Source organism: Mesorhizobium sp. M0106, from assembly GCF_040322715.1.
Taxonomy (GTDB): domain Bacteria; phylum Pseudomonadota; class Alphaproteobacteria; order Rhizobiales; family Rhizobiaceae; genus Mesorhizobium.
The window spans coordinates 1-110,695 of sequence record NZ_JAMYUA010000017.1 but is presented as its reverse complement, the minus strand read 5'-3'; the positions used below and the strand labels follow the sequence as shown (position 1 = coordinate 110,695).

The 110,695-nt window shown below is 62.0% G+C and carries 118 protein-coding genes, 4 tRNA genes and 1 pseudogene (1 of these 123 cut by a window edge); 84 read left to right on the top strand and 39 right to left on the bottom strand.

Translation table 11 applies throughout. The features are described 5' to 3' along the window. The 5 genes from NKJ55_RS18370 to NKJ55_RS18350 all read right to left on the bottom strand — a co-directional run. On the bottom strand, positions 1–174 hold the 5' portion of the coding sequence (locus NKJ55_RS18370) for a hypothetical protein (protein ID WP_352451100.1). 168 nt of this gene lie to the left of the window's left edge; 174 of the gene's 342 nt are visible here — the first part of the coding sequence; its start codon is at positions 172–174; its stop codon lies beyond the left edge, outside the window. A 152-nt stretch (positions 175–326) separates the two neighbouring features. Next, positions 327–1,538: a hypothetical protein gene (locus NKJ55_RS18365; RefSeq protein ID WP_352451099.1), complete on the bottom strand. Its 1,212-nt coding sequence runs from the start codon at positions 1,536–1,538 to the stop codon at positions 327–329. 146 nt (positions 1,539–1,684) lie between these two features. Then, a complete protein-coding gene (locus NKJ55_RS18360) occupies positions 1,685–1,984 on the bottom strand; it encodes a hypothetical protein (RefSeq protein WP_352451098.1) in 300 nt (99 codons plus the stop codon). Between the two features lie 94 nt (positions 1,985–2,078). Further along, positions 2,079–3,479: an ArnT family glycosyltransferase gene (locus NKJ55_RS18355; protein ID WP_352451097.1), complete on the bottom strand. Its 1,401-nt coding sequence runs from the start codon at positions 3,477–3,479 to the stop codon at positions 2,079–2,081. A gap of 208 nt (positions 3,480–3,687) precedes the next feature. After that, positions 3,688–4,848 carry a helix-turn-helix transcriptional regulator gene (locus tag NKJ55_RS18350; protein ID WP_352451096.1) on the bottom strand — a complete coding sequence of 387 codons (1,161 nt, stop codon included), beginning with the start codon at positions 4,846–4,848 and terminating at the stop codon, positions 3,688–3,690. A gap of 255 nt (positions 4,849–5,103) precedes the next feature. Between NKJ55_RS18350 and NKJ55_RS18345 the strand changes: the two genes are divergently transcribed. The 3 genes from NKJ55_RS18345 to NKJ55_RS18335 all read left to right on the top strand — a co-directional run bounded on the left by NKJ55_RS18345 (position 5,104) and on the right by NKJ55_RS18335 (position 6,614). After that, positions 5,104–5,502, top strand: a complete 399-nt coding sequence (locus NKJ55_RS18345) for an NADH:ubiquinone oxidoreductase subunit NDUFA12 (RefSeq protein WP_023674818.1) — start codon at positions 5,104–5,106, stop codon at positions 5,500–5,502. A 172-nt stretch (positions 5,503–5,674) separates the two neighbouring features. Then, positions 5,675–6,157 (top strand): DUF2155 domain-containing protein, encoded by a 483-nt coding sequence (locus tag NKJ55_RS18340; protein WP_352451095.1) that lies wholly within the window; start codon positions 5,675–5,677, stop codon positions 6,155–6,157. 88 nt (positions 6,158–6,245) lie between these two features. Next, a complete protein-coding gene (locus NKJ55_RS18335) occupies positions 6,246–6,614 on the top strand; it encodes a hypothetical protein (protein WP_352451122.1) in 369 nt (122 codons plus the stop codon). Between the two features lie 81 nt (positions 6,615–6,695). Here NKJ55_RS18335 and aat read toward each other — a convergent pair whose 3' ends face one another. The 6 genes from aat to NKJ55_RS18305 form a co-directional block, all read right to left on the bottom strand. Continuing rightward, positions 6,696–7,313, bottom strand: coding sequence for a leucyl/phenylalanyl-tRNA--protein transferase (aat, locus tag NKJ55_RS18330; RefSeq protein ID WP_023674821.1), 618 nt, complete (start codon positions 7,311–7,313; stop codon positions 6,696–6,698). Between the two features lie 15 nt (positions 7,314–7,328). Next, positions 7,329–8,672, bottom strand: coding sequence for an acetyl-CoA carboxylase biotin carboxylase subunit (gene accC, locus NKJ55_RS18325; RefSeq protein WP_352451094.1), 1,344 nt, complete (start codon positions 8,670–8,672; stop codon positions 7,329–7,331). Positions 8,673–8,691: 19 nt separating this feature from the next. After that, complete coding sequence (gene accB, locus NKJ55_RS18320) at positions 8,692–9,150, bottom strand: acetyl-CoA carboxylase biotin carboxyl carrier protein (RefSeq protein WP_352451093.1); 459 nt, start codon at positions 9,148–9,150, stop codon at positions 8,692–8,694. Positions 9,151–9,176: 26 nt separating this feature from the next. Then, positions 9,177–9,611, bottom strand: coding sequence for a type II 3-dehydroquinate dehydratase (gene aroQ / locus NKJ55_RS18315; RefSeq protein ID WP_031211260.1), 435 nt, complete (start codon positions 9,609–9,611; stop codon positions 9,177–9,179). Positions 9,612–9,774: 163 nt separating this feature from the next. Further along, complete coding sequence (locus tag NKJ55_RS18310) at positions 9,775–10,578, bottom strand: DsbA family protein (protein WP_352451092.1); 804 nt, start codon at positions 10,576–10,578, stop codon at positions 9,775–9,777. A gap of 70 nt (positions 10,579–10,648) precedes the next feature. Next, positions 10,649–12,043, bottom strand: a complete 1,395-nt coding sequence (locus tag NKJ55_RS18305) for a M48 family metalloprotease (protein WP_352451091.1) — start codon at positions 12,041–12,043, stop codon at positions 10,649–10,651. A gap of 147 nt (positions 12,044–12,190) precedes the next feature. Here NKJ55_RS18305 and NKJ55_RS18300 point away from each other — a divergent pair, with 147 nt between their 5' ends. Both NKJ55_RS18300 and NKJ55_RS18295 read left to right on the top strand, forming a co-directional pair. After that, entirely contained in the window at positions 12,191–13,339 is a 1,149-nt protein-coding gene (locus tag NKJ55_RS18300; protein WP_352451090.1) for a pyridoxal phosphate-dependent aminotransferase, read from the top strand. Between the two features lie 11 nt (positions 13,340–13,350). Then, positions 13,351–14,298, top strand: coding sequence for a glutaminase (locus NKJ55_RS18295; RefSeq protein ID WP_352451089.1), 948 nt, complete (start codon positions 13,351–13,353; stop codon positions 14,296–14,298). 199 nt (positions 14,299–14,497) lie between these two features. Here the strand turns inward: NKJ55_RS18295 and NKJ55_RS18290 are convergent, their stop codons facing one another. Further along, on the bottom strand, positions 14,498–17,482 hold the full coding sequence (locus NKJ55_RS18290; RefSeq protein ID WP_352451088.1) for a ribonuclease E/G: 2,985 nt from the start codon (positions 17,480–17,482) through the stop codon (positions 14,498–14,500). A gap of 666 nt (positions 17,483–18,148) precedes the next feature. Between NKJ55_RS18290 and NKJ55_RS18285 the strand changes: the two genes are divergently transcribed. The 7 genes from NKJ55_RS18285 to NKJ55_RS18255 all read left to right on the top strand — a co-directional run bounded on the left by NKJ55_RS18285 (position 18,149) and on the right by NKJ55_RS18255 (position 25,607). After that, on the top strand, positions 18,149–19,411 hold the full coding sequence (locus NKJ55_RS18285) for an N-acetylmuramoyl-L-alanine amidase (RefSeq protein WP_352451087.1): 1,263 nt from the start codon (positions 18,149–18,151) through the stop codon (positions 19,409–19,411). A gap of 1 nt (position 19,412) precedes the next feature. Then, on the top strand, positions 19,413–19,544 hold the full coding sequence (locus tag NKJ55_RS18280; RefSeq protein WP_352451086.1) for a hypothetical protein: 132 nt from the start codon (positions 19,413–19,415) through the stop codon (positions 19,542–19,544). A gap of 81 nt (positions 19,545–19,625) precedes the next feature. Further along, entirely contained in the window at positions 19,626–22,082 is a 2,457-nt protein-coding gene (locus tag NKJ55_RS18275) for a penicillin-binding protein 1A (RefSeq protein ID WP_352451085.1), read from the top strand. 167 nt (positions 22,083–22,249) lie between these two features. After that, a protein-coding gene (gene prfB / locus NKJ55_RS18270; protein ID WP_352451084.1) for a peptide chain release factor 2 occupies positions 22,250–23,381 on the top strand; the annotation gives its coding sequence in 2 pieces (ribosomal slippage) (positions 22,250–22,315 and positions 22,317–23,381; 1,131 coding nt in all). 471 nt (positions 23,382–23,852) lie between these two features. Continuing rightward, positions 23,853–24,239 (top strand): hypothetical protein, encoded by a 387-nt coding sequence (locus tag NKJ55_RS18265; protein ID WP_031212810.1) that lies wholly within the window; start codon positions 23,853–23,855, stop codon positions 24,237–24,239. Positions 24,240–24,416: 177 nt separating this feature from the next. Then, on the top strand, positions 24,417–24,785 hold the full coding sequence (locus tag NKJ55_RS18260; RefSeq protein ID WP_352451083.1) for a GFA family protein: 369 nt from the start codon (positions 24,417–24,419) through the stop codon (positions 24,783–24,785). Positions 24,786–24,959: 174 nt separating this feature from the next. Beyond that, the gene (locus NKJ55_RS18255; RefSeq protein WP_023679922.1) at positions 24,960–25,607 is read left to right on the top strand and encodes a YiaD family glycine zipper/OmpA-like lipoprotein; all 648 of its coding nucleotides are present in this window, start codon (positions 24,960–24,962) and stop codon (positions 25,605–25,607) included. Positions 25,608–25,697: 90 nt separating this feature from the next. On the opposite strand, the gene NKJ55_RS18250 is transcribed toward NKJ55_RS18255, so the two are convergent. Further along, the gene (locus NKJ55_RS18250) at positions 25,698–25,970 is read right to left on the bottom strand and encodes a DUF2798 domain-containing protein (protein ID WP_023679921.1); all 273 of its coding nucleotides are present in this window, start codon (positions 25,968–25,970) and stop codon (positions 25,698–25,700) included. Positions 25,971–26,018: 48 nt separating this feature from the next. Then, positions 26,019–26,903 carry an NmrA/HSCARG family protein gene (locus tag NKJ55_RS18245; RefSeq protein WP_352451082.1) on the bottom strand — a complete coding sequence of 295 codons (885 nt, stop codon included), beginning with the start codon at positions 26,901–26,903 and terminating at the stop codon, positions 26,019–26,021. 125 nt (positions 26,904–27,028) lie between these two features. Between NKJ55_RS18245 and NKJ55_RS18240 the strand changes: the two genes are divergently transcribed. Next, positions 27,029–27,922: a LysR family transcriptional regulator gene (locus NKJ55_RS18240; protein ID WP_352451081.1), complete on the top strand. Its 894-nt coding sequence runs from the start codon at positions 27,029–27,031 to the stop codon at positions 27,920–27,922. 27 nt (positions 27,923–27,949) lie between these two features. Here NKJ55_RS18240 and NKJ55_RS18235 read toward each other — a convergent pair whose 3' ends face one another. Further along, positions 27,950–28,114 (bottom strand): YjiS-like domain-containing protein, encoded by a 165-nt coding sequence (locus NKJ55_RS18235; RefSeq protein WP_352451121.1) that lies wholly within the window; start codon positions 28,112–28,114, stop codon positions 27,950–27,952. Between the two features lie 255 nt (positions 28,115–28,369). Between NKJ55_RS18235 and NKJ55_RS18230 the strand changes: the two genes are divergently transcribed. Beyond that, entirely contained in the window at positions 28,370–30,382 is a 2,013-nt protein-coding gene (locus NKJ55_RS18230) for a BTAD domain-containing putative transcriptional regulator (protein WP_352451080.1), read from the top strand. 81 nt (positions 30,383–30,463) lie between these two features. Here NKJ55_RS18230 and NKJ55_RS18225 read toward each other — a convergent pair whose 3' ends face one another. Further along, on the bottom strand, positions 30,464–32,059 hold the full coding sequence (locus NKJ55_RS18225; RefSeq protein WP_352451079.1) for a DEAD/DEAH box helicase: 1,596 nt from the start codon (positions 32,057–32,059) through the stop codon (positions 30,464–30,466). 347 nt (positions 32,060–32,406) lie between these two features. Here NKJ55_RS18225 and NKJ55_RS18220 point away from each other — a divergent pair, with 347 nt between their 5' ends. Continuing rightward, the gene (locus tag NKJ55_RS18220) at positions 32,407–33,060 is read left to right on the top strand and encodes an outer membrane protein (RefSeq protein WP_352451078.1); all 654 of its coding nucleotides are present in this window, start codon (positions 32,407–32,409) and stop codon (positions 33,058–33,060) included. An 81-nt stretch (positions 33,061–33,141) separates the two neighbouring features. On the opposite strand, the gene NKJ55_RS18215 is transcribed toward NKJ55_RS18220, so the two are convergent. The 6 genes from NKJ55_RS18215 to NKJ55_RS18190 form a co-directional block, all read right to left on the bottom strand. Beyond that, positions 33,142–33,915, bottom strand: a complete 774-nt coding sequence (locus NKJ55_RS18215; protein WP_023679915.1) for an NAD kinase — start codon at positions 33,913–33,915, stop codon at positions 33,142–33,144. A 461-nt stretch (positions 33,916–34,376) separates the two neighbouring features. Continuing rightward, positions 34,377–35,138 (bottom strand): MBL fold metallo-hydrolase, encoded by a 762-nt coding sequence (locus NKJ55_RS18210; RefSeq protein ID WP_352451077.1) that lies wholly within the window; start codon positions 35,136–35,138, stop codon positions 34,377–34,379. Beyond that, on the bottom strand, positions 35,135–36,205 hold the full coding sequence (locus NKJ55_RS18205) for an ABC transporter ATP-binding protein (RefSeq protein WP_352451076.1): 1,071 nt from the start codon (positions 36,203–36,205) through the stop codon (positions 35,135–35,137). The genes NKJ55_RS18210 and NKJ55_RS18205 overlap by 4 nt, the downstream gene beginning before the upstream one ends. After that, positions 36,202–36,984 carry an ABC transporter permease gene (locus tag NKJ55_RS18200; RefSeq protein ID WP_352451075.1) on the bottom strand — a complete coding sequence of 261 codons (783 nt, stop codon included), beginning with the start codon at positions 36,982–36,984 and terminating at the stop codon, positions 36,202–36,204. The genes NKJ55_RS18205 and NKJ55_RS18200 overlap by 4 nt, the downstream gene beginning before the upstream one ends. A 2-nt stretch (positions 36,985–36,986) precedes the next feature. Beyond that, positions 36,987–37,829: an ABC transporter permease gene (locus tag NKJ55_RS18195; RefSeq protein WP_352451074.1), complete on the bottom strand. Its 843-nt coding sequence runs from the start codon at positions 37,827–37,829 to the stop codon at positions 36,987–36,989. Between the two features lie 13 nt (positions 37,830–37,842). Next, entirely contained in the window at positions 37,843–38,949 is a 1,107-nt protein-coding gene (locus NKJ55_RS18190; protein ID WP_352451073.1) for a polyamine ABC transporter substrate-binding protein, read from the bottom strand. 90 nt (positions 38,950–39,039) lie between these two features. Between NKJ55_RS18190 and NKJ55_RS18185 the strand changes: the two genes are divergently transcribed. Then, positions 39,040–39,654 (top strand): TetR/AcrR family transcriptional regulator, encoded by a 615-nt coding sequence (locus tag NKJ55_RS18185; protein WP_023679909.1) that lies wholly within the window; start codon positions 39,040–39,042, stop codon positions 39,652–39,654. A 55-nt stretch (positions 39,655–39,709) separates the two neighbouring features. Here NKJ55_RS18185 and NKJ55_RS18180 read toward each other — a convergent pair whose 3' ends face one another. Then, positions 39,710–39,910: a DUF2905 domain-containing protein gene (locus NKJ55_RS18180; RefSeq protein WP_352451072.1), complete on the bottom strand. Its 201-nt coding sequence runs from the start codon at positions 39,908–39,910 to the stop codon at positions 39,710–39,712. A gap of 140 nt (positions 39,911–40,050) precedes the next feature. Between NKJ55_RS18180 and NKJ55_RS18175 the strand changes: the two genes are divergently transcribed. Then, a complete protein-coding gene (locus NKJ55_RS18175; RefSeq protein ID WP_352451071.1) occupies positions 40,051–40,617 on the top strand; it encodes a DUF2569 family protein in 567 nt (188 codons plus the stop codon). Between the two features lie 64 nt (positions 40,618–40,681). On the opposite strand, the gene NKJ55_RS18170 is transcribed toward NKJ55_RS18175, so the two are convergent. From NKJ55_RS18170 to NKJ55_RS18155, 4 genes are all read right to left on the bottom strand, one after another. Further along, positions 40,682–41,320 (bottom strand): cupin domain-containing protein, encoded by a 639-nt coding sequence (locus NKJ55_RS18170; protein ID WP_352451070.1) that lies wholly within the window; start codon positions 41,318–41,320, stop codon positions 40,682–40,684. A 135-nt stretch (positions 41,321–41,455) separates the two neighbouring features. Then, entirely contained in the window at positions 41,456–41,653 is a 198-nt protein-coding gene (locus tag NKJ55_RS18165; RefSeq protein ID WP_084641813.1) for a hypothetical protein, read from the bottom strand. Positions 41,654–41,928: 275 nt separating this feature from the next. After that, positions 41,929–42,168 (bottom strand): hypothetical protein, encoded by a 240-nt coding sequence (locus tag NKJ55_RS18160; protein WP_156937488.1) that lies wholly within the window; start codon positions 42,166–42,168, stop codon positions 41,929–41,931. 153 nt (positions 42,169–42,321) lie between these two features. Beyond that, a tRNA-Thr gene (locus tag NKJ55_RS18155) sits at positions 42,322–42,397 on the bottom strand. 156 nt (positions 42,398–42,553) lie between these two features. Here NKJ55_RS18155 and NKJ55_RS18150 point away from each other — a divergent pair. The 3 genes from NKJ55_RS18150 (at position 42,554) to NKJ55_RS18140 (ending at position 43,980) form a co-directional block, all read left to right on the top strand. Further along, complete coding sequence (locus NKJ55_RS18150) at positions 42,554–42,721, top strand: hypothetical protein (RefSeq protein WP_352451069.1); 168 nt, start codon at positions 42,554–42,556, stop codon at positions 42,719–42,721. Between the two features lie 176 nt (positions 42,722–42,897). Continuing rightward, positions 42,898–43,194 carry a BA14K family protein gene (locus NKJ55_RS18145; RefSeq protein WP_352451068.1) on the top strand — a complete coding sequence of 99 codons (297 nt, stop codon included), beginning with the start codon at positions 42,898–42,900 and terminating at the stop codon, positions 43,192–43,194. Positions 43,195–43,623: 429 nt separating this feature from the next. After that, entirely contained in the window at positions 43,624–43,980 is a 357-nt protein-coding gene (locus tag NKJ55_RS18140) for a hypothetical protein (protein WP_352451067.1), read from the top strand. Positions 43,981–44,020: 40 nt separating this feature from the next. Here NKJ55_RS18140 and bhcR read toward each other — a convergent pair whose 3' ends face one another. Continuing rightward, positions 44,021–44,878 (bottom strand): HTH-type transcriptional regulator BhcR, encoded by an 858-nt coding sequence (bhcR, locus tag NKJ55_RS18135; protein WP_352451066.1) that lies wholly within the window; start codon positions 44,876–44,878, stop codon positions 44,021–44,023. A 204-nt stretch (positions 44,879–45,082) separates the two neighbouring features. Here bhcR and gcl point away from each other — a divergent pair, with 204 nt between their 5' ends. The 3 genes from gcl (at position 45,083) to NKJ55_RS18120 (ending at position 48,816) form a co-directional block, all read left to right on the top strand. Next, positions 45,083–46,864: a glyoxylate carboligase gene (gene gcl, locus NKJ55_RS18130; RefSeq protein ID WP_352451065.1), complete on the top strand. Its 1,782-nt coding sequence runs from the start codon at positions 45,083–45,085 to the stop codon at positions 46,862–46,864. A gap of 23 nt (positions 46,865–46,887) precedes the next feature. Beyond that, positions 46,888–47,685 (top strand): hydroxypyruvate isomerase, encoded by a 798-nt coding sequence (gene hyi / locus NKJ55_RS18125; protein ID WP_352451064.1) that lies wholly within the window; start codon positions 46,888–46,890, stop codon positions 47,683–47,685. A 243-nt stretch (positions 47,686–47,928) separates the two neighbouring features. Next, positions 47,929–48,816 carry a 2-hydroxy-3-oxopropionate reductase gene (locus tag NKJ55_RS18120; protein ID WP_352451063.1) on the top strand — a complete coding sequence of 296 codons (888 nt, stop codon included), beginning with the start codon at positions 47,929–47,931 and terminating at the stop codon, positions 48,814–48,816. Between the two features lie 123 nt (positions 48,817–48,939). Here NKJ55_RS18120 and NKJ55_RS18115 read toward each other — a convergent pair whose 3' ends face one another. Further along, a complete protein-coding gene (locus tag NKJ55_RS18115; protein ID WP_352451062.1) occupies positions 48,940–49,791 on the bottom strand; it encodes a TrmH family RNA methyltransferase in 852 nt (283 codons plus the stop codon). A 202-nt stretch (positions 49,792–49,993) separates the two neighbouring features. Here NKJ55_RS18115 and NKJ55_RS18110 point away from each other — a divergent pair. Then, positions 49,994–50,078, top strand: a tRNA-Tyr gene (locus tag NKJ55_RS18110). A gap of 67 nt (positions 50,079–50,145) precedes the next feature. Continuing rightward, positions 50,146–50,219 (top strand) — tRNA-Gly (locus NKJ55_RS18105). Positions 50,220–50,381: 162 nt separating this feature from the next. On the opposite strand, the gene NKJ55_RS18100 is transcribed toward NKJ55_RS18105, so the two are convergent. Beyond that, a complete protein-coding gene (locus NKJ55_RS18100) occupies positions 50,382–50,849 on the bottom strand; it encodes a YidB family protein (protein WP_352451061.1) in 468 nt (155 codons plus the stop codon). A gap of 159 nt (positions 50,850–51,008) precedes the next feature. On the opposite strand from NKJ55_RS18100, the gene NKJ55_RS18095 reads away from it, so the two are divergent. Continuing rightward, positions 51,009–51,266: a GlsB/YeaQ/YmgE family stress response membrane protein gene (locus NKJ55_RS18095; protein ID WP_023717513.1), complete on the top strand. Its 258-nt coding sequence runs from the start codon at positions 51,009–51,011 to the stop codon at positions 51,264–51,266. Between the two features lie 45 nt (positions 51,267–51,311). On the opposite strand, the gene NKJ55_RS18090 is transcribed toward NKJ55_RS18095, so the two are convergent. From NKJ55_RS18090 to NKJ55_RS18080, 3 genes are all read right to left on the bottom strand, one after another. Then, positions 51,312–51,971, bottom strand: a complete 660-nt coding sequence (locus NKJ55_RS18090) for a peptidoglycan recognition protein family protein (protein WP_352451060.1) — start codon at positions 51,969–51,971, stop codon at positions 51,312–51,314. A 106-nt stretch (positions 51,972–52,077) separates the two neighbouring features. Then, complete coding sequence (locus tag NKJ55_RS18085; RefSeq protein ID WP_352451059.1) at positions 52,078–52,527, bottom strand: GFA family protein; 450 nt, start codon at positions 52,525–52,527, stop codon at positions 52,078–52,080. A 33-nt stretch (positions 52,528–52,560) separates the two neighbouring features. Then, positions 52,561–53,448 (bottom strand): DMT family transporter, encoded by an 888-nt coding sequence (locus NKJ55_RS18080; RefSeq protein ID WP_352451058.1) that lies wholly within the window; start codon positions 53,446–53,448, stop codon positions 52,561–52,563. A gap of 272 nt (positions 53,449–53,720) precedes the next feature. On the opposite strand from NKJ55_RS18080, the gene tuf (NKJ55_RS18075) reads away from it, so the two are divergent. The 14 genes and pseudogenes from tuf (NKJ55_RS18075) to NKJ55_RS18010 all read left to right on the top strand — a co-directional run bounded on the left by tuf (NKJ55_RS18075) (position 53,721) and on the right by NKJ55_RS18010 (position 71,374). Beyond that, positions 53,721–54,896, top strand: coding sequence for an elongation factor Tu (gene tuf / locus NKJ55_RS18075; protein WP_254817137.1), 1,176 nt, complete (start codon positions 53,721–53,723; stop codon positions 54,894–54,896). A gap of 159 nt (positions 54,897–55,055) precedes the next feature. Then, complete coding sequence (locus NKJ55_RS18070; protein ID WP_352451057.1) at positions 55,056–56,741, top strand: COG3904 family protein; 1,686 nt, start codon at positions 55,056–55,058, stop codon at positions 56,739–56,741. 96 nt (positions 56,742–56,837) lie between these two features. Beyond that, entirely contained in the window at positions 56,838–57,320 is a 483-nt protein-coding gene (locus NKJ55_RS18065) for a group II truncated hemoglobin (protein ID WP_352451056.1), read from the top strand. Positions 57,321–57,449: 129 nt separating this feature from the next. Further along, positions 57,450–57,965 carry a hypothetical protein gene (locus tag NKJ55_RS18060; protein WP_352451055.1) on the top strand — a complete coding sequence of 172 codons (516 nt, stop codon included), beginning with the start codon at positions 57,450–57,452 and terminating at the stop codon, positions 57,963–57,965. Between the two features lie 77 nt (positions 57,966–58,042). After that, positions 58,043–58,118: transfer RNA gene (locus NKJ55_RS18055), tRNA-Trp, on the top strand. Between the two features lie 364 nt (positions 58,119–58,482). Beyond that, complete coding sequence (gene secE / locus NKJ55_RS18050; protein WP_023680439.1) at positions 58,483–58,686, top strand: preprotein translocase subunit SecE; 204 nt, start codon at positions 58,483–58,485, stop codon at positions 58,684–58,686. Positions 58,687–58,713: 27 nt separating this feature from the next. Beyond that, entirely contained in the window at positions 58,714–59,241 is a 528-nt protein-coding gene (gene nusG / locus NKJ55_RS18045) for a transcription termination/antitermination protein NusG (RefSeq protein WP_006333333.1), read from the top strand. A 160-nt stretch (positions 59,242–59,401) separates the two neighbouring features. Next, positions 59,402–59,830, top strand: coding sequence for a 50S ribosomal protein L11 (gene rplK / locus NKJ55_RS18040; protein WP_023680440.1), 429 nt, complete (start codon positions 59,402–59,404; stop codon positions 59,828–59,830). A 4-nt stretch (positions 59,831–59,834) separates the two neighbouring features. Then, positions 59,835–60,533, top strand: coding sequence for a 50S ribosomal protein L1 (rplA, locus tag NKJ55_RS18035; protein WP_023680441.1), 699 nt, complete (start codon positions 59,835–59,837; stop codon positions 60,531–60,533). Between the two features lie 392 nt (positions 60,534–60,925). Continuing rightward, positions 60,926–61,444, top strand: coding sequence for a 50S ribosomal protein L10 (gene rplJ / locus NKJ55_RS18030; RefSeq protein WP_352451054.1), 519 nt, complete (start codon positions 60,926–60,928; stop codon positions 61,442–61,444). Between the two features lie 54 nt (positions 61,445–61,498). Beyond that, positions 61,499–61,876: a 50S ribosomal protein L7/L12 gene (gene rplL, locus NKJ55_RS18025; protein WP_023680442.1), complete on the top strand. Its 378-nt coding sequence runs from the start codon at positions 61,499–61,501 to the stop codon at positions 61,874–61,876. A gap of 283 nt (positions 61,877–62,159) precedes the next feature. Further along, a complete protein-coding gene (rpoB, locus tag NKJ55_RS18020) occupies positions 62,160–66,296 on the top strand; it encodes a DNA-directed RNA polymerase subunit beta (protein ID WP_352451053.1) in 4,137 nt (1,378 codons plus the stop codon). A 131-nt stretch (positions 66,297–66,427) separates the two neighbouring features. Continuing rightward, positions 66,428–70,624: pseudogene (gene rpoC, locus NKJ55_RS18015) on the top strand (DNA-directed RNA polymerase subunit beta'). Between the two features lie 84 nt (positions 70,625–70,708). After that, positions 70,709–71,374 (top strand): O-methyltransferase, encoded by a 666-nt coding sequence (locus NKJ55_RS18010; RefSeq protein WP_352451052.1) that lies wholly within the window; start codon positions 70,709–70,711, stop codon positions 71,372–71,374. A 48-nt stretch (positions 71,375–71,422) separates the two neighbouring features. Here NKJ55_RS18010 and NKJ55_RS18005 read toward each other — a convergent pair whose 3' ends face one another. Continuing rightward, complete coding sequence (locus tag NKJ55_RS18005) at positions 71,423–72,352, bottom strand: Gfo/Idh/MocA family protein (RefSeq protein WP_352451051.1); 930 nt, start codon at positions 72,350–72,352, stop codon at positions 71,423–71,425. A 123-nt stretch (positions 72,353–72,475) separates the two neighbouring features. Continuing rightward, a complete protein-coding gene (locus NKJ55_RS18000; protein WP_254817147.1) occupies positions 72,476–72,757 on the bottom strand; it encodes a transcriptional regulator in 282 nt (93 codons plus the stop codon). A 462-nt stretch (positions 72,758–73,219) separates the two neighbouring features. On the opposite strand from NKJ55_RS18000, the gene rpsL reads away from it, so the two are divergent. From rpsL to NKJ55_RS17795, 41 genes are all read left to right on the top strand, one after another. Continuing rightward, positions 73,220–73,591 carry a 30S ribosomal protein S12 gene (gene rpsL / locus NKJ55_RS17995; RefSeq protein WP_006333356.1) on the top strand — a complete coding sequence of 124 codons (372 nt, stop codon included), beginning with the start codon at positions 73,220–73,222 and terminating at the stop codon, positions 73,589–73,591. A gap of 85 nt (positions 73,592–73,676) precedes the next feature. Further along, a complete protein-coding gene (gene rpsG / locus NKJ55_RS17990; protein WP_008875664.1) occupies positions 73,677–74,147 on the top strand; it encodes a 30S ribosomal protein S7 in 471 nt (156 codons plus the stop codon). A gap of 30 nt (positions 74,148–74,177) precedes the next feature. Further along, complete coding sequence (gene fusA, locus NKJ55_RS17985; protein ID WP_023680448.1) at positions 74,178–76,268, top strand: elongation factor G; 2,091 nt, start codon at positions 74,178–74,180, stop codon at positions 76,266–76,268. A 67-nt stretch (positions 76,269–76,335) separates the two neighbouring features. Beyond that, entirely contained in the window at positions 76,336–77,511 is a 1,176-nt protein-coding gene (tuf, locus tag NKJ55_RS17980; RefSeq protein WP_254817137.1) for an elongation factor Tu, read from the top strand. Positions 77,512–77,574: 63 nt separating this feature from the next. Next, positions 77,575–77,883 (top strand): 30S ribosomal protein S10, encoded by a 309-nt coding sequence (gene rpsJ / locus NKJ55_RS17975; RefSeq protein ID WP_006205468.1) that lies wholly within the window; start codon positions 77,575–77,577, stop codon positions 77,881–77,883. A gap of 96 nt (positions 77,884–77,979) precedes the next feature. Beyond that, positions 77,980–78,708 (top strand): 50S ribosomal protein L3, encoded by a 729-nt coding sequence (gene rplC, locus NKJ55_RS17970; RefSeq protein ID WP_352451050.1) that lies wholly within the window; start codon positions 77,980–77,982, stop codon positions 78,706–78,708. Then, a complete protein-coding gene (rplD, locus tag NKJ55_RS17965; protein WP_023675140.1) occupies positions 78,708–79,328 on the top strand; it encodes a 50S ribosomal protein L4 in 621 nt (206 codons plus the stop codon). The genes rplC and rplD overlap by 1 nt, the downstream gene beginning before the upstream one ends. Next, the gene (locus tag NKJ55_RS17960) at positions 79,325–79,618 is read left to right on the top strand and encodes a 50S ribosomal protein L23 (protein WP_352451048.1); all 294 of its coding nucleotides are present in this window, start codon (positions 79,325–79,327) and stop codon (positions 79,616–79,618) included. The genes rplD and NKJ55_RS17960 overlap by 4 nt, the downstream gene beginning before the upstream one ends. A gap of 22 nt (positions 79,619–79,640) precedes the next feature. Continuing rightward, a complete protein-coding gene (rplB, locus tag NKJ55_RS17955) occupies positions 79,641–80,474 on the top strand; it encodes a 50S ribosomal protein L2 (RefSeq protein WP_023675138.1) in 834 nt (277 codons plus the stop codon). Positions 80,475–80,490: 16 nt separating this feature from the next. Next, entirely contained in the window at positions 80,491–80,769 is a 279-nt protein-coding gene (gene rpsS / locus NKJ55_RS17950) for a 30S ribosomal protein S19 (RefSeq protein ID WP_006205463.1), read from the top strand. Positions 80,770–80,771: 2 nt separating this feature from the next. Continuing rightward, positions 80,772–81,161 carry a 50S ribosomal protein L22 gene (gene rplV / locus NKJ55_RS17945; protein WP_006205462.1) on the top strand — a complete coding sequence of 130 codons (390 nt, stop codon included), beginning with the start codon at positions 80,772–80,774 and terminating at the stop codon, positions 81,159–81,161. Further along, complete coding sequence (gene rpsC / locus NKJ55_RS17940; RefSeq protein WP_023675137.1) at positions 81,161–81,886, top strand: 30S ribosomal protein S3; 726 nt, start codon at positions 81,161–81,163, stop codon at positions 81,884–81,886. Before rplV ends, rpsC begins: the two co-directional genes overlap by 1 nt. 27 nt (positions 81,887–81,913) lie before the next feature. Next, a complete protein-coding gene (gene rplP, locus NKJ55_RS17935) occupies positions 81,914–82,327 on the top strand; it encodes a 50S ribosomal protein L16 (RefSeq protein WP_006205460.1) in 414 nt (137 codons plus the stop codon). Positions 82,328–82,340: 13 nt separating this feature from the next. After that, positions 82,341–82,541 (top strand): 50S ribosomal protein L29, encoded by a 201-nt coding sequence (gene rpmC / locus NKJ55_RS17930; RefSeq protein ID WP_006205459.1) that lies wholly within the window; start codon positions 82,341–82,343, stop codon positions 82,539–82,541. An 11-nt stretch (positions 82,542–82,552) separates the two neighbouring features. Next, positions 82,553–82,792, top strand: a complete 240-nt coding sequence (gene rpsQ, locus NKJ55_RS17925; protein WP_023675136.1) for a 30S ribosomal protein S17 — start codon at positions 82,553–82,555, stop codon at positions 82,790–82,792. Positions 82,793–82,874: 82 nt separating this feature from the next. Beyond that, the gene (rplN, locus tag NKJ55_RS17920) at positions 82,875–83,243 is read left to right on the top strand and encodes a 50S ribosomal protein L14 (RefSeq protein WP_006205457.1); all 369 of its coding nucleotides are present in this window, start codon (positions 82,875–82,877) and stop codon (positions 83,241–83,243) included. A 12-nt stretch (positions 83,244–83,255) separates the two neighbouring features. Continuing rightward, positions 83,256–83,570 (top strand): 50S ribosomal protein L24, encoded by a 315-nt coding sequence (gene rplX, locus NKJ55_RS17915; protein WP_352451047.1) that lies wholly within the window; start codon positions 83,256–83,258, stop codon positions 83,568–83,570. After that, positions 83,563–84,141, top strand: a complete 579-nt coding sequence (gene rplE, locus NKJ55_RS17910; protein WP_008875670.1) for a 50S ribosomal protein L5 — start codon at positions 83,563–83,565, stop codon at positions 84,139–84,141. The genes rplX and rplE overlap by 8 nt, the downstream gene beginning before the upstream one ends. 27 nt (positions 84,142–84,168) lie before the next feature. After that, positions 84,169–84,474 carry a 30S ribosomal protein S14 gene (rpsN, locus tag NKJ55_RS17905; RefSeq protein ID WP_352451046.1) on the top strand — a complete coding sequence of 102 codons (306 nt, stop codon included), beginning with the start codon at positions 84,169–84,171 and terminating at the stop codon, positions 84,472–84,474. A gap of 12 nt (positions 84,475–84,486) precedes the next feature. After that, the gene (gene rpsH, locus NKJ55_RS17900) at positions 84,487–84,885 is read left to right on the top strand and encodes a 30S ribosomal protein S8 (RefSeq protein ID WP_006205453.1); all 399 of its coding nucleotides are present in this window, start codon (positions 84,487–84,489) and stop codon (positions 84,883–84,885) included. Positions 84,886–84,974: 89 nt separating this feature from the next. Beyond that, entirely contained in the window at positions 84,975–85,508 is a 534-nt protein-coding gene (gene rplF, locus NKJ55_RS17895) for a 50S ribosomal protein L6 (protein WP_023675133.1), read from the top strand. An 85-nt stretch (positions 85,509–85,593) separates the two neighbouring features. Then, entirely contained in the window at positions 85,594–85,953 is a 360-nt protein-coding gene (rplR, locus tag NKJ55_RS17890) for a 50S ribosomal protein L18 (RefSeq protein ID WP_023675132.1), read from the top strand. Between the two features lie 156 nt (positions 85,954–86,109). After that, positions 86,110–86,673, top strand: coding sequence for a 30S ribosomal protein S5 (gene rpsE / locus NKJ55_RS17885; protein WP_006333394.1), 564 nt, complete (start codon positions 86,110–86,112; stop codon positions 86,671–86,673). A gap of 24 nt (positions 86,674–86,697) precedes the next feature. Then, complete coding sequence (rpmD, locus tag NKJ55_RS17880; RefSeq protein ID WP_006205449.1) at positions 86,698–86,895, top strand: 50S ribosomal protein L30; 198 nt, start codon at positions 86,698–86,700, stop codon at positions 86,893–86,895. Between the two features lie 22 nt (positions 86,896–86,917). Further along, positions 86,918–87,391: a 50S ribosomal protein L15 gene (gene rplO, locus NKJ55_RS17875; protein ID WP_352451045.1), complete on the top strand. Its 474-nt coding sequence runs from the start codon at positions 86,918–86,920 to the stop codon at positions 87,389–87,391. Between the two features lie 191 nt (positions 87,392–87,582). Then, positions 87,583–88,923, top strand: coding sequence for a preprotein translocase subunit SecY (secY, locus tag NKJ55_RS17870; protein ID WP_023675130.1), 1,341 nt, complete (start codon positions 87,583–87,585; stop codon positions 88,921–88,923). Then, entirely contained in the window at positions 88,920–89,531 is a 612-nt protein-coding gene (locus NKJ55_RS17865) for an adenylate kinase (protein WP_352451044.1), read from the top strand. The genes secY and NKJ55_RS17865 overlap by 4 nt, the downstream gene beginning before the upstream one ends. Positions 89,532–89,729: 198 nt before the next feature. Then, positions 89,730–90,098 (top strand): 30S ribosomal protein S13, encoded by a 369-nt coding sequence (gene rpsM / locus NKJ55_RS17860; protein ID WP_006205445.1) that lies wholly within the window; start codon positions 89,730–89,732, stop codon positions 90,096–90,098. 143 nt (positions 90,099–90,241) lie between these two features. Continuing rightward, entirely contained in the window at positions 90,242–90,631 is a 390-nt protein-coding gene (gene rpsK, locus NKJ55_RS17855; protein WP_006205444.1) for a 30S ribosomal protein S11, read from the top strand. 183 nt (positions 90,632–90,814) lie between these two features. After that, complete coding sequence (locus NKJ55_RS17850; RefSeq protein ID WP_023675128.1) at positions 90,815–91,825, top strand: DNA-directed RNA polymerase subunit alpha; 1,011 nt, start codon at positions 90,815–90,817, stop codon at positions 91,823–91,825. Positions 91,826–91,868: 43 nt separating this feature from the next. Next, entirely contained in the window at positions 91,869–92,300 is a 432-nt protein-coding gene (gene rplQ, locus NKJ55_RS17845; protein ID WP_023675127.1) for a 50S ribosomal protein L17, read from the top strand. Positions 92,301–92,493: 193 nt separating this feature from the next. Then, the gene (locus NKJ55_RS17840) at positions 92,494–93,981 is read left to right on the top strand and encodes a DegQ family serine endoprotease (protein WP_352451043.1); all 1,488 of its coding nucleotides are present in this window, start codon (positions 92,494–92,496) and stop codon (positions 93,979–93,981) included. A gap of 43 nt (positions 93,982–94,024) precedes the next feature. Beyond that, a complete protein-coding gene (locus tag NKJ55_RS17835; RefSeq protein WP_352451042.1) occupies positions 94,025–95,335 on the top strand; it encodes a replication-associated recombination protein A in 1,311 nt (436 codons plus the stop codon). A 136-nt stretch (positions 95,336–95,471) separates the two neighbouring features. After that, positions 95,472–96,302: an aspartyl/asparaginyl beta-hydroxylase domain-containing protein gene (locus tag NKJ55_RS17830; RefSeq protein ID WP_352451041.1), complete on the top strand. Its 831-nt coding sequence runs from the start codon at positions 95,472–95,474 to the stop codon at positions 96,300–96,302. A 31-nt stretch (positions 96,303–96,333) separates the two neighbouring features. Continuing rightward, positions 96,334–96,720 (top strand): fluoride efflux transporter CrcB, encoded by a 387-nt coding sequence (gene crcB, locus NKJ55_RS17825; RefSeq protein WP_352451040.1) that lies wholly within the window; start codon positions 96,334–96,336, stop codon positions 96,718–96,720. A 125-nt stretch (positions 96,721–96,845) separates the two neighbouring features. Further along, positions 96,846–97,217, top strand: coding sequence for a CrcB family protein (locus tag NKJ55_RS17820; RefSeq protein ID WP_352451039.1), 372 nt, complete (start codon positions 96,846–96,848; stop codon positions 97,215–97,217). Further along, positions 97,214–97,552, top strand: coding sequence for a DUF190 domain-containing protein (locus NKJ55_RS17815; RefSeq protein WP_352451038.1), 339 nt, complete (start codon positions 97,214–97,216; stop codon positions 97,550–97,552). Before NKJ55_RS17820 ends, NKJ55_RS17815 begins: the two co-directional genes overlap by 4 nt. A 62-nt stretch (positions 97,553–97,614) precedes the next feature. Then, entirely contained in the window at positions 97,615–98,595 is a 981-nt protein-coding gene (locus NKJ55_RS17810; protein WP_352451037.1) for an RluA family pseudouridine synthase, read from the top strand. A gap of 68 nt (positions 98,596–98,663) precedes the next feature. Beyond that, positions 98,664–99,521, top strand: a complete 858-nt coding sequence (locus NKJ55_RS17805) for a DMT family transporter (protein WP_502904491.1) — start codon at positions 98,664–98,666, stop codon at positions 99,519–99,521. Positions 99,522–99,523: 2 nt separating this feature from the next. Then, positions 99,524–100,315, top strand: a complete 792-nt coding sequence (locus tag NKJ55_RS17800; RefSeq protein ID WP_352451034.1) for an ATP12 family chaperone protein — start codon at positions 99,524–99,526, stop codon at positions 100,313–100,315. Between the two features lie 187 nt (positions 100,316–100,502). Then, complete coding sequence (locus NKJ55_RS17795) at positions 100,503–102,392, top strand: MFS transporter (RefSeq protein ID WP_352451033.1); 1,890 nt, start codon at positions 100,503–100,505, stop codon at positions 102,390–102,392. 76 nt (positions 102,393–102,468) lie between these two features. On the opposite strand, the gene NKJ55_RS17790 is transcribed toward NKJ55_RS17795, so the two are convergent. Continuing rightward, a complete protein-coding gene (locus NKJ55_RS17790) occupies positions 102,469–102,663 on the bottom strand; it encodes a DUF2735 domain-containing protein (RefSeq protein ID WP_352451032.1) in 195 nt (64 codons plus the stop codon). Positions 102,664–102,982: 319 nt separating this feature from the next. Between NKJ55_RS17790 and NKJ55_RS17785 the strand changes: the two genes are divergently transcribed. Beyond that, on the top strand, positions 102,983–104,023 hold the full coding sequence (locus tag NKJ55_RS17785; protein WP_352451031.1) for a glutamine synthetase beta-grasp domain-containing protein: 1,041 nt from the start codon (positions 102,983–102,985) through the stop codon (positions 104,021–104,023). Positions 104,024–104,139: 116 nt separating this feature from the next. Here the strand turns inward: NKJ55_RS17785 and glnA are convergent, their stop codons facing one another. After that, positions 104,140–105,549, bottom strand: coding sequence for a type I glutamate--ammonia ligase (gene glnA, locus NKJ55_RS17780; protein WP_023675115.1), 1,410 nt, complete (start codon positions 105,547–105,549; stop codon positions 104,140–104,142). A gap of 53 nt (positions 105,550–105,602) precedes the next feature. Further along, positions 105,603–105,941 carry a P-II family nitrogen regulator gene (locus tag NKJ55_RS17775; RefSeq protein ID WP_019857988.1) on the bottom strand — a complete coding sequence of 113 codons (339 nt, stop codon included), beginning with the start codon at positions 105,939–105,941 and terminating at the stop codon, positions 105,603–105,605. Between the two features lie 357 nt (positions 105,942–106,298). On the opposite strand from NKJ55_RS17775, the gene NKJ55_RS17770 reads away from it, so the two are divergent. After that, positions 106,299–107,828 (top strand): NAD(P)H-hydrate dehydratase, encoded by a 1,530-nt coding sequence (locus tag NKJ55_RS17770; protein WP_352451030.1) that lies wholly within the window; start codon positions 106,299–106,301, stop codon positions 107,826–107,828. Continuing rightward, positions 107,825–109,828, top strand: a complete 2,004-nt coding sequence (locus NKJ55_RS17765) for a hypothetical protein (RefSeq protein WP_352451029.1) — start codon at positions 107,825–107,827, stop codon at positions 109,826–109,828. Before NKJ55_RS17770 ends, NKJ55_RS17765 begins: the two co-directional genes overlap by 4 nt. 43 nt (positions 109,829–109,871) lie before the next feature. Here NKJ55_RS17765 and NKJ55_RS17760 read toward each other — a convergent pair whose 3' ends face one another. Next, complete coding sequence (locus tag NKJ55_RS17760; protein ID WP_352451028.1) at positions 109,872–110,669, bottom strand: M48 family metalloprotease; 798 nt, start codon at positions 110,667–110,669, stop codon at positions 109,872–109,874. Between the last annotated feature and the right edge of the window lie 26 nt (positions 110,670–110,695).

The window sequence follows — 110,695 nt, the reverse complement described above, 5'->3', positions numbered from 1 at the left end:
GCCAACCTCCGTCGCCTTTGCCGCAGTCTTGTAATACGTGGTGATCCGGCAGGATTGGCTGACCGGCAGCGCGTTCGCCGGGCTCGTGACCGGCGGCAGGAAGTTCGGGAAGGCAAGCAGCGAGATTGCCGCAATGATCCTGACGGCGGGCATGGTGAGGGGAAGGTGCAGCATCGTTTGTCTCCATCGATGGCGCCGCTCGCTCGTGGCGCAGCGGCGCAATTTGTTCCCGCAAGATCAGGCCATGAAGCCGGGGCTGCCGCATCTGCCGCGCGGGGGATGGCGGCAGCGGTCTGAACCGCCGCCGTCATCCGCGAGCGGCCGCGTCAGGGCGTTTTCGGCTTGATGGGCGTCTTTATCGGAACGGCGACTTTTGGGGGCCGGACCGTACTGGCTTCACCGTCGACGGCCAGCCCGCCGCTGTTGAGATAGCGTACCGTATAGTGCAGCTCATAGCCCGGAACTCTGACCCATGTAGGTTTGTGATTGAACTGGTCCGGAGGCCTCGAATACCACTTCGGGATCTGCATGATCTTGGAACCGGCACCGAATCCCGCAGTCTTGGCCGCTACCGCGAAGGCGCTGTCTCTGGGATCGTTCGGCGGCTGGTCGACATTGCCGATGACGACCAGCGAATCGTATTTTCGCGCGTCGAGCCTGAGTACGGGAAGGTTCAGCGCAGCCACGTCGCCTTCGCGCATCGTCAGGGCTTTCTGAACGCCGTCCTCATTGGCATAGACGTTGAGGTTTATGGCCTCGGATTCCGCATAGACGACATTGTTGTGGAAGTCGCGGGCTGGCAGGCGTGTGAGGCTGTCGAAGGTCACTTCAACCGTCGGCTTGGCTATGGCGTCCGTCACCACCAGGTTGCGCCGCGGCACCGTCCAGAAGATGAGATCATCGCCGGTGGCCTGCGTGCCGGCATCGGAGCCGTCTATTGCCGAGCATTTCGAATTTGGAACCGGCGTCGTCACCGGCAGGGGTGCCGAAAACGAGCTGCGTACCTGAGCGTCGATGTAGTTGCCGACGTTGAAAACGTCTTCGAGGATGTTGCCGCCCTCGAAGCTCGCCGGGCCGGGTTGCGAGCGGATGATGACCTGGCTGGAATCGGTCTGCCAGCCGCTGCAGAAGACGTTGACGTCTATGGGAATGCCGATGTGGCGGTCGGAGGTCACCGGGATCGAGACTTTGATGGTCAGGATGTAAGGAACTTTGACAAACCAGCTGTTCGGCTGGTTCAGCATCTGCGTCGCAAAGCGCGACGGCCGCCATTGCTTCAGCGATTCGATCGATGCGCGTGACGATCGTCCCTGGGCGGCCAGCTGTGCGTTGGTGGCGTCGACCTTGGCTTGCGCCAGGTTGCGGACGGTGTTGGTGATCAGGAACACGCCGAGTTCGGCTTTGCAGGGCTTGTTCGATTGTGTGGCGTTGCATGGGGCAAGTGCCGCACTGGGAACCGGCGGCCCCGAAGGCGGCGGCTGGGCGGCCGCGGTGGCCGCCATCAGGCAGAAGAACAGCATCGTGCAGGTTTTCAACATGGTATCCTCGCTCTGTCGTTGGAAACCACCCTCCGGCTAGACAGCAGCATTTGTTCGATGGCGGTTCATCGCCCGCACGGGGGATGAACCGCGAAACATCGGGCCGGCCCAGCGACGTCGAGCCGCCGTCCTTTCGGATTGGATATCTACTGCTTCACGACGCCTTTGGTTGTCGCCTTCGGCGCGATGACCTTGGGCTTGGGGGTTTTCGGGCCGGGGTCGACTACCAATGCGGCCGTGCAGGAGCATTTGCCCGAACCGCAGTTCAGGTCGCCCTTGCACATTTTGGAATGCCGCATATCGGTGCAGTCGGCGGTCCCGGAGCAGGAGCAACTGCCTTGCCCAATCGTTCCGGACTGACATTTGAAGCTCCATGCCGGATCGGCGGCAAGGCCGGCCACAGCGAGCGATAAGGCAAAAAGCGTCGTCGAGATGAGCTTGCGCATGAATACCTCCCGGTTCTATCGAGCGATGGAACCACGAAGCAGCAACGCCTTCATCTCCCGCGCGGGGGACGAACTCGCATACCGGTGACGACCGTCAATGCTGTCCCTTCAGCACGACGAGATAGCCGCGTTCGACGCGAAGCCGGAACGCGATTTGCCCTGCAGTGCCGGGATCCTTGGAAACCTTGTCGATGACATAGCCGCTGGGATGCGAGCCAAGCCATTCTTCCGGTTTGTCGGTGCTTTCGAATGGCTTTTGCAACCGGGCCAGGAAGCCGACTTCGCCTTGATAGTCGAAAGCCACGGCCCAGTCCGCATCCTTTCGCTCGTCGATGAAGTTGGCGAGCGGCGTCAGATCATAGCGTTTGAACGCGGTTGCCGATGCCACCGCGTGGCCGATGCCGAAAATGACAAGCATGACGATGGCCGAGCTCTTCAGCCTGGCGAGCGGGATCTCCGCCATGAAATAGCCGAACAGGATGACCACGAACGGCAACATCGGCACGACATAATGAGGCTGCTTGCCGGATATCGCGCTGAACACCAGAAACACGGCAACGAACGAGAATGACAGCAGGCGCAAAGCGCGCAGATCCGGCGACTTCGCGTCGATCAGGCTGCGTATCCGCGTGCGCAGCTTCAACCGCCACAACTCGGGTATGAAGATCCACGGTATGAACATGACCGGCAGCAGCAGCAGATAGAAATAGAACGGCCGGCCGTGCGAATTGCGCAAATTGCCGGTGACGCGCCCCGCCGACTGGTTCCAGACGAGATCATAAACGAAATTGCCTTTTGTCAGGATGGTCGCCGGCACCAACCAGATCGCCACCGGAATTAGTGCGGCGAGCAGGGCCAGGCCCACTCCAGCGAGGAAGTTCGGTGTCGTCAGTCCCGCCCGCCGGTCGCGCCAGAACGGGTAGAACAGGATGGGCGCGCCGATATAGATCAGCACCACCGGGCCTTTCGTCAGCACGCCCATGCCGATGAACAGCCCGGCCAGAACGGCCTGCCAGCGGTTGCCGCTGCGGGCAAAGGCAATCAACGACAACAGCGCGGCGAGCACAAAGACCGTCAGCAACAGGTCGAACAGGATCAGCGTCGAATAGATGACGAACACGCTGCTTCCGGCAACCAGCCAGGGGATGCGCCGCGCGATGTCGTCGCGGCCCGGAAACAGGGTCTTTGCCAACGCCGTCGTCAGCCAGATGACGAGCGAGGAGGCGGCGAAGATGACCAGCATCGCCGCCGGCCGGCTGGCGCCGAAAATATTCCAGACAAGGTCGATAAGCCAAAACAGCAGTGGCGGCTTCTGCAGATAGGGCGCGAAATTCATCGTCGGGACGAAGATCTGTCCGCTCAGATACATTTCCCAGGTGACGCTGAGATATCGCGTTTCGTCGACGGGCAGCAGTGGCCGGAAAGCGACCGCGATGACGATCAGCCCAAGCAGAAAGAGGTAGGGGAGCAGCCGCTCGGTAGATGTCGGTGTCAAAGATCGAGATCCGCGCCAGAAACCATTTTCATTCCAGCCGAGCATAGTGCCGCGTTTCTGGACCGCGAACGACCGCACCATGATTTTGGCCGAATTGCAACGATGCCGGTTTCGTTTCGCAGATTTTGCGGACGATGGTCTCAAGGGCTTGAAAAACTTGCCGGCCGAGTCTTTTGGACCGCTGCCGGTCCGGGGAACCTGAGCAAAATCAACTGGAGCGCAAGGGTGGCGACAATTCGCGCATCAACAGTTCGAGCTCGCGCTGATCGCCTGTACCGGTCTTGTCGAAGATCGTCGCCAGCTGCGACTTGACGGTGCCGTCCGAGACGCCGCCGGCCGCGGCGATCTCCTTTCGCGTCAGGCCGGCGGCAACGTGACCGGCGACGCGCCTTTCTGCCGCGGTCAATCCGAACAGGGCCGCAATGGCGTCCAGCGCCGGGATTGGTGCCGAACCGGCCGCCGCGATGAAGATCGCTGCAGCGGCGCGCTGCGAGATGCGCGCCGAGATTTCACGCCGCGCCAGCGGCATGACATGGGCCACCGCCGGAACGACCGTCCTGGCCAGGGGAATGTTGATGCCGCAAGGTCCGAGCGCGAATTCGTCGCGCGTGCCGAGCTGGACGGCACGGCCGATCGCGGCGTTGGCTTTGGCATAGGTGAAGGAAAGCTGTCCGCGCACGCAAGCGACCGAGATATTTTCGGCGAGCAGCGCTTCGGCTGACGGGTTGGCGAAGATGATGGTCATGTCTTCGGCGACGATCAGCACCGGATGGTCGAGGCTTTCGATGATGGAGCGGAAGATTTCGGCCTTGCGCCGCTCGGCCTCGAACAGGTCGCCGATGGTCACCGCGCGCCGCACATGCGGTGCCAACAGGCAGACAAGCTCGATATCCTCGCGGGAAATCTGGCGCCTGTCCTTGTCGGTCACCACCATCAACGTGCCGATCCGGGTCGGCCGCCTCATCAACGCCACCCAGAAGAAATCGTCCAGGCGGTTGGGTTGCACCCATTCGCGCACGATGCGGCTTTCGAGCCATCTCTGCCGGGTATCCGGGCCTTGCAGGGCGTAGATCGAATCGACGGTGAACGGCACGTCGATCTCCATCTTGGGAACCGCCGCATAGAACGGCACTTGCGAGCCGTAGTCATGCTTCAATGGCTCAAGAACTGCGGGATCGCCGCAGGACACCGAAAACCGCGCGGAGCTGGCGATCGTGTCGATGACGGCGAGCATGGCAAGCTGGCCTTCCGCCAGATTGCAGATGGCCTCGAGTGTCGCCTGCCAGCGGTCGACGTCGGCAATCGAATCGTAGATCGCCTCAACGACCTGCGGCAACGCGCGACCGGCCGTGCCCGCCAGCGATGACATGAGCCCCTCTCATTTGCCGTCCTTGAGGCAACGAAGCATCAACTGCTAGAATAACGCTGCGTAAGGTTGCCAACAACCTATTTCATCTGCTTCGGACGGCCGCGAAAATAACATCATCGTTTCGCTTTCCCGTCAGCCATTTGCTTGCCGGTTGCGGCAAGACCCTTGCCTTCGCAATGCCGTGACGCCATAAGCAGGAACAGGCGCCGCAGCCGCCGCGAGGACTTGCCACAAGGACTTGCCACGAGGATTTGCATGAAAACTTTCCTTCTGCAGTTTTTCACCTGGTGGAACAGCCAGACATTGGGAACGCGCTTCCACACCTGGCGGCATGGCAAGAAGGTCGGGCAGGACGAGGTCGGCAACGTCTATTATGAGGGCGGCGTCGATTCGGAAGGCCGCACCCGTCGCTGGGTCATCTACCGCGACTATTCGGAAGCCTCGGCGATTCCGCCCGGCTGGCATGGCTGGATCCATCATCGTGTCGACGTTGCGCCGCCAAGCGAAGACTACAAGCCACGCGACTGGCAAAAGCCGCATGTGCCGAACCTCACCGGCAGCCCCGCGGCCTATCGCCCGAAAGGCTCGGTGCTGACCAACCAGCATCGTCCGCAGGTGACGGGCGACTACGACGCCTGGACGCCTGGTTCGTGATCGATCGCCGCGACACGCGCGCGGTCCCCACGGGGGCGGTCCCCACGAGGGCGGTCCCCACGAGGGCGGTCCTTTGTCGCCACAATTGCTGTTTAGCTGTTTGCTGATCCGACAGCAGCAACTAGCCTTGGCGTTAAGAGAATCACCCCGGGCGCAAACCACCGGACCTTGAATGAGCATGTTCAGCCGAATTTTGACGGGCGGATTAACCGCGGTCGTTCTCGCTTCTATGGTGGCGCTCGCTGCTGCGCAGGAATTGGCGCCGCCTGCGCCGGACGCGTCGGTGGCGCCTGCAGCACCGGCAGTGTCCGAGCGCATCACCAATCCCGTCGCTGAATTCGCCGGCATCGACAAGATCACCGGCCGTATCATCACCTTCGATGTTTATATCGACGAGACGGTGCAGTTCGGCGCTTTGCAGGTGACGCCGCGCATCTGCTATTCGCGGCCCGAAAACGAAGAGCCGAAGACGGATTCGTTCGTCGAGGTCGACGAGATTACGCTCGACCGGAAGATACGCCGTATCTTCACCGGCTGGATGTTTGCCGAAAGCCCCGGGATCAACGCCGTCGAGCATGCCGTCTATGATATCTGGCTGAAGGGCTGCAAGCAGAAGTCCGACGTGCCGGCACCCGCCGCCCCCAAAACCAACTAGAATCTGTCAGTGCGCGGCGGATACCGCGCCCTGCGGAACCGCCGCGTTGCCCGAGCGTTGGTGCCTCTCTACGGAGGAGGTTGCCATGATGATGGCCAACAAGAACGAACTTCTCGACATCGAAAGGGGATTCTGGAGCGGCGGTGCCGACTATTTCAAGGCCAATGCCGATACCGACTGCCTGGTGGCCTTCCCGCAGATGGCGCGGGTGATGAGCAATACCGATCTGGCCGCAACTGCCACGGACCCGAACCGCTGGCGCGATCTCGACATCGACCTCAAGGGCATCATCGAGCCGGGCAGCGACATCGTCATGCTGACCTACGAGGCGCGTGCGACGCGGCAAGGTGGCGAAGCCTATGCGGCGCTGGTCAGCACCGGCTATGTCCACCGCGTCAATGGCTGGAAGATGATGTTCCACGCACAGACGCCGCTGGTGACGGCAGCAAAAGGCTGACCGGCCGCAAGAGCATTCCAGGAAATGTGAACGGCTTTCCGTCCGGAATTGCGTTTCTGTGAAACGATGAACCATTCCAGGTTATGGAAAAAACACGGCCTCGCCCTTCAGCGCCTCGGCCAGCATCTTCTCGTACTTGCCGCGCGGCACGTCGATTGCACCGAAGCGTTTGAGATGCTCGGTGGTGAACTGCGTATCGAGCAGTGCAAAGCCACGCGCCTTCAGGCGTTCGACGAGGTGAACCAGGCAGGCCTTTGACGCGTCGGTCTCCCTGGCGAACATGCTCTCGCCGAAGAACACGCGGCCGAGCGATACGCCGTAGAGCCCCCCGACCAATCGGTCGTTGTGCCAGGCCTCGACCGAATGGCAATGGCCCATCCGATGCAGTTCGATATAGGCTTCGCGGATCGGCGCGTTGATCCAGGTCGACCGACGTTCCTCGCGCCTTTCGGCACAGGCCTCGATCGTCGCCTCGAAGTCGAAATCGATGCGGAACTCGAACAGGTTCTTGCGGATCGTCTTTCTCAGGCTTTTCGGTATGTGGAACCCGTCGAGCGGAATGATGCCGCGCGTCTCCGGCCGCACCCAGAATACTTCGGGGTCATTGGCGCTTTCGGCCATCGGGAAGACGCCGGAGGCATAGGCTTTGAGCAAAAGGTCGGTCGGGATGCGATAACCGGGTGCGTAGGGACGGGTCATCGCTTCGCCCCTGTATCACTCGCCTTCGGCCAGGTATTTTTCCAGCCAGTGGATATCGTAGTCGCCATTGGCGATGTCGGCGTTGCCAACGAGGTCGCGAAACAGTGGCAGCGTCGTCTTGATGCCGTCGACCACGAATTCGTCGAGCGCGCGCCGCAGCCGCATCATGCATTCGACGCGGTTGCGGCCATGCACGATCAGCTTGCCGATCAGGCTGTCGTAGTAGGGCGGGATCTTATAGCCGGAATAGACGCCGGAATCGACACGGATGCCGAGGCCGCCCGGCGTGTGGAAATGGGTGATGGTGCCCGGCGAGGGGGTGAAGGTGCGCGGATCCTCGGCATTGATGCGGCATTCGATGGCATGGCCGTGGAAGCGGATGTCCTCCTGGCGCACCGAAAGTCCGCCGCCCGAGGCGACGCGGATCTGCTCGTGCACGAGGTCGATGCCGGTAATCGCCTCGGTCACCGGATGTTCGACCTGCAGGCGCGTGTTCATCTCGATGAAATAGAACTCGCCGTCCTCATAGAGGAATTCGATGGTGCCGGCGCCGGAATAGCCGAGATCGGCGATCGCCCTGGCGCAGACGCCGCCAATATGCGCGCGCTCCTCGGCATTGAGCGCCGGCGAGGGCGCTTCTTCCCAGACCTTCTGGTGGCGACGCTGCAGCGAGCAGTCGCGCTCGCCGAAATGCACGCCGCGCCCGGCGCCGTCGCCGAACACCTGCACTTCGATATGGCGCGGCTTCTGCAGATATTTCTCGATATAGACTGCGTCGTCGCCGAAGGCCGCACCCGCCTCCGAGCGTGCCGTCTGCAGCGCCACCTCGAGATCGGCCTCGCTACGCGCCACTTTCATGCCGCGCCCGCCGCCGCCGGCCGACGCCTTGATGATTACGGGGTAGCCGATCACGGCGGCAATGCGCTTGGCTTCCTTGTCCTCGGTGACCGCGCCGTCGGAGCCGGGCACCACGGGAATGCCGAGGCGTTTTGCGGTACGCTTGGCCTCGATCTTGTCACCCATGATGCGGATATGGTCGCCGGTCGGACCGATGAAGGTGATGTTGTGCGCGGCGAGGATGTCGGCGAACTTGGCGTTCTCCGACAGGAAACCGTAGCCGGGATGCACCGCGTCGGCGCCGGTGATCTCGCAGGCGGCGACGATCTGGTGGATGTTGAGATAGCTGTCGCGCGACGGCGGCGGGCCGATGCAGACGCTCTCGTCGGCGAGACGCACGTGCATGGCGTCGGCGTCGGCGGTCGAATGCACCACCACCGTCTGGATGCCGAGCTCCTTGCAGGCGCGCAGCACCCTGAGGGCGATTTCGCCGCGATTGGCGATGAGGATTTTCTGGAACATCTTTCGCCTGTTCCCGGCTCTACTCGATCACGACGAGCGGCATGCCATATTCGACCGGCTGCGCATCTTCAAACAGGATCGCCGTCACCGTGCCGGCGCGCGGCGAGGGGATCTGGTTCATCGTCTTCATTGCTTCGATGATCAGCAGCGTCTGGCCTTCCTTGACCTTCTGGCCGATTTCGATGAACGGCCTGGCGTCGGGCGACGGTGCCAGATAGGCGGTGCCGACCATTGGCGAGGCGACGGCGTTCTTTGACAAGTCGGGCGTCGCCGGGGCGGCCGCTGCCGCGGGCTGCGCGGCTGCCGGGGCATAGGCCGGCTGAGCTGCGGCGACGGCATGGACGGCCGGCGCCTGCCGCGAGACGCGCACCTTCAGATCGCCCAGCTCGACCTCGATCTCGGTCAGGTTGGTGTCGTTCAGTATGCCCGCCAGATCGCGGATCAGCTGCTGGTCAACACCGTTCTTCTTTATCGACATTTTCGAGCCTTCTGTTTGTTGGCCGGTCATAGGCGTGCAGCCAGCGCCTGCAGCGCCAGCGTGTAGCCGAGCGGCCCGAACCCGCAGATCATGCCGACGGCGACCGGCGCGACCATGGAGACGTGGCGGAATGGTTCCCGCGCGTGGATGTTGGAGAGATGCACCTCAGCGACCGGCAGCGGCGCGACGGCGCGGATGGCATCGTGAATGGCGATCGAGGTATGGCCGTAGGCGCCCGGATTGATGACGATCGCGGCGGCCTTGTCGGCGGCCTCCTGGATCCAGTCGACGAGGTCGCCCTCATGGTTCGACTGGCGGAAATCGATCTCCAGCCCAAGTGCGGCACCTGCCTGCTTGCAGTCGTCGGCGATCGCGGCAAGCGTCTTGCCGCCATAGATGCCCGGCTCGCGCTTGCCGAGCGCGTTGAGATTGGGGCCGTTCAGGACGAAAACCGTTTTCAAAAAATGCCGACCTTTCCCGGCGCGGCTAAGCCGGCGCGCCGGACCCTCTATAATGGGCATAGACGCTGGCGAAAAGAGCGCAAGTGCGTTCTTTCGCCGTCCACAACAGCCGGAAAACGGCCCGTGCCGGAAACCCGCAGCCTAATCGAAACCCGAATGCCGATCAGAGCGCGGCCTTCGCCGCCTCGATCTTTTCGGCCAGCACTTCCTGGCCAAGCGCGCCGAACACCACCTCGTTGCCGACGACATAGGACGGCGTTCCGGTAATGGCGAGCTTGGTGGCGAGGTCATAGGTCTTGGAGAAGGCCTCGGTGATGCTCGGGTCCTTCATCTTTTCGCGCAGCGCCGCCTCGTCGGCGCCGAGCGACAGCGCCACCTTGATCGCCGCCGCCTCGGTGGCGCGCCCCTGGCCGCCGAGCAGCGCATTGTGGAATTCGCCGTATTTCTCCGGCTTCATCAGATGGAAGGCCATCGAGACGACGCTCGCCTTCTGCGAATCCGGGCCGAGGATCGGGAACTCCTTGAGTACGAAGCGCAGGTCCGGATCGGCCTTGGTCAGCGCGCGCATGTCGTCGATGGCGCGTTTGCAGTAGCCGCAATTATAATCATAGAATTCGACGATGGTGACCTTGCCGTTCGGATTGCCGACAACACCGTCGAATGAGGAATTGAAGATCTGGTCCTTGGCGTCTTTGATGACGCCGAGACTGGCGACGCGCTGTTCTTCCTTCTGCTTGGCCTCGAGTGCCTGCTGGGCCTCCAGAAGCACTTCCGGGTTCTTCAGCAGATAGTCGCGGACGATGCCTTCGACTTCGGCACGGTCGAGCTTGGTACCTGAGGACGTCGTCTGGGCAAGCTGTGCCGTGCCGGCCTTCGCCGTCTGCGGATTGCCGGCGACGAAGCCGAACGCCAGCATGGCGAGAGCCGCTGCCACTCCGGTAGTGCCCAGCAGAATTGCCTTGGTCATGATCCTCGATCCTCTTGCCTGTGTTCGGGTCCGCCCGGTTTGGCTGTGTCGCAGCCTGCGTCCGAAAGGTTCACTTCTTCTTACCTGATGGTGCGTAGTTTATAATGTCCTGCGCGCGAAGCCAGCCCGGCTCGCCCCGCTTCATGCTCTGCTGCGCCCGCATGGCGAAGATTTTCGCATTCTTGTAGTCGCCGGAATAGAAATGCCCTTCGGCGGTTGCAAGCTCGGCGGCCGGGATGTTGCCGAGTTCCCCGTAAGCCTGTGCCAGATAGCGGTATCCGGCGGCGTTTTCGCGATCCCGTCCGAGGCCGGTGTTGATCTGCGCCACCGCCTTCTTCAGCGAATCCTGCGTGCCGATCGCCATCAGCGCCTGGCCGTAAGAGACCGGCAGCAGCCCCGATCGCGCCGGATCGAGGCTGACCGACTTGGCATAGGCGTCCGCCGCATCCTTCGGCCGGTTCGCCTTCATCAGGATGTCGCCGCGTAATTCCTGGAAATAGGGATTTTTCGGCTGTTCCTTGATCAACGCGTTGGTCTTGGTGAGCGCCGACGCCAGATTGCCGAACAGATAGGTCATCTGCGCGTCGCCATAGCGTGAGGCGACGCTGCCGGGGTTCTTGCGCATCAATCGCGACGCCGCCGCCTGGCCCTGCATGTAGGCGGCGATCTTTATGCGCATCATGTCGTGGCGCTGCTGCAGTGCCGGCGGGTCCACCTTGTCGACGTAAGGGCTCTGCTTCACCAGCACTTCGAGATTGGCGATACGCTCCTGCGGCATCGGATGGCTGATCCTGTAGGGATCGACTTGCGCGCCCGAGAGCGACAATGCGTTCTGGAAGCGGCCAAACGTCTTCAGCATGCCCATGCCGGACTGGCCGGTTGCATTGAGATAGGTGATCGCCGAACGGTCGGCGGTCATCTCTTCGGTGCGCTGATAAGCGAGGATACTGCGTTGCGCCATCTCGCCGCCGCCGGCCACCACGCCCATGCCGGCGCCGGCGAGACCGCGGCTGTTGCTGGTGGCGCCGGCCACCATGGCGCCGGCGCCAAGCAGCGTCGCCAGGATCGCCATCGTCTTGGCGCGCTCGAGCTGTTCTCGCAATTTCTGCTGGTGTCCGCCGGCGATATGGCCGGCCTCGTGGGCAATGACGCCAATGATCTCGTTGGGCGTTTCGGCCGTCATCAGCGCGCCGGTGTTGATGAACAGGCGGCGGCCGGCAACAAAGGCGTTGAAGCTCTGGTCGTTGACCAGCACGATGTTGATGGCGTCGCCCGACAAGCCCGCCGCCTTGAAGATCGGCCGCGCAAAATCGCGCACCAGCGCCTCGATCTCGGCATCGCGCACAACCGGCACATTCTGCGCAAAGGCATTGACCGAGCCGGCCAAGGCGACCACCGCGGCAAGCGAAAGCGTCGCGAGGGCGCGCGCTGTCCTGGCGATCGTCGATTTGGGTCCGCTCAACATGGCAGGTCCACTGGTAGACGAGTGGGCGAAGGATGAAAAGTCGGCAGCCTAAACTTACCGAACTTGTGATCCCCACACCAATCGGGCATTTGTGCGGCGCGGCCAGCATATGGCCGGCACGTGCGGACAAGTGTGGTGGATTGAAAAATGGTTGTTTCGCTTTCGCGCCGCGGCGCGGTCGAACCGTTCCATGCCATGGACATCCTGGCCGAGGCGAATCGGCTGAAAGCCAAGGGCCTGCCGGTCGTTTCTATGGCCGTCGGCCAGCCTTCCGATCCGGCGCCGGCCGGGGTTCGCGAAGCGGCGGCCAATGCCTTGAAAGCAGGCCGCATCGGCTATACCGACGCGCTGGGCCTCGCCGGTCTGCGCAAGGCGATCGCGGCGCATTATGGCGAGCACTACGGGCTTGACGTTTCGCCCGAGCGGATAGCCGTCACCACCGGATCGTCGGCTGCCTTCAACCTCGCTTTCCTGGCAATGTTCGATCCAGGCGACCGCGTCGCCATCGCAGCGCCCGGCTATCCTGCCTATCGCAACATCATGGCCGCGCTCGACATCGACATCGCCGAGATCGAGTTGGACGGCGCCGCCTATCTGCATGCCGAGCACCTGCAAGCCGCGCATCGTGAAAAACCGCTGAAGGGCGTGCTGTTCGCCAGCCCGGCCAACCCGACCGGCGCGGTCATTCCCGCCGGCGATCTCGAGGCGCTGGTCAAAACGGCGCAAGAGCTCGGCATCGCCGTCATCTCGGACGAAATCTATCACCGGCTGGCCTATGCGGCGCCCGACACGACGGCGCTTGCTTTCGCGGCGGATGTGACGGTGATCAATTCCTTCTCGAAATATTATTGCATGACCGGCTGGCGCATCGGCTGGATGGTGCTGCCGCAGGAACTGGTGCGGCCGGTCGAGCGCATCGCCCAGAGCCTCTACATCTCGCCGCCCGAACTGTCCCAGATTGCCGCGATCGAGGCGTTCAAGGCGACGCCAGAGCTGGAAGCGGTGAAGGCGCGCTATGCCTGGAACCGCGAGCTCCTGATGCAACGCCTGCCGGAGCTCGGCTTTGCTTTGGCCGCGCCTATGGACGGCGCGTTCTACGCCTTCTGCGACGTCACCAGGCACACCAATGACAGCATGGCGTTTGCGCGCCGGATGCTTGCCGAGGCGCACGTGGCGGCGACGCCGGGCCGCGATTTCGACCCGCTGCAAGGCCATCGCACGATGCGCTTTTCCTATGCCGGCAGCCACGACGACATGGTCGAGGCGATGGCGCGTATCGAACGCTGGCTGAAGTAGCGGGGGCGACGATGCCGGAGCTTGAACAGGCGCCTCAACTTGAACAGGCGTTGCGCGAGGTCGCCGCCGAAATGGCGGAGCGTACCGATCGCGGCGACGTCGCCAGCTATATTCCCCAGCTCGGCAAGATCGATTCGAAAAAATTCGGCATTTCCGCGGTGACCAATGACGGCCGCGTGCTGACCGCGGGCGACGCCGACGAGGCGTTTTCGATCCAGAGCATCTCAAAGGTGTTCACGCTGACGCTGGCGCTCGGCAATGTCGGCGACGCGCTGTGGCAGCGGGTTGGGCGCGAACCTTCGGGCAATCCGTTCAACTCGATCGTCCAGCTCGAGCACGAGAACGGCATTCCGCGCAATCCATTCATCAATGCCGGCGCCATCGTCGTCTCCGACATCCTGCTTGCCGGCCATCAGCCGCGCGAGGCGATCGGCGAGATCCTGCGCTTCATCCAGTTCCTGGCCGATGACGACACCATCATCATCGACCGCGAGGTCGCGGCGTCCGAACGCGCCACCGGCTTTCGCAATTTCGCGCTTGCCAATTACATGAAATCGTTCGGTAATCTCAATCACGCGCCGGAACTGGCGCTGGGCGTCTATTTCCACCATTGCGCTATCGCCATGAGTTGCCGGCAACTGGCCCTGGCCGGCCGCTTCCTTGCCAATGGCGGCAAGAACCCGGCGACCGGGCATTCCGTCGTCTCGGCAGAGCGCGCCCGCCGCATCGGCGCGATGATGCTGACCTGCGGCCACTATGACGGCTCCGGCGACTTCGCTTTCCGCGTCGGCATTCCCGGCAAGAGCGGCGTTGGCGGCGGCATATTGGGGATCGTGCCGGGCGTCGCCTCGCTTGCCGTCTGGTCCCCTGGCCTTAATGCCAACGGCAATTCCAGGCTGGGCTCGATCGCGTTGGAAAAACTGGCGAAGACGATGAACTGGTCGATCTTCGCGCCATAAGCATTTTGCAGCCAAATGGAATCATTTGGCGTCCGCACAAATGCGGCAAAACAAACAGTTAGAGCGGAATGCCCCATTCAATTTGAATGCATTCCGCTCTGGTGCCTGTCGCCTCGAATTGGGACAAAAAATCCCGCGCAGCCGATCGGCAGCGCGGGATTTTTTTTAATCAGAAAATCTGGCTAATGCACGGAAAAGCTTAGAAAAAGCCCTTCCGTTGCCACCAGCCGGCACGCTTCGGCTTGTCCTCGGCCTTTGCTTCCTCGGTCTTTGCCTCGTCGGTCTTTGCCTCGTCCGGGACGATCGAGGAGACGACCGGCACGACCGGAGCATCCACCGGTACCGGCTTGCGCCGCGACGGCCGGACCTTCGGCGTTTCCTCGGCAGCCGCCACTTCAGTCTCCTGCGAAGCCGGCGCAGCGGTCTCGCCGGAAGCCACGGAGGCGGCCTCGGCAGCCGATGTCTCGGCGCCCGCAATCTCGGCAACTGCTTCCGCCGCAACCTTCTTCGGCTTGGCGGCACGGCGCGGCTTCTTCGGCTTTTCGGCGCTCGGCATGTCGTCGTTCGCCGGAGCGAGCACCGCAAGCTCTTCGGCCGGCGGCGCACCTTCCGGCTCGCCGGTTACGGGCTCTGCTTCCGACACGGCACCTTCCGTCATGGCGGCTGGCTCGCCGGGGGCAGCTTCCAAGCCGTCCTCGCCGTCCTCACGGCGATTGCGCTTGCCGCCGCGCTTGCCGCGCCGGCGCTTCTTGCCGTGACCGTCGTCCGCCGCTTCCGCCGTTTCGGCAACACCGGCCGGCGTTTCACGTTCCGCTTCGGCGCCTTGATCGCCGGCGGCTACGAAGGCATCGTCTATCGGCGCCGAAACGGAAGCACCTTCCACAGCAGCGCCATGCTCGCGATCGCCATGTTCGCGTTCCCCGTGTTCACGATCCCCGTGTTCACGATCCTTGCCGCCGCGCCGTCTGCGGCGCTTGCGGCGCTTGCGATCGCGGCCTTCGCCGTCCTCGCCGGACCTTGGCTGCTGCGGCTGCTGGGCAGGGCGTGGCTGCTCGGCCTGCACCGGCGCCTCGTCTTCCTCTTCGATGACGATCTCGTCCTCGGGTTCTTCCGGCTCGACATAGGCCGGGAACGTGCGCGCCTCGACAAAGCCTTCCGGCTTTTCGGCCAGCGCGCCGCGGAAGATGGCATAGTGTTGTGCACCGACCGCGTCATCGGCTTCGATGGTGATGGTAACGCCGAAGCGGTGCTCGAATTCCACCAGCGTGCCGCGCTTGTGATTGAGCACATAGAGCGCGGTCGCCGCCGGCGTCCGCACCGTGATGTGGCTGCGCGAATCCTTGAGCAGGAATTCCTCGATTGCCCGCACCACCATCAGCGCGACCGACGAATCGGAGCGCACATGGCCTGTGCCGCCGCAATGCGGGCAAGGCTTCATGGTCGATTCCAGCACGCTGGCACGGATGCGCTGGCGCGACATCTCCATCAGGCCGAAATGCGAGATGCGGCCGACCTGGATGCGGGCACGATCGTTCTTGAGGTGATCCTTCAGCCGCTTCTCGACGGAGCGGTTGTTGCGGTTCTCCTCCATATCGATGAAGTCGATGACGATGAGGCCGGCGAGATCGCGCAGCCTCAATTGCCGGGCGACTTCCTCGGCGGCTTCCAGATTGGTGTGAAGTGCGGTGTCCTCGATCGAGTGCTCCTTGGTGGAACGGCCCGAATTGACGTCGATGGCGACCAGCGCTTCCGTCTGGTTGATGATGATGTAGCCGCCGCTCTTCAGCGTCACCTGCGGCTGCAGCATGCGGTCGAGCTGCGCTTCGATGCCGTTGCGCACAAAGATCGGCGTCGTGTCGCGGAACGGCTGAACCACCTTGGCGTGGCTCGGCATCAGCATGCGCATGAAGTCCTTGGCCTCGCGGTAGCCTTCTTCGCCGGAAACCAGGATCTCGTCGATATCCTTGTTGTAGAGGTCGCGCACCGAGCGCTTGATCAGGCTGCCTTCCTCGTAAACCAGGGCAGGGGCCGTCGATTGCAGCGTCAGATTGCGGACGTTTTCCCAAAGCCGCATCAAATATTCGTAGTCGCGCTTGATCTCTGCCTTGGTGCGGCTTTCGCCTGCCGTACGCAGGATGACACCCATGCCTTGCGGCACTTCGAGATCGGCGACCACTTCCTTCAGCCGCTTGCGGTCCTGCGCATTGGTGATCTTGCGCGAAATACCGCCGCCGCGTGCCGTGTTCGGCATCAGCACCGAATAGCGGCCGGCCAGTGAAAGGTAGGTGGTCAGCGCCGCGCCCTTGTTGCCGCGCTCTTCCTTGACGACCTGCACCAGCAGGATCTGCCGGCGCTTGATCACTTCCTGGATCTTGTACTGGCGGCGCACCGGCTTGCGGCGGTTGCGTACTTCTTCGAGCGCGTCTTCAGCGCCGACCGATTCGATCTCGTGATCGTCCGGATGCGAGGATTGCACCTCCTCCAGCATGCCGCGATCATTGTCTTCGGACGTCGCTTCGCCGCTTGTCTCGGCCCCGCTTGTCTCGACTTGTGGGACGGCTTCGGAGATTACGTCGGCATCGACGCTGGCAGCGATGGAACTCGATCCGCCTTCGGAAGGCTCGGTCTCGCCGCTATCGGCGACTTCTTCACTCTGCCCGGCGGCATCCTCGCTCTGTCCGGCAGTGTCGGACGTGGTGTTGTCGGCAACGGCATCCAGCTTTTCTGCGACGGCACCTTCGCCGTTCTCGCCATTCTCACCGTCGGCCGCGCCTGCCTCGCGCCTGTGCTCGCCGCGGTCGCGGCTCTTGCCGCCGCGCCGGCGTCCGCGCTTGCCACGGTCGCGGCTCTGGCGGTCCTCGCCTTCGGCGGCTTCCTCGTCCTCTTCGTCCTGGGCTTCCTGTGCTTCCGCACGCAGCAGCGCCTGACGGTCGGCGACCGGAATCTGGTAGTAGTCGGGGTGTATTTCACTGAAGGCGAGGAAACCGTGACGGTTGCCGCCGTATTCGACAAAGGCTGCCTGGAGGGAAGGTTCGACGCGCGTTACGCGGGCGAGATAGATATTTCCTTTGAGCTGCTTCTTGTCCTGGGATTCAAAGTCGAATTCTTCAATACGGTTACCGCGAACGACGACAACGCGTGTTTCCTCCGGGTGGGAGGCGTCTATCAGCATTTTGTTGGGCATTATTTCGTTTCCTCCCGGCAGCCGTCGGCCGCAGCTTGCAGGACACTGCCCGCTGCCGTGGACCTGGAACATGGGTGCCGGACAATTGAACGTCCGCCGGCCGCTGCCTGAGCGCCATGGCGGTGCCGCCCGCAGCCGTAGTGGCGCGGTTTGTTGCGGACCTTTCCATGATTGCGCTTGAAGCCATCGTCACCAGCAGAACCTTTTGAACCAAAGCCCGGGAAAAACCGGACCAGCTTGTTTGCTCATACAGAGCCGGCACGGGACAATCCCGGCCGTTTTGCTCACGCAGGCGATTCCCCCGCCACGGGAGCACGCCTGCGAAAATCGTCGCGATCACCGATGCCTTCTTCGCCTGAAGCGAAAGGAGCCGTCTTGCGTCTGACCTGTAGCAGGAAGCTGCGGAGGAGGACGGTTCCAGGATTGCAGTGATCCACCATCGCTTTTATGATTTGGCGGGTTGGAAGGCAACCCCGATTCCCGATGCCGGCAAAAAGCCGTTCCGCAGCGGAAGCCCAGGTTCCAAGCCTTCCATGAAAAGGCTTGGTTAACCTTCTCTGGATACCAATCGTTAATCGAGTTCGCGGCCTGCCAGCACTTTGACAAGCAATAGGGCACTTCGACAAGCGATCGGGCATGACGCCAACGGGAGCGATTGGTAGAAAGATGGGACTGGCAGGCTTCGCAGACAAGGGCCGTCATCATGGAGGCTGGTTCTTCCGCACCGCCTGCCTGCTGCCGCTGATCTTGGCTTGCCTGGTCTTTTCGCCGCTTTCGCGTGCTGCCGACGTACCGCTCGGCGCCACAAGCTACAAGATGGCCGGCGATGCCACCAAGATGCGCATCGTCATCAATTTCGACCGCGACCCCGACATCAAATGGTTCCTGCTGCGCGGCCCCAATCGTCTGGTCATCGATCTGCCGGCCACCAGATTTGCCCTCAATGCCAAGGATGTAAAGCCGCGCGGCCTTGTCCGCACGGTGCGTTACGGCGGACTCGGCGAGGGGAAATCGCGGCTGATTCTCACCGGCAAGGGACCGTTCGCCGTCGACAATCTCGACGTGCTCAAGAACGATGACGGCAACGGCTACCGGATCGCCATCGACATGTCGGCGGCCTCGCAGCGGGAATTCGACGCAGCGCTCGCCAATCAGGCGCTGACCACCGGTTCGACGGTCTCCGCCGACAAGGCCGGCAGGGTCGGTACCGGGCCGGTCTCCAATCCGGGCCATCGTTTCACCGTCGTCATCGATCCCGGCCATGGCGGCATCGACGGCGGCGCCGAGGGCCTGAACGGGACGGTCGAGAAGAACGTGACGCTCGCCTTCGCCATGGAACTGCGCGACAAGCTCGCCGCCAGCGGCAAATACGACGTGTTCCTGACGCGCGAAACGGACGAGTTCCTGCGACTCGACGACCGCGTGCGCATTGCCCGCCAGCATGAGGCCGACCTGCTCATCTCGATCCATGCGGACACGATCAGCCTCAAGGGCATTCGCGGCGCAACCGTCTACACCGTGTCCGACAAGGCTTCCGATCCCGAGGCGCAGGCGCTTGCCGACCGTGAAAATCTTTCCGACCAGTTCGCCGGCATGGAGATCAAGGACGACAGCAAGGAAGTGACCGATATCCTGATCGACCTGATCCGCCGCGAGACGCATAATTTTTCGATGAGCTTCGCCCATACTCTCGTCGGCCAGCTTTCCACCAGCGTCGGTCTGATCAATAACCCGCAGCGTTCTGCGGGCTTCAAGGTGCTGAAAGCGCCGGACGTTCCATCCGTGCTGGTCGAACTCGGCTATCTGTCGAACGCCAAGGACGAAGCGCAATTGCTCAGCGCCGATTGGCGCAACAAGGCGACCCAGAGCATAACCAACGCCGTTGCCCTGTTTGCTTCGGCCAGAAGCGGAACGGGGGCCGGAGGCTGAAATGTCCGCCGGCGCCCACAACCTGAAGCAGCGTTGCGCGGCGACAACACCCTGTGCTTTTATTTCCGGCATTCGAAACCGAAATCCCGCGCTGCCGTATTTTGCCCACATGGTCGCGACATGGATTTTGTGATTACGGTTTGGGATCGTCCCGAAAGCTTGCGTGAAGGGCGGCTTCGTTTAGGAAATTCCCGAACCAAGGACTGGAGCGGGTATGATTCGTCTCATTGGCTATTTCTTCGGCATCGGCACGACGCTGGCCCTTTTGGTCGCGGCGGGCGTGGCGATCTATATCGGCCATTTGTCGAAGGACCTGCCCGATTACGAGGTGCTGGCCAAATACGAGCCGCCGGTGACGACCCGCATCCACGCGTCGGATGGCGCGCTGATGGCCGAATATGCGCGTGAGCGGCGGCTTTATCTGCCGATTCAGGCGATCCCGGACCGTGTCAAGGCGGCCTTCTTGTCGGCCGAGGACAAGAACTTTTACAATCACCCCGGCATCGACGTGACCGGCCTTGGCCGGGCCATTGTCGTCAACCTGCAGAATGTTGGCTCGGGAAAGCGCCAGGTCGGCGCCTCGACCATCACCCAGCAGGTGGCGAAGAACTTCCTGTTGTCTTCAGACCAGACCTACGAGCGCAAGATCAAGGAGATGATCCTCGCCTTCCGCATCGAGCAGGCCTACTCGAAGGATCGCATTCTCGAGCTCTATCTCAACGAGATTTTCTTCGGCTTTGGCGCCTATGGCGTCGCCGGTGCTGCGCTAACCTATTTCGACAAATCGGTGAACGAGCTCACCGTGGCCGAAGCCGCCTATCTCGCCTCTCTGCCGAAGGGGCCGAACAACTACCATCCCTTCAAGCATGCCGATCGCGCCTTGGAGCGCCGCAACTGGGTGATCGACCAGATGGTCGAGAACGGTTACGTCACGCATGAGGAAGGCGAGAAGGCCAAGGCCGAGCCGCTCGGCGTCACGCCGCGCCGCACCGGCAACTATCTCTTCGCCGGGGAGTATTTCACCGAGGAAGTGCGTCGCCAGATCATCGCGCGCTATGGCGAGAATGCGCTCTACGAGGGCGGCCTTTCCGTCCGCACGACGCTCGATCCGAAGATGCAGCTGATTGCCCGCAAGGCCATGCAGAACGGACTTATGAAATTCGACACGCTGCGCGGCTACCGCGGGCCGGTCACGAGCATCGACGTTTCCGGCGACTGGGGTGTGCCGCTGGGCAACGTCAAGCGGTTGGAGGACGTGCCGGAATGGTCGCTCGCCGTCGTGCTCGACAGCTCGGCCACCGGCCTGTCCATCGGCCTGCAGCCGACGCGCCAGATCTCCGGCGAAATCGTCAAGGACCGCGTCGAAGGCACCGTCAGCAAGGAAGACATGAGCTTCGCCATGCGCCACGTGGTCGACGGCAGGACCGTCAAGGCGAAGTCGCCCGCCGACGTGCTGAAGCCGGGCGACGTGATTTTCGTGCAGAAGAACGACGGCTCGGACAACAGCTACAGCTTGCGCCAGGTTCCCGAAGTGGAAGGCGGCCTGATCGCCATGGACCCGCATACCGGACGCGTCCTGGCCATGGTCGGCGGTTTCTCCTACGCGCAGTCGGAGTTCAACCGGGCGACGCAGGCCATGCGCCAGCCGGGATCGTCGTTCAAGCCGATCGTCTATTCGGCCGCCCTCGACAATGGCTATACCCCCGCCTCGGTGATCATGGACGGGCCGATCACCATCCAGAGCGGCAACACGACCTGGACGCCCAAGAACTACGACGGAACGGTGGCCGGCCCGGCGACGTTGCGCTCCGGCATCGAGAAATCGCGCAACCTGATGACGGTGCGGCTTGCCAACGACATGGGCATGAAGCTGGTCGTGGAATATGCCGAGCGTTTCGGTGTCTACGACCACCTGGCGCCATATCTGCCGATGGCGCTGGGATCCGGCGAGACGACGGTGATGCGCATGGTGTCGGCCTATTCGATCATGGCCAATGGCGGCAAGTCGATCAAGCCGTCGCTGATCGACCGCATCCAGGATCGCTACGGCAAGACCGTCTTTAGGCAGGACGAACGCGGCTGCTCAAACTGCAATGCCGCCGAGTGGCAGGACCAGCCAGAGCCGGAGCTGGTCGACAACTCCGAGCAGGTGCTCGATCCGATGACCGCCTACCAGATCACATCGATGATGGAGGGCGTCGTGCAACGCGGTACCGGCGCCACCATCAACGAGCTTGGCCGTCACATCGCCGGCAAGACCGGAACGACCAACGACGAAAAGGATGCCTGGTTCATCGGCTATACGCCGAACCTCGTTGTCGGCCTCTATATGGGCTACGATCAGCCGAAAGGTCTTGGCAAGGGCGCAACCGGCGGCGGCCTTGCCGCGCCGATCTTCAAGGATTTCATGCGCGTGGCGCTGGATGGCACGCCCAATGTCGACTTCAAGGTTCCGGAAGGCATGAAGCTGGTTGCGATCAATCGCAAGACCGGCATGCGGGCCAACGCGGGCGACGCCGGAACCATCATCGAAGCCTTCAAACCGGGTACCGGTCCCGCCGACAGCTACTGGGTGATCGGCATGGGTGCGGACGGCTCCAACGCCACCGGCGGGGCGCTGTCGCCGCAGGCCAACCAGGCCATCCAGTCCGGCGGCGGCGGGCTCTACTGACAATCGCTACATCGGGTCGGGCCGGCTTGACGATGATGGTCGAGCCGGTCCATTCCGCTTTACAGGGGCCGGTACATTACAGGGGCCGGCGCTTTACAGGAGACCGTGCCGTCCCTATGTATCGCGCCACCAAACCGCCATCCAGCAACAGGACAGAACAGCCAGCCATGCGCGCGGAAACGCAAAATATTGTCGACGAGATCAGGCAGGCGATCACCCTGCTGAGGAGGCATCTTTGACTGGGACCAAGCCATAAAGCGGCTTGAGTACCTGAATGTGCGTGCCGAGGATTCGAGCCTCTGGAACGAGCCGTTGGAAGCGCAAAAGCTGATGCGCGAGCGTCAGGGCCTCGAGGAAGGTATTGCCGCGGTCAAAGGCCTCACCCAGGCCCTGGAAGACAATATCGGCCTGATCGAGCTTGGCGAGGAAGAGGGCGACGAGGGCGTAATCGCGGAGGCCGAAGCGGCGATCCGCTCGATGCGCGGCGAGGCCAAGGCGCGCCAGATCGAAACGCTGTTGTCGGGCGAGGCGGACGCCAACGATAGCTATCTGGAAGTTCATGCCGGCGCCGGCGGCACCGAAAGCCAGGACTGGGCCTCGATGCTTCTGCGCATGTATACGCGCTGGGCCGAGCGCCGCCGCTTCAAGGTCGAGGTGCTGGAGGTGCATGACGGCGAAGAGGCCGGCATCAAGTCCGCCACGCTGCTGATCAAGGGCCACAACGCCTACGGCTGGCTGAAGACGGAATCCGGCGTGCATCGTCTCGTGCGCATTTCGCCGTATGACAGCAATGCGCGCCGCCACACCTCCTTCGCCAGCGTCTGGGTCTATCCCGTCATCGACGATACGATCGACATCGACGTTTCCGAATCCGACGTCCGTATCGACACGTATCGTTCCTCGGGATCGGGCGGCCAGCACGTCAACACCACCGATTCGGCCGTGCGCATCACCCATCTCGCCACCGGCATCGCGGTCGCCTGCCAGGCCGAGCGCTCCCAGCACAAGAACAAGGCCAAGGCGTGGGAAATGTTGCGCTCGCGGCTTTACGAGGAAGAGCTGAAGAAGCGCGAAGCCGTGGCGAACGCCACGGAAGCGTCGAAGAGCGATATCGGCTGGGGCCACCAGATACGGTCCTACGTGCTGCAGCCCTATCAGTTGGTGAAAGATCTGCGCACCGGTGTCGAGAGCACCAGCCCGTCGAGCGTGCTCGACGGCGACCTCGACGATTTCATGGAGGCCTCGCTGTCGCAGCGGATCGAGGGTGGCGCCGGTGAAACGGTGGCCGATATCGACTGAGGCCGCCGGCACCAATCCGGCTGCATGTGGGTTCATCACGCGAGAGTTACGGCCATCGTGCGAGAGTGACGAGCTCTCAATTTGCACCTACCTGTCGTTCTACAACTTTGTTTTTCGTAGAGTTTTTCAAAATCGATTTCGGCTTTTGACGCGGATGCCTCGGGCCTGCCGGTGCCAAGCCTGGAACCAGCGCGAGCCAAATCCCGTTATTGGCGATCCCGCTGCCGGGGTTGACCAGGTTTCGTCAATCAGGACGGCAGGTTGGTTCCGGCTGCAGAGGTCGGCGTTCGATTGCGACAGCAATTCCTTGCGCCAACCAAGGAATCAGCCCAGCATTCATGCGCTGGGGAGGAAAAAAGCATTTATGGCCGGACGCGGCGTATCTGCGACCTGACGATCCGGCCACTGGGAAGACACGTTCCGGGAACGGGCAAGCGAAATGCTTGACAACCGTTGATAGGAACTGCGCTCATGCCTGCTCTCACAACCAGACCGGCCCCAGTCGCCCGCACGGCGCGCCGACTCCTGAATTCACTTGTCGCGGCAGTGGTTTTGATTGCTGCCGCCATTCCATTTGCGGCGCCTGCTCTGGCGCATGATGCCAAGCCGACCGCGGCAATGCCGCAAGGCTGGAGCTATCCGTTCTCCTGCTGCTCGGGCTATGATTGCCGCGAGGTCTCTCAGACATCGATCAGCGAACGTCCCGAGGGCTATGTCATCAAAGGAACCGGGGAAGTCGTGGCCTATAGCGACAAGCGGATCAAGAATTCGCCCGACGGCGAATATCATTGGTGCTCCGTTGCCGGTGCCAATGACGGAAAGACCATCTGCCTGTTCGTGCCCCCATCGTCCTACTAGCGCATGACGCCCAAAAGCTTGCCCACGGGCTGACCCGAGCGTGTGCAGCGGTTTTGGATCAATGGGCCTTCGATCTGTGCATCGCAGGCTCACAAGCCTGCTGACCGGCAGTTGTCAGGAGCGTTTCTTTATGCTGCCTTTGCCGTACGGGGCGGCGGCATTGTGAGGGACCAATTCATGACCATCAAGGCAAGCTGCCACTGCAAGGCGACGACGTTCGAGGTTTCGCAAGCGCCGCAGACAGTGACGCGATGCACCTGTTCCTTTTGTTCGAAACGCGGTTCGTTGTGGGCCTATTACACTCCATCGCAATTCAGACTCACCAGCCCGCCGGAGAATGTTTCGTTCTACCAGTGGGGATCGAAAACCATAAAACACGGTTTTTGCGCCACCTGCGGCTGTGGCACCTTCACCGAGACGCCGGACTGGTCGACAGGCGAGCCGAATTTCGACAATCCGAAGATCAGCGTGAACTCGCGGCTGTTCGACGATTTCGATCTCGACAAGGTCGAAGTGGTGATCATCGACGGCAAGAATCTCTGGTAGCCGGTCGAATTGCGATGGTCGCGCGAGCCGCTGCAGGCGTGTGGAATTGAGCCGGGGAAAGCCGCGGCAACGGCTTTTGCTGGTCCGTTTTTCGCCGCATTTCATGGTACAAGTCGCTGGAAGGGCTGATGCGGTGCGCCGTTGTGCGGCCGTGGAATGGAGAGGGACCACCATATGAAAAAGATTGTGCTCGCCGTCGTGGCGACGGCTGTGCTCGTGAGCGCATGCACCACCGATCCCTACACCGGGGAACAGAAGGTTTCCAATACCGCTGCCGGCGCCGGTCTCGGTGCTTTGGCGGGTGCCGGGCTCGGCATGCTTGCCGGCGGTAACGACCGCCGCAACGCGCTGATCGGCGCGGGCATCGGCGCGCTTGCCGGCGGTGCCATCGGTGCCACCATGGACCAGAACGAGGCCGAACTGCGCAGGCAGCTTCAGGGCACCGGCGTCAGCGTCACCCGCACCGGCGACCAGATTATCCTCAATATGCCGTCCGACATCACCTTCAACGTCGACCAGGACGCGGTGAAGGCCGGTTTCTATCCGGTGCTGAATTCAGTGGCCCTTGTGCTGAAAAAGTTCCGCCAGACCACGGTCGACGTGTTCGGCCACACCGACTCGACCGGCGGCGACGAGCACAATTTCGACCTGTCGCAGCGCCGCGCCCTGGCGGTCGCCAACTATCTGTCCGGGCAGGGCGTCGATTCCCGCCGCTTCGCCGTCACCGGCTTCGGCAAGACGCGTCCGATCGCCTCCAATGCGACGGCTGCCGGCCGGGCTCAGAACCGCCGCGTCGAGATCCAGCTGTCGCCGCTCACCTGAGGCAAGCACATGAACCGAGAGCGGCCCCGCAAGGGGCCGCTCCAATGGTTATGCCGGGCCACCGACCGTCGGCGCCCTTCGTTCGTGATGTCAGGACCGGGCCGGCTGATCGACAATCGCGGCAACGATCCGGCGCACGATCGGAAGCACAATCAGCAGACTGGGAAACGCGACAAGCCATGAAGCGCCCCATGCATAGCTCCAGGCCGCTATAAACCCGTTCGTCCAGCCTGCGCCGATTGCCGTCGAAACCGCCGAGACAATCGAGGACATCAGAATCGAAAGAACCAACGGCATCACCACCGCGCCGTAGGAGGGCGGCAGCTTTCTCAACTTGAAGGCTCGGTCCGGTGATGCTTGCATCGAAATCTCCTAATAAAAAAATATGCGTAGGCGTTATTGTGAGGACGATCAGGCGGCATATGCCGTCTGCAGCGCCAATTCCTGAATGAAGCTTCGCAGCGAACGCGGCTCGCGGCCAAGCACGGCACGCAACGTCAGAATGTTCCCGCCGAGGCCGTATTTGGCGTAGTGGCTGTGTACTTTGGCCAGCATCTGCAACTGCCGGTCGGTATAGGGAAGGCGGGCCTTCGCCGCCCAGTCCTGAAATGTCGGCTCGCCCGCCGACACCGGCCGGCCAAGCGCTTCGCTCATCATGGCGACGACCTCTTCGCGGCTGTGCATACCGTCGGCGCACAGCTCGAGGGTCGCATAGGACAAACGCGCTTCGGTCAGTGCGATTGCCGCCACTTCAGCCACATCGCGATAGTCGACGCGGGCGAGCTTCGCCGTCCTTGGAAACGGCTCGGCGAAAACGCCGTGCTCGACGACGGACGGCCAGGCCGCCGCGATATTTTGCATGAAATTGGCCGGGTGCAGAATGGTGTACTCCATGTTCGTCGAATAGAGGGCAGCTTCGACGGGTACCTTGCTTGCATGGTTTTCCAGCCTCGTATTGGTCGGCTGAATCACCGACGAAAAGACGAACTTTCGAACGCCTGCTCGCGCCGCCGCCTCAACCATGGCAACCCCCATGGCGGCTTCGTCGGGAGCAAAGGCCGGTCCGATGTGGAAGACACCGTCGACACCTTTCACGGCCTGCTCAAGGCTCCGATGGTTGCGGAGATCTCCGATCGCGATCTCGGATGCGCCGGCTTTCCGGGCTTTTTCGGCACTCGCGGTGTCACGAACAAGCGCTCGAACCCTGGCATTGCGGCGGACGAGTTCAGGCACCACCAAACCGGCAACGCGGCCTGCGGCGCCTACGACCAGGACGGTTGGACTGGGTGTTCGCATGATGATCTCCTTCCCTCGAGTGTGCCTTTCGGCCTGTGCAGGAACATAAAATCTAGCGAACTGCGTTACAATTGAGCGAGTTTGCGATAGTTTCTCCCGATTATCGGGAGAATGAGCGATGAGCGATGAGCCGGATAGATGATTTCGAAGCCTTCATTGCCATTGTCGAGCATGGCAGCCTGACGGCTGCCGCACGCCGGCTGAACCGCTCATTGCAGTCGGTCAGCCGGTCCCTGGCGACATTGGAGGAGTCAATCGGGGTCGAGCTTCTGCACAGGACGACACGCCGCTCGACGCCGAGCGAAGCCGGAGCGGCCTTTTTCCAGCGCATCAAGCCCGCCATCGAGGAAATTAACGAAGCCAGGCTTCAGGCGGCCAACCGACGGTCGGAGCCGTCGGGCATCCTGCGCGTGAGTGCCCCGGTTCTGTTCGGCCCGGATTTCCTGATGCCGGTCATCGCCGACTATATGCGGACATATCCCCGCGTCGAGGTTGACCTCCAGCTTTCCGATGAATTTGTCGATCTTGATGCCGAGGGTCTCGATTTGGCGGTCCGGATCGGCAATTTGCCGGATTCCAATTTACGTGCGAAGCGCCTGGGCGCGCTGCGACGCGTGGTGTTCGGCGCACCTGCCTACTTCCAGCAACACGGCCGACCGGCCCATCCGCTCGAATTGCGTGAGCATGAATGCATCGTACGAACCGTCGACGGCCGCCCAGGCGAATGGATGTTTCAGATTGAAGGCAAGCCCCGGTCGGTGAAGGTCGCGGGCACTTTCCGGTCGAATTTGATGATATCCATCTATGCAGCCGCGGTTCACGGATTGGGTCTGGGCTACTCGCCGCTTTGGCAGATAAAACACCTGGTGGACGACGGCCGCCTGGAACTGGTTCTGACCGAATTCGAGCCAGTGCCGGTGCCGATACACGCCGTGTGGCCGGAAGGCAGATTATCCTCGGCCAAAGTCCGTGCTTTTCTGGACCTGCTGGCATCCCGCCTGGAACTCAAGAATCTTTAGGGCGCAAAACCATTTTGAGCGCCGATCTTACCTCATCGACATCAAGTTCGTGATCAGAACTGCCTTGGCGGCGTCGAGTGCGGGTTGATGGACCTCCGAATGACCGATGTCCTTCAGCTGATCGGTCGTCAAATCTGCCAGTGCCCTGCGTCTCGCGACGGTCCGCCGCCACCCTGTGAAGGCAGTGATCATCATTGCTGCGCTTTTCAGGCCAGACCCAAGCAAGCGGCGTTTGGAAACGCTGCTGCCGACGCGAGTTCCCGTGTGAGCCATTTCTTAGTCTCCCGTTTCGAGTTTGCGGGTGGGAGCGTGCCACGCAGGTGTTTTCGGGCTGTTCGGCTCTGCGTGAACAACTGGGAGAAGTCCGACGATCCGCCGTTAAATCGGTGTTAAATCAATCTACCGAGATGCTATTCTGTCGCTGCGGTCAAAGTCTGGAGACGATTTGTGCGCATCCGGTTGCTTGGTGGCCTGGAGGTTACTTCCCCGGAGCATCGGCCTGTCCGGTTCGCCACACGCAAGACTTCGCTTCTTTTTGCTGCTCTGGTTCTCGCAGGCCGCCGCGGCCATCGTCGCGAGCAGCTTTCCGAAGCCTTTTGGCCGGGGCGAAGCAATGGGCAAGCCCGCAATAGTCTGCGGCAAGCGCTGGTCGACATCAGGCGCACGTTCCCCGCCAGCTCGGATGCCACCGTCTACATCGATGGAGATCAGGAAACAGTTGCGCTGATTGCCGGACCGGATGAGGCGGACATCTCGATCTTCGACCGGAAGCTGGAGGAGGGCCGGACCACCGATCTCGCCTTCGCTGCGGATCTCTATCGCGGTGATCTGCTTGCCGGGCAAACGATTCCTGACGAACTGGACGAGTGGTTTGGACCGTATCTGAGCAAGTATCAGCGCAAAGCGCTGCAATTGGTCGATCGGCTGAGCCTTGCGCTGCCCGCACCCGGCTCAGCGGAAGAGACGGCCTGCGAAGGGCTCGCGGAGAGATTGCTCGCCTCGGATTCGACGGCGGAGGCAGCCCATCGGGCGCTGATCCGCATCCACGCTCATCGGGGCCACGAAAACGCCGCTTTGCGCCAGTTCGAGCTGTGTCGGGCAGCTTTAAAAAAACATCTGAATGCGGACCCAGAGGAGCAGACAAGCTCACTTGCAGCTTCCCTGCAGTCCCGCGAACGACCTGAACGTCAGCGGCCGGAGCCAAGTTCTGGCGCCGTATCACTGGTGCAGGTTCTGGCAGTCCCGACGAGGCGCGACGACCAGCCGTCGATTGCGGTGCTGCCGTTTCAGAATCTAAGCGGTGATGTGGAGCAGGAATATTTCGCCGACGGCATGGTGGAAGACATTGTCACCGCCTTGGCTCACTTTCGTCACCTGTTCGTGGTCGCACGGAATTCGAGCTTCACCTACAGGGGACGGTCCGTAGACATAAAGCAGGTCGGGCGTGAGCTGGGCGTGCGCTATGTGGTCGAGGGAAGTGTTCGCCGGGCGGGCGACCGCCTGCGCATCGCCGGGCAGCTCATCGACACCTCGACGGGGGCCTATCTCTGGGCCGACCGTTTTGATGGAACGCTCGCCGAAGTTTTCAATCTGCAGGACCAGGTCGCCTCGAGCATCGTCGGCGCAATCACACCGAAAATGGAGGAGGCTGAGATCGAGCGTGCCAAACGCAAACCGACAGAAAGCCTCGATGCTTATGACTACTATCTCCGCGGGCTGGCGGCCTTTGACCGAACGATCACTCGTAGATCGGCCATTGACGACGCCTTGCGCCTCTTCATGAAGGCGATCGACCGTGACCCGGAGTTCGCGATAGCTCATGCGCGGGTGGCGCGGTGCTACGCTACCCGAAAAAGCAACGGCTGGATGGTCGACCGTGCAGAAGAGATTGCCGAAGCTACTCGACTGGCCAGGAGAGCGGTCGAACTCGGAAGGGACGATGCAATTGCGCTTTCCTACGGTGGATACGTCCTCGGCTACGTAGGCGGCGACCTTGATGATAGTGCGGCTTGCATCGATCGCGCGCTCGCTCTCAACCCGAACTTGGCCGCTGCTTTGGGCGTCAGCAGCTGGGTGAGGGCTTGCTTGGGCGAGCCAGGCAAGGCCATCGAGCACGCCGCGCTTGCCATGCGCCTAAGCCCATTGGATCCACGCCTGTTCGCTTGGCAGTTCAACACCGGGCTCGCTCATTTTTGTGCAGGCCACTACGGTGACGCCGTCGCTTGGGCGGGAAAGTCGCTGCGGCACCAGCCGAACTACGTGAGCGCGATGCGTGTAGTGGCGGCGGGTCATGCCCTTGCGGGGCGCCTAACGGAAGCGCAGCAAATGATGGCCCGGCTTTGCGAGTTCGATCCCTCGCTGCGGCTTTCGAATCTCGCCGACGTGCTGCCGCCGTTTTATCGACCGGACGATCGCAGCAGATATATCGAAGGCCTTCGCAAGGCGGGCCTGCCGGACTAACCCCATCTCAGCGCGAAGCGAGGCTGTCTTATGCAGGTTTCGGTGCTTCGCGCGTCGGCGGGACGCGCGAGCGCTGCAGCATCAGACCTTGGCGACGATCCGCATGAAGGCCGGCATGTCGTCGCCGAAGCCGACGGTCGCGTCATTGTCTTCCTGGCGCTGGCGGGCAGGGCGCTCGCGCTGCGGCCTGGTGTCGCCCCGTTCCGGCGCGCGCCGTTCGTTGCGATCGGGCGAAGCCTTGCGTTCAGGTGAAGCCTGGCGCTCGCTGTTTTCCGAGCGGATCGCCTCTTTGCGGGTACGCCGCTCGTCGATGTCGGCGACGGTGGCTTCGGCCACGACCGGCTGTTCCTCGCTAACTGCTTCTGGCGCTGCTTCTTCGCTGCGCTTGGCGTGGCGTTCACGCGGTTTGCGCTCGCCCCTGTCCTTGGCGTCGTCCTTGCGGCCGGCACGGCGTGGCGCACCGCGGCCACGGCGCGGGGCCTCATCCTCGCCGCCTTCGCTGGCAACGACCGTCGACAAATCGCCGTCATGCCACTCGATCTTCGTGCCGATCAGCCGCTCGATGGCGTCGATGTATTTGGTGTCCGACTTGGTCGCGATGGTGAAGGATTTGCCCGAGCGCCCGGCGCGGCCGGTACGGCCGATGCGGTGGACGTAATCCTCCGCGTGGATCGGCACGTCGTAATTGAAGACATGGCTGACATCGGGAATGTCGAGGCCACGCGCCGCGACATCCGAAGCAACGAGGTAGCGCAGCTTGCCGTCACGGAAATTGGCCAGCATCTGCATGCGCGCGCGCTGGTCCATGTCGCCGTGCAGGGCGCCGGCGTCGAAGTCATATTTCAGCAGCGAGCGGAACAGCTCCGATACCTCGATCTTGCGGTTGCAGAAGATGATGGCGTTCTTCAGCTCGGCATCCTCGGCTTTCATCAGATTGCGCAGCGTCTCGCGCTTGTCCCAGGGTTTCGGGCCGGATTTCACCAGCCGCTGGATGATGTTGGTGGCGGCCGATGCTGCCTTCGACACTTCGACGCGCACCGGTGCGTGCAGGAATTTCTCGGTGAGCTTGGTGATTTCCGGCGGCATCGTCGCCGAGAAGAACAGCGTCTGCCTCGTGAACGGAATCATCTCGCAGATACGCTCGATGTCGGGGATGAAGCCCATGTCGAGCATGCGATCGGCCTCGTCGATGACGAGGATCTCGACGCCGTTGAGCAGGAGCTTGCCGCGCTCGCGATGGTCGAGCAGGCGGCCGGGGGTCGCGATCAGCACATCGGCGCCGCGCTCGAGCTTCTTGTCCTGCTCGTCGAAGGACACGCCGCCGATCAGCAGTGCGATGTTGAGCTTGTGGTTCTTGCCGTATTTGACGAAGTTTTCCTCGACCTGCGCGGCGAGCTCGCGCGTCGGCTCGAGGATCAGCGTGCGCGGCATGCGCGCGCGGGCGCGGCCCTTTTCCAGCCGGGTGAGCATCGGCAGGACGAAGGACGCCGTCTTGCCGGTGCCGGTCTGGGCAATGCCCAGCACGTCCTTGCCGAGCAAGGCGTGCGGGATAGCACCAGCCTGAATCGGCGTCGGCTCGGTGTAGCCGGCATCGGTAACTGCGGAAAGGACCTTCGGCGACAGGCCGAGGTCTGCGAAGGTCAACGCTTCTTGAGCGATCTGGGTGTCTGAGGACAAGTTTGGCTGTCTTTGGCTGGTTCGGGGGCGCAACATATGCAGTCGCGGCAAGCGCCGCGCGCCTGCAAGATTGGTATTGCAGGTAGGCGCAAGCCCACGATTTGTCAACACAAACGGGCGGCATTGGTGCGATTGTGAAGCCGTAAGCTTAATCGCGATGGTTACCGCTCGTCGATGGCCCGCTGTTCAGCAAGGCGACATTCTCGCATCAGCGCAGGTGTTGCAGATCAGCAACGCCAGGGTGCATTCATTCTGACCACACGCCAAAGTATCATTTGAGATTTGAAATAACTCAGAAAACTAGCCACAAACGATTCATCCATTTTCTTGGCTAAGGGGGCCACATTATGAAGAAAGCTTTTCTCTCCGCTGCGTTTCTGGCAGCGGCCTTGACTCCGGCGATCGCGGCCGATGTCGTGGAGTTGCCGGTCGCATCAACGTATAACTGGACGGGCCTCTATCTAGGCGCACATGTCGGCGGTGGCAGCAGCAAAGTAGACTGGGAATATACTGGTGGCGGGACGGCTGATCATGATGGCAGCGGCGCCCTGGGCGGCGTCCAGGCCGGTTACAATTTCCAGAGCGGAAATATAGTCTATGGCGTCGAGGCGGACATCTCGGCCGCCCATATCGATGGCGGCACGGACTGTCCGAACCCCACCTTCTCTTGCGATTCCGATGTAAAGATGCTCGGATCGTTGCGTGGCCGAATTGGCTATGCGATGGATAGGCTGCTGATCTACGGTACCGGCGGTCTCGGCTTCGGCAGGGTTGAGATTAGCACAAGCGGTCCGATCGGGACCAACGGCACCTCGAAAACCAGAGCAGGCTGGACCCTGGGCGCGGGCCTGGAATATGCCTTTACCGATCACTGGTCGCTCAAGGGCGAATACAAATATTTCGATCTGGGCAAGAGCGATTATACAGTCGACACCGGCCTGAATGTCGAAGCAAAGGTCCGCATACACACCGGAGTCATCGGCTTGAATTACAAGTTCTGATCGCAACGATCGGCCGCCGCAACACTTGTGTTGTCAAATAGGAACCCGGCCTCGTGCCGGGTTTTTATTTGCACGGTCTGTTCAATACCTGAACTGTTCGGCGAGAATGCGCTCGTTCCACGAATGGTTGGGATCGAACAGCAGCGTCGCCGTTGCCGTCGGCGATTCCCTCACCGTGACCGTCGTCACCGCCTTGACCTCGGTGTGGTCGGCGGCGGCATTCACCGGCCGCTTTTCCGGCTCCAGAATGTCGAAACGCACGATCGCCTTGTTGGAGAGCAGCGCGCCGCGCCAGCGGCGCGGACGAAACGGGCTGACCGGGGTCAGCGCCAGCAGCGGAGCGTCGAGCGGCAGGATCGGCCCGTGCGCCGACAGATTATATGCGGTCGAGCCGGCCGGCGTCGCAATCATCACGCCGTCGCAGTGCAATTCCTCTAGCCGCTCTTGCCCATCCACGGTGATGCGGATCTTGGCCGTCTGGTACGACTGGCGCCAAAGCGCGACCTCGTTGATCGCGAGCGCCGAAATCGTCTCGCCTTCGGCCGTCACCGCCTGCATCTCCAGCGGACGGATCGTTTCGGCAACGGCCGCCGCGATGCGCCCGGTCAAGCCGCTGGCGCGGTATTCGTTCATCAGAAAACCGATGGTGCCACGGTTCATGCCGTAGACCTTCTTTCCCGTGCTCATCGTCTCACGCAGGGTCTGCAGCAGAAAGCCGTCGCCGCCGAGCGCCACGACGATCCCGGCTTCTTCGACGGATGCCTGGCCGTAACGTGCAGAGAGGCTTTCCAGCGCTGCATTGGCGTCGGCTGTACCGGATGAGACGAAGGCGAAACGGCTGGCGGTTTTGCTCATGGCTCTCAACGACAACCGATTGGCGACGACCGTCTGGCGACCGATTGGCGGCGACCGGTTGCTGGGCCGCGCCAGCGCCGGGTTAGCATGGGTGGGCATTTCTGCAAAGGGAGGGAGGTGCCTGGAGATGGCGACCAAACAAGCCGCACTCGCGCATCATGTCGGAGGACAAAATGATGTGATGGTTAAGACTCGCCTTAAACTCTCGTAAAGCCATATCGATCATGTTAGCCGGCAGCGGACGGGCGGCGTGGGGGCTAACCAGTCGAGGCCGATCTATTGCCGCTGGCACGCTTGATTATTGTCTTCCTGATGCTGGCAAGTTTTGCCCTGGCTTTCGCGGAACTGGTGCGCCAGTCGGAGGAAAAGAGCTTTAGACCCGAGCCCACGGCCTCACGCTGCGGCGACGCGGCGGGGACACCCTGTCCGCAAAGGGCGCTTTGACGCCACAGCGCCAGTGCTTATCGGGCTTGCAACAGATGGCAGCCGGCCCGGCGCTTTTGCGCGAGGTACTCGTCGACAAGCTGGCGATAGCGGACTTTGCCGAAGCTCGGGAAATGGCCGCCGTGCACGACCGAGACATCGAGATCGCGCATGCGCAGCAGCGTTTCGACATAATCGTCGATATCGGAGTGATAGACGTCGTCGATCAGCGGGCCGTCATAGATGATGTCGCCGGAAAACAGGATGCCCGTCCTGTTTTCGTAGAGCGCAATGCCGCCGGGTGAATGGCCGGGCGTGTGGATGACCTCGAAGGCACGGTCGCCGAGATCGACGATGTCGCCTTGCTCGAGCAACCGGCCGGCTGGTGCGGGCGGGATCCGGTAGCGCTTGGTGTCCCAACCTTGCGGCATGCCGTCGAACATCTCGTCAGTGGCATAGCGGTCGGCAACCGTCCATTCGTTGCGCGGGTCGGCGAGGATTTCGGCCTCGTCCGGGTGCACGCAGCGGTCGGGAAATTCGTGATGGCAGCCGATATGATCGAAATGGGTGTGACTGGCCACGCAGGTGAGCTTGCGCTCCGTGACCAGCGGCACGTGGCGGCGCAGGCTGAAATGGCCGAGGCCGGTGTCGAACAGAAGATCGCGGTCGCGGCCGCGCACATGCCAGATGTTGCAGCGGAAGAACGGCTTGATCCACGGCTCGTGGATCAGCGTTACGCCATCGCCCATGCGGATGGTTTCGTACCAGTCAGGAGCGTCGATGATTGGAAGCGTGCTCATGTTTGGTCCGCAAGCAGGATGATGTCGCCAGCATCGCACGATACCGCGACAACGTCGCCCGGCTGGACGGCCGATGCCGAGGGAACCTTGGCGATGAAGTGCAGCGCCGGGTCGGTCGTGGAGGTCCCCAGCACACGCTTGAAGCTGCCCTGGAAGACGACGTCGCTGACCTTGGCCGTACCGAGCGCCACAGCACCGCCGGCAGCGCCGAGGACGAGATGCTCAGGCCGGACAGCCAAAGCAATCCTCGAGCCCGCCGGGATTGTGCCAGGCAGCGATAGTGGTCCAAGCTTCGTCGCGACGGTGTTCCTACCGTTCTTCGTCTCCCTCACCGTTCCCGATATTAGCGTGCTTTCGCCCATGAAGGTCGCGGAAAAGCGCGTCGCCGGCCGTGCATAGACGCGCTCGGGCGGGCCCTCGTCCTCGATGCGCCCGTCATTCATCACCACGCAATGGTCGGCCAGCGCCATCGCCTCTTCCTGATCGTGAGTGACGTGGATGAAGGCGGTGCCGACGCGTTTCTGGATCGCCTTCAATTCGTCCTGCATCTGCCGGCGCAATTTCAGGTCGAGCGCGCCGAGGGGCTCGTCGAGCAACAGCACCGCCGGCTCGACCACCAGGGCGCGCGCCAGCGCCACGCGCTGCCGCTGACCGCCCGAAAGCTGATGCGGCTTCTTGTCGAAGGCAGTGGCCAGCCCAACCAGCGCCAGCGCCTCGCGCGCCCTTGCTGCCCGGGTTGCGCCATCGACACCCCGCATGCGCAGGCCGAAGCCGACATTGCTGCCGACGCTCATATGCGGGAACAGCGCATAATCCTGGAACACGGTCGTCGTCGGCCGCTTCGCCGGTGGCACGGCAGTGCAGTCCTCGCCGCGGATCAGCACCTTGCCCTCGCTCGGCGTGACGAAGCCTCCGAGGATGGACAGAAGCGTCGTCTTGCCGGAGCCGGACGGCCCGAGCAGGATCGTGTAGCTGCCAGGCTCGATCGTCAGCGAGACGTTCTTCAGCACGGTGTGCTGACCGAAGCGATGCGAGACAGAGCTTATATCGACCAGTGGCGCGGTCATGCCGGCTTCCTCCGCAACAGCATCAGCTCGAACAATACCACCAGTACGATTGAGACGGCGAAGACCAGCGAGCCGACAGCGTTGGTCTTGGGATTGAGGCCGGAGCGCAGCAGGTTCCAGATCTCGACCGGCAGCGTCGTGTCGAAGCGCGTCAACAGGAACGAGATGACGAATTCGTCCCAGGAGAAGGTCATCGACAGGAAGAAGCCGGCGAAGATGGCCGGCGCCATGACGGGCACGGTGATCAGCAGCAGCACCTTCCATTCGGGGGCGCCGAGGTCGCGCGCGGCGCGCTCGATGTTGATCTGGTGATCGCCCATCTGGCTGTAGACGATGGCAAAGCAGAGCGGCAGGTTGATCACAACATGGCCGATGCCGGCGGCAATGAGCGACTTCGGCACGCCGGCCCAGTTGAACAGCACCAGCAGCCCCATGCCGATGATGAGATAGCTGACGGTCAGGGGCAAGGTGATCAGCCCGCGCATCAGGCCCGAGCCCGGCAAAGCGAAGCGCGCAAAACCCCAGGCGGAGAGAAAGCCCAACGTGACGGCGGCAGCCGAGGAGACGACCGCCACCAGCAGCGAATTGACCAGAGCCGAAGTCAGCCGCGTGTCGGCGAGCACGGCCTCGTACCAGCGCAGCGACGGCCCGGTGAAGGGCGGGATCGGAAACGACGTTGCCTGCAGCGAAAACAGCACCAGAACGATGACCGGCAGAAAGATGAAGCCGTAGATTGCGATGGCGTAAAGGCCGGAGACGAGGCGGATGAGCGCGCGCATGGTCAGGCCCGCTCGATCTTCAGCCAGCGGGAGCAGGCGAGATAGGCAATGGTGACCACCGCCATCAGGATGATCGACAGCGCCGAAGCGAGCGGAAAGTCGCCGCGCCGGCCGATCTGCATCATGACGAGTTGCGGCATCAAAAGCTCGTTGTTGCCGCCGAGGATCTGCGGCGTGATGTAGTCGCCGATGCACAGCACGAAGGTGAGGAAGGCGCCGACCATGATACCGGGGAGCGTCAGCGGCAGAACGACATGCAGGAAAGTCCGAACCGGCCCGGCGCCGAGGTCGGCGGCGGCCTTGCGATAACTGGGGCTAAGCTGCTTCAGATTGGCGAAGATCGTCAGCGTCAACAGCATGACGAAGAAATGCACGAAGCCGGTGATGGTGGCCAGCCGCGTATTGGCGAGCTGCAGCGGTTCGCTGGACAGGCCAGAGCCTGTCAGTGCGCGGTTGACGACGCCGTTTTGCGCCAGCACCAGCAGCCACGAATAGGAGCGCACGACATAGGAGGTCCAGAACGGCAGCACCGCCAGCATCAGCGCCAGCCGCTGCCAGCGCTCCGGCACCTGTTCGGCCAGGATCCAGGCAAAAGGATAGGCGAGCAGCACCGAGATCACGGTGACGATCGCTGTGACCTGCAGCGAGTTCACCATCGCCTGCCAGTAGGACGGATTGGCAAAGAACTGGCTGTAGTTGGACAGCGTGAAGCCGCCGCCTTCATGTGCCGTCAGGCTGGATACCGCCATGGCGACGAAGGGCAGCACGAAGAACAGCAGCGTCCAGCCGAGCGCCGGCGTGACCAGCGCCCAGGGCAGGGCACGCCCACTGTTGACGGCGTTCACGACCGGCAGCCGGTCATTGCGCCTGCAGCATTTCGGTCCAGACGTCCTGCATCTTCTTGTCGAGATCGGCATTCGGCGCAGGATAGGACTGGGCGCGGGCGAGGAATTCCGGCTGCTCGTCGAAGCGCAGGATCTTCTTCTGCTCGTCGCTCAACGCCGCCTTGCTGTTGGCCGGCATGCCCCAATAGCAGGACGAGGTGGCGAGCCGCGCCTGGCCTTCGGGGCTCATAATGTACTGGATGAATTTAAGCGCAAGCTCCTTGTTCTTGGAATCCTTGAACATTGCCAGCGACTGCGACCACAGCACGGCTCCTTCTTTCGGGATAGAGAAGTCGAGGGCAGGGTTTTCCTTGGCCAGCCCCGCCGTCACCCATTCGCCGCCGCCGACCAGAATGTCGACCTCGCCGGTCGCCAGCGCCGTCTGGCTGGCGGTCACTTCGCCGACCAGCTTTGCGTTGGCCTTCATTTTGAGCAGCTCTTCCTTGATGGCGGGAAGGTCGGCTTCGGTCAGGTCGGCGGTCTTTTTGCCGATCGCCAGTGCGGCCATGCCGATGACCGGCAGGTAATAATCGTAGATGGCGATCTTGCCCTTGTACTTATCGCCGGTCAGCGCGGCAAGCGACTGCATGTCGGCCGGATCGACCTTGGTCTTGTTGTAGCCGATCGTGTTGTAGCCGAACTTTTCGGTGATGCCGTAGCGCTTGCCGTCGACGACGGTGGAACTGTCCATCTTCACCTGCGGAAACAGGTCGGCCAGCGGCAGCTTGTCTTCCGGCAGCGGCTCGAACAGGCCTTTTTCGACACCGCGCGGTATGTCGATGCTGTCGATCACCATCACGTCCCAGTCGCCCGGCTGCGACTGTTCAACGATGGCCAGGCCGGCGCCGGTGCCTTCAAACTCCTTGACATTGACCTTGACGCCGTTCGCCTCCTCGAACGGCTGCAGCAGCGCCGGATCGGCGTGATCGCACCAGATCAGTGCGTTGAGATCCTGCGCCTGAGCGAGGCTGCCCGCCGCCAGCAGCAGTGCTGCCGCGGCACAGGCGCCTTGGAGATGGCTCTTCAGAACGGAAAGCGGATTCCTGACCGTTGGATTGGGGGTTTTTGGATTGACGGACATCGAGTGTTCTCCCTTGCCTTTTTGGCTTGTATGAAAAATTGAACCAATTCTAAAATTGAGTCAATTCTGTTTTTGTGGCAAACAGCCGCTATGAGCGGATTGCGGGCAAGGCAGAAGGCGGATCGGCACCGCCGCATCATCGAGGCGGCGGCGGCGCTTTTCCGCGATGCCGGCTATGAGGGCGCCAAGATCGAGACCATCGCCGCGCAGGCCGAGGTCTCGGTCGGCACGATTTACAATTACTACCAGAACAAGGGCGACATCCTTGGCGCCATCGTCTCGATGGAGGTCAACGAGGTGCTCAATGCCGGGCGCGGCGTCGTCGCCAACCCGCCGGCCAATGTCGGCGACGCGCTGGATACGCTGCTCGGCATCTATATCGAACATTCGCTGCATTATCTCAGCAAGGAGATGTGGCGGCAGGCGATGGCGATCTCGACGCAGCTGCCCGACAGCCCGTTCGGCCAGGCCTATACCGCGCTCGACCGGGCATTGACCGAGCAAATCCGCGCGCTGATCGTCCGCCTGCAGGCGCTCGGCCTGGTGCGCCGCGACATCGACGGGCCGGCGCTCGGCGAACTCATCTTCAACAATATGAATATGATGTTCATCGAATTCGTGAAGCGCGAAGAGGCGAGGATTGCCGAACTGCGCACGGCGATACGCAGGCAGAACAGGATATTGGTGGCGGCGATCGGAGTGTAAGAAGATCAAGGGCGAGTAGGGCCTGCAACACAAATCGCCGCAGCCGGAGCATCGCCTAACGGTTGATCAGCCATAGAATGGCCGAGAGCACGATGCTGACCAGTATTCCCGTGGTGATAGGGACATAAAGCCTGAAGTTCTCACGGTCGATCACGATATCGCCGGGCAACCTGCCAAGGCCGGTCCGGGCCAACCAAGGCCACAGCAGGCCTAAGGCAACTATGCTGAGACCAACGACGATCAGAGTTCGCGACATGGCAGCATCCTGCCGGAAATAGTATCATGCCGGAAATATAGTGTTGACGGGTCTTGCAAGCAGCGCTTCCTTTCGATGTTGCCTCTTGAGTTGAGGATGAAATCTGATACAACCTAAAAGGGTATCAAGGGAGGGATTGGATGCAGATTTCCATCTGGCATTGGGCTATAGTGCTGCTGCTGATCGGCGTGCCTGTTTTCTTTGCCGTTCGGTCAGCCGCAAAGCCATTACAGGATACTTCGGCTCTCGTAGGTTTCGGAGGCTGGCTTATGCTGCTGGCGATCCTTCAGGCTTTCTCCCCGCTACGCACGCTCGTCTCATTGGGCTCATCGAGTGAAGGCTACCGACAGCTCATGACGCTCCCGAATGGCACCTTGGCGGTCTACGGAGAGATTGCCCTCTTGCTGGCGTTTGTGGTGTTCCAGGTGGTTGTGCTCTTTGCGATGCTGCTGCGGAGTTACCGCTTCAAGCAGCTATTCCTGTATCAGTGGTTTGCAATACCAATCGTGTTTATTCTGGACGCGGTATGGATCTCAGCGGTTATGAGCGCTCCCGTGAGCTTGGTGCTTGCATGGGATGCGCTGGTAATGCCCGCAGTTTCTTTTGTCCTGACCGGCATCTGGGTCGCCTACGTCTACAAGTCGGTCAGGGTGAGAAACACGTTCGACCGGGTCGCCATATCCGGTCAGGTCGCGAGTGCTTCATAGAGCTTGCCGCGAGTCCTATGTGTGGCTGCCGACAAAAATGCCGGGCGCCCAATATGGACCCGGATCATCCGGCTACTAGGCCTGCTCGAGCGAGGATTTCAGGAGCCGGCGTGACATGCCCGTGCGGCTTGCAGTAGTCCGGGTCGATCGCGCGATAGCCGAGCAGATGGCCGAGTGGCGCCAGGATCGCCAGCGCCACTCGCTGAATCGCAGGTGGCGGGTGCGTGAAGACGATCACGTCGGCAAATTCCCTGGCGATGACTGCTGCCTGAAGCGGCGAAGGTCTACCTTTTCTGTCCACCTTGCCGGCATTGGCCAGGCCGAAGAGCATGCCGATCAGCAGCTCGAAACGGTTCGGGTCGACATTGTCCGCACCTGGCGCCCGGTCGACTTCGACCAGGACATGCGCTTCTTCGGTTTTGCTGCTGTTCCACCAATCATGTGCGATGCCTGCTTCGACCGTGGCGGATTGGCCGGGCCCCAGGGACAATGTCTTCCCGGCGACGCAAGCGTCGAGACGGCCACGGAGGACGGTAAACCGTTCCGTCAGGTTCGGGTGGAAGTGCTCGCCCACCACTGCGGCTCCCGGCCGGGCGGTCAGATGAGCGATGCCAGGTCCGTGGCCGCGGTCTTCGGTGCCACGCAGGATGACCGCATATTCGCCGGTCACCTTGTTCTCGTAGACATCTCCACAGCGTGACATGGATCGGCTCCGGAGTTTCAGAGCACCAATGCCCGGCAACTCTATCGTCAAAGGCTTGGTCGTTCAACGACGCTCCAACGGGCGATTGCGGAAACACCAGTTGCCGGCTCTTCGTCAACGCGGGCGATCAGCGCTCTACCGAACATGCTTAGGCGGCCGCGCACGCGGAAACGGCACGACCGTCAGTGGCGCCTTGCGGAATTCCGCGATGGCTATTTCTTCAATCAGCGCGTCGAGGGCCTCGTTGACGCGTCGGCTCGTTTCATCCGCGCCGCAGAGGCGGTTTTGTGCGCACTCCAAAAGCTCGCGCGCCGCGGCGAAATCACTTCGCATGACAACACCCTTTGGTTTTTGGCCCGCCGCACCGACATTGTCGGCGCGCTTAATTGAGCGAGTGCTAATATACACAGGAGCAATTTAATCGAATGGTACGAGATGGCCGAGGCCGGGAGAGAGGGCCGAAATGACGGCTCTGCAACGGCGAAGTCACGCCCGGGCTCAGCGTCTCTAGATATGAGATGCTAACTCGTTGTCTGGCGACAGATTTTGCCAGCAATTTCACGGAAGTTTCTGGTGACCCGACGAGGACGGTCCCGACACGTACGCCCCTAATACGATCTTGGGCGGCTTATATATTCTCTGGCGGCGGCAATCTGGCGCCGGTGCTCGCGGAGGAAGGCTGCGCCGAAACAAATGGCGAAGGCCAGTACTGAAAGGCTTGTCGTTGCTCTTGATGTTGGATCGGGATCGGGACTTAGCAGGAAACGGAAACCGAACGCGAAGGCGAAGACGATAAATCCGCCAAATATGCCGTTGATGAAGGGGGCGGTCGTGCGTTTCTGCTCCAACGAAGACTCCTAGGTTTTCCGCTAGGGAACTATGGTTTCCGCTAGGGAATATATGCGTTGAAGCTGATGTGCTACCGATCCTGACGGCCCCGGCCTGTGGATATCGGGGATGAGCAGATATCAAGCGCCCCGGAGGTCTCAAGAAGCCCGTACTGGTGCCCCCGGACGGAATCGAACCGCCGACCTTCGGTTTACAAAACCGCTGCTCTACCAGCTGAGCTACAAGGGCACGGCGCTCCGGTTACCATATCTGCTGCGCCAGTAAAGACAAAACTCCGTTTTCGGCTGCCGCGAACGCGCCGGTTCTGCCGCCAAGGCGTCCTGAAAACGGCCAATTCGCTTCCTATATTGATCGAAGGTGCAATCGCATCAGCGAGGCTGTCGCATGATCAGGTTTGTCATCATTCTCCCGCTCGTCGTCGTGGCTTGGGTTCTCCTGGTGAAGCTCATCAAGGACCTGAAGCACGCCAATATCGACTGGACCGGCGTCACCACCATCATCGGCTTCATCGCGCTCGCCTTCTGGCTTCGCCATATCACCGGCATGGGCTGAGGCCTGCCGGTTGTTCCGGTGAACTGTCGACGGCGCGACCGTTCGTGGTCGCGCATCAGACCGCGCGATTTCTCCCGCCGAGAAAAAATCCAAAAGGACCTTCGAACCTTTTTCCTTGTTGCGACGACTGATGGTCAAGAGGCGGTTGGATCGCCTCCCACAACAAGGAGATCGTCATGTTCAAGCGCACCATCGTTTCCGGCCTCGTCGCCACCACTGTCGCCGCCATGCTGGTCGGCACCGTTCAGCCGTCGGCCGCCCATCACAAGCACAAGCACCTCGGCATCGGCATTGCCGCAGGTGTCGGCGGCTTCCTGCTCGGCAGCGCGCTGGCCCAGCCGCGCACCGTCTATATCGAGGAAGACGGCGGCTCGTGGCACGTCCGGCGCTGCCTCAATCGCTACCAGAGCTACGACCCGTACTCGGACACCTATGTCGGCTACGACGGTTATCGTCATCGCTGCCGGCTTTGAGAGCCACTACTGCCAATTTTGAGAGGAGGTGACCGTTTCATGCAACCGGAAGAAGGGCGCCCCACTGGCCCTTTTTCTGTTGTTCGGCGATAGGCTTCTTGTCGAAATCGACTGACTATCAGTGTCGGCGCTGCCCCTCATCTGCCTGCCAGCATCTTCTCCCCGTATAGTGACGGGGAGAAGGGACGCTCTCGGCGATGATTTCGCCAGTCTCCAGCGCTGCAAGAGGGCGCCAAGGTCGCGGTCAGCTTCTTTCTCCCCGTCACTATACGGGGAGAAATGCCCGGCAGGGCAATGAGGGGCAGCGCCAGCTTCAGTCTCCAAGCAATTGAGCTATCATTTTGTCTCTGATTTCACCAGGAACCCGGCAGTATACAGCGATTTCCCAACAGCCTAATCTGCACCGATACCGAAACAGGGAGAGGGCGCTTGGGCGAGCACGATCCGAACGAAGAGCCGATCGAGACGGTTTTCCGCAACGGCACAATCACCACAGTCGGCATCCTGCTGGCGTTCTCGCTGGGCTTCATCACGCATTGGGCCGCCAACCCGATACCATGGGAAATCTATCACCTGGCCGCCGTCGTGCCGATTTTGATCGGCATTGCCCTGCAGATACGAGCGCTGCGGTTGCTGCTCGACATAACGTCTCTACAACGGCGCGTTTATGAACGCGCCAATCGTATCTTCATTGCCGGCCTCATCTTCACCGCCTGCGGAGTTGGGCTGGCGATGCTGCTTGATTTCTACGACCTATCGACCAAGAGCGCGGTGCCCGGGGCCTAGCTCTGGCCATCCTGGCAGATGTCGCACCATTCCGCGCTGGTCAGCGCTGCCATGCGCTCGGCTCGCTGCCAAGGCCGGGAGGGGTCGGCAGTCCGCCGATCATCCTCGTCACCTCCGCCGCCGCATCGTGCACCAGCGGCCCGATCTCGGCCAGCCGTTCCGGCGTGACCCGTACTGTCGGCCCGGAGACCGAAACGCCGCCGATCGGCTCGCCGAATTCATTGAAGATGGCGGCGGCAACGCAGCGCATGCCCGGATGCCGCTCCTCGTCGTCAACCGACCAGCCGCGCAGCTTGATCGTCACCAGGTCGCGGGCGAGAGCCGAGATATCGGACAGCGTGTTTTCGGTGAAGCGCTCCAGCCCGGCCCGGCGCAGGATGGTGGCGACGCGCTCCGGCTCGAGATACGCCAGCACCGCCTTGCCGATGCCCGATGCATGGAAAGAGCTGCGCGTGCCCGGCCGGAAAAAGGCACGGATCGCCTGGTGCGTCTCGACCTGACTGACGAAGACGACGCAATCGTCCTCGGCGACGCCGAGATTGGCGGTCTCGCCGGTCTTCTCCATCAATTCCTGCATGACGATACGGGCGCGGTCGACCAGCTTGCGGCGGCGCAGGAACGCCGCCCCCATGCGATAGGTCTCGACGCCGATCGACCACAGTTGGTCAGGGCCGTCGAACTCGACCATGCCGTGGTTTTCCAGCGTCGTCAGCATGCGGTAGGCGGTGGATGCCGGCAGACCGGAACTGGCGGCGATCTCGCTCAGCGACAGGCCACTGCCATCGGCGACGATTGCCAGGATCCGCAGCGCCCGGTCCAGCGACTGCACCGAGGCGGCCTCGGACGGCCCGTTGAAGGCGCGCGGCCGGCCGCGCTGGCGTTTTTCGGTGGTTTCCATCGGGCCATTCTTCGCCCTGTTCGCCCAAACAGGCAATGAAAAAGTTTTCCAGTGATTTACGAAGCGAATTCATGGAAAACAAAAAGGCCAATCAATTCAACCAACAACAGCTGTTTTCTAGAAATGGAAAAATATTCTGAAAAAATTGAAAAATCATTGGTGCGCTGGCATCATCGGCTATCAACAAATTCCGTGGAGGCTGACATGGCCAGGATGCGCGCAGTCGACGCAGCGGTTCTCGTTCTCGAAAAGGAAGGCATCTCCTGTGCCTTCGGCGTGCCGGGTGCTGCGATCAACCCGCTCTATTCGGCACTGAAGGCGAGGGGCAGTATCCGCCACATCCTTGCGCGTCACGTCGAGGCGGCCTCGCATATGGCCGAAGGGTTTACCCGCGCCAGATCGGGCAATATCGGTCTGTGCATCGGCACCTCGGGTCCTGCCGGCACCGACATGATCACCGGCCTCTATTCGGCCGCTGCCGATTCAATTCCCATCCTCTGCATCACCGGGCAGGCGCCGCGCGCGCGTCTCAACAAGGAGGATTTTCAGGCCGTCGACATTGCGGCGATCGCTGCACCCGTCGCCAAATGGGCGGTCACCGTCATGGAACCCTATCTGGTGCCGATGGCGCTGCAGAAAGCGTTCCATCTGATGCGCTCGTCGCGGCCGGGGCCGGTGCTGATCGATTTGCCTGTCGATGTGCAACTGACCGAGATCGAGTTCGACATCGATGCCTACGAGCCGCTGGTGCCGTTCAAGCCGGCAATGTCGCGCGCCCAGGCCGAGAAGGCGTTGACGATGCTGAATGCGGCGGAAAAGCCTGTCATCGTCGCCGGCGGCGGCATCATCAACGCCGATGCGTCCGATCTGCTGATCGAGTTCGCCGAGGTCGCCGGCGTGCCTGTCATTCCGACGCTGATGGGCTGGGGCGCGATCCCCGACGACCACCGCCTGATGGCCGGCATGTGCGGGCTGCAGACCTCGCACCGCTATGGCAATGCCACGATGCTCGAAGCCGATTTCGTTTTCGGCATCGGCAACCGCTGGGCCAACCGCCACACCGGTTCGATCGACGTCTATACCAAGGGCAAGAAATTCATCCACGTCGATATCGAGCCGACGCAGATCGGCCGGGTCTTCGCGCCGGACCTCGGCGTCGTCTCGGACGCCGGTGCGGCGCTTAAGATGCTGCTCGACGTCGCCACCGAGTGGAGGACGGCCGGAAAATTGCGCGACTGGTCGGGCTGGGCCGGCGAATGCCGGCAGCGCAAGAAGACGATGAAGCGCAAGACCCATTTCGACCAGGTGCCGCTGAAGCCGCAGCGCGTCTACGAGGAGATGAACAAGGCGTTCGGCCGCGACACCACCTATGTCACCACGATCGGCCTGTCCCAGATCGCCGGGGCGCAATTCCTGCACGTCTACAAGCCACGCAACTGGATCAATTGCGGCCAGGCCGGCCCGCTCGGCTGGACATTGCCGGCAGCCCTCGGTGTTCGCGCCGCCGATCCGGACCGCACAATTGTGGCATTGTCCGGCGACTATGATTTCCAGTTCATGATCGAGGAACTGGCGGCCGGCGCACAGCACAAATTGCCCTACATCCATGTCGTCGTGAACAACGGCTATCTCGGCCTGATCCGCCAGGCGCAGCGCGGCTTTTCGATGGATTTCGAAGTCAGCCTCGCCTTCGAGAACGTCAATCGACAGGGCGATCCAGAGGCGGGCTACGGCGTCGACCACGTCGCCGTTGCCGAGGCGATGGGCTGCAAGGCCGTCAGGGTGCGCCGGCCGGAGGAATTCGCCGGTGCCTTCGAAGAGGCAAAGCGCCTGATGGACGAGCACCAGGTTCCGGTGGTGCTCGAATTCATCCTCGAGCGCGTCACCAACGTTTCGATGGGTACCGAAATCGACAAGATCACCGAATTCGAGGAGCTTGCCGAACGCCATGAAGATGCCCCCACGGCGATCGTCATGCTCGATTAAGCCGCATATGAGGAACTACTGCCATGCCACGGTTCTCAGCCAATCTTTCGATGCTCTTTGGCGAGCATGACTTCCTCGACCGCTTCGATGCCGCCGCCCGCGCCGGCTTCAAGGGCGTCGAGTATATCGGCCCCTACGACCATGCGCCGGATGTCGTCGCGGCCAGGTTGAAGAAGAACGGGCTGACGCAGGTCCTGTTCAACCTGCCTGCCGGCGACTGGGCCAAGGGCGAGCGCGGCATCGCGATCCTGCCCGACCGCGTGCCGGAGTTCCGGCAGGGCATTGCCAAGGTCGTCACCTATGCCCATGCGCTCGGCTGCGAGCAGGTCAACTGCCTCGCCGGCATCGCGCCGCAAGGCGTCGACCGCTCCGTGCTGGAAGACGTCTTCGCCGAAAATCTGGCTTTCGCGGCCGAAAAGCTGGAGCAGGCCGGCATCAGGCTGCTGATCGAGCCGATCAACACCCGCGACATTCCGGGTTTTTTCCTGAATTACTCGGATCAGGCCCTGGCGCTGATCGACCGCGTCGGCTCGAAGAACCTGTTCCTGCAATACGACATCTACCACATGCAGATCATGGAGGGGGATCTCGCCCGTACCATTGAGGCAAACCTCAGCCGCATCGCTCATATCCAGCTTGCGGACAATCCCGGCCGTCATGAGCCGGGGACGGGCGAGATCAATTTTCCCTTCCTGTACAACCACATCGACCGCATCGGCTATTCCGGCTGGGTCGGTGCGGAGTACAAGCCTAAGGGCGGAACGGAAACCGGGCTTGGGTGGTTCAGGGACCTGGCCGGGAAGGGGAGCGCGGCGGCGTAGACGCTACGTATCGCACGTCGCGTTCCTGCGCGCGCCCCTCTGGCCTGCCCTCTTTGCCAAAACTTGGCATGTCCCCCACAAGGAGGGAGATTGGATGTCACCGCCGCTTTCGCCAATTTTCGAGGTCGGGAACGTTTAAGGGCCGGCGCGGGAACTGCCGATCTCCCCACTCGTGGGGGAGATGGCCGGCAGGCCAGAGGGGGCGCGCAGGAAACGCCCCCTTAACAAGAAACGGAGAAAAACATGGACACCATCGGCTTCATCGGCCTCGGCATTATGGGCGCGCCGATGGCGGGGCATCTGCTAGACGCCGGTTATCAGGTCGTCGCCAGCGACCACCGCTCGAAACCGCCGGCCGACCTCGTCGCCAAGGGCCTGAAGGTCGTCACCGGCCATGATGCCGTCGCGCGTGCCGCCGACATCGTCATCACCATGGTTCCGGATACGCCGCAGGTCGCCGACGTGCTGTTCGCTGAGAATGGCGTCGCGTCAGGCCTCACTAAAGGCAAGCTGGTCATCGACATGAGCTCGATCTCGCCGATCGAAACCAAGGAATTCGCAAGAAAGATCAACGATGTCGGCTGCGACTATCTCGATGCGCCGGTGTCGGGCGGCGAGGTCGGCGCCAAGGCGGCTTCGCTGACCATCATGGTCGGCGGTGAGGAAAAAGCCTTCGAACGCGCCAGGCCTATCTTCGAGAAGATAGGCAAGAACATCACGCTGGTCGGACCGAACGGCGTCGGACAGACCACCAAGGTCGCCAACCAGATCGTCGTCGCGCTGACTATCGAGGCCGTCGCCGAAGCGCTTGTCTTTGCTTCAAAAGCCGGCGCCGACCCGGCCAAGGTCCGGCAGGCGCTGATGGGCGGGCTCGCAAACTCGCGCATCCTGGAAGTGCATGGCGAGCGCATGATCAAGCGCACTTTCGCGCCCGGCTTCCGCATCGAACTCCACCAGAAGGATCTCAATCTGGCGCTGGAAGGCGCGAAGGCGCTTGGGGTAGCACTACCCAACACTTCAACGACGCAGCAATTGTTCAACTCGTGCGCGGCGAATGGCGGGTCAAAGGAGGATCATTCGGCGCTGGTTCGGGCGCTGGAGCGGATGGCGGGATGTGAAGTGGGTGAATAGTGAATAGTGAATGGTGAATGGTGAATAGGTAGTCAGTTGCAGATAGGTGAGTAGTTGGTAGTGAATTGGTCACGACTTACGGACAGTCTCACCATTCACCATTCACCATTCACCATTCACCATTCACTCTTTCAAAAATTTCCTCGCCGCATAAAGCGCCACCGCCGCGGCATTCGACACGTTGAGCGAGCGGATGGCACCGGGCATGTCGAGGCGGGCGAGCGTCGTCACCGTTTCGCGCGTTTTCTGGCGCAGGCCTTTTCCCTCGGCGCCGAGCACCAGAGCGATCTTGTCGCCGGCAAAGCTGGTTTCAAGTTCCGCCGGCCCGTCCGAATCCAGGCCGATCGTCTGGAAACCGGCCTCGTGCAACTGCCCCAGCGCATCGGCGAGGTTCTTCACCTCGATCTGATCGATGTGTTCGAGCGCGCCGGAGGCCGACTTCGCCAGTACGCCGGATTCCTGCGGGCTGTGGCGCGCCGTGGTGATCAGTGCGCCGGCACCGAAGGCGGCCGCCGAGCGCAGGATCGCGCCGACATTGTGCGGATCGGTGATCTGGTCGAGCACCAGCACCAGCCTGGCGTCGCCAAGCGCATCGAGCCGCTTCGGTTTCAGCGGCTCGGCCTCGATCAGCACGCCCTGGTGAACGGCATCCGAGCCGGTGACCTTGTCGATGTCCCTGGGTTCGACCAGCTCCGCCTTGAAGGGCAAAGCGCCAAGGTCGGCGATTGCCAGCCGCTCGGCAGCGTTGCGCGTCACCAGCATCTTCTTGATTTTTCGGCGCGGATTGTCGAGTGCGGCCCGCACCGTGTGCAGCCCGTAGAGCCGCACCAGCCCATCCGCCGGGTTCTCGCCGGGCGGCACCGGCTGGCGTGGCCTGAACGCCGGCGCGCCACCGCTCTTCTCGTCGCGATGCGCGCGGCGCAGCTTGGCGTAGTGGGTGTCTTTAGGGGTCTTCGATTTGTTATCGTTGCTCATGGCCGGCTTCTATAGCCGTGTCGTCCGGCCATGGATACAGCCGCAGAAGCTGCTTGTCGGGCGAGGTGCGAAATTCAGCGCTTTTTGCCGGACTGTTGCGGTTGACAGTTTTGGGCGCTGCCGCCATAAGGCGCTTCGCGGAAGGGCTGCTCAGGCAGCCGCGACGCGTCGATGCCTCGTTGCATGGCTCCGGCGGCAGACTGGAGAGGTGCCCGAGTGGTTAAAGGGGACGGACTGTAAATCCGTTGGCTATGCCTACGTTGGTTCAAATCCAACCCTCTCCACCACTGCCGGCCCGGAAGCCCTGAAACGCAGAGCGAGCGTCGGAGCGGATCCGATGCTTGACTGAAAGGCGCGGGTATAGCTCAGTGGTAGAGCAGCAGCCTTCCAAGCTGAATATGCGGGTTCGATTCCCGCTACCCGCTCCAGATTTCCCCCAGCCGCGGCGCACCTCGCGCACGATGCCGAAGGCAGCCCCAAGCGAAGCGCTTTGCCGATAGTTCAAAGTATTCGTTGCGCGTCCAGACGGACGCGCATCTTAATCTGTGTTATCGTTGTCCCGAACCGCAGGCGGCGTTGGGCGACAGGCGTCAGCTCGCGAATTTGCTGAATATGGACGCGAGCTGGTTCTGCTGCGGCACTTGCCCGTTCGGCGTCAACTGGTCGACAAGCCCTGGCAAGGCTGCGGATAGCTGCTTGAGCAGGTCCTGCTGGTTCAGGCCCGTCCTTTGCGCGATCTCCTGGATGATTTGTGGCCCGAGAGCACTGCCCAGATCGCTGGGGTTGATCGGCTGGTTCTGACCGGTACCGACCCACGAATTGGCAACGTTGCCGTGGCCGGCGTCCTTCAGTTTGTCGAGCAGGCCGCCCAGACCGCCGAGCAGGCCGCCATCGGCGGATGTGGTTGTATCGGGCGGGACGGGGGCAGGGCTTTGCGCTGCCTCCGTCTGGGCGGAACTTCCACCGCTCAGCATTTTTCCCACCAAAAGTGCGCCGAGCGCGATCATCAGCGGCTTGGCGACGTTGCCGCCGGGAACGGCATTGTCAAACAGTCCCATTGTGGATCTCCATGTCAAATTGCCCGTCCGTCTCCAACAATGACGCATCCATGGCGAATTTCAAGCCGGTTTGAGCTTTCCGTAATCATGATTTTCAAGTTGGCTTGAGCTTTGCTTAATAATGTGGAAGTAATCGGGCGCGGGGAACGGAGAGGAAAAATGTCAATATTAAGCTGGATTATTCTCGGCGTCATCGCCGGCTTCATAGGCAGCAAGATCGTCAATAAAAGCGGGCAAGGCCTGGTGCTCGACATCGTGCTCGGGATTGTCGGGGCCATCGTCGGCGGGCTCATCTTCAGCGCCTTTGGCGCGTCGGGCGTTACCGGGCTCAACATCTATAGCCTGATCGTCGCCGTGGTCGGTGCGGTGGTTGTCCTGTGGGCCTATCATCAGTTCAGCGGCAAGAGGGCTCTGTAGAAGCCGTCCGGCAGTTGCGTCGGCATTCACCCGAATGCCGACCGCCTATCTGATCCTTTTGAGGATTTCGCGGATCAGCGTGTTGAGGCCGGCTTCCAGCCCTCTCACCATGATCGGCCATAATTCCTCGAGCAATCGCTGCCATACCGCATCGCGCCCAATCCTCACCGGTAGATTTGGCATCGCGCCCATTGCCACCGTCACGTCGCGGCGCAGCCGCTCGCCACAGGCGCTTGCGCCGCTGATCGTCGGATCGAAGGGCAGCCGGGTGAAATCCCATTTTCCGCGCTGCTCGATGCCGAGATTACTCTCGACTTCGGCATGCGACAGCACCGTTTTGGGCGTGACCTTGATGCGGTAGTATTTGCAGAGTTCGGCGACGACGGCGGCCATCGCGTCCCACTGCGCCCTGGTCATCGGATAGCGGCCGGCATCGAACGGCCTTTGCTCCGCCCCGGCCATGCAGCAGAGCGAAACCCCGATCGAGCCGCCGTTGCAGTTGAGCGTGTGCGCGGCATATCCCGGTTTTACCCGGCCTGAATTGAGCGCGATCGAAGGCCGGCCCCTGACCAGGCGGCCATTCCCCTCGACCAGTATGTGATACGCATCCCTGTCGGTATCGCCGGCCGAATGCGAGCCGGCCGTCCAGTGGCAAATGACGCGCTTCATCGCAACATTGGGCAACCAGTCGGGCGGCAATGCCACAGAAATCCCCCGCGACATAGGTTCAGTGACGGAGCACAGTATAGTTTCCTTGGCGGCGGACGCGAAAACGAAACGATAATTTGGTTGAGCGTTTTCTAACGGTCAGCTATTCGCCGGCATCTCCGGCGGCCGCGTGTTCTCTGTATTGCGGCAGATCGTCGGTGATCGTGAACCACTTCGCCTTGGAGCCGACGAAGATGTGCTGCGTCGGGCGGATGGTCGGCTCGTCGACGAGGCTTCCCATGGCGACATGCACGAAGGCACCGTCGCGGACCACCGAATAGAGCAACGAGCCGCAAGTCTTGCAGTGCGCGTCATGGCCGGTTTCGTCGCCGAAGATCATGAGATTGTCCTCGCCCCCGGTCAGGCTCAGCCTGTCGCGCTCGATGCCGGCGAATGGCTTGAAGGCCGAGCCGGTGGTGCGCCGGCAGTTCGAGCAGTGGCAGTTCGCGGCATAGACGAACGCGTCCGCCACCGTGTACTGAACGGCGCCGCACAGGCACTTTCCGATAAGCCTGCGGTTGCGTGAATTCTGGTTGTCATCCGGGCTTGCCACGCGCTCCTCCCATTATGCAGGCCGATTTCAGTTTCAAGCGACGACGGTCAACCGGCGCTTGCGCTCGTCGAGCGAGACGATGGTCAACCCGCTGGCCACCACCAGCAGGATGCCGCAGACGGCCAGCGCATTCGGGAGCTGCCGGAATACCACCAGGCCTGAAATCACCGCCCAGACGGTAAAGCAATAGTAGAACGGCGCTACCACGCTGGTCGGCCCGACGCGATAGGCCATGAAGATGAAGAAGTGGCCGAAGATCAGGAACAGTCCGGCGCCGCCCATCAGCAGCAGGTGACGGATTTCAGGCACCACCCACTGCTCGGAAACCAGATGCGCAACGCCGGCGCCCGCGAGCACGACAATCACCGCGGAAATAGCTACGACCATTCCCGGCACGTCGGCGGCGACCTTGCGTCCGGCCAGATCGCGCGCCGCGGACAGGGCGGCATTGCCTAGCGCCAGCACGGCGTAGACCGAAATCCCCTGCATTGTCGGTTGTGCCACCATCACCGCGCCGACAAAGCCGAGCCCGATCAGCGCCAGGCGTACCCCGCCGATCCGTTCGCCAAACAGCATCGATGAGCCGACCAGCATCAGCAAGGGCGTGATCTGTCCGAGCGCGGTCGAATCGGCGATCTGCATGTTGGCGAGCGCCACCACGTAGCAAAGGATCGCACCCAGTTCGAGCATGTTCCTGCGCAAAACCTTGGCGTCGAGGATCAGCGGGATCTGCTTGCCATAGCCCAGCATGAACAGCAGCGGAATGCCCCACAATGTTGCCGCAGCGCCGCGCAGGAACAGCACCTCATAGGGCGGCAGTCCCGCGGTTGCTAGCTTCATCATCGTGTCGTTGACGATGTAGGACCCGGTCGAAACGACCATGAACAGCGGGCCTCGTATGGCAGTCGGGATGAAATGCATCGGCCCACGAAATCAGACCGGCGCCAGGGCGGCAATGGGCCAGATCCGGCTGTAAATCCGTCAAAGCCGTCAGCCGCAGCCGCAATCATTCCATTTGCCCTTGTTCGTTCCTATATCCGCGCCACATTCTCCGAAACCGAATCACGCGTTCGGGCCGGGCGAGCGCGCTCGGCGACAAGGCACTTGTGTTTTTCGGCCTTAGTCGCTAATCGCCCCGCATTCGACTGAACTGAAGGTCCAGGCCGTCCCCAGGCCGTCCAAGGAAAGAGACTATGGCAAAAGGTAAATTCGAGCGCACTAAGCCTCATGTGAACATTGGCACGATCGGTCACGTCGACCATGGCAAGACGTCGCTGACGGCGGCGATCACCAAGTATTTTGGCGAATACAAGCGCTACGACCAGATCGATGCGGCGCCGGAAGAGAAGGCGCGCGGCATCACCATTTCGACGGCGCACGTCGAATACGAGACCGCCAACCGCCACTATGCCCATGTCGACTGCCCCGGCCACGCCGACTATGTGAAGAACATGATCACCGGTGCCGCGCAGATGGACGGCGCGATCCTGGTGGTGTCGGCCGCCGACGGCCCGATGCCGCAGACCCGCGAGCACATCCTTTTGGCCCGCCAGGTCGGCGTGCCCTCGATCGTGGTGTTCTTGAACAAGGTCGACCAGGTCGACGACGCCGAGCTGCTCGAGCTGGTCGAGCTCGAGGTGCGTGAGCTTTTGACCAAGAACGAGTTCCCCGGCGACGACATTCCGATCGTCAAGGGTTCGGCGCTTGCCGCCCTTGAAGATTCCGACAAGAAGATCGGCGAGGACGCCATCCGCGAACTGATGGCTGCGGTCGATGCCTACATTCCGACGCCGGTTCGTCCGCTCGACAAGCCGTTCCTGATGCCGATCGAGGACGTGTTCTCGATCTCGGGCCGTGGCACGGTTGTGACCGGCCGCGTCGAGCGCGGCGTCGTCAAGGTCGGCGAGGAGCTGGAGATCGTCGGCATCCGTCCGACCACCAAGACGACCTGCACGGGCGTCGAGATGTTCCGCAAGCTGCTCGACCAGGGCCAGGCCGGCGACAACATCGGCGCGCTGCTGCGCGGTGTCGACCGTGAAGGCGTCGAGCGCGGCCAGGTCCTGGCCAAGCCCGGCACCGTCAAGCCGCACAAGAAATTCGTTGCCGAAGCCTACATCCTGACCAAGGACGAGGGCGGCCGCCACACGCCGTTCTTCACCAACTACCGTCCGCAGTTCTATTTCCGCACGACGGACGTGACCGGCATCGTGTCGCTGCCGGAAGGCACCGAGATGGTGATGCCGGGCGACAACATCACCGTCGATGTCGAGCTGATCGTGCCGATCGCCATGGAAGAGAAGCTGCGCTTCGCCATCCGTGAAGGCGGCCGCACCGTCGGTGCCGGCATCGTCGTCACCATCAAAGAGTAGTCGCCGGCGCTGCCGGTTGAGATCGGATGCAAAGGGGCGGTCTTCGGGCCGCCCTTTTGATTCTGATATTCTGGCAATGGATTAACCGCATTGCTTCAAATCCTGTTGCAAGCGCCTCTGCCATAACTAGTATAGGTTGCATCGAGGGGGGCTGCCCGAATGGTTCCATGGCGCCGTTTGCATAGTCAGGCATGGTGGTCGCTAGGGCTGATCTGCCTGGTGTCGTTGCTTGCCATGGGCCACGCTGCCTTCGCAGCGGATGCAAAGAAATCCACGCCGGAAAAATCCGCGCCGGATTTCGGCCCGACGATGCGGTTCGTCGTCGTGCGCAGCAGCGCGCCGGGCTGCGAGCCGACCTGTCCGGAATGGATATCGGCGGAAGGCTCGATAGAAGCCGGCACGCCGGCCCTGTTCAAACGCGCGCTGAAAGCGCTTGGCGGCCGAAAGCTGCCGATCGTCGTCGATTCCCCCGGCGGCAATGTCGAAGCGGCGCTGACACTTGGTCGCCTGATCCGCAAGAACAAGCTCGATATCGCCGTCGGCAAAACCCGCTTCGTCGGCTGTCTGCCAGATGTGAAGAACTGCAAGGAAAACGACGGCAAGAGCGCCCGTTATTTTGGCAATGCTTATGCCGATGGCGCCATCTGCAATTCCGCCTGTCCGTTGATGTTTTCCGGCGGCATCCGGCGCGTGGTCGGGGAGTGGGCCTTTCTCGGCGTCCATCAGATCACCACGACCTATATCCGGACGAAATTGCTGTACCGCACCACCTACCGCATGGTGAAGGGCAAGAAGAAGATTCTCAGCACCAAGGTCGTCAGCCGGAAGAACGCCGGCAGCTACAAGACCTATGAGATGAACAAGCCGCTGGAGCGGAAGCTGGCGGCCTATCTGAAGGAGATGGGCGTCGGCCTGGGTGTGCTCGAGACCATGAAAAGCACACCGGCCAGCGGTATCCAGCAATTGGCTCCCTACGACATGCTGCAAATGAATCTCGTCACCAGCCGGGATGCCGTCGACCTGCTGACCGCGCCAATCCTATGCACGTCCGATCCGTTGCCGGCGAGTTGCAGGGAGGTGCCGGCGCCGGCGAATATCACGAAGCCGGCCGGCGAAGTGGTGGCGAAAGCCGAGCCTGCACCCGCAGGGCTCGAAACCCCGCGGCCGAAGGAGGTCGCAGACATGCGCTTCGTCCTGGTCCGCGGCAGCAACCCGCTGTGCAATCCAAACTGCCCGGAATGGATCTCGGCCGAAGGCGCGATTGCGCCTCAGACCCCGCAGAAGCTGCGCCAGTTGCTCGCCATGCTTGGCAACCGACGGCTGCCGGTGGTGGTCAGCTCACAAGGAGGCGACCTGTTCAGTGCTCTGGCGGTGGGGCGACTTATCCACGAAAAGAAGCTCGACATCGCCGTCGCCCGCACCGATTTTGTTGGCTGCGACCCGGGAGAGTGGAGTTGCTTGGCTAAAGAGGGCGCCTATGCCGGCCTGACCGTCGATTCGGGAGCGGTATGCGATTCGGCGTGCGCGCTCATGCTTGCCGGCGGCGTCAGACGGTTTGTCGGTCCGCAAGCGCGGCTCGGCATGTACCTGATGGGACAGCAGCAGATAATTAAGCCCTATCTCGAGGACATGGCGATTGGTCCCGGTCTATTCGCCGCGCTCGAGCAGCGCTCGGTCGAGCGCCAGCTCGAACCCGACCTAATGCTGAAGGTTGGACTGACGACGGGGCCGCAATCGGTGGACGCGCTGACGGGCGCCACCATCTGCAAGCCGTCGCCGAAGCCCGACAACTGCCGCGTTCTGCCGTCCGCCAGCGCCGAGGCAGAGACGCCGGCGAAGCTTTAGCGCAACCTTGCACTGCCCATCGAGGCAGGTTGAGCGGCGCTCGGTGTTTCCGCTATCGTCCAGCGCGGTTGAAGTCCAACATGGGAGGGATCGCGAATGAGCCAGGATGTCCCGACATTGTTCGAATGGGCCGGCGGCTCCGAAGCGCTGAACCGCCTGACCCAAACCTTCTACGACAACGTCTCTCGGGACCCCATCGTCGGGCCGGTGTTCAAGCACATGTCGCCGGATCATCCCGCTCACGTCGCGGCCTTCATCGGCGAAGTTTTCGGTGGACCCAAAACCTACAGCGAAAAGCATGGCGGCCATCGCGAGATGGTGATGCATCATCTCGGCAAGCATCTGACCGAGGAGCAGCGCCGGCGCTGGATCAACCTTCTCGCCGACGCCGCCGACGAGGTCGGCCTGCCTGACGATCCCGAATTCCGCTCGGCTTTCATGGCCTATGTCGAATGGGGATCGCGGCTGGCCAAGATGAACTCCAACAAGGGCCCGACCTGCGACCCCGAGACGGAACCAATGCCGGCCTGGGGCTGGGGGGTGCCGGGTGGCCCCTACAAGCCGCCTTCGGGAACCTGACCGCGCGCGAATCGGTCGAAAGCCTGCCGGCCAGGAAAACGGGTGGCTATGGAGGTCTCGGTCCTCCAGGCTAACGGTCTAAAGTCGCCGTCGAATGGCGGGGCCACATTGAAAACCGGAGGCTTTGCGATGAGATCGGAAGGCAAGAAAAATTCAGACGGCGTCTTTGACAGCAACCGCGGAATCCGAAATCCGTTTGGCTTCATGGACGTCCCCACTCCCGACGACGAGGAGGTGTCGGCGTTCGCCGCCGGCGTGAAACTGGAGGGAACTCCAAGCGATGAAAATGCCGAGGCCTGGGGCACCGAAAGCGACCGCGACCGCAACGACACCATCGAAGGCAGCTGGTCCAGCCGATGGAACGGCGGTGCTGATCCCACGATCCCGGGCGATACCAAGGATAAATGGAAGTCCGGCCGGGGCGAGGTGAAGACGGCGGGAGAGAGAGTTTACCTGCTGTTCGATTGGCATAATGGCGTGCGCAAGGGGCTCATCGATGCCCGGCGCCAGGGTGCGAAAGGGCTGGTGGGAAAATACATCAATCTGACCGACCCGGAAATCGTGCGTCCCTGGGTCGGCTTGATCGTCAGCAATCAACGGATCGACGGGAAATGGCCGGGAGGACGCCTGGACTTTCGAAGATGAAGGCCGGGTAGCGCACGTCGCTCTTTACAGAGCGCGCGGAAGCTTTTAGGAAGCGCCTGCTGCGCCGACATGCGCATACGGGCATAGCTCAGTTGGTAGAGCGGCGGTCTCCAAAACCGCAGGTCGTAGGTTCGAGCCCTGCTGCCCGTGCCATTCTTTGAATGGATACCTAAAAACGATTCTTTTGCAGTGCCGCCTTTGAAAATCGGCTTGTGACTTGCCATATAGCACAAGTTGCGGCATAAGGGCCGCATAGCCGGGACGGGACGACTGGATGGTTCCGAGGCGGCGTTTGGCCATAAAGCGGACACTTGCCACTTGCGTGGATCAAGAATCGGTTTTATGTAGACGAGACAGACACGCGACGCGTGGAGCTGGGAAGCCGGCTTTACGCGTCTGATTTGCATGGGCGAAATGATTGCGCTGATTCGGCGCGAACGCACGCTCAAGCGGCACGTCCCGGCCAGCGGGATCATCCAGGAGGCCCGGCCAACGGGTCTTGCAGACAGAGCGGCATATGGCTTCGAAAACCACAAATCCCTTCACCTTTCTCCAGCAGGTTCGCGCGGAGACCGCCAAGGTCACTTGGCCGTCGCGGCGCGAAACGATGATCTCGACGGTGATGGTCCTTGTGTTCGCGGTCATCGCGATGATCTTTTTCTTTACCGCAGACGTGGCCATGGGCTTTGCGGTCGAAAAAATCCTCGGCCTCGGACAGTAAGTCCGGCGATTACGGAGAAGTCTTGAAATGACCGCGCGGTGGTACATCGTCCACGCCTACTCGAACTTTGAAAAGAAGGTCGCCGAGGACATTGAGAACAAGGCCAAGCAGAAGGGCCTGTCCGCCGACATCGAGCAGATCGTGGTGCCGACCGAGAAGGTCGTCGAGATCCGCCGCGGCCGCAAGGTCGATGCCGAGCGCAAGTTCTTTCCGGGCTATGTGCTGCTGAAAGCCAATCTGACCGACGCCGTGTTCTCGCTCGTCAAGAACACGCCGAAGGTCACCGGTTTCCTGGGCGACTCCAAGCCGGTGCCGATCACCGAAGCCGAGGCCCAGCGTATCCTGAACCAGGTTCAGGAAGGCGTCGAGCGGCCGAAGCCGTCGGTGACGTTCGAGATCGGCGAAGCGATCCGCGTTTCGGATGGACCATTCGCGTCGTTCAACGGTTTCGTCCAGGAAGTGGACGAGGAGCGGGCGCGGCTCAAGGTGGAAGTTTCGATCTTCGGGCGCGCCGTGCCGGTCGATCTGGAATTCGGACAGGTCGAGAAGGGCTGATCCGAAATCCCTGCACCGGTTTCGGCGGCAGGGAAGGCGGCGCGGAGATCGCGCGGCCAAAAACGGGTGGGAGGCGAATGCGGCTTTTGCCGGCCGCGCGGACCGCACCACCAGACTGCAACCGCCGGCAAGACCGGCATGAGAAAAGGCAGGAAGAGAGATGGCTAAGAAAATTGCAGGCCAGCTCAAGCTCCAGGTTTCCGCGGGATCGGCCACGCCGTCGCCCCCGATCGGCCCGGCGCTTGGTCAGCGTGGCATCAACATCATGGAGTTCTGCAAGGCGTTCAACGCGCAGACCCAGGAAATGGAAAAGGGCTCGCCGGTTCCGGTCGTCATCACCTACTACCAGGACAAGTCGTTCACCTTCGTCATGAAGACGCCGCCGGTGAGCTACTTCCTGAAGAAGGCTGCCAACCTGAAGTCGGGCTCGAAGGAGCCGGGCAAGGTCAAGGCCGGCACGATCGGCCGCGACAAGGTGCGCGCCATCGCCGAGCAGAAGATGAAGGATCTGAACGCAAACGACGTCGAGGCGGCCATGCGCATGGTCGAGGGCTCCGCCCGCTCGATGGGTCTGGAAGTGGTGGGCTGAGATCATGGCAAAGATTGCAAAGCGTGTATCGAAGACCCGCGAAGGCATCGATCCCAACAAGGCTTACGCTTTGGGTGAGGCGCTGAAGCTGCTCAAGGATCGCTCCTCGGTGAAGTTCGACGAGACGATCGAAGTCGCGATGAACCTCGGCGTCGACCCGCGCCATGCCGACCAGATGGTCCGCGGCGTGGTCAACCTGCCGAACGGCACCGGCCGCAGCGTTCGCGTCGCCGTCTTCGCGCGTGGCGACAAGGCCGAGGAGGCCAAGGCCGCCGGCGCCGACATCGTCGGAGCCGAGGATCTGGTCGACATCGTCCAGAAGGGCACGATCGACTTCGACCGCTGCATCGCCACGCCGGACATGATGCCGCTGGTCGGCCGTCTCGGCAAGGTGCTCGGTCCGCGCGGCATGATGCCGAACCCGAAGGTCGGCACGGTCACCACCGACGTTACCGCCGCCGTCAAGGCATCGAAGGGCGGCGCCGTCGAGTTCCGCGTCGAGAAGGCCGGCATCGTTCACGCCGGCGTCGGCAAGGTCTCGTTCGACGTCAAGGCGCTGGAAGAAAACGTCCGCGCCTTCGCTGACGCGGTGACCAGGGCAAAGCCGGCTGGTGCCAAGGGCAACTACGTCAAGAAGGTGTCGGTCACCTCGACCATGGGCCCGGGCCTCAAGCTCGACGTCTCGACGCTCGCAGCGTCCTGATACGAACAATTGGATCGGCCGCTAAAACGCTGATCCGTGAAAGAATTCCGGGCCTCCGACCTGTCGGCGGCCCGGTACCGGAAGTCGAAAGGCTTCCGGACATCCTGTCCGAGATTGCAGGCGGCCCCCAAGCCTTAGGTGATGTGGGCCTTAATTCATGTGGGCCTGCATGAGACGGGTGAAGACCGGACAAAGGAGCCAGAAGCTCCAATGAAAGGTTCGAACCGTGTTTGCCTTTTGTCTGCGCACCGTCCGGCTTGCCGGCAGGTGTGGCGAAAGGGGGCAGGATCCTCGAGCGTCGTTCGGGAGATCCGTTACTGGATGGCCCGGCCGGCAAAAGGCAACCCGACGCCTGTCCTTCGTAGAGGGCAGGGGTCAACTGGAGATAGGCAGTGGACAGAGCGGAAAAACGCGAACTCGTCACGGGCCTGAATGGTGCGTTTTCAAGCGCTGGTTCAGTCGTCGTGGCCCACTACGCCGGTATCACCGTCGCGCAAATGAACGACCTTCGGTCGAAAATGCGCGCCGCCGGTGGCACCGTCAAAGTCGCGAAGAACCGTCTCGCCAAAATCGCTCTTCAGGGCACGGACTCCGCATCGATCATCGAGCTGTTCAAGGGACAGACGCTGATCGCCTATTCGGAGGATCCGATTGCGGCGCCGAAGGTCGCGTCCGATTTCGCCAAGGGAAATGACAAGCTCGTCATTCTCGGCGGCGCAATGGGCACCACCTCGCTCAATGCCGACGGTGTAAAGGCACTCGCCACACTTCCGTCGCTCGATGAGCTGCGCGCCAGGCTGGTTGGCATGATCGCCACGCCGGCAACCCGGATCGCCCAGATCGTCAATGCGCCTGCGGCTTCGGTCGCGCGCGTCATCGGCGCTTACGCCCGGAAGGACGAGGCGGCATGAGGCCGTTCCTCGCTATCACAAACACACGTTCGAACCTTATGAAGGAACATTGCAATGGCTGATCTGGCAAAGATCGTAGACGACCTTTCGAAGCTGACCGTCCTCGAAGCGGCCGAGCTGTCGAAGCTTCTTGAAGAAAAGTGGGGCGTTTCCGCCGCTGCTCCGGTGGCGGTTGCCGCTGCCGGCGGCGCTGCGGCCGCTGCTGCTCCGGTCGAGGAAAAGACGGAATTCGACGTCGTCCTCACCGAGGCAGGCGCTCAGAAGATCAACGTCATCAAGGAAGTTCGCGCCATCACCGGTCTTGGCCTCAAGGAAGCCAAGGACCTGGTCGAGGCGGCTCCGAAGCCGGTCAAGGAAGCCGTTTCCAAGGCCGACGCGGACAAGTTCAAGGCCCAGCTGGAAGCAGCCGGCGCCAAGGTCGAACTGAAGTAAGCGTTGAGTACCGGCGGACGGCGTCGCGCCGTCCGCCACTCCTTTCGCGTCGAAGGGAGGCTGCGTAACGCGAAGAGTGCGAAAACCTCTTTCCTGAGGGCCGCAAACCGGCCTTCAGGAAACGGGTTTTCTCCCGTTTCTGGCCCGCCGCCAATTGGCGCCGGGTGAAAAGACAAGAAGCCGCCGACAGGCGGCGGGCAACAAGACAGGGCCGCCAAGGTGGCCCGAGATGCAAGGCGAGCCGCGGCGAGGCTCGTCCCGAGAATTGAGCTAAGGAGCGACGATGGCCCAGACCCAGACTTTCAATGGCCGCAGACGCGTACGCAAGTTTTTCGGAAAGATCCCGGAAGTTGCGGAGATGCCGAACCTGATCGAGGTTCAGAAGGCATCCTATGACCAGTTCCTGATGGTGGAGGAGCCCAAGGGTGGGCGTCCTGACGAGGGACTGCAGGCAGTTTTCAAGTCGGTCTTCCCGATTTCCGATTTTTCCGGCTCCTCGATGCTGGAATTCGTGAAGTATGAGTTCGAGGGACCGAAATTCGACGTTGACGAATGCCGTCAGCGCGACCTGACCTATGCGGCGCCGCTCAAGGTGACGCTGCGCCTCATCGTGTTCGATATCGACGAGGATACCGGCGCCAAGTCGATCAAGGACATCAAGGAGCAGGACGTCTACATGGGCGACATGCCGCTCATGACCTTGAACGGCACCTTCATCGTCAACGGCACCGAGCGCGTCATCGTCTCGCAGATGCACCGTTCGCCGGGCGTCTTCTTCGACCATGACAAGGGCAAGTCGCACTCGTCCGGCAAGCTCCTGTTTGCCGCGCGCGTCATTCCCTATCGCGGTTCGTGGCTCGACATCGAGTTCGATAGCAAGGACGTCGTGCATGCCCGCATCGATCGCCGCCGCAAGATTCCGGTGACGTCGCTGCTGATGGCGCTCGGCATGGACGGCGAAGAGATCCTGTCGACCTTCTACAACAAGATCACCTACAAGCGCGCCGGCGACCATTGGCGCATCCCGTTCAACGTCGAGCGTTTCCGCGGCCTCAAGGCCGTTGGTGACCTGGTCGACGCCGACACCGGCGAAGTCGTCGTCGAGGCCGGCAAGAAGATCACCGCCCGCCAGGCCAGGGCGCTTGGCGAAAAGGGTCTCAAGGCGATCAAGGCGACCGACGAGGATCTGCTCGGCAACTACCTTGCCGAGGATATTGTCAACTACGCGACCGGCGAGATCTTCCTCGAAGCCGGTGACGAGATCGACGAAAAGACGCTGAAAGTGCTGCTTGGCACCGGTGACGATGAGATCAAGGTCCTCGACATCGACCACGTCAACGTCGGCGCCTACATCCGCAACACGCTCAACGTCGACAAGAACGAGAGCCGCCAGGACGCGCTGTTCGACATCTACCGCGTCATGCGCCCCGGCGAGCCGCCGACGCTGGAAACCGCTGAAGCCATGTTCAACTCGCTGTTCTTCGACAGCGAGCGCTATGATCTGTCGGCCGTTGGCCGCGTCAAGATGAACATGCGCCTCGAGCTCAAGGCCGAGGATACCGTGCGCGTGCTGCGCAAGGACGACATCCTGGCCGTGGTCAAGACGCTGGTCGAACTGCGCGACGGCAAGGGCGAGATCGACGACATCGACAATCTCGGCAACCGCCGCGTGCGCTCGGTCGGCGAGCTGATGGAGAACCAGTACCGCGTCGGCCTGCTGCGCATGGAGCGCGCGATCAAGGAACGTATGTCCTCGATCGAGATCGATACGGTGATGCCGCAGGACCTGATCAACGCCAAGCCGGCGGCTGCCGCCGTGCGCGAGTTCTTCGGTTCCTCGCAGCTGTCGCAGTTCATGGATCAGACCAACCCGCTGTCGGAGATCACCCACAAGCGCCGTCTTTCGGCGCTTGGACCGGGCGGTCTGACCCGCGAGCGTGCCGGTTTCGAGGTGCGCGACGTGCACCCGACGCATTACGGCCGCATCTGCCCGATCGAGACGCCGGAAGGACCGAATATCGGCCTGATCAACTCGCTTGCGACCTTCGCGCGCGTCAACAAATACGGCTTCATCGAGAGCCCGTACCGCAAGATCGTCAACGGCAAGCTGACCAATGAAGTCGTTTACCTGTCGGCTATGGAAGAGGCCAAGCACCACGTCGCGCAGGCCAATGCCGAGCTCGACAAGAATGGTCATTTCGTCGACGAATTCGTCATTTGCCGCAACGCCGGCGAAGTGATGATGGCGCCGCGCGAAAACGTCGATCTGATGGACGTGTCGCCGAAGCAGATGGTGTCGGTGGCCGCGGCCCTGATCCCGTTCCTCGAGAACGACGACGCCAACCGTGCGCTGATGGGCTCGAACATGCAGCGTCAGGCCGTGCCGCTGGTGCGCGCCGAAGCGCCGTTCGTCGGCACCGGCATGGAGCCAATCGTCGCCCGTGACTCGGGCGCCGCTATCGGCGCCCGCCGCGGCGGCATCGTCGACCAGGTGGACGCGACGCGTATCGTCATCCGCGCCACGGAAGATCTCGATCCCGGCAAGTCCGGCGTCGACATCTACCGGCTGATGAAGTTCCAGCGTTCGAACCAGAACACCTGCATCAACCAGCGTCCGCTGGTGCGCATGGGCGACCGGGTCAACAAGGGCGACATCATCGCCGACGGCCCGTCGACCGAGCTCGGCGATCTGGCCCTCGGCCGTAACGTGCTGGTCGCGTTCATGCCGTGGAACGGCTACAACTACGAGGATTCCATCCTCCTGTCCGAGCGCATCGTCGCCGACGACGTCTTCACCTCGATCCACATCGAGGAGTTCGAAGTCATGGCCCGCGACACCAAGCTGGGGCCGGAGGAGATCACGCGCGACATTCCCAACGTCTCGGAAGAAGCGCTGAAGAACCTCGATGAGGCCGGCATCGTCTACATCGGTGCGGAAGTGCAGCCGGGCGACATCCTGGTCGGCAAGATCACGCCGAAGGGCGAAAGCCCGATGACGCCGGAAGAAAAGCTGCTGCGCGCCATCTTCGGTGAAAAGGCCTCGGACGTGCGCGACACCTCGATGCGCATGCCTCCGGGAACCTTCGGCACCGTCGTTGAAGTGCGTGTCTTCAACCGCCACGGCGTCGAGAAGGACGAGCGCGCCATGGCGATCGAGCGCGAGGAGATCGAACGCCTCGCCAAGGACCGCGACGACGAGCAGGCGATCCTCGACCGCAACGTCTATTCGCGTCTTTCCGACGTTCTCGTCGGCAAGGAAGCGATTGCCGGGCCGAAGGGCTTCAAGAAGGGCTCGAAGCTGTCGAAGGACACGCTCGACGAGTATCCGCGTTCGCAGTGGTGGCAGTTTGCCGTGGAGAACGAAAAGCTCCAGAGCGAACTGGAAGCCCTGCGTGGCCAGTACGACGATTCCAAGAAGGCGCTCGAGCAGCGCTTCATGGACAAGGTCGAGAAGGTGCAGCGCGGCGACGAGATGCCTCCGGGCGTTATGAAGATGGTCAAGGTCTTCGTGGCCGTGAAGCGCAAGATGCAGCCCGGCGACAAGATGGCCGGCCGGCACGGCAACAAGGGTGTCGTGTCGCGGATCGTTCCGGTCGAGGACATGCCTTTCCTCGAGGACGGCACGCATGCCGATATCGTGCTCAACCCGCTGGGTGTGCCGTCGCGCATGAATGTCGGCCAGATCCTGGAAACGCACCTGGGCTGGGCCTGCGCCGGAATGGGCAAGAAGATCGGCGATCTGATCGACGCGTACAAGACGGCGGGCGACATCAAGCCGCTGCGCAAGACGCTCGAGAGCTTCATGCCTTCCAACGACCGCAACGAGCCGGTCCGCGAATATGACGACGAGAGCATCGTTCGCCTCAGCGAGCAGATGCGCCGCGGCGTCTCCATCGCGACACCGGTGTTCGACGGCGCGCACGAGGCCGACATCAACATCATGCTGGAGCAGGCGGGCCTGCACACCAGCGGTCAGTCGCAGCTCTATGACGGGCGCACCGGCGAGCCGTTCGATCGCAAAGTGACGATGGGCTACATATATATGCTCAAGCTTCACCACCTTGTGGACGACAAGATCCACGCGCGTTCGATCGGGCCGTACTCGCTCGTTACCCAGCAGCCGCTGGGCGGCAAGGCGCAGTTCGGTGGCCAGCGCTTCGGCGAGATGGAGGTCTGGGCGCTCGAAGCGTACGGCGCCGCCTACACGCTGCAGGAGATGCTGACGGTGAAGTCGGACGACGTCGCCGGCCGCACCAAGGTCTACGAGGCGATCGTCAGAGGCGACGACACCTTCGAGGCCGGCATTCCCGAGAGCTTCAACGTTCTCGTCAAGGAAATGCGGTCTCTCGGCCTCAATGTCGAGCTGGAGAACACCAAGCTCGACGACAACCCGATCCGGCTGCCCGACGCGGCCGAGTAAGCAAGACGTCCGGCCGCGGTCTTCCCGCGACCGGACGCACCAAATTCTCGGCCGATGGCCGATCAAGTCGGCGGGCGTTTGGCCCGCGCTAGATGCAAGGGGTTTTCGAGGACCCCGAAAAGGAGAACGGCATGAACCAAGAGGTCATGAATCTCTTCAATCCCCAGGCGCCTGCGCAGGTGTTCGATTCCATCCGGATCTCGCTTGCCAGCCCTGAGAAGATTCTGTCCTGGTCGTTCGGCGAGATCAAGAAGCCGGAGACCATCAACTATCGCACCTTCAAGCCGGAGCGTGACGGCCTGTTCTGCGCGCGCATTTTTGGCCCGATCAAGGACTATGAATGCCTGTGCGGCAAGTACAAGCGCATGAAATACAAGGGCGTCATCTGCGAGAAGTGCGGCGTCGAAGTCACGCTGTCGCGCGTCCGCCGCGAGCGCATGGGCCATATCGAGCTGGCGGCACCGGTCGCCCACATCTGGTTCCTGAAGTCGCTGCCGTCGCGCATCGGCACGCTGCTCGACATGACGCTGAAGGACATCGAGCGGGTCCTCTACTTCGAGAACTACATCGTTACCGAACCCGGCCTCACCGCGCTGAAGGAGCACCAGCTGCTCAGCGAGGAAGAGTACATGATGGCCGTCGACGAGTATGGCGAGGATTCGTTCACCGCCATGATCGGCGCCGAGGCGATCCACGACCTTCTGGCCGGCATGGACCTCGAGAAGATCGCCGGCGATCTGCGTTCTGAGCTGGCTTCGACCACCTCCTAGCTCAAGCACAAGAAGTACCTGAAGCGGCTCAAGGTCGTCGAGAACTTCATGGAATCCGGCAACCGTCCGGAATGGATGATCATGAAGGTGGTTCCGGTGATCCCGCCGGATCTGCGCCCGCTTGTCCCGCTGGACGGCGGCCGTTTCGCCACGTCGGATCTGAACGATCTCTATCGCCGCGTCATCAACCGCAACAACCGCCTGAAGCGGCTGATCGAGCTGCGCGCGCCCGGCATCATCGTGCGCAATGAAAAGCGCATGCTGCAGGAAGCCGTCGATGCGCTGTTCGACAACGGCCGCCGCGGCCGCGTCATCACCGGCGCCAACAAGCGTCCGCTGAAGTCGCTGTCCGACATGCTGAAGGGCAAGCAGGGCCGGTTCCGCCAGAACCTGCTCGGCAAGCGCGTCGACTATTCCGGCCGCTCGGTCATCGTCACCGGTCCGGAGCTCAAGCTCCACCAGTGCGGCCTGCCGAAGAAGATGGCGCTCGAGCTGTTCAAGCCCTTCATCTACGCCCGTCTCGACGCCAAGGGTTACTCCTCGACCGTCAAGCAGGCGAAGAAGCTGGTCGAGAAGGAGCGTCCGGAGGTCTGGGATATCCTCGACGAGGTCATCCGCGAGCATCCGGTGCTGCTGAACCGCGCACCGACGCTGCACCGCCTCGGTATCCAGGCGTTCGAGCCGATCCTGATCGAAGGCAAGGCGATCCAGCTTCACCCGCTGGTCTGCACGGCCTTCAACGCCGACTTCGACGGCGATCAGATGGCCGTTCACGTGCCGCTGTCGCTGGAAGCGCAGCTTGAAGCCCGCGTGCTGATGATGTCGACCAACAACATCCTGCACCCGGCTTCCGGCGCGCCGATCATCGTGCCGTCGCAGGACATGGTTCTCGGTCTCTACTATCTCTCGATCGTCAACCAGAACGAGCCGGGAGAGGGCATGGTGTTTGCCGACATGGGCGAACTCCAGCACGCGCTCGAGACCAAGGCGGTGACGCTGCATGCCAAGATCAAGGGGCGTTTCCGCACGGTCGACGCCGACGGCAAGGTCGTGTCGAAGATCTACGATACCACGCCTGGCCGCATGATCATCGGCGAGCTGCTGCCGAAGAACCACAACGTGCCCTACGAGACCGCCAACCAGGAGATGACCAAGAAGAACATCTCCAAGATGATCGACACCGTCTACCGCCATTGCGGTCAGAAGGAGACGGTCATTTTCTGCGATCGCATCATGGCTCTCGGCTTCAGCCACGCCTGCCGTGCCGGCATTTCGTTCGGCAAGGACGACATGCTGATCCCGGACGCCAAGATCAAGCTGGTCTCCGACACCGAGGCTTTGGCCAAGGAGTACGAGCAGCAGTACAATGACGGTCTGATCACCCAGGGCGAGAAGTACAACAAGGTCGTCGACGCCTGGGCCAAGTGCTCGGAAAAGGTCGCCGACGAAATGATGGCCCGCATCAAGGCGGTCGAGTTCGAGGACAACGGCCGTCAGAAGCCGATGAACTCGATCTACATGATGTCGCACTCCGGTGCGCGCGGCTCGCCCACCCAGATGCGCCAGCTCGCCGGCATGCGCGGCCTGATGGCCAAGCCTAGCGGTGAAATCATCGAGACGCCGATCATCTCGAACTTCAAGGAAGGCCTCACCGTGCTCGAGTACTTCAACTCGACCCACGGCGCCCGCAAGGGTCTGGCCGACACCGCCTTGAAGACGGCGAACTCGGGTTACCTGACGCGTCGTCTTGTCGACGTGGCGCAGGACTGCATCGTCAACTCGCTCGACTGCGGCACCGACAAGGGCCTCACCATGCAGCCGATCGTCGATGCCGGTCAGGTCGTCGCCTCGGTTGGCCAGCGCGTTCTCGGCCGCACCTCGCTCGACGACATCACCCACCCGGTCACCGGCGAGGTTCTGGTCAAGGCCGGAACGCTGATGGACGAGCGTGACGTGGAACTGATCGAAAAGGCCGGCGTGCAGTCGGTCCGCATCCGTTCGGCGCTGACCTGCGAGGTCAGGGTCGGCGTCTGCGCGGTCTGCTACGGACGCGATCTGGCCCGCGGCACGCCCGTCAACCAGGGCGAGGCTGTCGGCGTCATCGCGGCGCAGTCGATCGGCGAGCCGGGCACCCAGCTCACCATGCGTACCTTCCACATGGGCGGCACGGCGCAGGTGGTGGATTCCTCGTTCCTTGAAGCCTCCTATGAGGGCAAGGTCGAGATCCGCAACCGCAACGTGGTGCGCAACTCCGACGGCCAGCTGATGGTCATGGGCCGCAACATGGCGGTGCTGATCCTCGACGAAGCTGGCAAGGAACGCGCCACGCACCGCGTCACCTACGGTTCGCGCATCTTCGTCGACGATGGCGACAAGGTGAAACGTGGCCAGCGTATCGCCGAGTGGGATCCTTATACCCGCCCGATCCTCACCGAAATCGAGGGCAGGGTGGCATTCGAGGATCTGGTCGATGGCATTTCCGTTCAGGAAACCGCCGACGAATCGACCGGCATCACCAAGCGCGAGGTCATCGACTGGCGTTCGACGCCACGCGGCAACGATCTCAAGCCGGCGATCGTCGTCCAGGATGCCAAGGGCAAGGTCGGCAAGCTGTCGAAGGGCGGTGACGCCCGCTTCCTGCTCTCGGTCGAGGCCATTCTTTCGGTCGAGCCGGGTGCACAGGTTCGCCCCGGCGACGTGCTGGCGCGTATCCCGATGGAAAGCGCCAAGACCAAGGACATCACCGGCGGTCTGCCGCGTGTTGCCGAACTGTTTGAGGCACGCCGTCCGAAGGATCACGCCATCATCGCCGAGATCGATGGCACGATCCGCTTCGGCCGCGACTACAAGAACAAGCGCCGTATCATCATCGAGCCGCATGACTCGATGCTTGAGCCGGTCGAATATCTGATCCCGAAGGGCAAGCCGTTCCATCTCCAGGACGGCGACGTCATCGAGAAGGGCGACTACATCCTCGACGGTAATCCGGCGCCGCACGACATCCTGGCGATCAAGGGCGTGGAGGCGCTTGCCTCCTACCTCGTCAACGAAATCCAGGAGGTCTACCGACTGCAGGGCGTGTCGATCAACGACAAGCACATCGAGGTGATCGTTCGCCAGATGCTGCAGAAGGTCGAGATCACCACGCAGGGCGATTCGACCTACATTCCGGGCGACCACGTCGACGTGATCGAGCTGGAAGAGGTCAATGAGCGCCTGGTCGAGGAAGGCAAGAAGCCGGCCGAAGGCCAGCCGGTGCTGCTCGGCATCACCAAGGCCTCGCTGCAGACGCCGTCCTTCATCTCCGCCGCCTCCTTCCAGGAGACGACGAGGGTGCTGACCGAAGCTGCGGTTGCCGGCAAGACCGACATGCTGCAGGGCCTGAAGGAAAACGTCATCGTCGGGCGGCTGATCCCGGCCGGTACCGGCGGTACGATGAGCCAGATCCGGCGCATCGCCACCTCGCGCGACGAGTTGATCATCGACGAGCGCCGCAAGGCGTCCGGCGTCGAGGTCGCCGAGCCGATGCTGACCGACATGGTTAACGCGGCGCAGTAAGCGCGCAAGAAAGAGAAGATAGAAAAGGGGCCTAAGTGGCCCCTTTTCGCATTTTGGTTCCTCAATCGGATCGGAGAAGAAACGATGAGCAGGAAGATTTGGGCTGCTGTCGACGACTACATTGTCGAAGCTCTTTTCGAGGCGGATCCCGCTCTTGATGCCGTTCTGGCGGCCAACCATGATCAGGGCCTGCCGCCTATCGACGTTTCCCCGGCACAAGGCAAGCTGCTCTCACTTCTTGCGCGAATGCAGGGAGCGAGGAAGGTACTCGAAATCGGCACATTGGGCGGTTATTCGACAATCTGGATGGCGCGAGCATTGCCGATGGACGGCAAGGTCGTGACGCTCGAGCTTGATCCGCACCACGCCAGTGTCGCGCGGTCGAACTTTGAACGGGCAGGGGTGTCTGACCGTGTGGAACTGCGGGTCGGACCGGCGCTTCAATCGCTTGCGGCCTTAGGCGCCGAGAATGCCGGGCCGTTCGACTTCATCTTCATCGACGCCGACAAGCCGAACAACCCGCACTATCTGTCCTGGGCCATGCATCTTTCGAGGCCGGGGACCGTCATTGTCTGCGACAATGTCATCCGTGACGGCGCGGTGGTGAATGAAGATGGTCGCGATGCCAATGTCGAAGGGGCACGCGCGGCGTTCTCGTTCATCGGCAGCGACAAACGTCTGGAAGGCACCGCGATCCAGACTGTTGGCGCCAAGGGCTATGACGGCTTTGCAATAGCGATCGTTAATTGAATTTGTGCGGTGCGCCGGCCGGACCTGCGATCCGGCGGCGCCCACTGATCAATCGAAAAAAGCTTCCACCACATTGCGCTTGCCGAGCATGAAGGCGTCGGCGACGTGCTGCAGGGGCGCGAGATCGACGTCGGAGGTGCCGGCGCGCACGATCTCGGCGAAGCGCTTGTAGAGCATCGGGTATTCGGCTTCCGGCTCCTCGTGAACGACGCGGCCATCGATGGCAAGCTTTGAGCCGCCGCCAGAAAGCACCATCGATCCGGCCTCGGTATCGGCCAGGATGTCCCAGCTTTGCGGGCCGGTCTGACGCCAGTCGAGTTCCATCGTCACTGGCAGACCGTTCGAAGTGCGGAAAGCGATTTGGGCGGCGATCGGGGCCGCGCGGTTCTCGGGGAAATCGAGTTCTGCCGAGCTGATGAACATCGGCGGCAGGATGTGGGTAGCGATCGACAGGGCGTTGATGCCGGGATCGAACACGCCAAAGCCGCCGGGAGCCCAGATCCATTCCTGATTCGGATGCCAGCGGCGCACGTCTTCTTTCCAATTGATGGCGGCCGACCTGATCGTTGTCGATCCAAGGAATGCGCGCGCAGCTTCGACAGCCGGCGCATAGCGTGAATGCCAGCTGGCGAACAGGCAGACGCCGTTCGCTGTCGCCAGCGCCTTCAGGTCTTCGACCTCGCTGACCGTGGCGCCGGGCGGCTTTTCCAGGAAAACATGCTTTTTCGCCGCCAGCGCCAAGCGCGCGGCGTCGTAACGAAACTGCGGCGGCATGCACAGCGACACCGCCTCGAGCTCCGGCGTTGCGTCGAGCATCGCCTCGATCGTCGGGAAGTTCGGGATGTCCTCGACTTTGCCATGGCGGCTCGCTGCGGCAACCAGGCGATAATCCTGGTCCTTCGCCAGCGCCGGCAGATGCTGGTCACGGACGATCTTCCCCACGCCGACGATGCCGAGCTTGATGGGATTAGAGGACATGGGAGCTCCGCAGGTTGAGTGTGCTTGGTTTTGCCAGAGGTCGCTTCTTAGCAGAGAACTTGTGCCGGGCAAGTCGCCGGGCTTTGTCGCCGGCCCGTGAGATCGACCGCGATTCAGATCTCTTCAGATCGGCACATCGAACGTCACGATCGACACTTCGCCTTCGAGCGCGCCCTGATAGGCGGACAGATGCGGCTCCTCGTCCGGCACGCCGTCCAGGTCGCCGATCTGATCGAGCTCTGCCTCGGCATAACCTTCGGCGGCAAGCGATTCGAGAGCGCGGCGCACCGCCGAATCGTCGTCCGGTGCGACCAGCATCACATGCACGCCTTCCGGCTTGCCACCTTTGCGCTTCCACACCCGGCCGGTAATAATGGTGACCGGGCGCTCCTCATTGTCATTCACGGGTTCGTACCTCCGGGCGAGGGGGTTTGGGCTGCTCATGCCGCCTTTTCGCACGAAGCACGGCCTGGAAACAGCCGCAAGCCGGTCACTTTCTGGCTTCCTCTTGAAAAACGGCGCAAGAAAATTACATGCGCTTTTCGCATGGCTGCCACGCCTCGGGTTCAGCGCAATATTTGCCGCTCCGGGGTTGACGGACAGTGGCCATACGAGTAGAAGCCGCCCAGTCAGAACCGATGTGAGGCTCTTGCTTCCGAAGCGACACGCTTTGGAGTTTGCCTCAAACAGGGTTCGTTTTACGAGCGAAAAGACATTTCCGGCGTGCACGAAGCGGCTTCCGCTTCCTCTGCCATTTGTTCGGGCAAGACCGCGAGGCGCGGTTTGTGGCCCGAATTTGCGTATGGAAGTGACGCTTTGAGCGGCCCTGACCGGGCGAGATACGGAATTGAGAGACAAGAGGGTTTAATGCCTACCGTCAACCAGCTGATCCGCAAGCCGCGCATTGCGCCGGTGAAGCGCAACAAGGTCCCGGCCATGCAGCAGAACCCGCAGAAGCGGGGCGTCTGCACGCGCGTCTACACCACGACGCCGAAGAAGCCGAACTCGGCGCTGCGCAAGGTGGCCAAGATCCGCCTGACCAATGGTTTTGAAGTGATCGGTTACATCCCCGGCGAAGGCCACAACCTTCAGGAGCACTCGGTGGTGATGATCCGCGGCGGTCGCGTCAAGGATCTTCCGGGCGTCCGTTACCACATCATCCGCGGCGTGCTCGACACGCAAGGCGTGAAGAACCGCAAGCAGCGCCGTTCGAAATACGGCGCCAAGCGTCCGAAGTGACCGAAGCGTAGCCAAGGTCGTTCCGGGCGGCGTCAAGCGACGATCCGGGATCCAGGCCACCGCGTAGAATTGAGGCAGAGAAAAAATGTCCCGTCGTCACAGTGCAGAAAAGCGTGAGATCAATCCGGACCCCAAGTTCGGCGATCTGATCGTCACCAAGTTCATGAACGCCGTCATGTATGACGGCAAGAAGTCGGTTGCCGAGACCATCGTCTACGGCGCGCTCGACCAGGTTCAGTCCAAGACCAAGCAGGAGCCGGTCACCGTCTTCCATCAGGCGCTCGACAATGTCGCGCCGCATGTGGAAGTGCGTTCGCGCCGCGTCGGCGGCGCCACCTACCAGGTTCCAGTCGATGTGCGCCCCGAGCGCCGTCAGGCATTGGCCATCCGCTGGTTGATCGCCGCCGCCCGCAACCGCAACGAGACCACTATGGTCGACCGCCTCTCCGGCGAGCTGATGGACGCGGCCAACAACCGCGGCACCGCCGTCAAGAAGCGTGAAGACACCCACAAGATGGCAGAAGCCAACCGCGCTTTCGCGCACTACCGCTGGTAAAGCGCGAACGAGACTGAAGAGGCACCTCCCATGGCCCGCGAATATAAAATCGAAGACTACCGCAATTTCGGTATCATGGCGCACATCGACGCCGGCAAGACGACGACCACCGAGCGCGTCCTCTATTACACGGGCAAGTCGCACAAGATCGGCGAAGTCCACGACGGCGCTGCCACCATGGATTGGATGGAGCAGGAGCAGGAGCGCGGCATCACCATCACGTCGGCCGCGACCACGACCTTCTGGAAGGGTCGCGACGGCAAGATGCACCGCTTCAACATCATCGACACCCCCGGCCACGTCGACTTCACCATTGAAGTCGAGCGTTCGCTGCGCGTGCTCGACGGCGCCATTGCGCTGCTCGATGCCAATGCCGGTGTCGAGCCGCAGACGGAGACCGTCTGGCGCCAGGCCGACAAGTATCGCGTGCCGCGCATGATCTTCTGCAACAAGATGGACAAGATCGGCGCCGACTTCTACCGCTCGGTCGAGATGATCGGATCGCGCCTCGGTGCGCATGCCGTCGTCATGCAGCTGCCGATCGGCGCCGAGACCGAGTTCAAGGGTGTCGTCGACCTCGTCGAGATGAACGCGCTGGTCTGGCGCGACGAGACGCTGGGCGCTGCCTGGGACATCGTCGAGATCCCTGCCGACCTCAAGGCTCGTGCCGAAGAATACCGCGAGAAGATGATCGAGGCCGCCGTCGAAATGGACGAGACGGCGCTCGAGAATTACCTCGAAGGCAAGATGCCGAGCAACGACGAGATCCGTGCGCTCATCCGCAAGGGCACGATCGCGGTGAAGTTCTATCCGATGTTCTGCGGCTCGGCCTTCAAGAACAAGGGCGTGCAGCCGCTGCTCGACGCCGTCGTCGAATATCTGCCGTCGCCGGCCGATGTCCCGGCCATCAAGGGCGTCGACGCCAAGACCGACGCCGAGATCGAGCGTCATGCCGACGACAACGAGCCGCTGTCGATGCTTGCCTTCAAGATCATGAACGACCCGTTCGTCGGTTCGCTCACCTTTGCCCGCATCTATTCGGGCAAGCTCACCAAGGGCATCTCGGTCGACAACACCGTGAAGGGCAAGAAAGAGCGCATCGGCCGCATGCTGCAGATGCATGCGAATTCGCGCGCCGACGTCGAAGAGGCGTTTGCCGGCGACATCGTCGCCCTCGCTGGCCTCAAGGACACCACCACCGGCGACACGCTCAGTGATCCGCTGCATCCGGTCATCCTCGAGCGCATGGAATTCCCCGATCCGGTCATCCAGATCGCCATCGAGCCGAAGACCAAGAACGACCAGGAAAAGATGGGTCTCGCCCTTCACCGCCTGGCCGCCGAGGATCCGTCCTTCCGCGTCAAGACTGACGAGGAATCGGGCCAGACGATCATTTCCGGCATGGGCGAGCTTCACCTCGACATCATCGTCGACCGCATGCGCCGCGAGTTCAAGGTCGAGGCCAATGTCGGCGCGCCGCAGGTGGCCTACCGCGAGACGATCACCCGCAAGCACGAGCAGGACTACACGCACAAGAAGCAGACCGGCGGTACCGGCCAGTTCGCCCGCGTCAAGATCCTGTTCGAGCCGAATCCGGAAAGCAGCGAATTCGAGTTCGAAACCAAGATCGTCGGCGGCGCTGTGCCGAAGGAATACATCCCCGGTGTCGAAAAGGGCATCAACAGCGTCATGACCTCGGGCCCGTTCGCCGGCTTCCCGATGATCGGCGTCAAGGCGACGCTGATCGATGGCGCCTACCACGACGTGGACTCGTCGGTTCTGGCCTTCGAAATCGCCGGCCGCGCCTGCTTCCGTGAAGCAGCCCCCAAGCTTGGCGTGCAGTTGCTCGAGCCAATCATGAAGGTCGAAGTGGTGACGCCGGAAGATTACGTCGGCAGCGTTATCGGCGACCTGAACGGCCGTCGCGGCCAGATCCAGGGCCAGGAAGCCCGTGGCGTGGCTGTGGTCATCAACGCGATGGTGCCGCTCGCCAACATGTTCAAATACGTGGACAACCTTCGCTCGATGAGCCAGGGCCGCGCGGCCTACACGATGCAGTTCGACCACTACGAGCCGGTCCCGACCGCGGTCGCCCAGGAAGTCCAGAAGAAATACGCGTAACTCGAAACGAGTTGCATCAGTAACTTAATTCAAGGCCCGCACGGGCTGGCAGGAATGGAGAGATCACATGGCAAAAGGTAAATTCGAGCGCACTAAGCCTCATGTGAACATCGGCACGATTGGTCACGTCGATCATGGCAAGACGTCGCTGACGGCGGCGATCACCAAGTATTTTGGCGAATACAAGCGCTACGACCAGATCGATGCGGCGCCGGAAGAGAAGGCGCGCGGCATCACCATTTCGACGGCGCACGTCGAATACGAGACCGCCAACCGCCACTATGCCCATGTCGACTGCCCCGGCCACGCCGACTATGTGAAGAACATGATCACCGGTGCCGCGCAGATGGACGGCGCGATCCTGGTGGTGTCGGCCGCCGACGGCCCGATGCCGCAGACCCGCGAGCACATCCTTTTGGCCCGCCAGGTCGGCGTGCCCTCGATCGTGGTGTTCTTGAACAAGGTCGACCAGGTCGACGACGCCGAGCTGCTCGAGCTGGTCGAGCTCGAGGTGCGTGAGCTTTTGACCAAGAACGAGTTCCCCGGCGACGACATTCCGATCGTCAAGGGTTCGGCGCTTGCCGCCCTTGAAGATTCCGACAAGAAGATCGGCGAGGACGCCATCCGCGAACTGATGGCTGCGGTCGATGCCTACATTCCGACGCCGGTTCGTCCGCTCGACAAGCCGTTCCTGATGCCGATCGAGGACGTGTTCTCGATCTCGGGCCGTGGCACGGTTGTGACCGGCCGCGTCGAGCGCGGCGTCGTCAAGGTCGGCGAGGAGCTGGAGATCGTCGGCATCCGTCCGACCACCAAGACGACCTGCACGGGCGTCGAGATGTTCCGCAAGCTGCTCGACCAGGGCCAGGCCGGCGACAACATCGGCGCGCTGCTGCGCGGTGTCGACCGTGAAGGCGTCGAGCGCGGCCAGGTCCTGGCCAAGCCCGGCACCGTCAAGCCGCACAAGAAATTCGTTGCCGAAGCCTACATCCTGACCAAGGACGAGGGCGGCCGCCACACGCCGTTCTTCACCAACTACCGTCCGCAGTTCTATTTCCGCACGACGGACGTGACCGGCATCGTGTCGCTGCCGGAAGGCACCGAGATGGTGATGCCGGGCGACAACATCACCGTCGATGTCGAGCTGATCGTGCCGATCGCCATGGAAGAGAAGCTGCGCTTCGCCATCCGTGAAGGCGGCCGCACCGTCGGTGCCGGCATCGTCGTCACCATCAAAGAGTAATTTGGACTTAAACCGATCTGTCGCGGGCGCTGCCCGCGCCGCGCCAGAACAAGGAAGTGACGCATGAACGGACAGAATATCCGCATCCGCCTGAAGGCGTTTGATCACCGGGTGCTCGACGCCTCGACACGGGAAATCGTGTCGACCGCCAAGCGCACCGGCGCCAACGTCCGCGGCCCCATTCCGCTGCCGACGCGGATCGAAAAGTTCACGGTCAACCGGTCGCCTCACGTCGACAAGAAGAGCCGCGAGCAGTTCGAGATGCGCACGCACAAGCGTCTGCTCGACATTGTCGACCCGACCCCGCAGACGGTCGATGCTTTGATGAAGCTCGACCTGGCCGCCGGTGTCGACGTCGAGATCAAGCTCTAAGGAACCAGAGGTCAGCGGGGCGACCCGGAACTCTGAAGGAACAAGAGGCGTGGAGGGGCGACAGCCCCGACAGGGAACTCTAAAGGAATTGAACCGATGCGTTCAGGTGTGATTGCAAAGAAGGTGGGAATGACCCGCATCTACAACGATGCCGGGGAACATGTTCCCGTCACTGTTCTCCAGATGGAGAACTGCCAGGTCGTGGCGCAGCGCACGCAGGAGAAGAACGGCTATACCGCCGTCCAGCTCGGCGTTGGCCTTGCCAAGGTGAAGAACACGTCGAAGGCGATGCGCGGCCATTTCGCGACCGCTTCCGTCGAGCCCAAGGCCAAGGTTGCCGAGTTTCGCGTCTCTGCCGACAACATGATCGATGTTGGCGCCGAGATCACCGTCGAGCACTTCGTCGTCGGCCAGAAGGTCGATGTGACGGGCACCACGATCGGCAAGGGCTTCCAGGGCGTCATCAAGCGGCACCACATGGGTGGCGGCCGCGCAACGCACGGCAACTCGGTGTCGCACCGTACACACGGCTCGACCGGCCAGCGCCAGGATCCGGGCAAGGTGTTCAAGGGCAAGCATATGGCCGGCCACATGGGCGACACCCGCGTCACCACGCAGAATGTCGAGGTCGTCTCGACCGACGCCGATCGCGGCCTGATCCTGATCCGCGGTGCGGTCCCGGGTTCGAAGGGTGCATGGATCCTGGTCCGCGACGCGGCCAAGGTGGCGCTTCCGGCCAATGCGCCGAAGCCCGCCGCGATCCGCGCCCTTGCGACTGACGGTGCCGCCACGAACGAGGCCCCGGCCACAGAGGGAGCGGAATAATGGACCTCAAGATTACAACGCTTGGCGGCAAGGACGCCGGCAAGCTGAAGCTCTCCGAAGAGATTTTCGGCCTCGATCCGCGCGAGGACATCCTGCAGCGCGTCGTGCGCTGGCAGCTTGCCAAGAAGCAGCAGGGCACGCACAAGGCCAAGGGTCGCGCGGAAATCGCCCGCACCGGCGCCAAGATGTACAAGCAGAAGGGTACGGGCCGCGCCCGTCACCATTCGGCTCGCGCTCCGCAGTTCCGCGGCGGCGGCAAGGCCCACGGCCCGGTCGTGCGCAGCCACGAGCACGATCTGCCTAAGAAGGTGCGTGCGCTCGGCCTGAAGCATGCGCTTTCGGCCAAGGCCAAGAGCGCGTCGATCATCATCATCGACGAGCTGAAGCTGACCGAGGCCAAGACCAAGGCGCTGATCGCGAATTTCGCGACGCTGGGCCTGAGCAACGCCCTGGTGATTGGCGGCGCCGAGCTTGACAAGAACTTCAAGCTGGCAGCGACCAACATCCCGAACATCGACGTGCTGCCCATCCAGGGCATCAACGTCTACGACATTCTGCGCCGCGGCACGCTGGTCCTTTCCAAGGCCGCCGTCGAGGCTCTCGAGGAGCGCTTCAAATGACCGACCTTCGTCATTACGACGTGATCGTCTCGCCGGCGATCACCGAAAAGTCGACCATGGCTTCCGACCAGAACCAGGTCGTCTTCAACGTCGCCAAGAAGGCGTCGAAGCCGGAAATCAAGGCCGCCGTCGAAGCGCTGTTCGGCGTCAAGGTGATGGCCGTGAACACGCTTGTCCGCAAGGGCAAGATCAAGCGCTTCCGCGGCACGATCGGCCGCCAGAGCGACGTCAAGAAGGCGGTTGTGACGCTGGCCGAAGGCCAGTCGATCGACGTCGCGACGGGTCTCTGAGCAAGGTCGCGAGGACAGAACAATGGCACTGAAAAAATTCAACCCGGTAACGCCGAGCACCCGTCAGCTGGTCATCGTCGATCGGTCGGGCCTCTACAAGGGCAAGCCCGTCAAGGGCCTGACCGAAGGCCTGACCAAGTCGGGCGGCCGCAACAATTACGGCCGCATCACAGCCCGCTTCATCGGCGGCGGTCACAAGCGCACCTACCGCATCATCGACTTCAAGCGCCGCAAGTTCGACGTCGTCGGCACGGTCGAGCGCATCGAGTACGATCCGAACCGCACCGCCTTCATCGCGCTGATCAAGTATGACGATGGCGAGCTGTCCTACATCATCGCCCCGCAGCGTCTGGCTCCCGGCGACAAGATCGTGGCCGGTGAATCGGTCGACGTGAAGCCGGGCAACGCGATGCCGCTGGCCTCGATGCCGGTCGGCACGATCGTCCACAATATCGAGCTGAAGCCCGGCAAGGGCGCTCAGGTCGCCCGTTCGGCCGGCGGTTATGGCCAGCTCGTCGGCCGCGACCAGGGCATGGCGATCCTGCGCCTCAATTCGGGCGAGCAGCGTGTCGTCCACGGCTCCTGCATGGCCACTGTGGGCGCCGTGTCTAACCCGGACCACGGCAACATCAATGACGGCAAGGCAGGCCGCACCGTGTGGCGCGGCAAACGTCCGCACAATCGCGGCGTGACCATGAACCCGGTCGACCATCCACATGGCGGCGGCGAAGGCCGCACCTCGGGTGGCCGCCATCCGGTTTCGCCCTGGGGCAAGCCGACCAAGGGCAAGAAGACGCGGTCCAACAAGGCGACCGACAAGTTCATCCTGCGCTCGCGCCATCAGCGCAAGAGCTAAGAAGAGGTAACGCCAAGTGACTCGTTCGATTTGGAAAGGCCCCTTCATCGACGGCTACCTTCTGAAGAAGGTGGACAAGGTTCGTGAAGGTGGTCGCAATGAGGTGATCAAGATGTGGAGCCGCCGCTCCACCATCCTGCCGCAGTTCGTCGGCTTCACCTTCGGTGTCTACAACGGCCAGAAGCACGTTCCCGTCTCGGTGAACGAGGACATGGTCGGTCACAAGTTCGGTGAATTCGCTCCGACCCGGACCTATTACGGTCACGGCGCGGATAAGAAGGCGAAGAGGAAATAATCATGGGCAAGGCCAAAGCTCCGCGCAGGCTTGCTGACAACGAAGCGCGCGCCGTGTTGCGCACGATCCGTATCAGCCCGCAGAAGCTGAACCTGGTTGCCGCGCTGATCCGCGGCAAGAAGGTCGCGACAGCGCTTTCCGACCTCGAATTCTCGGCCAAGCGGATTTCCGGCACGGTCAAGAAGACGCTGGAATCGGCGATCGCCAACGCGGAAAACAACCACGACCTCGACGTCGATGCGCTGATCGTGGCGGAAGCCTATGTCGGCAAGTCGATCGTCATGAAGCGGTTCCATGCCCGTGGCCGTGGGCGCGCCAGCCGTATCGAGAAGCCGTTCTCGCACCTCACGATCGTCGTTCGTGAAGTCGAAGAAAAAGGGGAGGCCGCATAATGGGCCAGAAAGTCAATCCGATCGGTCTGCGTCTCGGCATCAACCGCACCTGGGATTCGCGCTGGTTCGCGAACACCGGCGAGTACGGCAAGCTGCTGCACGAGGACATCAAGATCCGCAAATATCTTGAGAAGGAACTCAAGCAGGCTGCGATCTCGAAGGTCGTGATCGAGCGTCCGCACAAGAAGTGCCGCGTCACCATCCATGCGGCGCGTCCGGGCCTGATCATCGGCAAGAAGGGCGCCGACATCGAGAAGCTTCGCAAGAAGCTGATGGAGATGACCAAGTCCGAGACGCATCTGAACATCGTCGAAGTGCGCAAGCCGGAGATCGACGCGACCTTGGTCGCCCAGTCGATCGCCCAGCAGCTCGAGCGCCGCATCGCGTTCCGCCGCGCCATGAAGCGTGCCGTGCAGTCGGCGATGCGCCTCGGTGCCGAAGGCATCCGCATCAACTGCGCCGGCCGTCTCGGCGGCGCCGAGATCGCGCGCATGGAATGGTATCGCGAAGGCCGCGTGCCGCTGCATACGCTGCGTGCCGACGTCGACTACGGCACGGCCGAGGCGAATACGGCCTACGGCATCTGCGGCGTCAAGGTCTGGGTGTTCAAGGGCGAAATCCTCGAGCACGACCCGATGGCTTCGGAGCGCCGCGCCACCGAGGGCGATCATGCGCATGGCGGTGGTGGTGAGCGCGAACGCGGTCGCCGTCGCGAAAACGCGTAAGACATTTAGGAATTTGGAGTTAGAACGATGCTGCAGCCAAAGCGCACAAAGTTCCGCAAGCAGTTCAAGGGCCGCATCCACGGTACCGCCAAGGGCGGCACCAACCTGGATTTCGGTGGTTTCGGGCTGAAGGCGCTTGAGCCGAACCGCGTCACCGCGCGTGAGATCGAGGCGGCCCGCCGCGCGATCACCCGCGAGATGAAGCGTGCCGGCCGCGTGTGGATCCGTATCTTCCCGGACGTGCCGGTGACGTCGAAGCCGACCGAAGTCCGTATGGGTAAGGGCAAGGGCGCGGTCGACTACTGGGCGGCACGCGTCAAGCCGGGCCGCATCATGTTCGAGATCGACGGCGTCAACGAGGAAACCGCCCGTGAGGCGCTGCGTCTCGGCGCGGCCAAGCTCTCGGTCAGGACGCGCTTCGTACAGCGCATCGCAGAATAAGGACGGGCTGATCATGAAAGCCGAAGACATCCGGACCAAGACCCAGGACCAGCTGACCGACGACCTGGCCAGCCTGAAGAAGGAGCAGTTCAACCTGCGCTTTCAGAAGGCCACCGGCCAGCTTGAGAAGACCGCGCGCGTGAGGCAGGTCCGCAAGGACATTGCGCGTATCAAGACCATCGCTGCGGAAAAGTCCGCGGCCAAGAAGGCTTAAGGACGAAAACCATGCCAAAGCGCATTCTGCAGGGCACCGTCGTCAGCGACAAGAACGAGAAGACGGTTGTCGTCAAGGTCGAACGGCGCTTCACGCATCCCGTGATGAAGAAGACCGTGCGCATGACCAAGAAGTACAAGGCGCACGACGAGAACAACGCCCACAAGGTCGGCGATCAGGTGTTCATCCAGGAATCGAAGCCGATTTCCAAGGACAAGCGCTGGGTCGTGGTGTCTTCGGACCAGGCCTGATCAGGGCCAACGAAACGAATTTTGGACAGACCGGGGAGGGGTGAGAAACCCGTCCCGTTAGAAAAGAAGAAGGCGGCCAGTCATGATTCAGATGCAAACAAACCTCGACGTCGCGGATAATTCCGGCGCCCGTCGTGTCATGTGCATCAAGGTGCTGGGCGGCTCGAAGCGGAAATACGCTTCCGTGGGCGACATCATCGTGGTGTCGATCAAGGAAGCCATCCCGCGCGGCCGCGTCAAGAAGGGCGATGTGATGAAGGCGGTCGTGGTTCGCACGGCCAAGGACATCCGCCGCCCGGACGGCAGCGTGATCCGTTTCGACAAGAACGCAGCCGTTCTCGTCGACAACAAGAAAGAGCCGATCGGCACGCGTATCTTCGGACCGGTTCCGCGCGAACTCCGCGCCAAGAACCACATGAAGATCATCTCGCTCGCGCCTGAAGTGCTGTAAGGAGCCGGACCAATGCAGAAGATTAGAAAAGGCGACAAGGTCGTCGTGCTGGCCGGCAGGGACAAGGGCCGTTCGGGCGAAGTCCTCTCGGTACAGCCGAAGGACGACACCGCGCTGGTGCGCGGCGTCAACCTGATCCGTCGTCACCAGAAGCAGTCCCAGTCCCAAGAGGGCGGGATCATCACCAAGGAAGCGCCGATCCAGCTGTCGAACATCGCGCTGGCCGACCCCAAGGATGGCAAGCCGACCCGCGTCGGCTTCATCTTCCAGAAGGACGGCAAGAAGGTGCGCGTCGCCAAGCGCTCGGGAGAAGTCATCAATGGCTAAGGCTCAAACCAAGCAGGCAACTGCCCAGAACACGCCGCGCCTCAAGCAGGTCTACAACGAGACCATCCGCAAGGCGCTGCAGGAGCAGTTCGGCTACGAGAACGAGATGCAGGTTCCGCGCATCGACAAGATCGTGCTGAACATGGGCGTCGGCGAGGCGACCGGCGATTCGAAGAAGCCTTCGATCGCGGCGGAAGACCTTGCGATGATCGCCGGCCAGAAGGCCGTCGTCACCCGCGCCCGCAACTCGATCGCCGGCTTCAAGGTCCGCGAGAAGATGCCGATCGGCGCCAAGGTCACGCTGCGCAAGGAACGCATGTACGAGTTCCTCGACCGCCTCGTGAACATCGCACTGCCGCGCGTCCGCGACTTCCGCGGACTTAATCCGAAGAGCTTCGATGGCCGTGGCAACTATGCCATGGGCATCAAGGAACACATCGTGTTTCCGGAGATCAACTACGACAAGGTTGATCAGATCTGGGGCATGGACGTCATCGTTTGTACGACTGCGAAGACGGACGACGAAGCCAGGGCATTGCTCAAGGCCTTCAACTTCCCCTTCCGCCAGTAACGGCAGCGAGAAAAGGAAAAATCTGAAATGGCAAAGACCAGCTCAGTCGAGAAGAACAACAGGCGCCGCAAGCTTGCGGACCAGTTCGCTGCCAAGCGCGAGGTGCTCAAGGCGATCATCATGGATCAGTCCAAGCCGATGGAAGAGCGCTTCCGCGCCCAGCTGAAGCTTTCGGCGCTGCCGCGCAACTCGGCCAAGACCCGCATCCGCAACCGCTGCGAAGTCACCGGACGTCCGCGTGCCTATTATCGCAAGCTCAAAGTATCGCGTATCGCGCTTCGTGATCTCGGCAATAACGGCCAGATCCCGGGCCTGGTCAAGTCGAGCTGGTAAGGAGGACATAACATGTCATTGAGCGATCCTCTCGGCGATATGCTGACCCGCATCCGCAACGCGTATGGCCGCAAGAAGTCGAGCGTTTCGACGCCGGCCTCGCGCCTGCGTACCCGCGTCCTCGACGTGCTGAAGGCGGAAGGCTATATCCGCGACTACAGCCAGACCGACTTCGACAACGGCAAGTCCGAAATCGAGATCGAGCTGAAGTATTTCGATGGTGCGCCGGTGGTGCGCGAAATCGCTCGGGTCTCGAAGCCCGGCCGCCGCGTCTACGTTTCGGCCAAGTCGATACCGCACGTCGCCAACGGCCTCGGCATCGCCATCCTTTCGACGCCGAAGGGCGTGATGGCCGACCACGAAGCGCGTGAACAGAATGTCGGCGGGGAAATCCTCTGCCAGATCTTCTGATCTGGTATGTGACCCGGTTGGAAACAGGTTTTCGGGATCTAGTCCCGAAAGCCGAGACCTGAAACAAGAGAAGTGACGAGGACAACAAAATGTCTCGTATTGGAAAGAAACCCGTTTCGCTGCCGCAGGGCGTGACCGCGACCGTCAACGGCCAGACCGTGACGGCGAAGGGTCCGAAGGGCGAGCTGAAGTTCGTGGTGAACGACGAAGTGCTGGTCAAGATGGAAGGCAGCGAGATCGCTGTCCAGCCGCGCGACCAGACCAAGACTGCCCGTTCCAAGTGGGGCATGTCGCGCACGCAGATCGTCAACATCCTGCAGGGCGTCAAGGACGGCTTCGAAAAGAAGCTCGAGATCACCGGCGTCGGCTATCGTGCCGCCATGCAGGGCAAGAACCTGCAGCTGGCGCTCGGCTTCAGCCATGACGTCGTCTACGAGACGCCGCAGGGCGTGACGATTTCGGTGCCGAAGCCGACGGAAATCACGGTGACCGGCATCGACAAGCAGCAGGTCGGCCAGGTTGCCGCCGAGATCCGCGAGTATCGCAGCCCCGAGCCCTACAAGGGCAAGGGTGTCCGCTATGCCGGCGAGAAGATCGTCCGCAAGGAAGGCAAGAAGAAGTAATTTTAACGCCGCGGGGAGCGGTCGCGGGAGGTTTGTCCTACCGCATATGGTTGCCCCCGTTTTTTGAAGGCAAGGAATTGATATCATGGGCTCGAAAGAATCCACCCAACGCCGCGCCCAGCGCGTCCGCCGCCAGATCAAGAAGGTTGCCGGCGATCGTCCGCGCTTGTCGGTCCATCGCACGTCGAAGAACATCTATGTCCAGGTGATCGACGACGCCAAGGGCCACACCATCGCGGCTGCTTCGACGCTCGAGAAGGAGCTCAAGGGCTCGCTCAAGACCGGCGCCGACACCGCGGCTGCAGCTGCCATCGGAAAGCTGATCGCCGAACGCGCCTCGAAGGCCGGCGTCAAGGAAGTCGTCTTCGACCGCGGCGCCTATATCTACCACGGCCGCGTCAAGGCGCTGGCCGAGGCTGCCCGTGAAGGTGGTCTGAGCTTCTAGAAGCATGATCCCGAACCGAAGGTCAGCGCAGCAAAAAGTTGCAGACTTTTCGGATAAGATCATGCGAAGGAAAAAAGAGTTTTCGCCCCCGGCGACCCGCAGAGGTGCCGGATATCATCATCAACCGTGCTTCCGGAAAAAAACAAGGAACAGGATATGGCACAGGAACGTAGGGATGGCGGCCGCGGCCGTGATCGCGAAGAGCGCGACGACGGCATGGTCGACAAGCTCGTCCACATCAACCGTGTCGCCAAAGTCGTCAAGGGCGGCCGGCGCTTCGGCTTTGCGGCACTTGTCGTCGTCGGCGACCAGAAGGGCCGCGTCGGCTTCGGCCACGGCAAGGCGCGCGAAGTGCCGGAGGCGATCCGCAAGGCGACCGAATCGGCCAAGCGCGACATGATCTTCGTGCCGCTACGCTCGGGCCGTACGCTGCACCACGACGTCGAGGGACGCTGGGGCGCGGGACGCGTTCTGCTGCGCGCCGCCAAGCAAGGTACCGGCATCATCGCCGGCGGCCCGATGCGCGCCGTTTTCGAGACGCTCGGCATGCATGACGTGGTCGCCAAGTCGATGGGTTCTTCGAACCCCTACAACATGGTTCGTGCCACTTTCGACGCGCTGAAGAGCCAGATGCATCCGAAGGATGTGGCTGCCGCGCGCGGCATCAAGTATTCGACCCTTCAGGCCCGCCGCGGCACCGCCGTTGCGGCTGAAGAATAGTCGACGCTGACCAGGGATTTGACCATGGCCAAGAAAGCAACCAAGACCATCACCGTCGAGCAGATCGGTTCGCCGATCCGCCGGCCGAAGGAGCAGCGGGCAACGCTGGTCGGCCTCGGCCTCAACAAGATGCACAAGCAGCGCACGCTGGAGGATACGCCCTCGGTGCGCGGCATGATCGCTGCCGTCCAGCATCTCGTCCGCGTCGTGGACGAGGGCTGAGCCAGAGCGCAGGAGAACCCAGATGAAACTCAATGATCTGCGTGACAAGGACGGCGCGACGCACTCCAAGAAGCGTCTCGGCCGTGGCATCGGTTCCGGTTCGGGCAAGACCGCCGGTCGCGGCGTCAAGGGCCAGAAGGCGCGCTCCGGCGTCGCCGTCAACGGCTTCGAGGGTGGCCAGATGCCGCTCTACCGCCGCCTGCCGAAGCGCGGCTTCAACAATATCTTCGCCAAGAGCTTCACCGTCGTGTCGCTGGCCCGCATCCAGGCGGCGCTCGATGCCAAGAAGCTCGACGCCAAGACAGTTGTAACGGCCGAGGCGCTGGTTGCGGCTGGCGTCATCCGTCGCGTCAAGGACGGCGTGCGCATCCTTTCGGACGGCGACATCAAGGCCAAGCTTGCCTTCGACGTTGCCGGTGCTTCCAAGGCCGCGGTCGAGAAGATCGAAAAGGCCGGCGGCTCGGTGAAGTTGCCTGAGCAGGCAGCCGCCGAGTAACGGCAATTTGAAGCACGGTCGGCAAAGGTGGAATTCGGTTTTGCCTGCGGTCGTGTTTTGATCCGACAGATGTGGCGGCCGCATCAACGCGGCCGCTTGCATGTTTGCAGTCCGGAGCTTATCTCGTGAGCTTCGGTGACACGCGCCGCCTGAGCTGCGGGCATCGAGCGTGACCAAGCGGAGAATCAGGCATGGCTTCGGCTGCTGAACAACTGGCCTCGAATCTGAATTTTTCGGCCTTCGCCAAAGCCGAGGATCTGAAGAAGCGCATCTGGTTCACCATCGGTGCGCTGCTCGTCTACCGCCTTGGCACCTATATTCCGCTGCCCGGCATCAATCCCGACGCTTTCGCCCAGGCCTTCTCGTCGCAGAGCAAGGGCGTGCTCGGCATGTTCAACATGTTCGCCGGCGGTGCCGTGCAGCGCATGGCGATCTTTGCCCTCGGCATCATGCCCTATATCTCGGCCTCCATCATCATGCAGCTGATGACCTCGGTCATTCCGTCGCTGGAAGCGCTGAAGAAGGAAGGCGAGCAGGGCCGCAAGATCATCAACCAGTACACGCGCTACGGCACCGTGCTTCTGGCGCTGGTTCAGGCGTACGGCATTTCGGTCGGGCTTGAGGGCGGCAACGGCATCGTCAACGATCCCGGCATGTTCTTCCGCATCTCTACCGTCGTCACGCTGGTCGGCGGCACCATGTTCCTGATGTGGCTTGGCGAGCAGATCACTGCTCGCGGCATCGGCAACGGCATTTCGCTGATCATCTTCTCCGGCATCGTCGCCGGCCTGCCGCGCGCCATCTCCGGCACGCTGGAGCTTGGCCGCACCGGCGCCTTGTCGACCGGCCTGATCCTGGCGATCATCGTGCTGGCCATCATCGTCATCGCGCTGATCGTCTTCTTCGAGCGCGCCCAGCGCCGCCTGCTGATCCAGTATCCCAAGCGCCAAGTCGGCAATCGCATGTTCCAGGGCGATACCTCGCATCTGCCGCTGAAGCTTAACACCTCCGGCGTCATTCCGCCGATCTTCGCCTCGTCGCTGCTGCTGCTTCCGGCAACGGTTGCCGGCTTCTCGCAGACCACCAATATGCCTGCATGGGCCAGCACCATCCTGGCGGCGCTCGGCCACGGCCAGCCGCTCTATATGGCCTTCTACGCGGCGATGATCGTGTTCTTCGCCTTCTTCTATACGGCGATCGTCTTCAATCCGAAGGACACCGCCGACCAGCTCAAGAAGCATTCGGGCTTCATCCCGGGCTATCGTCCGGGCGAGCGCACTGCGGACTATATTGACTATGTGCTCACCCGCATCACCGTCGTCGGCGCCATTTATCTGGTGCTGGTGTGTCTGCTGCCCGAGTTCCTGATTTCAGCGACTGGCGTACCGTTCTACCTTGGTGGCACTTCGCTCCTGATCGTGGTCAGTGTAACGCTCGATACGGTGGCGCAGATTCAGGGTCACCTGATCGCGCACCAGTATGAGGGCCTGATCAAGAAGTCGAAGCTGCGCGGGGGGAAAAAGGCCAGATGAGGTTGATATTGCTTGGACCGCCGGGGGCGGGCAAGGGGACACAAGCACTAAGACTGGTAGAACGACACGGCATCCCACAGCTTTCCACGGGGGACATGCTGCGTGCTGCTGTCCAGGCTGGCACCGAAGTCGGCAAGCGCGCCAAGGCGGTAATGGACGCTGGCGAACTGGTGTCCGACGCTATCGTCAACGCCATCGTGGCCGAGCGCATCGATCAAGCTGATTGCGCAAACGGCTTCATCCTTGACGGGTACCCGCGAACCCTGGTGCAAGCGGACGCCGTTGAGGAAATGCTGTCGGATCGCGGACTGGAGCTAGACGCGGTCATCGAATTTGTTGTCGACGACAAGGCGCTGGTTGGCCGAATCGTCAAGCGCGCCGAAGAAGCCAAGGCCGCAGGCCTGCCGGTGCGCAAGGACGACAGTCCAGCGGTGTTCGAAGAACGCTTGAGGGAATACTACAAGAAAACCTCGCCGCTGATCGGCTACTACTACGCCAAGGGCAAACTCAGGGGCGTCGATGGCATGGCCGACATCGATGCGGTGACGCAGCAGATCGAGGCGGTGCTCAGGGCGAGGACCCGGAAAGTCGGCCAGGCGGCCGGCTAGAGAATCGAACGATTGCGCTTGACTGGAGCGGTCCGCTGGGGTATGGCGGCCCGTCTTCCTATCAGGCATGAGGCTTGCTTGTCCGCAAGGGCAAGGCAGGCCGCTTTGAACTGGAAACTCCCGCAAGGGCCGGCCTCCACCGGACGCGGGGCAACTTGAAGCGCCGGCTCATCCGGCCTATATGGAGAAGAGAAGAACATGGCTCGTATAGCCGGCGTCAATATTCCGACCAACAAGCGCGTCGTCATCGCGCTTCAATACATTCACGGCATTGGCAAGAAGTTCGCCCAGGAGATCGTCGACAAGGTCGGCATCCCGGCCGAGCGCCGCGTCAACCAGCTGACCGACGCGGAAGTGCTGCAGATCCGCGAGACCATCGATCGTGATTACCAGGTCGAGGGCGACCTGCGCCGCGAAGTTTCGATGAATATCAAGCGGCTCATGGACCTCGGCTGCTACCGCGGCCTGCGTCACCGCCGCTCGCTGCCGGTTCGTGGTCAGCGCACGCATACCAATGCGCGCACCCGCAAGGGCCCGGCCAAGTCGATTGCCGGAAAGAAGAAGTAATTTGTGAATGGTCAAGGGTGAATAGTGAATGGTGACGAAGGCCAAGAGCCGACGTTGTGGCCATTCACCATTTTACCATTCACCATTCACCAGGTGGAGCCGCTGGCATTACGGCGGTGTAGAGATCAACTGAAAGGACCATCATGGCCAAGGAAGCCGCTCGTGTTCGCCGTCGCGAACGCAAGAACATCTCGTCGGGCGTTGCCCACGTCAATTCGACCTTCAACAACACGATGATCACCATCACCGACGCGCAGGGTAACTCGATTGCCTGGTCGTCGGCCGGAGCCCAGGGCTTCAAGGGATCGCGCAAATCGACCCCGTTCGCTGCCCAGATGGCCGCAGAAGATGTTGCCAAGAAGGCCCAGGAACACGGCATGCGCATGCTCGAGGTCGAGGTCTGTGGACCCGGCTCCGGTCGTGAATCGGCGCTGCGCGCGCTGCAGGCTGCCGGCTTCACCATCACCTCGATCCGTGATGTGACGCCGATCCCGCACAATGGCTGCCGCCCGCGCAAGAAGCGCCGCGTCTAATGCATGTCGCCCAAAAGTGTAAAGCGGTTTTGGGGCAGCGACATGCATAAAAGCAAAAACCTAAAGCGCGACGCGCTTTAGAATTTACCGAACGCCGCGCGAGCGCCTCAAGGGCGCTCCTCCACGGCATTCCAGGTCGCCCGCCACGATTGGATGGTGGCGGGACAACGGAAGGAAAGCACTATGATCCAGAAAAATTGGCAAGAACTGATCAAGCCGAACAAGATCGAGTTCTCGTCGAAGAAGAAGACGCTGACCACGCTGGTCGCCGAGCCGCTCGAGCGCGGCTTCGGCCTCACCCTCGGCAACGCGCTGCGCCGCGTGCTTCTGTCTTCGCTGCGTGGCGCGGCTGTAACCGCCGTGCAGATCGACGGCGTTCTGCATGAATTCTCGTCCATCGCCGGCGTCCGCGAGGACGTGACCGACATCGTTTTGAATATCAAGGAAATCGCCATCCGCATGGAAGGCGACGGCCCCAAGCGCATGGTCGTCCGCAAGCAGGGACCGGGCGCGGTTCTCGCCGGCGACATCCAGACGGTCGGCGACGTCGAGATCCTCAATCCCGACCACGTCATCTGCACGCTGGACGAAGGCGCTGAAATCCGCATGGAATTCACCGTCGATACCGGCAAGGGCTATGTGCCGGCCGACCGTAACCGCGCCGAGGACGCGCCGATCGGGCTGATCCCCGTCGACAGCCTGTATTCGCCGGTCAAGAAGGTCTCCTACAAGGTCGAGAACACCCGCGAGGGCCAGGTTCTCGACTATGACAAGCTGACCATGACCATCGAGACCGACGGTTCGATTTCGGGCGAGGACGCGGTGGCCTTCGCCGCTCGCATCCTGCAGGACCAGCTCGGCCTGTTCGTCAATTTCGACGAGCCGCAGAAGGAAGTCGCCGCCGAACAGGTTACCGAGCTTGCCTTCAACCCGGCGCTGCTCAAGAAGGTCGACGAGCTCGAGCTTTCGGTGCGTTCGGCCAACTGTCTGAAGAACGACAACATCGTCTATATCGGCGACCTGATTCAGAAGACCGAAGCCGAGATGCTGCGCACCCCGAACTTCGGCCGCAAGTCGCTGAACGAGATCAAGGAAGTCCTGGCGGCGATGGGCCTGCATCTCGGCATGGAAGTGCCGGACTGGCCGCCGGAAAACATCGAAGACCTCGCCAAGCGTTACGAAGATCAATATTGAGGCTTGAGAGAGCCTCTTGAACCCGCAATGAAGGAGAAGAGCCATGCGCCACGGATTTAAAGGCCGCCGGTTCGCCCGCAGCATAAGCCATCGCAAGTCGATGTTTGCCAACCTTGCCGTGTCGCTTATCGAGCACGAGCAGATTCTCACCACGCTGCCGAAGGCGAAGGATTTGCGTCCGATCGTCGAGAAGCTGGTGACGCTCGGCAAGCGCGGCGACCTGCACGCTCGCCGCCAGGTGATTGCCCAGATCGGCAATGAAGGCGTCGTCAAGCGCCTGTTCGATACCATCGCGCCGCGCTACGCCACCCGCAATGGCGGCTATCTGCGCATCATGAAGGCGGGCTTCCGCCACGGTGACAATGCCGCAATGGCCGTCATTGAATTCGTCGACCGCGACACCTCGGCCAAGGGCGCCGGCGACCGTGCCCGCATCGAGGCCGAAGGCACCGAAGAGGAAGCCGCAGCCGCATAAGGCTCGGTTTTTCTGAGAAGTTCAAAAGGGGCCTCCGGGCCCCTTTTTCTGTTTCCGAAGGTACCTGGCAGGGCTGGTAGGGGTTTTGTCACCGGTTTTTGCGGCGACTACCCAAAATAATCGGATTTCAGCGGCTTAGCCTTTCATTTTGCACAATCGTCAGGACAATGGCGCCCGACTTGGAGGATTCGGAATGCGCGTTAAACGGCTGTCCCTTGTTCTGATCTGCGCCTTGATGGCGCTGGCCGTCGTGCCGGCGGCCAGGCACGCGCTAGCGGAGGAGACCAAGCCAGATCCCGGTTTGTCCGACGTGCTGACGGATCTATTGCATGGCGTCGAAGGCGAAAACGCCACCTCCGGCCCCGACAAGCGCGTGCCGTTCGGCCGCGAGGAGGTGCAGCTGTCCTTCGCGCCGCTGGTCAAGCAGACGGCGCCGGCCGTGGTCAATGTCTACGCCTCGCAGACCGCCAAGGTGACGTCGCCCTTCGACGGCGATCCGTTCTTCGAGGAGTTCTTCGGCCGCTCGCAGCCGCGCGCGCAGTCCTCGCTCGGTTCGGGGGTGCTGGTCGATCCGACCGGCGTCGTGGTCACCAATTTCCACGTCGTCAAGGACGCTGACCAGGTCAAGGTCGCGACCGCCGATGGGCGCGAATTCGACAGCAAGGTACTGCTTAAGGACGAGACGCTCGATCTCGCCGTGCTCAAGATTTCTTCTGACAAGCCGTTCCCGGTGATCGCTATCGGCGATTCCGACGCGCTCGAGGTCGGCGATCTGGTGCTGGCGATCGGCAATCCGTTCGGTGTCGGCCAGACCACCACCAGCGGCATCATTTCGGCGGTGGCGCGCAGCCATATCGGCGTCTCCGATTCCAGCTTCTTCATCCAGACCGACGCCGCCATCAACCCCGGCAATTCCGGTGGCGCGCTGGTCAACATGGGAGGGCAGCTGATCGGCATCAACACGGCGATCTATAGCCGTAGCGGCGGCTCGATCGGCATCGGCTTTGCCATCCCTTCGAACATGGTTCGCGCCTTCGCCGACGCGGCCAAGGCCGGGCTCGACTTCTTCGAGCGGCCGTATGCCGGTGCCGAGTTCGAGGCGGTGACGCCGCAGATTGCCGAATCGCTTGGCATCGACAAACCGACCGGCGCGCTGGTTTCTTCGGTCGAAGAGGCAGGACCCGCCGCCAAGGCAGGGCTCAAGCCGGGCGACGTAGTGCTGTCGCTCAATGGCAAGCCGGTCGAGAGCGTCGGGGCGCTGGACTACCGGATGGCGACGCTGTCGATTGGTACGAATGCCAGCTTCGGCGTTCTGAGCAAGGGTCAGCAGGCGACGATGGACATCGCGCTGGAACGGCCGCCTGAGGGCGCCAAAGCTGCGGAACTCACATTGCGCGGCCGCAGCCCGTTTTCCGGTGCCAAGGTTGCTGAACTGTCGCCACGGCTTGCCCAACGGCTCGGTCTGCGCTCCGATGTCAAAGGCGTCACCGTGGTCGACATCAACCGCGATTCGCCTGCTGCCGATTTTGGCTTCCAGCCAGGCGACATCGTGCGTGAGGTCAATGGCCTGACGATCGACAAGGCGGCGACCTTGGAACAGGTAGCCCAGCAGGATACGCGCTGGTGGCGCTTTACCGTCGAGCGCGGCGGGCAGATACTGCGCCAGGTGTTGCGTTACTGAGCCCGAACGTCAGCATGATCGGGCTCCAGGCAGAAGAAGTTGCATGGCCGATCTGTTCAGTGTCGATGAACCGGAAAAGACGCCGCCCGGCAGGCCGCTGGCGGACCGTCTGCGCCCGAAGAACCTCGGCGAGGTCGTCGGCCAGGAGCATCTGACCGGATCCGACGGCGCGCTGACGCGGCTGATCGGCTCCGGCTCGCTCGGCTCGATGATCTTCTGGGGCCCGCCCGGCACCGGCAAGACCACGGTCGCACGGCTGCTTGCCGGCGAGACAAGCCTCGCCTTCGAACAGATCTCGGCCGTGTTTTCCGGCGTTGCCGACCTGAAGAAAGTGTTCGAGGCAGCGAAGCTGCGCCGCTCGAACGGCCGCCAGACGCTGCTGTTCGTCGACGAGATCCATCGCTTCAACCGCGCCCAGCAGGACAGTTTTCTGCCCGTGATGGAAGACGGCACCGTCGTGCTGGTCGGCGCCACCACGGAGAATCCATCCTTCGAGCTTAACGCCGCGCTTTTGTCGCGCGCGCGTGTGCTGGTCTTTCACTCACTCGGCGAGGACAGTATCGCCAAGCTGCTGGCGCGGGCCGAAGAGGCAGAGGGCAGGGCGCTGCCGCTCGATGAAGACGCGCGGGCGATGCTCATCCGCATGAGCGACGGCGACGGCCGCGCGGCGCTGACGCTCGCCGAAGAGGTCTGGCGCGCAGCGAAATCAAAGGAGGTGTTCGGCGCCGAAGCTCTGCAGCGCATCGTCCAGCGCCGCGCGCCGATCTACGACAAGGGACAGGACGGCCACTACAATTTGATCTCCGCCTTGCACAAATCGGTGCGCGGCTCCGACCCCGACGCGGCACTCTACTATCTCGCCCGCATGTTCGACGCCGGCGAAGATCCGCTTTATCTCGGGCGCCGGTTGGTGCGCATGGCGATGGAGGATATCGGGCTGGCCGACCCGCAGGCGCTCGTCGTCGCTAACGCCGCCAAGGACGCCTATGACTATCTGGGCTCGCCCGAGGGCGAACTGGCCTTCGCCGAGGCGACCGTCTATCTCGCCACCGCGCCGAAATCCAATGCAGTCTATACCGCGTTCAAGGCCGCCACACAGGCGGCGAAGGAATTCGGTTCGCTGCTGCCGCCCAAGCACATTCTCAATGCTCCGACCAAGCTGATGAAACAGGAAGATTACGGCGCCGGCTATCGCTACGACCACGACGAGCCCGACGCTTTTTCCGGCCAGGACTATTTTCCGGAGAAGATGGGAAGGCAGACATTCTACGACCCGCCCGAGCGCGGCTTCGAGCGCGATATCAGGAAGCGGCTGGATTATTGGGCGAAGCTGCGCAGCGAGCGGGAAAAGTAGCTGCCAGTCGCACACTGGTGTGATCGCCGTTGTCTGGCGGGATAAAAAACCCTATCAAGATGCGCCTTCGGCCGGCGGACAGGCCAGAAACGTACCGACGATATTCAGAACGGAATCGCGCCTGGCGCGTGGAAAAATGACAAAAAGAACTCGCAAGACCCTCCGGAAGTTCGCCATAGCGATCCCGCTGCTGGCGCTCGGCTTCTATTTCATTCCCATCCTGACGACAATTTTCATTGTCCTCGGCCTGATCGACGTGTTGCGCAACGACAACAAGAACTGGGCCCTGTTCAGTGGTTATTTCCTCGGCAACGGCATCTTCACCTGGCTGCTTTCGCCCTTCAATCTGCTGGTCGATCTGCTGTGCTACAGAAACCGCGGTGTCTGGAAACTGGACCAGTTTCCTCCGGACTATCAGCGTGAGGTCAACGAGGTTCTGGACGTCTTCAAAGCGCGCAAGGACGAGATCATCGCCGATATCGACGCCAATTTCGGCAGCGGCCGGCGCGGCATGTATGTCTACCAGTGGTATGGCAAGCACAAAATCGACAACGTTGCCGAATTCAACAAGGATTTCAAATACATCAAGACCATCGCCGTGTCGGTGTTTAGGGGCAGGGAATCGACCTCCTGGCATTTCGGACCGCTGCGGCTCAGCCTGCGCATTCTCTACAATCTTCTCCCGGTGAAGGCCGAGGTTTTCGTCGAGTGCAACAACGCCAGGAACTACTGGCACGACAATCCGCTCTATATTTTCGACGACACGCTGCTGCACCGATCGGTCAACGAATATGATGGGCGCCGCTACTGCGTGTTCATGGACATCATCCGGCCATCGCCATTTCCCGGCATGATTGCCGCTCTTCTCGCCATCGTTTCGGTCAGCGTCGAGCGCATCAATGCCATGTTCTACAAGAACTGGAAGATGATCGGCTCCAGCAAGCCGAAGAAGGCCGGAGCCGCCTGACACCATGGTGTGACCGGCGCGAGGGAGCACGATGTATCATCTGTTGCTTGTCTGCCTTGGTGGCGCGATCGGTGCAATGGCCCGCTTCTTCCTGTCCGGCTTCGTCGCCCGCCGGGTCGGCGAGACCTTTCCCTGGGGCACTATGGCCGTCAATGTCTCGGGAGCGTTTGCAATCGGCGTCGTTGCGCATGCGGTGGCGCGCGACGGCATGCCCGCCATCTGGGCCTTTACCGTTACCGGCGGCCTCGGCTGCTATACCACGGTTTCTTCCTTCAGCCTGCAGACGCTGGCGCTGGCGCGCGAGGGCGAATGGCGGCGCGCCGGCGGAAATGTGCTGCTTTCGGTTTTTCTGAGCCTCGGCGGCGTGACGCTGGGCTTTGCCGCCGGAAGTCTTCTGATTGGCAGCGGGGCGCGGTGAGCGGCCCGCGGAAGCTCCGCCACGACGGGACGGACGCTGCCGCGGCAGGGCAGGCGGCGCGCCTCATTGGCCGTCGCAGAACCAACGAAACGGTTCGGCTCTATGCGACCGTGGCCGCAGGCAGCATGATCGGCGGTGTGTTGCGGGCGCTTGCCTCATCGACGAGCACTGCCCTGTGGGGCGCTGGATTTCCCTTCGGCACGCTCCTCGTCAATATTGTTGGCTCGTTCCTCATCGGCTTCTACGCGACATTGACGGGACCGGATGGTCGCGTCTTCGCCGGTCCGCTGCAACGTCAATTCTTCATGGCCGGCTTCTGCGGCGGCCTGACGACCTTCTCCGCTTTCAGCCTTGAAACACTCATCCTCGCGCAAGGGGGGAGGTTTGTGGCGGCGGGACTCAATATCGCGATCTCCGTGGTGGCCTGGCTTGCCGCCGTCTGGCTTGGCCACATCTTTGCAGTTCGGCTCAACCGGCTGAGAGGGTCCAGGCAATGAAGATACCAACACAGGCACAATTGCTGCGCATCTTTATCGGCGAAAACGACAGGGCAGATGGCCGTCCGCTGTATGAGGTTATTGTGCTGAGGGCCCGCGAAATGCAGATAGCCGGCGCGACCGTCCTGCGCGGCGCGATGGGGTTCGGCCATTCCAGCCGGCTTCACACCACGAAGATCCTCCGCCTATCGGAGGATCTGCCACTCGTCATCGAGATCGTCGATGACGAGGAAAAATTGGCCGCTTTCCTGCCCGTGCTTGAAACAATCATGACAAGTGGTTTGATTACGCTGGAGAAAGTTCAGGTTCTGCAATATGGAACCGACAACGAATAAGCGAGTGAGATTGCGGGTACCGGCGAATGCCGTTGCATGCCTGCAAAACGGCGATTGGAATCATGGCAGGCGTTGAACAGATCACAGTGGACGCCGGCGAGGCGGGCATGCGGCTCGATCGCTGGTTCAAGAGCCATTTCCCCGGTCTCGGTTTCGGTCATCTGCAGAAGCTGCTGCGTTCCGGCCAGATCCGCGTCGACGGCGGCAGGGTGAAGGCCGATACCCGCGTCGAAGCCGGCCAGACGGTGCGTGTGCCGCCTCTCGAAGTGGACAAGAAAGGCGAAAGCCCGCTCACCGGTCATTCGATCCGCAACCAGGGCGACGCCGACGTTTTGGCAAAGATGCTGATCCATGAGGACCCGAAGGTCTTCGTCTTCAACAAGCCGGCCGGCCTGGCAGTGCAGGGTGGCTCGGGCGTCACCCGCAATGTCGACGACATGCTGGAAGCCTGGCGCAACCAGAAGGGCGAGAAGCCGCGCCTGGTGCACCGGCTCGACCGCGATACGTCGGGTGTGCTGGTTGTCGCCCGTACAAGGCTCGCCGCCATGAAGCTCGCCGAAGCGTTCCGGGCGCGTGAGACGAAGAAAACCTACTGGGCGCTGGTCAAGGGCGTGCCGCCGAAGCGCGAGGACAAGATCTCGACCTGGTTGATCAAGGAACCGACGCCCGACGGCGATCGTGTGCGCATAGCCAAGCACGGCGAAAAGGGCGCCGATCACGCCGTGTCCTATTACCGCATAGTCGAGCAGGCGGCGCAGACGCTGTCCTGGCTGGAAATGGAACCCTACACCGGGCGCACCCACCAGCTTCGCGTCCATGCCGCCCATATCGGTTGCCCGATCATCGGCGACCCCAAATATTTCGAGGCCGACACCAATTGGGATTTTCCAGGCGGCATGCAGAACCGGCTGCATCTGCACGCGCGCCGCATCGTTATCCCGCATCCCGACAAGGGCTTTGTCGACGTCACCGCACCGATGCCGCCGCATATGCGCCAGAGCTGGAACCTGCTCGGTTTCGACGAGCAGAGTGCCGAGGACTAGCGCTGGTGGGCGTCGCCACAGAAACCCTCGACCGCCGTGACGCGGTCGATCTGGCGGCAGCCGCCATCATGGTTGGGCTGACTTTTTCCTGGGGGCTGAACTACGTCGCCGCCAAGATCTCCTATGCCGGCTACGATCCCGTTTTCCTGTCGATCGCCCGCTCGGTGATCGGCGGCTTGTGTGTTTTCGGCTGGTGCCGCTGGCGCGGCATTGCGCTGTTCACGCCCGACAAGACCCTCGTCGCCGGCATTCTGGCAGGCGCGCTTTTCGGTCTCGAGTTCCTGTTTCTCTATATCGGGCTCGAGCATACCACTGTCGTGCGCAACACTTTGCTGGTCAACACCATGCCGTTCTGGATGTTGGTCGGCGGTCATTTCCTGCTGGGCGAAAGCATCACGGCACGCAAGCTCGTTGGTCTTCTGCTCGCTTTCGCTGGATTGATCGCGGTGTTTTCCGATAAACTGAGCGCCAATGGCGGCGCAACATTGGGTGGCGATTTGCTCAGTCTCGGTGCCGGCATTCTGTGGGCCGTGACCAATATCGTCATCAAGCGGTCGAAGCTGGTGACGGCCAGCGCCGAAAAGCTGCTGCTCTATCAGCTGGCCGGAGCCGCTGTCGTCGGCATTTTGGTGATGCCCTTTGCCGGGCCGCCCGTCCGCAGCTTTACTCTTCTGCCGACCTTGGCTCTGCTGTTCCAGGCCGTCTATGTCGTCGCCTTCACCTATGTGCTGTGGTTCTGGCTTCTGCGGCGCTACCCTGCATCTGGACTGTCGAGCTTCACTTTCCTGTCGCCGGTATTTGGTGTGCTGTGCGGCGCCGTGTTCTTGAACGAGCCGCTGACCGTTCGTATCTTCCTGGCACTCGCCCTGATCGCCGCCGGACTCATCATCGTCAACCGGCCGGCCCGAAAACAAAGTCCCGGATGAGCATGCGCGATATATTGAACGACCTCGAAGCTGGAAAGCTGCTCTCTGATCCGGACCCGGTGCGTCGCGCCCAGATCCAGATGAAGACGCCGCTGCCGAAGCGCTTCTACAAGACCGTCGCGGTAGCACCGGTCGAAGACGGTTTTGCCGTCCATCTCGATGGCAAGCCCGTCCGCACGCCGGCCAAGGCGCTGCTGGAGCTGCCGACCGAAAAGGCGGCTGCTCTCGTCGCCGAGGAATTCGCCGCACAGGAGGAGACCATCAACCCGGTGACGATGCCGGTGATGCGTCTGGTCAATACGGCAATCGATGGCGTCGCCAGTGATCCCCAGGCCGTGCTGGAGGACATCCTGCGCTTTGCCTCGTCCGATCTGCTCTGCTACCGCGCCGATGCGCCCAAAGGACTCGTCGACCGGCAGAACGAGCATTGGGATCCGGTCATCGACTGGGTGCGCAGCGCGCTCGGCGCCCGGTTCCATCTTGCCGAAGGCGTGATCCATGTCGAACAGCCGCGCGAGAGTATCGCGCTGCTTGGCCAGCATCTTGCCCAACGTGCCGATCCGCTGCGCCTTGCCGCCATCCACGTCATGACGTCGCTGACCGGATCGGCGCTGCTGGCGCTGGCCGTCGACTTCGGCGAGCTCGACGGCGAGGCGGCCTGGGCTGCCGGTCATGTCGACGAGGACTGGCAGGCCGAGCAATGGGGCCATGATGCCGAGGCCGTCGCGCACCGCGCGGCCCGCAAGCGCGACATGATGGCGGCAGTCACGCTGCTCGAAGCTCTCAAAGGCTGACCGCACCGTCGTTTCTATTTCGCACTGCACATTAGACCAAAGTCATAATCCCAAAGACGGTCTGCCTCTGGACGGCGCTTTCTGTCATTTTTTGTACTGGTGGCTGCACTGAGTCTGCGTTCCGAGGAAACGCGGACGATGACGCGCAGCATCGAGGACTGACGGAATCACACGGGAGGATACGCTCATGGCAATGGCATCGACCGCCGGCAAAACAAGCCGCGGCATGACGCGCGAGGAGAAGAAGGTCATCTTCGCTTCCTCGCTCGGCACCGTTTTCGAATGGTACGATTTTTATCTCTACGGCTCGCTGGCAGTGTTCATTGGTTCGACTTTTTTCAGTCCAACCATTCCGGAAGCGACGCGCAATATTTTCGCGCTGCTGGCGTTTGCCGCTGGCTTCCTCGTGCGCCCGTTCGGCGCATTGCTGTTCGGCCGCATCGGCGACCTTGTCGGCCGTAAATACACTTTCCTTGTCACCATGACGATCATGGGCCTGTCGACCTTCCTGGTCGGCTTGCTGCCTGGCTATGCGACTTTGGGCATCGCCGCTCCCGTGATCCTGATCATCTTGCGCATGTTGCAAGGCCTGGCGCTCGGTGGCGAGTATGGCGGTGCCGCCACCTATGTCGCCGAGCATGCACCCGACGATCGCCGCGGCTACTACACGTCGTGGATACAGACGACGGCAACGCTCGGCCTGTTCCTGTCGCTGATCGTCATCCTGATCGTCCAGGGGTCGATGACCAAGGAAACCTACGCCGCCTGGGGCTGGCGCATTCCGTTCATCGTTTCCTTCCTCCTCCTCGGCATTTCGATCTGGATCCGGCTGTCGCTTTCTGAATCGCCGACCTTCCAGCGCATGAAGGACGAAGGCAAAGGCTCCAAGGCGCCGCTGTCAGAAGCCTTCGGTCAGTGGAAGAACGCCAAGATCGCGCTGCTGGCGCTGCTCGGCCTCACGGCCGGTCAGGCCGTAGTTTGGTACAATGGCCAGTTCTACGCGCTGTTCTTCTTGCAGAACGTGCTCAAGGTCGATCCGCAATCGGTCAACATCATGATCGCGATTGCTCTGGCTGTTGGCTCGATCTTCTTCGTCGTGTTCGGCTGGCTCTCCGACAAGATCGGCCGCAAGCCGATTATCATGGCCGGCCTTGCACTGGCGATCGTCTGCACCTTCCCGTTGTTCAAGGCGCTGACCTGGGCAGCCAACCCGGCGCTCGCCACAGCGCAGCAGAACACCCGTGCGACGGTGACCGCGGCACCGGGAGACTGCAAGTTCCAGTTCAACCCGGTGGGCACGGCGAAGTTCACCACGTCCTGCGATATCGCCACCTCGTTTCTGACCAAGAACTCGGTGCCTTATGACGTAGTGGCCACGGCAGCGCCCGGCACTGCTGCGTCGGTCAAAATCGGCAACGAGACGGTTGAGTCGTATGACGCCACCGCAGCCGGCGATCAAGCCAAGGCCAAGGACGCTGTTTTCGCCAAGGCGGTAAACACGGCGCTTCAGGACGGCGGCTATCCGCTGAAACGGGCAGCGGCGAAGGTGCCGGATCAGAAGCTCGAAGCCTTCATCGCGGCCAATCCCGAACTGAAGCTCGATGCGGCCGCGATCCGCGCCGGCGAGAAGGCCATGGTTCCGACCGACCAGGCGATCAAGGACAAGCTGCTGACTGCCGATGAGGCCGCGGGAGCTCCCGAGGTCACCGTCTACACCGTACCGGGCGGTGGTCCCTTCGCCATGTTCGCCGACCCGGCGGCGGTCAACTGGCCGATGACGATCGGTATCCTGCTCATCCTCGTGATCTTCGTCACGATGGTCTACGGGCCGATCGCCGCGATCCTGGTCGAGATGTTCCCGACCCGCATCCGCTACACCGGCATGTCGCTGCCCTACCATATCGGCAATGGCTGGTTCGGCGGGCTGCTGCCGGCGACGGTGTTCGCGCTCAGCGCCTACAAGGGCGACATCTACTATGGACTGTGGTACCCGGTGGTGATCGCGGCGATGTCGCTGATCATCGGCATGATCTTTGTCAGGGATACGCTCGGAACGGACCTGCACACCAAACAGTAAGCCGGCCTGTCCGGTTCAAAGCAAAGCCCGGCGCGAGCGATCGCGCCGGGCTTTTTCAATTTATCGAGCGCAGGGCTTAGCTCTTCCGATCCTGGTTCGCTTCCTCGATCGCTGCTTCATGATACCAGGCACTTCCGAAATCCGTGCGGTTGCGCAACGAAGCAAGTTCTGCCGCGAACTTAGCCTTTCCGCTTAAATTTGAGGCAGAAGCGCGCGCTGCCACCGGGAACATCAGGATTTTGGCCGACTGACGAGTGGAAGTGATTTCCATTGTCGGTTTCCTTTCTTCGACAGAACCTTGCCGATTCAACCTTTCCCCAACATAGGTTCAGCAATCAAAATAGGCAACATGATTACAAAAAGATCAGTACTTGCACATTATTTGTGCAAAATATGCTTGTGGATGATCCGAGCGCAGCATGACGGCGGACCAGCGATTTTGGGCGGATACAACCTCACTTTTGCCGCATCCATCGCCGGCGAGAATGGCACACGAATTGCATTTTAGTAATCCGGCAGGTCGGCTGCTGGATAGGCCGGCTCGCCCCGGCGCCATCCAGGGTTCGGTGATCAAGCAACGAGAGGCTAGAATGACGAAATACAAGCTCGAGTACATTTGGCTCGATGGATACACCCCGGTTCCCAATCTTCGCGGAAAGACGCAGGTCAAGGACTATGCCGAGTTTCCGACGCTCGACCAGCTTCCGCTGTGGGGCTTCGACGGTTCTTCGACCATGCAGGCCGAGGGCCACAGCTCCGACTGCGTTTTGAAGCCGGTCGCCGTTTATCCCGATCCCGCCCGCACCAATGGCGCTCTCGTCATGTGCGAGGTCATGATGCCGGACGGCGTGACGCCGCATGCGTCCAACAAGCGCGCCACCATTCTCGACGACGAGGGCGCCTGGTTCGGCTTCGAGCAGGAATATTTCTTCTACAAGGACGGCCGCCCGCTCGGCTTCCCCGAGAGTGGCTATCCGGCGCCGCAAGGCCCGTACTACACTGGCGTCGGCTACAGCAATGTCGGCTCCGTCGCCAGGCAGATCGTCGAGGAGCATCTCGACCTTTGCCTTGCCGCCGGCATCAATCACGAAGGCATCAACGCGGAGGTGGCCAAAGGCCAGTGGGAATTCCAGATCTTCGGCAAGGGCTCCAAGAAGGCCGCCGACCAGATGTGGATGGCGCGCTATTTGATGCAGCGCCTGACCGAGAAGTACGGCATCGACATCGAATACCACTGCAAGCCGCTCGGCGACACCGACTGGAACGGCTCGGGAATGCATGCCAACTTCTCGACCGCTTATATGCGCGAAGTCGGCGGCAAGGGCTATTTCGAGGCGCTGATGGCAGCCTTCGACAAAAACCTGATGGATCACATCGCCGTCTACGGGCCGGACAACGACAAGCGTTTGACCGGCAAGCACGAGACTGCGCCGTGGAACAGGTTCAGCTACGGCATCGCCGATCGCGGCGCCTCGATTCGCGTGCCGCACTCCTTCATCAACAACGGCTACAAGGGCTATCTCGAGGATCGCCGGCCGAACTCGCAGGGCGACCCCTACCAGATCGCCTCGCAGATATTGAAGACGATCGCCTCCGTCCCGACCAGCGCCGAGGTTTCGGCCGCGGCTTGAGCATTCGTCACGGCGTGGACCTCAGGTCTGCGCTGTGACTTTCTCTCCAATCGCATCACAATAAGAAACCCCGGCGTCTCTGCCGGGGTTTTTTCTATTGGCTGCAACAATCCGGATCACACCGAATAATACATATCGTATTCGACCGGATGCGGGGTCATTTCGAAGCGCATCACCTCGGCCATCTTGAGCTCGATGTAGCTGTCGATCTGGTCGTCGTCGAAGACGCCGCCGGCCTTCAGGAAGCCGCGGTCCTTGTCGAGGCTCTGCAAAGCCTCGCGCAGCGAGCCGCAAACGGTCGGGATTTTCTTCAATTCCTTCGGCGGCAGGTCGTAGAGATCCTTGTCCATCGGCTGTCCCGGGTGGATCTTGTTCTTGATGCCGTCAAGGCCGGCCATCAGCATGGCGGCGAAGGCGAGATAGGGGTTCGCGCCCGGATCGGGGAAGCGGACCTCGACGCGCTTGGCCTTCGGCGACGAGCCGAACGGAATGCGGCACGAGGCCGAGCGGTTGCGTGCCGAATAGGCGAGCAGCACCGGCGCTTCATAGCCCGGCACCAGGCGCTTGTAGGAATTGGTCAGCGGGTTGGTAAAGGCGTTGATCGCCTTGGCATGCTTGATGATACCACCGATGTAGAACAGGCAGCTCTCGGACAGGCCGGCATATTCGTTGCCGGCGAAGGTCGGCTTGCCTTCCTTCCAAATCGACTGGTGGACATGCATGCCCGAGCCATTGTCGCCGAACACCGGCTTCGGCATGAAAGTGGCCGTCTTGCCGTAGGCGTTGGCGACCTGGTGCACGACATATTTATAGATCAGCATCTTGTCGGCGTTGCGGACCAGCGTGTCGAACTTGATGCCGAGCTCGTGCTGGGCGGCGGCCACTTCGTGATGGTGCTTTTCAACGCGCACGCCCATCTCGGCGAGCACGGTGAGCATTTCCGAGCGCATGTCCTGTGCCGAATCGACCGGCGGCACCGGGAAATAGCCGCCCTTGATGCGCGGCCGATGACCGAGGTTGCCGGTCTCGTAGTCGGTGTCGTCATTGGACGGCAGTTCGGTCGAATCCAGCCTGAAGCCGGTGTTGTAGGGATCGGCCTTGTACTTGACGTCGTCGAACACGAAGAACTCGGCTTCAGGACCGACGAAGATCTGGTCGCCGATGCCTTCGGCCTTCATGTAGGCCTCGGCTTTTTTAGCGGTGCCGCGCGGGTCGCGATTGTAGGACTCCCCGGAGATCGGATCGAGGATGTCGCACAGGATGACCATGGTCGACTGCGCGAAGAACGGGTCCATATGCACCGTATCGGAATCCGGCATCAGCACCATGTCGGACTCGTTGATCGCCTTCCAGCCGGCGATCGAGGAACCGTCGAACATGACGCCATCGGCAAACATGTCTTCCTCGACCTCGACGACATCCATCGTAACGTGCTGCAGTTTGCCCTTCGGATCGGTGAAGCGCAGATCGACGAACTTAACGTCGTTGTCCTTGATCTGCTTCATGATGTCTTTGGCTGTCGTCATGTCCCTGCTTCCCTATGTGATGACGTTTGAACATGGCCTTTTAACGGGAAAATTCAGACGGCGTCCATGCCGGTTTCGCCGGTGCGGATGCGCACCACTTCCTCGATATTGGAGACGAAGATCTTGCCATCGCCGATGCGGCCAGTCTGGGCCGCCTTGCGGATGGCTTCGATCGCTGCTTCGACCGCATCGTCGCCGAGCACGACTTCGATTTTCACCTTCGGCAGGAAGTCGACGACATATTCGGCGCCGCGATAAAGCTCGGTATGGCCCTTCTGGCGGCCAAACCCTTTGGCCTCGGTAACGGTGATACCTTGCAGGCCAGCCTCCTGAAGCGCTTCCTTCACTTCGTCTAGCTTGAACGGCTTGATGATCGCTTCGATCTTTTTCATGTAAAAAGTGGCCTCCACTGCCAAAAAAGACGGGTTGTGAGCCCCGCTTGCGCCTCAATCAAGCACGAACTGTGCCAATTGATGGGGTGCCGGGTGGGCTCACATGATTTGGATACCATGCTACGCGGGAATGTACATTCGCGTCATTCGCAGCGTTGGATGCGCCATGAATGCCGCGAGCCTACACACCGCCGGTCCTGCCGTCCGCACAAAAATTGGGCAGATCGGGTATTTCATGGGCAGCTGCGCGCCGTCGTCCCGAATGATGTACGCCGCCAAATTGCTTGGGGACCTTCGTTGTTTGCGTCGGATCAAAAACTGGACAATGCTTGGGGAAATGATGTGCATGTCGCCCGCATGAGCAATGAGCTTCTGTCTCCGTCCGACATGGCCGAGGCCGACCGGCTGGCGATTGCCGCTGGTCCATTCGACGGCATCGGCCTGATGCGCAATGCCGGCGCTGCGGTTGCTGCCGTGGTGCTCAAGCGCTACCCGAACGCAACGCGCGTCCATGTGCTTTGCGGCCCCGGCAACAATGGCGGCGACGGCTATGTCGTGGCGCGCATCCTTCGGGAGAGCGCCGTCGACGTCTCGGTATGGGCGTCCGGATCGCCTAAAGGCGGCAGCGATGCGGCAGTCGCTGCCTCGGAGTGCCCGGTTGAAGCTCGGCCGCTGTCCGATTTCGTTGCCGAGACGGGCTCGATCGTGGTCGATGCGCTTTACGGGGCGGGGCTGTCCAAGCCGCTATCCGGCGACCCCGCCAAGGCGATCGACAATGTGGCGGAGTTGAATTCGCCGGTCGTCGCGGTCGACCTGCCGTCGGGCGTCTCCGGTGAGAGCGGCAATGTCCTCGGTCAGGCTTTCCACGCCCGAATCACCGTGACCTTTGCGCGAAAAAAGCCAGGCCATCTTTTGTTACCGGGGCGCGAGCTGTGCGGCGAAATCGTGCTCGCTGATATCGGCATAAGCGACAGTGTTGTTGCGCAGCTTGAACCACGAACATTCGAGAACATTCCGGCGCTCTGGCTTGGCCGCTTTCCGGTTCCGGCCGTCGACGCCCATAAGTATAAACGCGGCCATGTCGGCGTCTTTTCCGGCGGGCCGTCGGCGACGGGTGCTGCGCGGCTGTCGGCGCTTGCCGCGGCCAGGAGCGGGGCAGGGGCCGTCACCTTGCTGTCGCCGGCGAACGCCATCCATGTGAACGCGGCGCATCTGACCTCGATCATGCTGCGCAAGCTAGACACTGTCGCGGATGTGGACGAATTCGTCGGCAGCCGCCGGCCATCGGCCTTCGTGCTCGGCCCAGGATTTGGCATTGGTGAGAAGACGCGCGAATTCGCCCTGGCCGTGCTGAATGGCGCTCGTGGGCAAGACGGTGGGATCGACGGACTGGTGCTCGACGCCGACGGCGTCACCTCGTTTCGCGACGCGCCGGATGCCCTGTTCGAAGCCGCCAGCCGGCCGAGCGCGCCGGCTCTGGTGATGACGCCGCATGACGGCGAATTCGCCAGGCTTTTTTCAGATATCGCCGAGGACAAGGACCTGTCCAAACTCGCCAAGGCACGCGCCGCAGCCGAACGGGCCAACACCACTCTCGTCTACAAGGGTGCCGACACTGTGATTGCGGCCCCCGATGGCCGGGCAGCGATCAACGGCAATGGCGCGCCTTGGCTGGCCACCGCCGGTTCGGGCGACGTGCTGTCGGGTATCATCGCCGCGCTGCTGGCGCAGGGCATGCCGGCCTTTGAAGCGGCCTGTGCGGCAGTCTGGATCCATGCCGAGGCCGGCAGCCGTTTCGGGCCGGGGCTGATCGCCGAGGATCTGCCGCTGGCGCTGGTGCCGGTCCTGCGCGAGCTTATCGAAAGTCGCGGGATAGCTGCCGAATGAACCGCATGTTCGCGCTGCTCGTTGCGATCGTCAGCGCCGTATTCATGGCGCAGGCTGCGAACGCCGAAACTCCGCTGACGATCGTCGACGACCCGGCCGTTCTCGCCGCTCTCGACAGCAACGGTTACGGGTTCGCCGGCATTTTCGGCGTCGATGGCAACGGCGATTTGAAGACGCTTTATGATAAGGCGCCCGCTTACCACGCGATCGTCGAAGCGGTTGCAAGCGACGTCGCGGCATTGCGGGCCGAGATGAAGGCCGGCGGCCGGCCGCTTTACGAGGTGACCGACGGCAATGTCGGCCGCGTCATGGACATGCGCTGGCTGAGGACCGAGGCCGCACGCTTCCGCCTTGTCGGCGTGGTCAACCGGCTCGACCGGCGCGACTTCGCCGCCTTGCAAGGCGACACGAGTTGCGGCGAAGTGCGCTTCATCTATCGCCTCGCCTACGGCTTCAAGAAGAACGGCAAGGTTTTGGCCTCGCGCCTGCCGTTCAATTTCAGTGCCGTCTACAATGCCGCGCCGGATGCCGACGGCGGTTGTGTCGGCGTCGCCGGACGCTGGGCACCACAACTCGACGAGAGCGTCGATGCCGGCTGGCTGACCGGTGGGCCGCTGGAAAGGACGGCGCTCACGTTCAAGCAGCTCGAGCTCAATGCGCAAGTGGTGCGCTTCCCCTCCGGCCAGGAGACCGAATTCGGCGGGCAGGCTGCCTATCTCATGCGAATTTTCGGCATCGACGGAGCGGCTGTCAGCGAAAAGCCGCTGGAAAACACGCCCGACACGGCACGTCTCGCCGAAGACGCTGCGCTGAAAGCAAGACTTGCCGACTATGTCCGCACCAATGTCGCGGCGGTCGATCTCGGCATCTACAAAATCCCCGATGAATTCTTGGCAAGGAAGGTCATCTCCTGGTCCACCTTCGGCAGCGCAAGGCAGGCCAACCACCCGTTTACGCCATTATTCCAGCCTGCGGATTTTGTCGGGCTCGATTATTCCGCCTTGAAGCTGGTGCGCACGCCGGAGGCACTGGCCGAGCGGCTGGACAACGGCGCCTGCCAGGGCTGCCATCAGGCGGGCTCGACCGCCGGCTTCCATTTTATCGGACTTGACGACAAGACAACCTCGCCGCTCAACCGCATCGAGGTCGGCATCTCGCCGCATCTCCACGCCGACATCCCGCGCCGCGTCGCCTGGCTGCACGCGACTACCGACGGCAAGGAACCGAACCGCTTCCGCCCGCTGTCCTTCGCGCCGCCGGCGACATGGAACGATGCCGGCGAAATTGCCTATTCGCCGGCCGAAATGGCGATGCCGTGCTTCATGCCGGAAGATGCGGCCCGCTTCGGCGCGACATGGCAATGCGGTGGCGGCACCGTCTGCACGCCGTTGACCACCGCGTCCGGCGTGCGCACCAAGCTGGCGCAATGCCTGTTGCCCAAGGACAGCGAAGACATGTTTTCCGGCCACCCTTGTTTAACGGGATCCATCGCCAGCAACCCGGCACGGCCTTTCAATGATCGGTATACCATCACCGGTCAGTTCGCCGCGTTCGCGCCGGGCATTTCGCGCGCCGCCTACACCTGCCGACCGCCGAAGATCGGTGTGCCGGCGGGTATCGCCTATCGCGGCTGCGATGACCGGGATCGCAGCTTTGCCGCCTTCAAGACGGGCAAGCCGATGCCGAACGAGATTTGCGGGCTGGTTGGCGGCAAGAAATTCGACACCTGCGTGGCGACCAATAATTTCGACCAGTGCCTGGGCGGCGCCGTCAATCGCGGCAATCGTCCTGCCTGCTCGGCCGACCATTTCTGCCGAGAGGATTACATGTGTCAGTCGCTGCCGCCGGATACACCCGGTATCGGCAAAGTGAAGGGCATCGGCTTCTGCTCGCCGACCTACTTCATCTTCCAGATGCGCATCGACAATCACGCCACGCCGTGGTCGGGCGCCGTCCGCGCGACGATGGGAGCCGGGTTCGGAGCAGCGGAAGCGGAATAGGCCGACGACTCTGACATTGGCCGCAGTAGCTCCAGGCGGACAGCTATCGATCGAGGTCGTCGGCGATGTTCGATGTCCATTCACCGTCGAAATGCCGGACGCGTTCGGCGACGACCTCATCGCTCAGCAGGCTCGACAAGGCGGAAACCAGAACTGGTTCTATCTTTGGAGCCGAGCTAAATCCAAGAGCAGTCAAGCGTTCGGACCAGGGCGGATGATCCGCGCTTTCGTTATCTGGCGCGTCCCTGGCCTTTTGCGCATATTCTTGCAGGATGGGAAGCCTCGACAGGTGACTGGCGGCCGCCAGAATTCTTTCGAGTGGTGGACGAGGCGGTACCATGGTGCCAAGCAGTTCACGTTTAAGCGGAATATACACTTGGTCATCGAAGAACGCACTGGCGGCACCGACCAGCAGCAGGGCGCGGGCCGCTTCATATGCATCGCCGGACATCGCTGCATGACGATCCGCGTCAATTTCCGCCCGCCGCGACAACCGTATTTCTTCGCGCTCCAGCGTGCGCGACAGCGGGCCAAGCATCCAGTAGAACAGGCTGCCCGAAACTGTTTTTCCCGGTGGGGCGAAGTCGAAGATTAGATCGAAGCTCTTTTCGAGTTCGGCCAGGTTGAGCCCGCCATTTGTATCTTTATTTTTCAGATGGGCGTCCTCATGGGCCAAGATCGCCGCAAACCCCTTTTGGTCGGTCACTGCGAGCAGCGGCAGGCCCACGGTGAGAATTGCCCTGCGACCAAGCAGGCCCAGAAACGGCCGCTCTTCACCGATGCTAGAGCCTTTCACGTTTTGATGGAAGCGTAGCCGGCGTTTGCGAAGTAGTTGTTGCATTCGGTTGCCTCGATCGTTTCAACGAG

Bases quoted from the DNA above. Each gene is read 5' to 3' on its own strand.
- NKJ55_RS18150 (WP_352451069.1), top strand. From the start codon at position 42,554: ATGATCAGGTTTGTCATCATTCTCCCGCTCGTCGTCGTGGCTTGGGTT.
- NKJ55_RS17960 (WP_352451048.1), top strand. From the start codon at position 79,325: ATGACCGACCTTCGTCATTACGACGTGATCGTCTCGCCGGCGATCACC.
- rplQ (WP_023675127.1), top strand. From the start codon at position 91,869: ATGCGCCACGGATTTAAAGGCCGCCGGTTCGCCCGCAGCATAAGCCAT.
- rpsG (WP_008875664.1), top strand. From the start codon at position 73,677: ATGTCCCGTCGTCACAGTGCAGAAAAGCGTGAGATCAATCCGGACCCC.
- NKJ55_RS18285 (WP_352451087.1), top strand. From the start codon at position 18,149: ATGGGACTGGCAGGCTTCGCAGACAAGGGCCGTCATCATGGAGGCTGG.
- NKJ55_RS18255 (WP_023679922.1), top strand. From the start codon at position 24,960: ATGAAAAAGATTGTGCTCGCCGTCGTGGCGACGGCTGTGCTCGTGAGC.
- NKJ55_RS18220 (WP_352451078.1), top strand. From the start codon at position 32,407: ATGAAGAAAGCTTTTCTCTCCGCTGCGTTTCTGGCAGCGGCCTTGACT.
- NKJ55_RS17760 (WP_352451028.1), bottom strand. From the start codon at position 110,669: ATGCAACAACTACTTCGCAAACGCCGGCTACGCTTCCATCAAAACGTG.
- NKJ55_RS18120 (WP_352451063.1), top strand. From the start codon at position 47,929: ATGGACACCATCGGCTTCATCGGCCTCGGCATTATGGGCGCGCCGATG.
- rplE (WP_008875670.1), top strand. From the start codon at position 83,563: ATGGCTAAGGCTCAAACCAAGCAGGCAACTGCCCAGAACACGCCGCGC.
- rplX (WP_352451047.1), top strand. From the start codon at position 83,256: ATGCAGAAGATTAGAAAAGGCGACAAGGTCGTCGTGCTGGCCGGCAGG.
- rpsC (WP_023675137.1), top strand. From the start codon at position 81,161: ATGGGCCAGAAAGTCAATCCGATCGGTCTGCGTCTCGGCATCAACCGC.
- rplR (WP_023675132.1), top strand. From the start codon at position 85,594: ATGGGCTCGAAAGAATCCACCCAACGCCGCGCCCAGCGCGTCCGCCGC.
- rplD (WP_023675140.1), top strand. From the start codon at position 78,708: ATGGACCTCAAGATTACAACGCTTGGCGGCAAGGACGCCGGCAAGCTG.
- NKJ55_RS18350 (WP_352451096.1), bottom strand. From the start codon at position 4,848: ATGTCATCGCTGGCGGGCACGGCCGGTCGCGCGTTGCCGCAGGTCGTT.
- rpsE (WP_006333394.1), top strand. From the start codon at position 86,110: ATGGCACAGGAACGTAGGGATGGCGGCCGCGGCCGTGATCGCGAAGAG.
- NKJ55_RS18365 (WP_352451099.1), bottom strand. From the start codon at position 1,538: ATGTTGAAAACCTGCACGATGCTGTTCTTCTGCCTGATGGCGGCCACC.
- rplP (WP_006205460.1), top strand. From the start codon at position 81,914: ATGCTGCAGCCAAAGCGCACAAAGTTCCGCAAGCAGTTCAAGGGCCGC.
- NKJ55_RS18065 (WP_352451056.1), top strand. From the start codon at position 56,838: ATGAGCCAGGATGTCCCGACATTGTTCGAATGGGCCGGCGGCTCCGAA.
- tuf (WP_254817137.1), top strand. From the start codon at position 53,721: ATGGCAAAAGGTAAATTCGAGCGCACTAAGCCTCATGTGAACATTGGC.
- NKJ55_RS17850 (WP_023675128.1), top strand. From the start codon at position 90,815: ATGATCCAGAAAAATTGGCAAGAACTGATCAAGCCGAACAAGATCGAG.
- NKJ55_RS18245 (WP_352451082.1), bottom strand. From the start codon at position 26,903: ATGCGAACACCCAGTCCAACCGTCCTGGTCGTAGGCGCCGCAGGCCGC.
- NKJ55_RS17820 (WP_352451039.1), top strand. From the start codon at position 96,846: ATGATCGGCGGTGTGTTGCGGGCGCTTGCCTCATCGACGAGCACTGCC.
- rpsL (WP_006333356.1), top strand. From the start codon at position 73,220: ATGCCTACCGTCAACCAGCTGATCCGCAAGCCGCGCATTGCGCCGGTG.
- accB (WP_352451093.1), bottom strand. From the start codon at position 9,150: ATGTCGATAAAGAAGAACGGTGTTGACCAGCAGCTGATCCGCGATCTG.
- NKJ55_RS18165 (WP_084641813.1), bottom strand. From the start codon at position 41,653: ATGCGAAGTGATTTCGCCGCGGCGCGCGAGCTTTTGGAGTGCGCACAA.
- NKJ55_RS18300 (WP_352451090.1), top strand. From the start codon at position 12,191: ATGGTTGTTTCGCTTTCGCGCCGCGGCGCGGTCGAACCGTTCCATGCC.
- NKJ55_RS17865 (WP_352451044.1), top strand. From the start codon at position 88,920: ATGAGGTTGATATTGCTTGGACCGCCGGGGGCGGGCAAGGGGACACAA.
- NKJ55_RS18200 (WP_352451075.1), bottom strand. From the start codon at position 36,984: ATGCGCGCGCTCATCCGCCTCGTCTCCGGCCTTTACGCCATCGCAATC.
- NKJ55_RS18145 (WP_352451068.1), top strand. From the start codon at position 42,898: ATGTTCAAGCGCACCATCGTTTCCGGCCTCGTCGCCACCACTGTCGCC.
- rpsK (WP_006205444.1), top strand. From the start codon at position 90,242: ATGGCCAAGGAAGCCGCTCGTGTTCGCCGTCGCGAACGCAAGAACATC.
- rplN (WP_006205457.1), top strand. From the start codon at position 82,875: ATGATTCAGATGCAAACAAACCTCGACGTCGCGGATAATTCCGGCGCC.
- bhcR (WP_352451066.1), bottom strand. From the start codon at position 44,878: ATGGAAACCACCGAAAAACGCCAGCGCGGCCGGCCGCGCGCCTTCAAC.
- NKJ55_RS17765 (WP_352451029.1), top strand. From the start codon at position 107,825: ATGAACCGCATGTTCGCGCTGCTCGTTGCGATCGTCAGCGCCGTATTC.
- NKJ55_RS17815 (WP_352451038.1), top strand. From the start codon at position 97,214: ATGAAGATACCAACACAGGCACAATTGCTGCGCATCTTTATCGGCGAA.
- NKJ55_RS18175 (WP_352451071.1), top strand. From the start codon at position 40,051: ATGCAGATTTCCATCTGGCATTGGGCTATAGTGCTGCTGCTGATCGGC.
- rpmC (WP_006205459.1), top strand. From the start codon at position 82,341: ATGAAAGCCGAAGACATCCGGACCAAGACCCAGGACCAGCTGACCGAC.
- NKJ55_RS18060 (WP_352451055.1), top strand. From the start codon at position 57,450: ATGAGATCGGAAGGCAAGAAAAATTCAGACGGCGTCTTTGACAGCAAC.
- NKJ55_RS18205 (WP_352451076.1), bottom strand. From the start codon at position 36,205: ATGACCGCGCCACTGGTCGATATAAGCTCTGTCTCGCATCGCTTCGGT.
- hyi (WP_352451064.1), top strand. From the start codon at position 46,888: ATGCCACGGTTCTCAGCCAATCTTTCGATGCTCTTTGGCGAGCATGAC.
- rpsJ (WP_006205468.1), top strand. From the start codon at position 77,575: ATGAACGGACAGAATATCCGCATCCGCCTGAAGGCGTTTGATCACCGG.
- glnA (WP_023675115.1), bottom strand. From the start codon at position 105,549: ATGACGACAGCCAAAGACATCATGAAGCAGATCAAGGACAACGACGTT.
- rpsH (WP_006205453.1), top strand. From the start codon at position 84,487: ATGTCATTGAGCGATCCTCTCGGCGATATGCTGACCCGCATCCGCAAC.
- rplV (WP_006205462.1), top strand. From the start codon at position 80,772: ATGGGCAAGGCCAAAGCTCCGCGCAGGCTTGCTGACAACGAAGCGCGC.
- NKJ55_RS18335 (WP_352451122.1), top strand. From the start codon at position 6,246: ATGATGGCCAACAAGAACGAACTTCTCGACATCGAAAGGGGATTCTGG.
- rpsQ (WP_023675136.1), top strand. From the start codon at position 82,553: ATGCCAAAGCGCATTCTGCAGGGCACCGTCGTCAGCGACAAGAACGAG.
- NKJ55_RS18185 (WP_023679909.1), top strand. From the start codon at position 39,040: ATGAGCGGATTGCGGGCAAGGCAGAAGGCGGATCGGCACCGCCGCATC.
- rplA (WP_023680441.1), top strand. From the start codon at position 59,835: ATGGCAAAGATTGCAAAGCGTGTATCGAAGACCCGCGAAGGCATCGAT.
- NKJ55_RS18340 (WP_352451095.1), top strand. From the start codon at position 5,675: ATGAGCATGTTCAGCCGAATTTTGACGGGCGGATTAACCGCGGTCGTT.
- crcB (WP_352451040.1), top strand. From the start codon at position 96,334: ATGTATCATCTGTTGCTTGTCTGCCTTGGTGGCGCGATCGGTGCAATG.
- NKJ55_RS17790 (WP_352451032.1), bottom strand. From the start codon at position 102,663: ATGGAAATCACTTCCACTCGTCAGTCGGCCAAAATCCTGATGTTCCCG.
- NKJ55_RS18275 (WP_352451085.1), top strand. From the start codon at position 19,626: ATGATTCGTCTCATTGGCTATTTCTTCGGCATCGGCACGACGCTGGCC.
- NKJ55_RS18295 (WP_352451089.1), top strand. From the start codon at position 13,351: ATGCCGGAGCTTGAACAGGCGCCTCAACTTGAACAGGCGTTGCGCGAG.
- NKJ55_RS17835 (WP_352451042.1), top strand. From the start codon at position 94,025: ATGGCCGATCTGTTCAGTGTCGATGAACCGGAAAAGACGCCGCCCGGC.
- NKJ55_RS18170 (WP_352451070.1), bottom strand. From the start codon at position 41,320: ATGTCACGCTGTGGAGATGTCTACGAGAACAAGGTGACCGGCGAATAT.
- NKJ55_RS17830 (WP_352451041.1), top strand. From the start codon at position 95,472: ATGACAAAAAGAACTCGCAAGACCCTCCGGAAGTTCGCCATAGCGATC.
- rplB (WP_023675138.1), top strand. From the start codon at position 79,641: ATGGCACTGAAAAAATTCAACCCGGTAACGCCGAGCACCCGTCAGCTG.
- rpoB (WP_352451053.1), top strand. From the start codon at position 62,160: ATGGCCCAGACCCAGACTTTCAATGGCCGCAGACGCGTACGCAAGTTT.
- NKJ55_RS17805 (WP_502904491.1), top strand. From the start codon at position 98,664: ATGGTTGGGCTGACTTTTTCCTGGGGGCTGAACTACGTCGCCGCCAAG.
- NKJ55_RS18215 (WP_023679915.1), bottom strand. From the start codon at position 33,915: ATGAGCAAAACCGCCAGCCGTTTCGCCTTCGTCTCATCCGGTACAGCC.
- NKJ55_RS17775 (WP_019857988.1), bottom strand. From the start codon at position 105,941: ATGAAAAAGATCGAAGCGATCATCAAGCCGTTCAAGCTAGACGAAGTG.
- aat (WP_023674821.1), bottom strand. From the start codon at position 7,313: ATGACCCGTCCCTACGCACCCGGTTATCGCATCCCGACCGACCTTTTG.
- NKJ55_RS17810 (WP_352451037.1), top strand. From the start codon at position 97,615: ATGGCAGGCGTTGAACAGATCACAGTGGACGCCGGCGAGGCGGGCATG.
- NKJ55_RS17785 (WP_352451031.1), top strand. From the start codon at position 102,983: ATGACGAAATACAAGCTCGAGTACATTTGGCTCGATGGATACACCCCG.
- NKJ55_RS18010 (WP_352451052.1), top strand. From the start codon at position 70,709: ATGAGCAGGAAGATTTGGGCTGCTGTCGACGACTACATTGTCGAAGCT.
- NKJ55_RS18115 (WP_352451062.1), bottom strand. From the start codon at position 49,791: ATGAGCAACGATAACAAATCGAAGACCCCTAAAGACACCCACTACGCC.
- NKJ55_RS18235 (WP_352451121.1), bottom strand. From the start codon at position 28,114: ATGATCACTGCCTTCACAGGGTGGCGGCGGACCGTCGCGAGACGCAGG.
- accC (WP_352451094.1), bottom strand. From the start codon at position 8,672: ATGTTCCAGAAAATCCTCATCGCCAATCGCGGCGAAATCGCCCTCAGG.
- nusG (WP_006333333.1), top strand. From the start codon at position 58,714: ATGACCGCGCGGTGGTACATCGTCCACGCCTACTCGAACTTTGAAAAG.
- NKJ55_RS18190 (WP_352451073.1), bottom strand. From the start codon at position 38,949: ATGTCCGTCAATCCAAAAACCCCCAATCCAACGGTCAGGAATCCGCTT.
- NKJ55_RS17800 (WP_352451034.1), top strand. From the start codon at position 99,524: ATGCGCGATATATTGAACGACCTCGAAGCTGGAAAGCTGCTCTCTGAT.
- secE (WP_023680439.1), top strand. From the start codon at position 58,483: ATGGCTTCGAAAACCACAAATCCCTTCACCTTTCTCCAGCAGGTTCGC.
- secY (WP_023675130.1), top strand. From the start codon at position 87,583: ATGGCTTCGGCTGCTGAACAACTGGCCTCGAATCTGAATTTTTCGGCC.
- NKJ55_RS18280 (WP_352451086.1), top strand. From the start codon at position 19,413: ATGTCCGCCGGCGCCCACAACCTGAAGCAGCGTTGCGCGGCGACAACA.
- NKJ55_RS18250 (WP_023679921.1), bottom strand. From the start codon at position 25,970: ATGCAAGCATCACCGGACCGAGCCTTCAAGTTGAGAAAGCTGCCGCCC.
- rplK (WP_023680440.1), top strand. From the start codon at position 59,402: ATGGCTAAGAAAATTGCAGGCCAGCTCAAGCTCCAGGTTTCCGCGGGA.
- NKJ55_RS18345 (WP_023674818.1), top strand. From the start codon at position 5,104: ATGAAAACTTTCCTTCTGCAGTTTTTCACCTGGTGGAACAGCCAGACA.
- NKJ55_RS18100 (WP_352451061.1), bottom strand. From the start codon at position 50,849: ATGGGACTGTTTGACAATGCCGTTCCCGGCGGCAACGTCGCCAAGCCG.
- NKJ55_RS17840 (WP_352451043.1), top strand. From the start codon at position 92,494: ATGCGCGTTAAACGGCTGTCCCTTGTTCTGATCTGCGCCTTGATGGCG.
- NKJ55_RS18265 (WP_031212810.1), top strand. From the start codon at position 23,853: ATGCCTGCTCTCACAACCAGACCGGCCCCAGTCGCCCGCACGGCGCGC.
- NKJ55_RS18290 (WP_352451088.1), bottom strand. From the start codon at position 17,482: ATGCCCAACAAAATGCTGATAGACGCCTCCCACCCGGAGGAAACACGC.
- NKJ55_RS18360 (WP_352451098.1), bottom strand. From the start codon at position 1,984: ATGCGCAAGCTCATCTCGACGACGCTTTTTGCCTTATCGCTCGCTGTG.
- NKJ55_RS18180 (WP_352451072.1), bottom strand. From the start codon at position 39,910: ATGTCGCGAACTCTGATCGTCGTTGGTCTCAGCATAGTTGCCTTAGGC.
- rpsM (WP_006205445.1), top strand. From the start codon at position 89,730: ATGGCTCGTATAGCCGGCGTCAATATTCCGACCAACAAGCGCGTCGTC.
- NKJ55_RS18095 (WP_023717513.1), top strand. From the start codon at position 51,009: ATGTCAATATTAAGCTGGATTATTCTCGGCGTCATCGCCGGCTTCATA.
- rplC (WP_352451050.1), top strand. From the start codon at position 77,980: ATGCGTTCAGGTGTGATTGCAAAGAAGGTGGGAATGACCCGCATCTAC.
- NKJ55_RS18310 (WP_352451092.1), bottom strand. From the start codon at position 10,578: ATGACCAAGGCAATTCTGCTGGGCACTACCGGAGTGGCAGCGGCTCTC.
- NKJ55_RS18070 (WP_352451057.1), top strand. From the start codon at position 55,056: ATGGTTCCATGGCGCCGTTTGCATAGTCAGGCATGGTGGTCGCTAGGG.
- NKJ55_RS18240 (WP_352451081.1), top strand. From the start codon at position 27,029: ATGAGCCGGATAGATGATTTCGAAGCCTTCATTGCCATTGTCGAGCAT.
- rpsN (WP_352451046.1), top strand. From the start codon at position 84,169: ATGGCAAAGACCAGCTCAGTCGAGAAGAACAACAGGCGCCGCAAGCTT.
- NKJ55_RS18305 (WP_352451091.1), bottom strand. From the start codon at position 12,043: ATGTTGAGCGGACCCAAATCGACGATCGCCAGGACAGCGCGCGCCCTC.
- rplO (WP_352451045.1), top strand. From the start codon at position 86,918: ATGAAACTCAATGATCTGCGTGACAAGGACGGCGCGACGCACTCCAAG.
- NKJ55_RS17770 (WP_352451030.1), top strand. From the start codon at position 106,299: ATGAGCAATGAGCTTCTGTCTCCGTCCGACATGGCCGAGGCCGACCGG.
- NKJ55_RS18005 (WP_352451051.1), bottom strand. From the start codon at position 72,352: ATGTCCTCTAATCCCATCAAGCTCGGCATCGTCGGCGTGGGGAAGATC.
- NKJ55_RS18260 (WP_352451083.1), top strand. From the start codon at position 24,417: ATGACCATCAAGGCAAGCTGCCACTGCAAGGCGACGACGTTCGAGGTT.
- fusA (WP_023680448.1), top strand. From the start codon at position 74,178: ATGGCCCGCGAATATAAAATCGAAGACTACCGCAATTTCGGTATCATG.
- tuf (WP_254817137.1), top strand. From the start codon at position 76,336: ATGGCAAAAGGTAAATTCGAGCGCACTAAGCCTCATGTGAACATCGGC.
- gcl (WP_352451065.1), top strand. From the start codon at position 45,083: ATGGCCAGGATGCGCGCAGTCGACGCAGCGGTTCTCGTTCTCGAAAAG.
- NKJ55_RS17795 (WP_352451033.1), top strand. From the start codon at position 100,503: ATGGCAATGGCATCGACCGCCGGCAAAACAAGCCGCGGCATGACGCGC.
- rplF (WP_023675133.1), top strand. From the start codon at position 84,975: ATGTCTCGTATTGGAAAGAAACCCGTTTCGCTGCCGCAGGGCGTGACC.
- rpmD (WP_006205449.1), top strand. From the start codon at position 86,698: ATGGCCAAGAAAGCAACCAAGACCATCACCGTCGAGCAGATCGGTTCG.
- NKJ55_RS18080 (WP_352451058.1), bottom strand. From the start codon at position 53,448: ATGCATTTCATCCCGACTGCCATACGAGGCCCGCTGTTCATGGTCGTT.
- rplL (WP_023680442.1), top strand. From the start codon at position 61,499: ATGGCTGATCTGGCAAAGATCGTAGACGACCTTTCGAAGCTGACCGTC.
- NKJ55_RS18210 (WP_352451077.1), bottom strand. From the start codon at position 35,138: ATGAGCACGCTTCCAATCATCGACGCTCCTGACTGGTACGAAACCATC.